We start from the raw sequence: 87,088 nt of genomic DNA on the forward strand, positions 1-87,088 counted from the left end.
GCCGTCTGTCAGCAACGGGCACAGGGCGAACGACAGGTTCGCCGTGTTCAGCATCTCGTTGCAGGCGGTGGCGATCAGCTTGGGCAAGCCCTGGCCGCCAAATTCCTGCGGATGCAGCACGCCCTGCCAGCCACCTTCGCCAAACTGGCGGAACGCGTCCTTGAAACCGGGCGTGGTGGTAACCACACCGTCCTTCCAGCTGCTCGGATCGGTGTCGCCAATGCGGTTGAGCGGCGCCACCACTTGTTCGTTGAATTTGGCTGCCTCGTCGAGCACCGCCTGCGCCGTCTCCGGCGTGGCGTCCTCGAAGCCGGGCAGCTTGCTGACTGCGTCAAGATCAGCCAGTTCGTTCATCACGAACAGCATGTCCTTGAGCGGGGCACGGTAGGTCATCGATGTCTCCGGTATGTATAAAAAAGCCGTTCTCGGGCGGGCCCGGAACGGCTAGTACTTCCTGATCGAGCCCGGCGCGTCAAACGCCGTGCCGGGCGGTGGGGATCAGCCCAGCGCCGCCACCAGTTCGGGCACGACGGTGTTCAGATCGCCAACCAGGCCGTAGTCGGCCACCGAGAAGATCGGGGCTTCGGCATCCTTGTTGATCGCCACGATCACCTTGGAGTCCTTCATGCCGGCCAGATGCTGGATCGCGCCGGAAATGCCGACGGCGATGTACAGCTGCGGCGCAACGATCTTGCCGGTCTGGCCGACCTGGTAATCGTTGGGCACGAAGCCGGCATCGACAGCAGCGCGGGACGCGCCCATCGCGGCGTTCAGCTTGTCGGCCAGCGGCGTCAGCACCTTGGTGTAGTTCTCGCCGGAACCCACGCCACGGCCACCGGACACGATGATCTTGGCGGCGGTCAGCTCGGGGCGGTCGCTCTTGGTGACTTCGCGCGAAACGAATTGCGAGATGCCAGCGTCGGCCACGGCGGGCAGGCTTTCCACGGCGGCCGAGCCACCTTCGGCTGCGGCAGCGTCAAAGCCGGTACCGCGCACGGTGATGACCTTGACCTTGTCCGACGATTGAACGATCGAGATCGCGTTGCCGGCGTAGATCGGGCGCTCGAACGTGTCCGGGCTGTCGACCTTGGTGATGTCCGACAACTGGGCTACGTCCAGCTTGGCCGCGACGCGCGGCAGGATGTTCTTGCCGTAGGCCGATGCGGGCGCCAGGATGTGGCTGTAGTCGCTGGCGATGGCCAGCACTTGCTCGGCCACGTTTTCGGCCAGGCCGTCGGCGAACTGCGGCGCGTCGGCCAGCAGCACCTTGGACACGCCGGCGATCTTCGCGGCAGCGGCAGCGGCGGCGGCGGCATTGGCGCCGGCCACCAGCACGTGGACATCGCCGCCGCACTGGGCGGCTGCCGTCACGGTATTCAGCGTGGCGGCCTTGATGGATTGGTTGTCGTGTTCAGCAATGACGAGTGCAGTCATGTTTTATCTCCTGGCGCGCTCAGATGACCTTGGCTTCGTTCTTCAGCTTTTGCACCAGCGTCGCAACGTCCGGCACCATCACACCCGCGCTACGCTTGGGCGGCTCAACGACCTTGACGGTCTTCAGACGCGGCGCCACGTCCACGCCGAGATCTTCCGGCTTGACGATGTCGAGCGGCTTCTTCTTGGCCTTCATGATGTTCGGCAGCGTGACATAACGCGGCTCGTTCAGGCGCAGGTCGGTGGTCACCACCGCCGGCAGCTTGAGCGACAGGGTCTCCAGACCGCCGTCCACTTCACGCGTCACCGATGCGCGGCCATCGGCCACCACCACCTTCGAAGCGAAAGTGGCTTGCGGCAGGCCCGCCAGCGCAGCCAGCATCTGGCCGGTCTGGTTGGAGTCGTCGTCGATGGCCTGCTTGCCCAGGATCACCAGTTGCGGCTGTTCCTTGTCGACCAGGGCCTTGAGCAGCTTGGCCACGGCCAGCGGCTGCAGGTCTTCGTTCGATTCCACCAGGATGCCGCGGTCGGCACCGATGGCCATCGCCGTACGCAGGGTTTCCTGGCACTGGGTCACGCCGCAGGACACGGCGATCACCTCGGTGACCACCCCGGCTTCCCGCAGGCGCACCGCTTCTTCCACGGCGATTTCGTCAAACGGGTTCATGCTCATCTTGACGTTAGCCAGATCCACACCCGTGCCGTCCGACTTCACCCGGACCTTGACGTTGTAATCCACCACGCGCTTGACTGCGACGAGTACTTTCATGCGCTCACTCCACTGATAGTCGATAGTCAGAAATTTGGTTCGCCCGCCATTATAACCACCGGGTGGGTGGCACTCTTATTTTTCGAACGGTCGTACTATTTTATCGGTAAAGAATTGCCGGGCATAGCCCGGCAATGTGAAAACCTCGCCGTATTGTGCCGCAGGATGCCCTGCGGCACACGGTTTTTGAGGGTTTTTTCAAACTTACCAGGCGGTAATCACCGAATCCTTGAAAGTGCTCTGGACGTACTGCTTGATCTCCGGCGAATGATAGGCCTTGACCAGCTTGGCTACCCAGGGCTTGTTCTTGTCGGCTTCGCGGATGGCGATCAGGTTGGCATAGGGACCCTTGGGGCCTTCCATGGCAATCGCGTCCTTGGTGGGCGACAGGCCAGCCGATTCAGCGTAGTTACCGTTAATGGCGGCGGCGTCGAGGTCATCCAGCGAACGCGGCAGCTGCGCGGCGTCCAGTTCGACGATTCGGATCTTCTTCGGGTTGGAAACGATGTCCAGCGGCGTGGCCTTCAGGCCGGCATCCGGGCGCAGCTTGATCAGGCCCTTGCTTTGCAGCAACAGCAAGCCACGACCGCCATTGGTGGGGTCGTTCGGCACGCCAACGCGCGCGCCGTCCTTGAGCTGGTCGAGCGACTTGATCTTCTTGGAGTACACGCCCATCGGGAAGGTCACGGTGAAGGCGATGTGGGTGAACTTGTAGCCACGGTCCTTGATCTGCGCTTCCAGGTACGGCAGGTGCTGGTAGCTGTTGGCGTCCAGGTCGCCAGCGGCCAGCGCGGCGTTCGGCTGGACATAGTCACTGAACTCCACCAGCTGGATATTCAGGCCGTCCTTGGCCGCGACCTTCTTCACCTGCTCCATGATCTGGGCGTGCGGGCCTCCGGTGACGCCGATCTTGATCGGCTTTTCCTGCGCCATAGCGCCAGTGGCCAGGGTGGCGCCCAGGGCGGCGCCGACAATCCATTGCAGCAAGTTACGACGTTGCATGTTGACTTCCTTTTTCTCGATGGCTCTATGTCTTTGCAGATAGCCAGGCGGATCGCCGGGCCGACTTGTTACTTGTGGCTGATGCGCCGCACCAGCCAGTCGCCGAAGCTTTGCACCGCTTGTACGAAGACGATCAGGATCAGCACCACCGCCACCATCACCTCGGTGATGTAGCGCTGGTAGCCGTAGCGGATGCCGAGGTCGCCCAGGCCGCCGCCACCGATGGCGCCGGCCATGGCCGAGTAGCCCACCAGGCTGACAAAGGTGATGGTCAGGCCGGCCACGATGCCGGGCATGGCCTCGGGCAGCAGCACCTTCATCACGATCTGGCCGGTGCTCGCACCCATCGACTGGGCGGCCTCGACCAGGCCTTTGTCGACTTCGCGCAGCGCGCTTTCCACCAGGCGTGCGATAAAGGGGATCGCGGCGATGGTCAGCGGCACCACGGCCGCGGTCGTGCCGATCGACGAGCCCACGATAAAGCGCGTGAACGGAATCACCACCACCAGCAGGATGATGAAGGGGATCGAGCGCACGGCGTTGACCACCACGCCAATGGTGCGGTTGAACAGCGGGTGCGACAGCACGCCGCCGCGGTTGGTCAGGTGCAGCAGCACGCCCAGCGGCACGCCAAACAGCGCGCCGACCACGCCCGAGATGCTCACCATCAGCAGCGTCTCGTTGAACGAGGTCAGGAACAGGTCAAACATTTCAGACCACATGCTCGATCTCCTCCACCACCACGCCTTCTTGTTGCAGATACTCCATTGCCGCCTTCACGTCGGCCAGGTCGCCGGTGGCCATGATGGCCAGCGAGCCGAAGGCCTGGCCCTGGATTTCGTCGATATGCCCGTGCAGGATGTTGAAGTCCAGCCCGTAGCGGCGAATCGCCTGGGCCAGCACTGGCTGGTCCACGCCCGCGCCGGTGAAGGCCAGGCGATAGACGTGGTCGCGCCCGTTGCCGAGGCGGCTCTCCACGCGCTTGAGCACGCTTTGCGGCAGTTCCTGCGCGATCACGTCGCCGATCATGGCGCGCGTGACCGCATGCTGCGGACGCAGGAAGACGTCGATCACCCGGCCGGTTTCCACCACCTGGCCAGCCTCAAGCACGGCCACGCGGTCGCAGACCTGCTTGATCACTTCCATCTGGTGCGTGATCATGACGATGGTCAGGCCCAGCTCGCGATTGATCTGCTTGAGCAGTTCCAGGATGGAGCGCGTGGTCTCCGGATCGAGGGCGGACGTGGCCTCGTCCGAAAGCAGCACCTTGGGCTTGCTGGCCAATGCACGTGCAATCCCCACGCGCTGCTTCTGCCCGCCGCTGATCTGGGCGGGATAGCGATCCTTGAGCGCCGTCAGGCCAACCAGCTCCAGCAGCGGCAGCACCGTGTCGGAGATCTCGCTGCGGGATTTGCCAGCCAGCTCCAGCGGCAGCGCCACGTTGTCATAAACGGTGCGCGACGACAGCAGGTTGAAATGCTGGAAGATCATGCCGATGTCGCGGCGTGCCCGGCGCAACGCGCCGCTGTCGAGCGCGGTCAGTTCCTGGCCGGCGACGAAGACGCGGCCGGCGCTGGGGCGGTTAAGCAGGTTGATGGCGCGCACCAGCGTGCTCTTGCCAGCGCCGCTGCGGCCGATGATGCCGAAGACCTCACCTGCCGCAATCGACAGGTTGACGTCCCGCAGCGCATGCACCTCACCCGACCCGCCGGGGAAGCGCTGCGAAAGACCTTGCAGTTCGATCATGTGAAAAGAAAACGGCAACAGGCGAGTTTGTCTCTAGCACTGTTGCCGCATTTTATTTTTTTGGGCGAAGCGCGCATTTTAAGCGATCCGCTTCATACCAGAAACGACTTTTTGCCGATGTCTTTATGCGCTGTGGGCATATAGCCCAACAAAAACCAAAAAAAAGAGATTTACAAGACATCCCACAAGGGCGGGCGCTTGTCGAGGAAGGCCTGCACGCCTTCCAGCGCCGTCGGATCCATCATGTTGCAGGCCATGGTCTGCCCGGCGAGCTGGTAGGCCGCTTCGATGCCCATCTCCAGCTGGCGGTAGAACAGGCCCTTGCCGGCGGCCACGGCGGCGGCCGGCTTGGCGCAGATGCTGGCCGCCAGGCGTGCAACCTCGGCATCGAGGGCATCGGCGGGCACCACGCGGTTGACCAGCCCGCGGTCGCGGGCTTGCAGCGCGTCGATCATGTCACCGGTCAGCAGCATTTCCATGGCGTGCTTGCGCGACAGGTTGCGCGACAGCGCCACGCCTGGCGTGGCGCAGAACAAGCCAAGGTTGACGCCCGATACCGCAAAGCGAGCCACATCGGCGGCCACCGCCAGGTCGCACATCGCCACCAGTTGGCAGCCGGCCGCTGTGGCAATGCCCTGCACGCGCGCGATCACCGGCTGCGGCATCTTCTGCATCGCCATCATCATGCGGGTGCAGCGGTCGAACAGGCGGCGGTAGTACTCGTGCGACGGGCTTGCGCGCATCTCGCGCAGATCATGTCCCGCGCAGAATGCACGGCCGGCGGCGGCCAGCACCACGACGCGGACCGAGGCATTGGCGCCGGCGCGGGCAAACGCCGCGCACAGCGCATCCAGCAGGTCCTCTGACAGCGCGTTGAACGCCTCCGGGCGGTTCATCGTCAGGCGCAGCACGCCCGGGGCGTCGAGGCTTTCGCTCACCAGCGGGGTCACGGCGCGGTTATCGGTTTCAGCCATGCGAGGGCCTCCTATCGTTCGAGCAGCACCTTGAGGTGTGCACACACGCTACGGCTCAGCGCGCTCAGGTTATAGCCGCCTTCAAGGCAACTGACGATGCGCCCCTTTGCATGGGCGCGGGCGACGTCGACCAGTTGGGCGGTGATCCAGGCATAGTCCTGCTCGACCAGCCCCATCTGCCCGAGGTCATCCTCTCGATGGGCGTCGAAGCCAGCCGAGATAAACAACATCTGCGGCTTGAACTCGTTCAGGCGCGGCAGCCAGATCGTCTCCACCACTTCGCGCACCGCCAGGCCGTTGGTATAGGCCGGCAGCGGGATGTTCGACATATTGGTGGCAATGTGCTCGGTGCCGCTGTAGGGATAAAACGGATGCTGGAAGAAGCTGCACATCAGCACCTGGGCGTCGCCACGGAATGCGGCTTCGGTGCCATTGCCGTGATGCACGTCGAAATCGACGATGGCCACGCGCTCCAGCCCGTGCGCGGCGAGCGCATGACGCGCGGCGATCGCCACATTGTTGTAGAAGCAGAAACCCATGGCCCGGTCCGGCTCGGCATGGTGGCCCGGCGGGCGCACGCAGCAGAACGCATTCTCGATCTCGCCCGCCATCACCGCGTCGGTAGCAGCCACCGCGGCGCCTGCCGCATGGGTGGCGGCGGCGAGCGTGTGCGGATTCATCAGGGTATCGGGATCGATCGGGTGGTAGCCGCTGGCCGGGCTGGCCGCGGCCAGCGAGGCGATGTACTGCGGAAGATGCACGCGCCCGATCTGCTCGGCGGTGGCGGCGCTCGCCTCGCGCCGGTCAAGCAGGCCATCCATGCCGTGCGAGATCAGGTGATCCTCAATGGCCTGCAGGCGCTCAGGGCACTCCGGATGGAATGGCCCCATCTCATGCAGCAGGAACTCGGGATGCGTGTAATAGCCTGTGGGCATGTCTTATTGCTTTCATCGTGGTCTCCATTCGTTACGTTAGCACATGCCGCGCCAGCCACCCAGCGACCTGCCGCGCGGACACCATCCGCTATACTCGCAGCGACTTGCAAAGGACACCATGACCGACTCCCAGCGCTCCCTGCGCCGCCCGCTTCTGGGCGCCGCACTTTCCGCTGCCGCATTGAGCTTGTGCGGCGTCTCCCCCGCCCTGCTTGCAGCCGGCAAGCGCCGCGTGAGCATGCGCGAAGAAGAAATCGAGCCGGGCCGCTACCGTGACAATCCCAAGAGCCGCGCCTTCATCGACGAGATGGTGGCACGCCACGGCTTTGCCCGCCAGACGCTGGAAGGCTGGTTCGGCCAGGCCGTGTATTCATCCACGGTGGTGCGCCTGATCATGCCGCCCGCCACGCCGGGACGCAAAAGCTGGCGCACCTACCGCTCGCGCTTTATCGAGCCGATCCGCATCAACGCGGGCGTGCGCTTCTGGCAGCAAAATCGCGAAACACTGCGCCGCGCGGAAGCCGAGTTCGGCGTGCCGGCCTCGGTGATCGTCGGCATCATCGGTGTCGAGACCATCTATGGCCGCGACATGGGTACCTTCCGCGTGATCGACTCGCTTTCCACGCTGGCCTTCGATTATCCGGACGTGCCCAACCGCGAAGCGCGCACCACGCTGTTCCGCAACCAGCTGACCGACTACCTGCTCTGGTGCCGCGACACCAACACCGATGTGTTCTCGGTGCTGGGCTCCTTCGCGGGTGCCGTGGGCATTCCGCAGTTCATGCCCACAAGCCTGCGCGAATACGCCATCGACTATGACGGCGACGGCCGCATCGACCTGCGCAGCAGTGCCACCGACGCGATCGGCAGCGTGGCGCGTTTCCTGCAGCTGCACGGCTGGGAACCGGGCCGCCCGGTGGTCTGGCGCATCGCCGCCGACGAGGGCAGCCGCGGCATCGCCGCCGCAGCCGCGGATGGCGAGCCATGGCCCACCCGCACGCTCAACCAGTTGCTCAAGGCCGGCCTGCGCGTGGACGAGCCGATCGACCCGACACGCGAAGGCGAAACCGGCGTGCTGGTGGTGGACCTGCCCACGCCCGGCGAAACCACCGACTACATGCTCGGCCTGCGCAACTTCTATGTGCTGACGCGCTACAACCGCAGCTTCTTCTACGCGCTGGCTGTGTACCAGCTGGGCGAGGCGGTCAAGGCGGCGATGGGCTAAGCCGGCATCCGCTGCGCGACAAGCAAAAAGCCCCCGCAAGACTGAACTCGCGGGGGCTTTTTCAATGCGCGCGGCAAGGCGGCATCAGGCCGGGAACACCCCGGTCGAAAGGTAGCGATCACCGCGATCGCACACCACGAACACGATGGTGGCATTCTCCACTTCCTCGGCGATACGCAGCGCGACGCACAGCGCGCCCGCAGCCGAGATGCCGCAGAAGATCCCTTCCTCGCGCGCCATGCGACGTGCCATGTGCTCGGCATCGCCCTGGCTGACAGGCTCGGTACGGTCAATGAATTTCGAATCGTAGATCTTCGGCATGTACGCCTCGGGCCACTTGCGGATGCCGGGAATACGCGAGCCTTCAGCCGGCTGCGCACCCACGATCTGGATCCCTGCGTTCTGTTCCTTCAGGTAGCGCGAGACACCGGTAATGGTGCCCGTGGTGCCCATGGCAGAGACGAAGTGAGTAATGCGCCCTTCGGTGTCGCGCCAGATCTCCGGGCCGGTGGTCTCGTAATGCGCCAGCGGATTGTCCGGATTGGCGAACTGGTCCAGGATCACGCCGCGGCCGTCGCGCTCCATGGAGTCAGCGAGGTCACGCGCGTATTCCATGCCGCCCTTGACCGGCGTCAGGATGATCTCCGCGCCGTAGGCAGCCATGCTCTGGCGGCGCTCCATGCTCAGGTCTTCCGGCATGATCAGCACCATCTTGTAGCCGCGGATGGCGGCTGCCATGGCCAGCGCGATGCCGGTATTGCCCGAGGTAGCCTCGATCAGCGTATCGCCCGGCTTGATGCGCCCGCGCGACTCGGCGCGGGCAATCATCGAGACCGCCGGCCGGTCCTTGACCGAGCCCGCCGGATTGTTGCCCTCGAGCTTGCCGAGGATTACGTTGCCGCGCGGGGTACCGGCGGCGCCGGGGATGCGCTGCAGTTGCACCAGCGGCGTATTGCCGATGGTGTCTTCAATCGTCTTGTAGGCCATGGTGAGCGGGATTCCAATGTCGGCGGACATTGTAATCCAGTCGCAAAGCCTGCGTTGCCGACGTGGCGTGTCAGGCTTCGGCTTCGGCTTCGGCCTCGGCTTTGCGGCTGCCCAGCAGGTGGTACAGCAGAATCGCGCCGAAAGTGGCGGTACCGATGCCGCCCAGCGTCATGCCGCCCAGCTTCAGCGTCAGGTCGCCAGCCGCCACGGTCAACGTGGCGCCGACCGTGATCAGGTTGCGCGAACTGGAGAAATCGACCTTGTTCTGCACCCAGATACGCCCGGCAGTGGCGGCGATCAGGCCGAACACCACGATGGTCAGGCCACCGATCACGGGGCCCGGGATGGTCAGGATCAGCGCACCGAACTTGGGCGAAAAGCCCAGCACCAGCGCCACCACCGCCGCCACCACGAAGATCAGCGTGGAGTAGATCTTGGTCACCGCCATCACGCCCATGTTTTCGGCGTAAGTGGTCACGCCCGTGCCGCCGCCGCCGGCGGAAATGATGGTGGCAATGCCGTCGCCGATGAAGGCGCGGCCGATATATGGATCGAGATTGCGGCCGGTCATCACGCTGATGGCCTTGATGTGCCCGAGGTTTTCCGCCACCAGCACGATCGCCACCGGCGCGATCAGCAGCATGGCGCTGGCCTGGAACACTGGCGTGGAGAAGACCGGCAGCCCGAACCAGGCCGCGGCGGCCACGCCGGAGAAGTCGATGCCTTTGCCCATGCCCAGCCCGTTGGTGCAAAGGTAGTACAGCACGTAGCCGAACAGCCCGCCCACCAGTACCGGCAGCCGGCGCAGCATGCCCGGCGCATGCACCGCCACCACGCCCACCGCCAGCACGGTCGCCAGGCCCACCCAGGTATCCAACGGCGCGCCGCTCACGGCCTTGACCGCCACCGGCGCGAGGTTCAGGCCGATGGCCGCGACGATGGCACCCGTCACCACCGGCGGCATCAGCCGCTCCACCCAGCGATACCCCACCGCCTGCACCACCAGTCCGATCAGCAAGTACAACACGCCCGCGGCGATGATGCCGCCGAGCGCCACCGGGATATTCGGGTTGGGGCCGCTGCCGGCGTAGCCGGTCGCCGCGATCACCACCGCGATGAAGGCAAAGCTGGAGCCCAGGTAGCTCGGCACCCTGCCGCGCACGCACAGAAAGAAAATCAGCGTGCCGATGCCGGAAAACAGGATGGCGATATTGGGATTGAAGCCCATCAGGATCGGCGCGATCGCGGTCGAGCCGAACATCGCTACCACGTGCTGGATACCTGCCAGCAGGGTCTGGCCGGCGGGCAGTCGCTCATCAGGCGCAATCACGCCGTGCGTCTTCAGCCGCCACTTGGGCAGGAATCCCGCGTCCTCGTTATTTCCCATTGTCCAGCTCCCTTTTTATTGGCCTGGCCGCCCCGAATGCGGGCAGGTCCGGCGCGATTTTGGATTTTGTTGGCCACGCAGCCGGCTCGGGCCGCAACAGCGTCCGCATGATACCGCGCGGCCGCATTCGTGATAAGCCACACGGCACTAGCACGAGCCATACCAGCGCCGGATCCTCGTGCTGGTGCACGCGCAGCAAAAAGCCCCGGGCTCGGCCGGGGCTTCGACGATCGGATAGCTTGGATGCGGGCGCCCCGCTGCACGCCCGCGGCAACCTTAGCGAACGGCCTTGGCGGGCGGCTTCTCCGTCTTGGCGTCTTTTTTGGCCGGGGCCGCCGCCACCGTGGCCTTCGGCGCCGCAGCGCCGCCGGCACCGATGGTCATGCCGGCCTCCTGCAAGCGCACGACAGATTTCTGCCCCAGGCCCTTGACCCGATCGGCGAGATCCGCGGCATCCTTGAAGGGACCACCCCGGCTGCGCTCGCTGACAATGGTGCTGGCCGTGGCCGGCCCGATGCCCTTGAGCGACACCAGCGCGGCCTCATCGGCGGTATTCACATCGACAGCCGCAAACGCGGCACCCGATAGCGAGAACCAGACGGCGGCGGCCAGCAGGACCTGCCTGGACGCGCGCGTCAAAGTTGGCTTGAACATGGGAGTTTCTCCTATCCATTGATGAAGGTCGCTTCGCCCTGGCAGGACGAAGCAACACGCAGGATAGGAGCGCGCAACTGGCTTGGCGCACCTCGCAACAAAAGTTCACCTCAACGCGACCGAGGTGTCTCCACAGCGCGCGCAAGGCGCACAAAAGGCGCCCTTACGCGCGCGTCTTTGCGACTTCAGCCCTTGTTCTGCAGCAGCCAGCGGCAGTAGCGCGACACGCCTTCTTCCACAGTGTAGAAGGCATCCTTGTACCCAGCGCCACGCAGGCGCGAGACATCGGACTGGGTGTAGCACTGGTACTTGCCGCGCAGCGCGTCGGGGAACTTGATGTACTCCACCAGTCCCTCCTGCACCATCTCGTCGAGCGTCAGCTGGGGGCGGCCATCGGCCTCGCGCAGCGTGTTGACCACCGTCGCGGCAATGTCGTTGAACGGCTGCGCGCGGCCGGTGCCGAGGTTGAAGATGCCCGACTTGTCCGGATGCTCCAGGAAGAACAGGTTGACCTTCACCACGTCCTCCACCGAGATGAAGTCGCGGGTGTGGCCACCCGGCGCATAGCCGCCATACTCGCCAAACAGCTTCACCGTGCCGTCGGCGCGGAACTGGTTGAAATTGTGGAACGCCACCGAGGCCATGCGGCCCTTGTGCGCTTCGCGCGGGCCATACACGTTGAAGTAGCGAAAGCCCACGATCTGCGACAACGCGGACGGCAGCGTGCGCCGCACCACCTGGTCGAACAGGAACTTCGAGTAGCCGTAGACGTTCAGCGGCTTCTCGTATTGGCGCTCTTCCTTGAACACCTGCGAGGCGCCATAGGTGGCTGCCGAAGAGGCGTAGAGGAACTGCGTGCCCTGCTCCAGGCAGGCATCCATCAACGCCTGGGTGTAGCGGAAATTGTTCTCCATCATGTAGCGGCCGTCGGTCTCCATGGTGTCGGAACAGGCTCCCTCATGGAACACCGCGCGCACCTTGCCGAACTCACCGCGCTTGAAGCGCTCGAGAAACTCGCTCTTGTCGAGGTAGTCGCGGATCTCGCAGTCGACGAGGTTGTGGAACTTGTCGGCGCGCGTCAGGTTGTCGACGGCGACGACATTGTCTTCGCCGCGCTCGTTCAGGCCCTTGACGAGGTTGCTGCCGATAAAGCCGGCAGCGCCGGTTACGATGATGGTCATGGTCGTGTGGGCTCAAACGAGCCAGGAGGCAGCGCGGCCATTACGCCGGCGTGCCGAACAATTCAGGATAGGTGACGACCGCGGTGCCCAGCTTGCCCACCACGATGCTGCCTGCGCGATTGGCGTGCTGCACGGCCTCCTTAAGCGGCACGCCAGCGCCCAGCATGGTCGCCAGCGTGGCAATCACGGTGTCGCCGGCGCCGGACACGTCGTAGACTTCGCGCGCCTGCGCCGACACGTGCAGCACCTCGGCTTCGGTGTAGAGCGTCATGCCCTCTTCCGAGCGCGTCAGCAGCAGCGCTTCGAGATGCAGCTCGCGCCGCAGGTTCTGGGCCCGGATGGTGAGATCGGACTCGGTCTTCCAGGCGCCCACCACGTGCCGCATTTCGGCACGGTTGGGGGTGATCAGCGTCGCGCCGCGATAGCGTGAGTAATCGTCGCCCTTGGGGTCGACCAGCACCAGGCAGCCCGCGGCGCGGCCAGCCTCGACCATGCGGCCCACGTGGGCCAGGCCGCCCTTGCCGTAGTCGGAGAGCACCAGGACCTTGTACTCTTTGACCAAGGCAAGGAAACGATCCTGCACCGCGGCCAGCACTTCATGTCCCGGTGCATTCTCGAAGTCCACGCGCAGCAACTGCTGCTGGTGCGCCACCACGCGCAACTTGATGGTGGTGTTGACGCTGGGGTCGCGATGCAGGTAGGGCTGCACGTGGCTGGCGCTGAGCAGCGCCTCCAGCGTGCGGCCGGGCTCGTCATCGCCGACCACGCCCAGCATGCCCACCTGGGCGCCCAGCGCGGCGGCATTGCGCGCCACGTTGGCAGCGCCGCCAAGGCGTTCGTCGCTGCGCTTGATCTGCACCACCGGCACCGGGGCTTCCGGGGAGATACGCTCGACATCGCCGAACCAATAGCGGTCGAGCATCATGTCGCCCGCCACCAGGATGCGCGATTGATTGATCTGTTGCTGCGGAATATGGTTCTTGCTCATGGACATCCTTGGCAACACAGCCCGGTCCGTCAGCCGGGGCGTTGGCTTGTCGTTCCCGTTGGGTTGCGTTTCAGCGCGTCGTGGTCGGCCGCCCGATCGCATGATATTCGATGCCCGCTTCCTGCATGGCTTCGGGCTCGTACAGATTGCGTCCGTCGAAGATGACGGGGGCCTTCAGGCGGCGCTTGATCTGGTTGAAATCCGGGCTGCGGAACACCTTCCATTCTGTGACGATGACCAGGGCATCGGCACCGTCGAGCGTGTCCATCTGCGCGTCGCTGAAATGCACGCGTGCAAAGCCACCGTCGATGTGTGCGAGATCGAGGGCCAGCGCATGCTTGGCCTCGGCCATCGAGATCGGATCATGCACGCGCAGCGAGGCGCCGCGCGACACCAGCGCTTGCGCCAGCACCCGCGACGGCGCTTCGCGCATGTCGTCGGTATTGGGCTTGAAGGCCAGGCCCCAGATCGCAAAGGTGTGCCCGGCGAGATCCTCGCCAAAGCGGCGCACGACCTTGTCGGCCAGCACCTGCTTTTGCGCGTCGTTGACCGCTTCCACCGCTTCCAGCACGCGCATGGGCTTGCCATGCGCGCTGGCGGTGCGCATCAGCGCCTGCACATCCTTGGGGAAGCACGAGCCGCCATAGCCGGCACCGGCGTACAGGAAACTATAGCCAATGCGCGGATCGGAACCGATGCCCATGCGGACCAGCTCGATATCAGCACCGACTTCATCGGCCAGGTTCGCCAGCTCGTTCATGAACGAGATGCGCGTGGCCAGCATCGAGTTGGCGGCGTACTTGGTGAACTCGGCCGAGCGCACGTCCATATAGAACGTACGCTCGTGATTGCGGTTGAAGGGCGCGTAGAGCTGGCGCATGATCGCCTTGGCATGCCGGCCAGCCACGTCGGCATTGCAGCCCAGCACGATACGGTCGGGACGCATGAAGTCCTCCACCGCGGCGCCTTCCTTCAGGAATTCCGGATTGGAGACCACCGAGAACTGCAGGTCCTCGAGGCCGCGCGCGGCCAGCTCTTCACGAATGGCTTCGGCGACACGATCGCCGGTGCCGACCGGCACGGTGGACTTGTCCACCACCACCTTGAAGCCGGTCATGTACTTGCCGATATTGCGGGCAGCCGCCAGCACATATTGCAGATCGGCGGAGCCATCCTCGTCAGGCGGCGTGCCAACGGCAATGAACTGCACGTCGGCATGCTCCACGCTGGCCGCCACATCGGTGGAAAACGTCAGCCGGCCAGCCTCGCGATTACGCTGGATCAGCTCTTTCAAGCCCGGTTCGTAGATTGGCACACCGCCGGCATTGAGCATCGCGATCTTGCGTTCATCGACGTCCAGGCAAAACACGTCGTTGCCCAGCTCGGCCAGGCAGGCCCCGGTCACTAGACCGACGTAGCCGCTGCCGATAATGGTGACTTTCATAACTTGTACTCCAGATAGGGATTGGCGTGCGACGCTAAAGCAGCAACATCGACATCGGCGCCAGCATCAGCCGAGCGCCTCGGAACGGCGCGGTGCGTAGGTTTCCCAGCGGTTGCAGCCAGGGCACTGCCAATAGAACAACCGGGCGCGGAAACCGCACTCGCGGCAGGTATAGCGCGCCAGGTTACGCGTGCGGTGCTGCAGCAGGTCGCGAATCGCCGACACCTCCTGCTCATGTTCGACATCGTGTGCGGAGCCCGCCGGCTCGCCGTCAGCCGCATCGGCCGCATCGGCCGTGACAGCCACGCTGGCTTGCGCTACCTCGGCGGCCTGCGCCTCAAAATACTTGGTCAGCGCCTGCAACGACGGCTGCCGGCGCAATTGCTCTCGCATCAGGACGGCCGCGGCATGCGCGCCGTGCTGCTCCAGCTCGGCGCGATAGGCACTATCGAGCAGCTCGGCAGCCAGGTTCGTCTTCAGCAGTCCGCGCAGCCACTCCAGCGCCCGGCCATCGTCGCCGAGCTGGCGGTACGCTTTGACCACCCGATCCGCCACCAGCGGCAGGTAAGACGCGTCCTGCTTCTCGATGCCCAGCCAGTGGCCAAGCGCGCCTTGCGCGTCGCCCGCGGCCATGGCCACATCGCCCAGCAGCATCGGCGCACGCACATTGGCGGGGTTTTCCTTCGCAGCCTGCTGCAGCCAGCCGATGGCGTCATCGGGCTGCTTGCGCTGCAGCGCGTCCTGTGCCAGTTCGCAGCAGAACTGCGCGATCTGCACACTGTAGTCCTTCTGCTCCAGCGGCTGCAGCTCGCGTGCCGCGTCGATGGCTTTCTTCCACTCTTTCTCGACTTCGTAAAGCTCCAGAAGCACATGCTTGGCCGGGGCCGCGTACGGCCCTGACATCAGCCGGCGCAGCGATTCCTCCGCGCGGTCAAGCAGGCCGGCGCGCAGGAAATCCTGGCCCAGCTCATAGAGTGCGTGCTCGCGCTCGGCATCGGGAAGATCCTGGCGGCTAGCCAGGTTCTGGTGCACGCGGATGGCGCGTTCGGTTTCACCACGCCGGCGGAACAAAGCGCCAAGCGCAAAGTGCAGCTCGGTGGTCTCGGGGTCCAGGCGCACCACCTCGATGAACGCGTCGATGGCTTGGTCGGGCTGCTCGTTGAGCAGGAAATTCAGCCCCTTGAAATAGGAGCGCGGCAGCGCGCCCTGCTCGCTCATCAGCTGGCGCGCATCGAAGCGGGCAGCCATCCAGCCGAGGCCGAAAATGAGCGGCAGCGCCAGCAGCCACCAGGTTTCAAAAATCATGGGTCAGACTTTCGGGCCAACTACGTTGTAAGGAATACCGGAACCTGCCGCGGCCTGTGGGTCGCGCGCACCTTCCGCCGACTGGCTGCGCGCCTCGCCCAGCGCACGCCGCAGCCGGCCTGCCTCCATGCGCTGGCGCATCAGCACGGGCGCCAGCGCCGCGAGCGCGGCGAGGATGCCCAGCCCGAACGCGGCCAGCAAGATCAGGATCAGCGGCGCGCGCCAGACGGCATCAAAAAAGAGCTGCAGCGAGACGTCGGCGGTATTGCGCAGCGCCAGCACGAACAGCAGCGCGAACAGGACGATGCGGATGATCCAGGCGACAAGTTTCATGCGGGCTTCATGCGGCAGATGGGATGAATCGGACTCCGGTGATGCGGACGTCGGCGGGCGGTGCCCCCTCGGTGGATTCCCGGCATTGTAGCGGAATCGCCTCGCGCCAACGGTAACGTCTTGTATGCTCGCACAATGAAAAAGCGCCCCGATAAGGGGCGCTTTTTTGACTATCCAGGCACATCACAAGCCAAACGCGGCGGATTCAGGACTGGGCCAGCTTCAGCCCGCCATCATCATGCAAGGCGTTGCCGGCAGCGGCTGCCGGCTTCGCCGGGCCAGGCGCGGTCACATGACCTGCACCAGCCGTAGCGCCATGGCCATTGCTGCCGCCATGGGTGCCGCCATTCGCATTGCCGTTGCCAACGAGACTTCCGTTGGCATTGGCGCCAGTGCCGCCGCTACCTGCCTGCGGCAGCGCCGGGCTGCGATCGACTCGTTCACGCAACTCCTTGCCCGCCTTGAAGTGCGGCACCCGTTTCTCGGGCACCAGCACACGTTCGCCGGACTTGGGGTTGCGTCCCACGCGCGGCGGACGCCGGTTCAGACCAAAACTGCCGAATCCGCGAATCTCGATGCGGTGGCCATCAGCCAGCGCTTCGGACATCGCGTCGAGGATCGTCTTCACCGAGATGTCCGCATCCCGCAGCAACAGCTGCGGGAACCGGGCAGCCAGTTTTTCGACAAGCTCGGACTTGGTCATGGGCATCCGCTAGCAGGCGTAAGAACCAATGCTTACTGGTTGTCCTGGCCGAGCTTGGCCTTCAGCAGCGCGCCCAGGTTGGTCGTGCCAGCCGTGCCGGTGTCGGCAGCGAACTTTTGCATGGCTTCTTGCTGCTCGACGTTGTCCTTGGCCTTGATCGACAGGTTGATGTTGCGCGACTTGCGGTCGACGTTCACCACCAGGGCGGTGATTTGTTCGCCTTCCTTCAGCACGTTGCGAGCATCTTCCACGCGGTCAGCCGAGATTTCGGATGCGCGCAGGTAGCCTTCGACGTCATCAGCCAGTTGCACGACAGCGCCCTTGGCATCAACAGTCTTGATCGTGCCGTTGACCAGGGAACCCTTGTCGTTAGCCGAGATGAAGTTGTTGAACGGGTCGCCCGACAGCTGCTTGATACCCAGCGAGATGCGCTCCTTGTCGACGTCGATGCCCAGAACCACGGCTTCCACTTCGTCGCCCTTCTTGTACTTGCGCACGGCTTCTTCGCCGGTTTCTTGCCAGGACAGGTCGGACAGGTGCACCAGGCCGTCGATGCCACCGGGCAGGCCGATGAACACGCCAAAGTCGGTGATCGACTTGATCTGGCCGCCCAGCTTGTCGCCCTTCTTGTGGTTACGGCTGAAATCGTCCCACGGATTGGCCTTGCATTGCTTCATGCCCAGGCTGATACGACGCTTGTCTTCGTCGATATCCAGAACCATGACTTCGACTTCGTCGCCCAGCTGGACAACCTTCGACGGAGCGACGTTCTTGTTGGTCCAGTCCATTTCGGAAACGTGGACCAGGCCTTCGATGCCGGCTTCGATTTCAACGAATGCGCCGTAGTCGGTCAGGTTGGTCACCTTGCCGAACAGGCGGGTGCTTTGCGGGTAACGACGCGAGATGCCGACCCACGGATCTTCGCCCAGTTGCTTCACGCCCAGCGAGACGCGGTTCTTCTCTTGGTCGAACTTGAGGATCTTGGCGGTGATTTCCTGGCCAACCGACAGCACTTCGCTCGGGTGACGCACACGACGCCATGCCAGGTCGGTGATGTGCAGCAGGCCGTCGATGCCACCCAGGTCCACGAATGCGCCGTAGTCCGTGATGTTCTTGACGATACCGTTGACGATAGCGCCTTCCTTCAGGGTTTCCATCAGCTTCTGGCGCTCTTCGCCCAGGGTCGCTTCCACAACGGCGCGGCGCGACAGCACCACGTTGTTGCGCTTGCGGTCCAGCTTGATGACCTTGAATTCCAGGGTCTTGCCTTCGTACGGCGTGGTGTCCTTGATCGGACGCACGTCGACCAGCGAGCCCGGCAGGAACGCGCGGATGCCGTTGACCATGACGGTCAGGCCGCCCTTGACCTTGCCAGTGACCGTGCCCGAGATGATTTCGCCGTCTTCCAGCGCCTTCTCGAGGTTCAGCCACGATGCCAGGCGCTTGGCCTTGTCGCGGGAGAGAATCGTGTCGCCATAGCCGTTCTCGAGCGCGTCGATGGCCACGGAGACGTAGTCGCCGGCCTGCACTTCGAGTTCGCCCTGGTCGTTCAGGAACTCCTCCACCGGCACAAAGGCTTCCGATTTGAGGCCGGCGTTGACGACCACGAAATTGTGGTCGATGCGCACGACTTCAGCGGAAATCACTTCGCCAGCCTTCATATTGGAGCGGGCGACGGATTCCTCGAACAGTGCGGCAAAGGATTCGTTAGTTTGCAGGTCGGACATAAACTTGAGTATCAATCCGCAGTACTCGGGCCGGCGCGTGGATCGCGCTCAGTCTGCACCGGGCAGCGGGGTCAGGTTGAACAACACCGGCGGATCTGCGCTTGCAGGCTCTGCCGGCACTTCGGTGTTGCAGCGGCTCGACTAGCGCGGGTCAGGAACCCGGCGCGCCATACCATTGCAGCACCTGCGCCACCGCCTGATCCACCGTCATGTCGGAGGTATCAAGCAAGTGCGCATCCTCTGCGGGACGCAGCGGCGCGGCCGTGCGGGAGCGATCCCGCTGGTCGCGCGACTCTAGGTCTCGCAAAAGGTCTTCGATATTAGCAGAAATTCCCTTATCAATCAATTGTTTATAGCGCCTGCGAGCGCGCGCCTCGACACTTGCCGTCAGGAACACCTTCAGCCTGGCGTCCGGGAAAATCACGGTGCCCATGTCGCGGCCGTCGGCAACCAGGCCCGGCAGCTTGCGAAAACCGCGCTGCAACGCCGTCAGGGCGTCGCGCACCGGCTGGTGCACGGCGATCGCAGAGGCCCTATTGCCGGTGGCTTCCGCGCGGATGGCCAGGCTGACCTCTTCGCCGCGCAGCCAGACACGGTCAGGCCCGAACTTCACATCGAGGCGGGTAGCCAGGCTGGCCAGCCCCTCCACATCCTGCATGTCGATGCCCGCACGCTCGCTGGCGAGCGCCACCAGGCGGTACAACGCACCGCTGTCCAGCAAATGGAAGCTGAGCGCGTCGGCCACCTTGTGCGCTACGGTGCCCTTTCCCGATGCGGTGGGCCCGTCGATGGTGATGACGTCGACGATAGTCATTGTTTATTAATACAGAACAAAATATTGATTTCTTAAATCAATTGGGAATCATTAGCATGTAGTTCATGACAGGCACCGGACAAAATCGCGGGCCCAAGCAGCAAACAACCGACATCTTCGCGAGGCAATCTACCATGGCTAAGACCCTGTCGTTCGGCATCATGCACGTTGTCATTGCCTTTGGCGTCACTTATGCCCTGACCGGCAATCTGGCTGTCAGCGGCGCCGTGACCTTCATCGAACCGGCAGTCAACACTGTGGCGCATTACTTCTTCGACCGCTACTGGGAACGGCGCGAACCCGTGGCGAAGCACAAGACCCTGCCCCAAACCGGGCGCGGCGCCGATGACCTGCCACTGGCCGCGTGATCAGCGCGCCACCGCGCCAAACACCTCGAAGTAATCCGGGAACGTCTTTGCAACGCAGCCAGGCTCGTTGATGCGCACCGGCAGCGGACCGAACGCGGCCAGCGAAAAGCACATCGCCATGCGGTGGTCATCGTAAGTATCGATGCCGGCGGCCGGGGTCTGCCAGGCGGATTGGGCCGGTGGCGTCACCTTCAGGTAATCCGCACCCTCCTCCACTTCGACGCCTAGCTTGCGCAACTCGGTGGCCATGGCGCTGATGCGGTCGGTTTCCTTGACTCGCCAGCTGGCGATATTGGTTAGCGTAGTAGGCCCCTCGGCGAACAGCGCCGCCACCGCCAGGGTCATGGCGGCGTCCGGAATATGGTTGCAGTCCAGCTCGATGCCGTTCAAGCGGCCATCGTCGCGCTCGGTGCCGCGGACCTCGATCCAGTTGGCGCCGGCCATCACGTTGGCGCCCATGCGGTTAAGCGCCTCGGCAAACTTGACGTCGCCCTGGATGCTGGCCATGCCCACGCCCTCCACCCGCAGCGGGCCGCCGCCGATGGCGCCCGCAGCCAGGAAGTATGAGGCCGAGGACGCGTCGCCCTCGACAAAAATTTCGCCCGGCGAGCGGTATGCCGCGCGAGCCGGCAGGATGAAGCGTGACCAGCCCTCGCGCCGGATCTCGATGCCAAAGCGCGCCAGCAGGTTGAGCGTGATCTCCACATAGGGCTTGGAAATCAGCTCGCCCACCACTTCGATCTCGATGGTGTCGCCAGGCGCATCGGCCAGCGGCAAGGCCATCAGCAACGCCGTCAGGAACTGGCTGGACACGTCGCCACGCACGCGGATCGGCGCATCGATGCGAATCCGTGCGGGAGAAATCTGCAAGGGCGGATAGCCCTCGGTGCCAAGGTAGGCGACGCTCGCGCCAATCTGGCGCAGACCATCGACCAGATCGCCGATCGGCCGCTCATGCATGCGCGGCACGCCGGACAGCTTGTAGCTCCCGCCCTGCAGCGCCAGCGCCGCGGTCAGCGGGCGAATGGCCGTCCCCGCATTGCCCATGAACAGCTCGGCTGCCTTGTTGGGAAATTTGCCGCCCACGCCGCGCACCACGCAAGCACCTTCCTCCTGGCGCCATTCCACGCCCAGCGTGCGCAGCGCCTGCAGCATCACGCGCGTGTCATCCGAGTCGAGCAGGTCGCACACGCGGGTCTCGCCCTCGGCCAGCGCCGCCAGCAACAGGACCCGGTTCGAGATGCTCTTGGAACCCGGCAGGCGAACCGTGCCCGAAGCGCGAGTGAAGGGACCGAGCGTGAGATGTTCCATGGTTTCCATGCTAGTTGGCGGGCGGCTTTCGATGAAAGGCGTGCCGCTTTCGTTGGTGACGTGGCGTTCGTGTAGCGCCGGATTGCGTGGCGATCAGGGCTCGGCGTTGACAGCCGGCGCGCGCTGCGCGCCCCATTGCTGCCGCACCTGGCTGGCGCGCTGGAAAATACGTTCCAGGCCCTCGCCGTTGCTGTTTTCGATCAGGGTCTTCAGATGCGCCAGCATGGCCTGGTAGGTGCTGAGCTCACTCAACATCGCCTCGCGGTTGCCAACGCAGATATCGCGCCACATCTCCGGCGACGACGCCGCGATCCGGGTGAAATCCCGGAAGCCGCCGCCCGCGAAATCGAGCTTGAGCGCCGCGTCTTCGGCATTGGCCACCTGGGCCACCAGCGCATAGGACAGCAGGTGCGGCAAATGGCTGACGGCGGCAAACACGGCATCGTGCTGCACGGCCGACATCACGCTGCACTGGGCGCCCGCGGTCTCCCACATGGCGCGCACGGCCGCAACGTCAATGCGGCTATTTTCCTGCAGCGGGCACAGCACGACTTTCTTGCCAACATAGAGATCGTCCAGCGCCGCTTCCACGCCATGCAGCTCGCGCCCGGCAATCGGATGCGCCGGCACGAACTGGGCCGCCTTGTCGCCCAACGCGGTCTTGGCCGCCATGATGACGTCGGACTTGGTGCTGCCGGCATCCGTGATGATCGTAGCTGGCTCCAGATGCGGCTCAAGTGCATGGAGCAGCGCAAAGGTCTGCGCCACCGGTGCGCACAGCACGATCATGCTGGCGCCCTTGGCGGCGTCTTCCAGCGTGGCCGCCTCGTCAATCACGCCCAGCTTGAGCGCTCGCTCGAGCGAAGCTTGCGAGCGGCCGACGCCGACCACCGTGCCGACCGCACCTGCGCGCTTGAGCGCGAGTGCCAGCGAGCCGCCGATCAGGCCGACGCCGACAATGACGACACGGGAAAAAAATGGAGCGGACGCAGGAACGGTCACGGGGATACGCTGCCAGGCAAGGAAGTTCGGGAATCCGATATTGTAACTTCTCCGCCGGAGGGCGGCGCCGCCATTGCGCCTTTGCGCGAGCTTGCATGCCACCGGCCCGCAGAGGGCCGGGGCATTGCTTGCAACAGTGCTTACTTGAGGGCCTTTTCCAGCGCCGCGATAAACGCCGCGTTTTCCTCGGGCAGGCCGATGGTGATACGCAGCCATTGCGGCAGGTTGTAGTTGCCCACCGGCCGTACGATCACGCCCTGCTTGAGCAGCGCCAGGTTGACGCGCGCGCCGGCGCCATCGTCCCGCCCCACGCGCACCAGCACGAAATTGCCCGAGGACGGCACGTATTGCAGGCCAAGCCGGTCGAACGCCGCCACCAGTTGCGCCTTGCCGGCACGGTTCAGCTCGGCGCTGCGCTGCAGGAAGGCCGCATCGCCCAGCGCCGCCACCGCCGCTGCCTGGGCCAGGCTGTTGACATTGAAGGGTTGGCGGATGCGGTTGAGCAGATCGGTCAGCGCGGGCTGCGCCACGGCGTAGCCAATGCGCAGCCCGGCCAGGCCATAGGCCTTGGAGAAGGTGCGCGATACCAGCAGGTTGGGATACTTGCGGACCCACGCGATCGAATCGTACTGCTGCGCGTCGTCCAGATATTCGTTGTAGGCCTCGTCCAGCACCACCACCACATCGGCCGGCACCTTGGCCAGGAAGGCCTCGATCTCGGCGGCCGGCAGGAAGGTGCCGGTCGGGTTGTTAGGATTGGCGATAAAGACCAGGCGCGTGTCCGGGGCGATGGCCTCGGCCATGGCGTCGAGATCGTGGCCGTAGTCGCGCGCCTTTACCTCAATGGCGCGCGCGCCGACTTCCTGCGTGGCCAGCGCGTACACCGCGAAAGAATGCTCAGCATAGACGATCGACTCGCCCGGCTTGACCAGCGCATGCGCCGCGATTTCCAGGATATCGTTGCTGCCGTTGCCTAGCGTGAGCCAGTCGGCCGGCACGTCGAAGCGGGCCGACAGCGCGCCCTTCAAGGCGAAGCCGTTCGCGTCCGGGTAACGGCCCAGGTCGGCCACGGCGGCAGCGATAGCGGTCCGGGCCGATTCGGGCATGCCGAGCGGATTCTCGTTCGAGGCCAGCTTGACGATGGTGGACTCGACCAGGCCAAACTCGCGCGCCACTTCGGAAATCGGCTTGCCCGCCACGTACGGGGAAATCGCCCGCACATACTCGGGACCGAACTGCTTGCCCTGCTCTGCCATGCTCATTCCTTCTCTGAAACGTTGTTCGCGGATCGCCGATCCTGTTACCGGCTGGACGGATACGAGCCCAGCACCTTGAAGTAAGCCGCGTTGCGGCGCAGCTCTTCCAGCGCGCGCGCCACTGAAGCATCGTGCTGGTGGCCTTCGACGTCGACGTAGAAGTAGTACTCCCACGCGCCGCTGCGCGCGGGCCGCGACTCGAACCGGCACATCGACACGCCGTTGTCGGCCAGCGGCGCAAGCAGCTGGTAGACCGCACCGGCCTTGTTGGGCACCGAGAGGATCATCGAGGTCTGGTCGCTGCCGGAGGGCTCGGTCTCGTAGCGGCCGATCACGGCGAAGCGCGTGCGGTTATGCGGATCATCCTGGATGTGCGTGCGCACCAGATGCAGGTGGTAGCGATTGGCCGCCGACTCGCCGGCGATGGCCGCCACGGTGGGATCCTCGCTGGCCATGCGTGCCGCTTCCGCATTGCTCGACACCGCCTGGCGCTCCAGGTGCGGGTAGTTGGCCGTGAGCCAGTGCTGGCACTGCGCCAGCGCCTGCGCATGCGCGCGCACCACGGTCACGCCCTTCATATCGGGCGACGACGCCATCAGGTTGTGGTGCACCTTCAGCGCGATCTCGCCACTGATCTTCAGCGAGGTCTGCAGGAACAGGTCCAGCGTGCGCGAGACCGCGCCCTCGGTGGAATTCTCCACCGGCACCACGCCGTACTCAACGGTGCCGGCTTCCACCGCGCGGAACACCTCATCAATACTGGGGCAGGGTACGCCGCTGACCTCGTGGCCAAAGTGCGCGTACAGCGCCTGCTCCGAGAACGTGCCTGCCGGGCCGAGGAAGGCCACCTCGAGCGGCTTCTCCAGCCCGCGGCAGGCCGACATCACTTCACGCCAGATTGCCGCCACGCTGTCGTCTAGCAGGGGGCCGGGGTTGGCCCCCTGCACCTTGCGGATCACCTGCAGCTCGCGCTCGGGGCGGAACACCGGCGCGCCGTACTTCTTCTTGACCTCGCCCACATCGAGGGCGAGTTGCGCGCGGCGGTTCAGCATCGCCAGCAGTTCGCGGTCGAGCGTGTCGATCTGCTCACGCAGCGGCGTCAGCTCGACGCCCAGCGCCTTTTCGGCCGCGCCATTGTCCTGCTGCGCCTCCCCCTGCACGCCTTGCTTGTCTTGATTTGTCATTGTATGAATCCGCTACGCCACGCCATTGCGCAGTGCCAATGGCAGTGAAATGGCCTTGGGTAAAACCGAATCGGCACCGCTGCGGCATCGCCAAGCGATGCCGCAGCGAACAAAGGATCAGGCCGCGGTCCGCTCGAACTCGCGCATGTACTCGATCAGGGCGGCAACGCCCTCGATCGGCATGGCGTTGTAGAGGCTGGCGCGCATGCCGCCGACCGACTTATGGCCCTTCAACTGCACCAGGCCGTTGGCGCGCGCGCCTGCCAGGAAGGCGTCGTTGCGGGATTCGTCGGCCAGGAAGAACGGCACGTTCATGCGCGAGCGGCTGCCAGGATCGATCTCGTTGCGGTAGAACGCGCTCTGGTCGAGGAACTCGTACAGCGCGTGCGATTTGGCGATATTGCGTTGCTCGATGGCGCCTACGCCGCCTTGCGCCTTGAGCCACTTGAAAACCAGCCCGGCGATATAGATGGAATAGGTCGGCGGCGTGTTGTACATCGAGTCATGCTCGGCCACCAGGCGCCAGTTGAAGGCGGACGGGCACAGGGGATGCGCATGGCCCAGCAGGTCTTCGCGCACGATCACGATAGTCAGGCCGGCCGGCCCGATGTTCTTTTGCGCGCCGCCGTAGGCTACCTGCACGCGCGACCAGTCGACCGGGCGCGACAGGATGTGGCTGGAAACGTCGGCGACCACGACCGGTCCGCCGTCGCGGTGCTGGCCGATGTCGGGCACGTCCTGGAACTCCACGCCAACGATGGTTTCGTTGGTGCACAGGTGCACGTAGGCAGCATCGTCCGACAGCTTCCAGTCAGCCACATCCGGGATGCGGGCGAACTTTTGCGCGGTGCTGGTGGCTGCGATATTCACCTCGCCGTAGCGGCGCGCTTCCTGCTCGGACTTGACCGACCAGGTGCCGGTGACGACGAAATCCGCCTTGGGACGATCCGCGTTCACGCGGCGCATCAGGTTCAGCGGCACGATGCCGTTTTCGCCGATGGCACCGCCCTGCAGGAACAGGATACGGAAGTTCTTCGGCACCTGCAGCAGTTCGCGCAGGTTGGCCAGCGCCTCGGCCTGGATGCTCTCGAACTCGCGGCTGCGGTGGCTCATTTCCATCACCGACACGCCGGATCCGTGCCACGACAGCATCTCGTCGGCTGCCTGCAGCAGCACTTCGGTCGGCAGGGCCGCCGGACCGGGCGAGAAGTTATAGACACGCTCGGCCACGGCGCGCTGCATCATGGCGGCAAGTGCTGGATTCTGGGGTTCGTTCATGGATCGAGATGGAAATGAAAAATGGCTGCCGGTATTACCCAAGCAGCCATTATCCATCAAACCCGCGCCAGATTGGGGAGGCGAGGACAGCGCCCCGCCCGCCCAGCCTGCCCGCCGGCGAATTACTTCGCCGCGGCGGCGATTTCCTTCTCGGCGGCGTCGCGCATCGACTTGCCGACTTGCGGGCCGTACTTTTGCATCATCGAGCCCCAGATTTCCTGGGTCGCCTTGCCCTGGTTAGCCATGAACTTCTGGCCGGTCGGCGACTTCAGGAACGTGGTCAGGTCCTTGATTTCCTGGGCGCTGTAGTACTTGCCGAAGGCGTCGTAGTGGGCCTTCATGGCATCGGTCTTGAAGCCATCGGTGGTGAACGCCGTGCCGGCACCATCGACCATGCGCTGCACCGCGCCGTTCTTCTTGAGCTTCTCGACGGCAGCCTGCTTTTGCTTGTCGTTGAGCGTCTTGTTCTCGACCAGTACCTGCTCCAGGACCATGGGCGCTTCCTGCTTGGCGCCTTGCTGCCAGTTCTCGGCCTGGCCCTTGACGGCCTGGTCGGCTTGCATCACGGTCAGCAGTTCCTTGATGGCAGCGGTCTTGTCGGCGTCCTGGGCATGCGCCGCGTTGGCCAGCATCATGGCCGGTACGAAGGCAGCCAGAACAGCGATACGTCGATAGGTTTTGAGCATTGTGACTCCCTTGTAAATATGTCCGTTTTAGTCCCGCAGCCGGCAATCGAGTTCCGGATAACGGGTCAATGTTGCAACAACTTACGAATTTGATCCTGTGTCAGGTGTGCCGGCGTCGGTGCCGTCCTGCGCACCTGCCTGCTCACCGTCGGCAGCCGGAGCCGCCGCATCCACCGCGTCAGCCCCTTCTTCGAGTTCGTCGCCCGCCACACCGTTGTCGGCATCGCTTTCGACGATTCGCTGCAGGCCGGACAGCTTGGTGCCCTCGTCCACATTGATCAGGGTCACGCCTTGCGTGGCACGTCCCATCTCGCGGATTTCAGACACACGTGTGCGGATCAGCACGCCGCCGGTCGTGATCAGCATGATCTCGTCCTCCGGCGACACCAGCGCGGCAGCCACTACCCGGCCGTTGCGCTCGCTCGTCTGGATCGCAATCATGCCCTTGGTGCCACGGCCATGTCGAGTGTACTCGGCGATCGGGGTGCGCTTGCCGTAACCGTTTTCGGTGGCGGTCAGCACACTGCCCACTGCGACGGCCTGCTCGCTGGTCTCGGCCGGGGCCACCAGCATGGCGATCACGGTCTGGCTTTCTTCCAGGTTCATGCCGCGCACGCCGCGGGCCTGGCGGCCCATCGGACGCACGTCGTTTTCGTCGAAGCGCACGGCCTTGCCGGAATCCGAGAACAGCATCACGTCGTGCTGGCCGTCGGTGACGGCAGCGCCGATCAGGTAGTCGCCCTCATCGAGGTCGACTGCGATGATGCCGGCCTTGCGCGGGTTCGAGAACTCGGTCAGCGCCGTCTTCTTGACAGTGCCGCGCGCGGTGCTCATGAAGATGAAGTGCTCGGCGTCGAACTGGCGCACCGGCAGGATGACGTTGATCTTCTCGCCATCGGACAGCGGGAACATATTGACGATCGGCCTGCCGCGCGAGTTGCGCGACCCCTGTGGCACCTCGTACACCTTCAGCCAGTACAGCCGGCCGCGGTTCGAGAAGCACAGGATGTAGTCATGCGTGTTGGCGACGAACAGCGTGTCGATCCAGTCGTCTTCCTTGGTGGTGGTCGCCAGCTTGCCGCGGCCGCCGCGCTTTTGCGCGCGGTACTCGGAAATCGGCTGGCTCTTCATATAGCCACTGTGCGACAGGGTCACCACCATGTCCTGCGGGGTGATCAGGTCCTCGGTATCGAGCTCGGTGGCGTTGAGCTCGATGTGCGAACGGCGCAGGTCGCCGAACTCGGCACGGATGGCGGTCAGCTCGTCGGTGATGATGGTGCTGATGCGCTCCGGGCGCGACAGGATGTCGAGCAGGTCGGAGATGACCGCCATGACATCGCGGTATTCCTGGACGATCTTGTCCTGCTCCAGGCCCGTGAGGCGCTGCAGGCGCATCTGCAGGATTTCCTGGGCTTGCGAGTCGGACAGGCGGTACAGCCCGTCGGCTTGCATGCCGAAGATGGCCGGCAGACCGTCCGGGCGGTAGGACGCCCGGCCGCCGGCGGTGTCGCCTTCAGCGCGTGCCAGCATTTCGCGCACCAGGCTGGAATCCCAGGCCTTGGCCATCAGCCCTTGCTTGGCGATGGGGGGCGTGGGCGCCGCCTTGATGATCGCGATGAACTCATCGATGTTGGCGAGAGCCACCGCCAGGCCCTCCAGCACATGGCCGCGCTCGCGCGCCTTGCGCAGCTCGAACACGGTGCGGCGGGTGACGACCTCGCGCCGGTGCGACAGGAAGCAATCCAGCATCTGGCGCAGGTTCAGCAGGCGCGGCTGGCCATCGACCAGCGCCACCATGTTCATGCCGAAGGTGTCCTGCAGCTGGGTGTGCTTATATAGATTGTTCAGCACCACTTCCGGCACTTCGTTGCGCTTGAGCTCGATCACCACGCGCATGCCGGATTTGTCGGACTCGTCGCGGATATCGGAGATGCCCTCGACCTTCTTGTCCGTCACCAGCTCGGCGATGCGCTCGAGCAGGGTGCGCTTGTTGACCTGGTAAGGCAGCTCGTCGACGATGATCGCCTGGCGCTGGCCACGGTCGATATCCTCGAAGTGCGTCTTGGCGCGCATGACGACGCGGCCGCGGCCGGTGCGGTAGCCTTCGCGCACGCCCTGGATGCCATAGATAATGCCGGCGGTCGGGAAGTCCGGCGCCGGAATCAGCTCGATCAGTTCGTCAATCGTAGCTTGCGGATTACGCAGCAGATGCAGGCAGCCATCGACCACTTCGTTAAGGTTATGCGGCGGGATATTGGTGGCCATACCCACCGCGATACCCGACGAACCATTAATCAGCAGATTCGGGATGCGTGCCGGCAGAATCAGCGGCTCATGTTCGGAGCCGTCATAATTCGGCCCGAAATCGACAGTTTCCTTATCGATATCGAGCAGCATCTCGTGGGCAATCTTGGACAGGCGGATTTCGGTATAACGCATGGCTGCCGCGTTATCCCCGTCCACCGAACCGAAGTTACCCTGGCCATCGACCAGCATGTAGCGCAGCGAGAAATTCTGCGCCATCCGCACGATCGTATCGTATACAGCAGTGTCGCCGTGGGGGTGATACTTACCAATCACGTCCCCGACGATACGGGCCGATTTCTTGTACGGCCGGTTCCAGTCGTTGTTAAGCTCATGCATCGCATAGAGCACACGCCGGTGTACCGGCTTCAAGCCATCCCGCACATCGGGAAGCGCGCGCCCGACGATCACGCTCATGGCGTAATCGAGATAGGAACGGCGCATTTCCTCTTCGAGGGAGACCGGAAGGGTTTCTTTGGCGAATTGATCCATTGCGGCGTGGGTTATCCGGCGAATTTAAACAGAAGGCACCCAGGTGAATCGCCATTCGCCAAAGCGGCGTCTGACAGGTGGGCAACGTGACATTCTAACATGCGCGGCTGCCCTCTCCCGCAGCCGCGGCGCCCCCCTTGGCAGGGGCTTCGGCAGCGCCCGGAAAGCACGCGCAAGGCCGAGTCGAAAATCCTGCAAGCACGGCCTGACAAGGGTTTGCGGGCATCGCAAGGGCCATGTTGCACAAACACCACAGGCCTAAAACCCATTGATGGAATCGAATATATTTACTTCTTAGGAAACGACCCTTGTGGCACAATTCCCCAGCGAAGAGCCAGACATTGTTCGAAGTGGAGCATACACCGCATCGAGAATGTTATACTCCGAAGAATGTATGACTTGTTTCCGTCCATTTGCTCGCAGTAACCCTGCGGTGATCTCATCCTGAGAGGAGAAATATGAAAAAATTTGCCAAGCTCGCGCTCGTTGCAGCTACCGCAGTAATGGCTGCATCCGCTCAAGCCCAGTCCGTCCCCTACGAAAAGAAGGCTGTGAACGATAACTGGGGCAACGGTACGAGCGAGTACGTGTGGAAGAACGGCACGAACGAGCTCTGCTGGCGCGACAGCTCGTGGACCCCGGCCACCGCCAACGCCCTGTGCGATGGCGCCCTGGCTCCGGCGGTCGCTCCGGCTGCCCCCTCGGTGGCACCGGTTGCTCCTCCGGTTGTTTCCAGCGAAAAGGTCACTTTCGCTGCTGACACCCTGTTCGATTTCGACAAGGCTGTGCTGAAGCCGGAAGGCAAGGCTAAGCTGGACGACCTGACCTCCAAGCTGTCGGGCATCACCCTGGAAGTGATTATCGCAGTTGGCCACACCGACTCGTTCGGCTCGGACAAGTACAACGATCGCCTGTCGATCCGTCGTGCTGAAGCCGTCAAGGCCTATCTGGTCAGCAAGGGCGTGGAAGCCAACCGTGTCTACACGGAAGGCAAGGGCAAGCGTCAGCTGAAGGTTGACCCGAAGTCGTGCAAGGGCAATCGCAAGGCACAAATCGCCTGCCAGCAGCCGAATCGTCGCGTGGAAGTCGAAGTGGTCGGCACCCGCAGCGCACGTTAATCGGAACCTTTCCGATGAAAGAAAGCCCAGCGCAAGCTGGGCTTTTTTTTTGATACAGTCGCAGCATACCCTCCGCTTTCACGCTGCCGCCCTGGTGGCGCGCCAAACTCCATGACGCAGATATCCTCCCCGCTCCATCCGACCGTTGAAACTACCTTGATCGGTAAGAACGCCGACGCACGCGAAATCGACAAATTCAGCGAGCTGGCCCATCGCTGGTGGGATCCGGAAAGCGAGTTCAAGCCGCTGCACGAACTCAACCCCCTGCGGCTCGGCTGGATCGACGGCATCGCCAGCCTCAAGGGCAAGGACGTGGTCGACATCGGCTGCGGTGGTGGCATCCTGGCGGAGAGCATGGCGCGCACCGGCGCCACGGTGCGCGGCATCGACCTGTCCACCAAGGCACTGAAGGTCGCCGACCTGCACAGCCTGGAGTCCGGCGTGACAGTGACCTACGAAGAGATCGCTGCCGAAGCGCTGGCGGCGCGCATGCCCGCCAGCGTCGATGTGGTGACCTGCATGGAAATGCTGGAGCACGTGCCCGACCCGCAATCGATCCTGCGCGCCTGCGCCACGCTGGTACGCCCGGGCGGCTACGTGTTCTGCTCCACGATCAACCGCAACCTCAAGGCCTATCTGCTGGCCGTGGTCGGCGCCGAATACGTGCTCAAGATGCTGCCGCGCGGCACGCATGACTACGACAAGTTCATCACGCCGTCCGAACTCGCCCGCTACGCCCGCAACACCGGGCTCGAACTGGTCGAGATGCGCGGCATGACCTACAACCCGCTGACCCAGGTCTACTCGCTGGGCCGGGACACCGATGTGAACTATATGATGGCATTTCGCCGGCCCGCCTGAACATGCGCACCTACGACGCAGTCTTCTTTGATCTCGACGGCACGCTCGCCGACACCGCCCCCGACCTGGCCGCGGCCGCGAACCGGCTCGTCACCGAGCATGGCCGCCCGCCCGTGGACTACGAGAAACTCCGCCCCGTGGCCTCGCACGGCGCACGCGGCCTGATTGGCGCCGCCTTCGGCAAGAGCCCGGCCGACCCAGAGTTCCCCGCCCTGCGCGACACCTTCCTCGATTACTACGAGGCCGACATCGCGGTGCATACGCGCCTGTTCGATGGCATGGCCGAGGTGCTGGACGCGCTGGAAACCGCCGGCATCCGGTGGGGTATCGTCACCAACAAGATCACGCGCTTCACAGCGCCGCTGGTCGCCGCCATCGGACTGGCGCCGCGCGCCTCAGCCGTGGTCAGCGGCGACACCACGGCGCATGCCAAGCCCCACCCCGCACCGCTGCTGCATGCCGCCGAAGTCAGCGGCGTGGCGCCCGGGCGCTGCGTGTACGTTGGCGATGACGTGCGCGACATCCAGGCAGGCAAGGCCGCCGGCATGATCACCATCACCGCGGCCTACGGCTACTGCGGCGATGGCGAACCGCCCGAGGCATGGGGCGCCGACTACCTGGTGCGCCATCCCAGCGAGCTGATCGCGCTGCTGGCCCCTGGCGCACAGCGCTGACGCGCGAGGCGGCACGGCAGGCATTTACACCTGAAGCCGCCGACGGGGTACAATCTGTCTTCTTGACACTGTTCACACAGTTCACGCAGGGGCCGACCTGGTTTCGACGTGGGTTACAAAGCAGTGGAGGGCATACCGAGGACCCGTCACCTCGTTAATCAATGGGAATGCAATAACTGCTAACGACGAACGTTACGCACTGGCCGCTTAATTGCGGCCGTCCTCGCACTGGCTCGCTGGCGGGCTAGAGTCGCAAGACTACGCGAGGTCATTAACGCCAGATAAGCCCTGAGTTTGTCACGGACCTAGGGACGAAAATTTAGTGACTCGCCGTTGTAGAGCGTGTCCGTCCGCGATGCACCGGTTAAATCAAATGGCAGGACTAAGTATGTAGAACTCTCTGTGGAGGGCTTGCGGACGCGGGTTCGATTCCCGCCGGCTCCACCAATATTCAGTCCCGGTTATTTCCAGGACTACCGAAACCCCGAGGATAGGCATCCTCGGGGTTTTCTTTTTTCCGGCTTTGATAATGAGGGTGGCGCAAAGCCCCCACTACCCCAAAAAAATTGCTGCAAAGGCGGGCAATTTCCGCCGAATTAAGATTTGTCCGATTCACATAACGCCCCCAAGCCTGCATCATCTACCCAAGCTGCCTCTGCAGAGGCAGACTTCCCGACGCGGGCCTTCGTAGCTTCACGTCCGGAGTTGCCCTCCAGCGCCCGCCCAATCCTGTGTGGGCGTCTTTTTTTGGGCGCTCGAACAAGCTCAGCGCGGTCGCCAAGCGCAAGGTCATTAGCAAATTGTAATCATCTGTTACAGTCGAGATTTTTTCGGCAACCGAAAAGCGGCGCCAGAGGCGCCCATGCGCATCGGAACAGGCAAGTACAAATGAAGAAACTGATTGGGGCTGCAAGCATTGCGCTGACCCTCGCAGGCTGTGGCGGATCGGGCGACAACAGTGACGGACTGGCGATCGTGCGCACTCCTCCCGCCACCACACCCACCACACCTACGACACCCACGGCCCCGACGACCCCAGTGACCCCGGCGGCACCCGACACCATCGCGCTTGGCTCAGGCTTCTACATCGGTACCTCTGCCGCCAGCGAGCGGTTCAACATCCTGGTGTTGGACGAGAACGTCTACTACGCCTTCTACGCGATGGCGGGCATACCGGACGTATCGACCGGGGTCCTGACCGGCAACTACAGCTCGGGCAGCGGTGCGCTCACCACCAATAACAACGGGCTGGACTTCAATCAGGAGGCGGCGGGCTACAGCCTGACCGCAGCGAACCTGATGGCGGCCTACGTGCCGGGCAAGTCGATCCAGGCGCAGGTCACCTATCGCAATGGCAGGAGCACGGTCGTCAATGCCACCTACAGCACCGACTACAACTTCATCGCGACCACCGACGGCCTGAAGGGGACTTACTACGGCACGTCGAACATCATCGACACGACCGGAATCAAGGCGGGTGCGGTAAGGCTTTCCATCGACGCCAGCGGCAACCTCACGCTAGACGGCAGCGGCTCGGGCTGCAGCTTTACCGGGACCGCCACGCCGCGGCGCCAGGGCAAGGTCTACAACGTTGCCCTGCAGCTGACTGGGCCGAGTTGCCCTTACGCGAACACACCCATGAGCGGCATCGCTTACTACGACCCCACCACCACGCATAGCTTGCCCACGCCCGGCCAGATCTACCTGTTTGCGATGCGCCCCGACCGCCAGGTCGGGGTGATCTTCACTGGCAAGCTCTGAAGCGCAGCCTAGAGAAAGCGGTCGAGGATCTTGCGGCTGCCCTTGTCCAGGCTGGCCAGGTTGCGCACCAGGTAATGGATGCCGTGGCTGTCGGAGATCAGCAGCGTGGAGCCGGCGAGGCGGCGGATGTCTTCCTCGCCACGCAGCACCAGCGACGTGAGGCCGCGATCCGTCTCTACCTCCCAGGTGCTGGGGGTAGCGTAGGTCGACACCGAGCGGATGCGGCGGATCTCCGGCATGAATTCACGGCTGGCCAGCTCGGCCTCGATCATCTCGCGCACCGGGGCAGGCAAGGTATCCAGGCGAGGCAGCCAGGCCAGCTCGCGGCCATCGGCACTGACGAGGCCGACGCCGTCGTCGGGCGCGGCGATGGGGAAGGCGCGCACGGGAACGACACCATCATGCACAACGCCATCTGCCGTGGTCATCACCAGGCGGCCAAGGGCATTGCGGGAGAGCTTGAAATCGACTTGCTGCATGTGAGCTCCCATCCTTATTGCACGTTGACCGCATCGGCGGAGGTGAGCTCCGCGTCGGCATCGACATTGCGGGCCTGCGCCTGGTAGAGCTTGTAGTAGGCGCCTTCGCGCGCCAGCAATTCATCGTGGTTGCCAACTTCCACGATCTGTCCGCGATCCATTACCACCAGTCGGTCCGCCTTGCGCAGCGTGGACAGGCGGTGGGCGATGGCGATGGTGGTGCGGCCTTGCACCAGGTTGTCCAGCGCCTTCTGGATTTCCTTCTCCGTCGTCGTATCCACCGACGAGGTGGCCTCGTCCATGATCAGGATGCGCGGATTGATCAGCAGCGCGCGAGCGATGGAGATACGCTGGCGTTCGCCGCCGGACAGCGCCTGCCCGCGCTCGCCCACGAGAGAGTCATAGCCGTGCGGCAGGCGCAGGATGAACTCGTGCGCATGAGCGGCGCGCGCCGCGGCGATGATCTCTTCGCGCGAAGCACCCGGCTTGCCGTAGGCAATGTTCTCGGCAATCGTGCCAAAGAACAGGAACGGCTCCTGCAGCACCAGCCCGATATGGCTGCGGAACTCCGAGACCGGCAGCGAGCGGATATCGACGCCGTCCAGCCGGATCGCGCCCTCGGAGACATCGTAGAAGCGGCAGATCAGGTTGACCAGCGTGCTCTTGCCCGACCCGCTGTGTCCCACCAGGCCAATCATCTCGCCCGGTGCGATCGACAGGTTGAGCCCGCGGATTACGGCACGGTTGCCGTAGCGGAAGCCCAGCTCGCGCAGCTCGATGGCGCCCTCCACACGCTCCAGGTGCACCGGCCGCGTGGGTTCCGGCACGCTGGAGACGTGATCGAGGATATCGAAGATGCGCTTGGCGCCGGCGGCGGCCTTCTGCGTGACCGAGACGATGCGGCTCATCGAATCCAGGCGTGTGTAGAAGCGGCTGATATAGGTGAGGAAGGCCACCAGCACGCCGACCGTGATCGCGTTGTGCGAGACCTGCCAGATGCCGAAGATCCACACCACCAGCAAGCCGATCTCGGTCAGCAGCGTGACGGTCGGGGTGAACAGCGACCACACCGCGTTGACCCGGTCATTGATGGCCAGGTTGTGCCGGTTGGCTTCGCGGAAGCGCTCCACTTCGCGCTTTTCCTGCGCAAAGGCCTTGACCACGCGGATGCCCGGGATGGTATCGGCCAGCACGTTGGTGATCTCCGACCAGATCCGGTCGATCTTCTCGAAGCCGTGGCGCAGCCGGTCGCGCACCAGGTGGATCATCCACGCGATGAACGGCAGCGGCACCAGGGTCACCAGCGCCAGCCACGGGTTGATCGAAATCAGGATGGCCGCCGTCATGACGATCATCAGCACGTCGGTGGCGAAATCCAGCAGATGTAGCGACAGAAATACGCAGATGCGATCACTTTCCGAGCCGATGCGGGCCATCAGGTCGCCCGTGCGCTTGCCGCCGAAGTACTCCAGCGACAGACGCAGCAGGTGCTCGTAGGTGGTGGTGCGCAGGTCCGCGCCGATGCGCTCGGACACCCGCGCCAGCAGATAGGTGCGAGCCCAGCCAAGGCTCCATGCAACCAGCGCCGCACCCAGCAGGCCGGCCAGGTACAGCTTGACCCGGTCGTAGTCGATGGGCAGCCCGTTTTGGTAGGGAATCAGCACGTTGTCCATCAACGGCATGGTCAGGTACGGCGGCACCAGCGTCGCGGCGGTGGACAGCAGCGTCAGCAGGAAACCGGCCAGCAACTGGAAGCGGTACGGCCGGGCAAACCGCCACAGGCGCAATAGGGCCCAGGTCGAAGGCGGCGTTTCCAGGTCACGGCTGCATTGCGGGCATTGGTCGTCGTCCGGGGGCAGCGGGGCCTTGCAGGTCGGGCAGACCGCTTCGGCATCCAGATCCAGCCGCCCTGCCCGGCCCGAGGCCGACAGGTCGCGCTGCGCGTGGAACTGGTCGATCAGGCGCAACGCAGCCGGGTTGTGGCCCAGCGTGTAGCGCCAACTGGCCAGCAATCGCCCGTTGTCTTGCAACTCCAGCGTGCCAACCCCCGCATGATCGGCGTGATGCAGCGATAATCCGGGCTGGATCGCCCATTCCTGCCAGTCTTTTTGCCCCGGCATGCGCGCCAGCAAGCGACGATCCGTCACAAGTACCCAGCCTTGGGTAAAATGCAGCTTTGCGTCAAGGTCGACTTCGAGCCAGGCAAGCACGGCTTCGCCAGCTTGCAGGCGGGTGCCGAGTTCGTTACGCCACGGCTCGTTGTGGGCGTCGCTGTCAATCACGGGCAAGGAAGGTTGGGTCATCGTTGGTACGGCATGCTGCGTCCTTGGGCTATGGACATAACTTGAAACAATTTAGCGCGGGCGCGCCCTGGCGGCCCGCCGATTTGCCCGCAGTATACATAAGGCCAAACACACGGGCGCCCCTGATGCACTGCACAATCGCTTTTTAATCAAGAAAGTCAACCGGCTGACCGTTGTAACGTTACTGAAAGGTTAGGCTTCTATTTCTCGGGCACTCGCCCACTGCCTCAAGCTAAATCAATGAAAAAGAAGGACATTGAGATTTTCGATGTCATGTCGCTGCGCGGCCCGAATATGTGGACATATCGGCCTGTGCTGGAGGCGTGGGTCGATATCGGGGAACTGGAGGATTTTCCCTCCAACAAGATTCCGGGGTTCTACGAGCGCCTGTCGGCATGGCTGCCCTCGCTGGTCGAGCATCGCTGCAGTATCGGCGAGCGCGGCGGCTTCCTGCAGCGGCTCAAGGACGGCACGTGGCCTGGCCACATCCTGGAACACGTCACGCTTGAGCTGCAGAACCTCGCCGGCATGCCCGGCGGCTTCGGCAAGGCGCGCGAGACCCCGATCCGGGGTGTCTACAAGGTGATCGTGCGGGCCTGGCACGAGGATGTCACCCGTGCCGCCCTGTTCGCCGCCCGCGACCTGGTGATGGCCGCCATCGAGGACCGTCCCTATGACGTTCAGGAGACGGTGGATCACCTGCGACGCCTGGTGGACAAGCACTGCCTGGGTCCGAGCACTGCCTGCATCGTCGACGCAGCCGACGACCGCGACATCCCGGCGCTGCGCCTGTCCGAGGGCAACCTGGTGCAACTCGGCTATGGCAGCCGCCAGCGCCGCATCTGGACTGCCGAGACCGACCGCACCGCCGCCATTGCCGAGAGCATCTCGCGTGACAAGGACCTGACCAAGAGCCTGCTGGAATCCTGCGGCGTGCCCGTGCCCGAAGGCCGGCTGGTGGAAAGTGCCGCCGACGCCTGGGACGCCGCCGAGGACATCGGCCTGCCGGTGGTGGTCAAGCCCTATGACGGCAACCACGGCCGCGGCGTGTTCACCAACCTGACCACGCGCGAAGAAGTCGAGACCGCCTACGGCGTCGCCATCGATGAGGGCAGTGGCGTCATCGTCGAGCGCTTTGTGCTGGGCAACGAACACCGCCTGCTGGTGGTGGGCGGCCGCCTGGTGGCCGCCGCCATGGGCGAGACCGCCAGCGTGACCGGCGACGGCAAGTCGACCATCGACGAGCTGATCGAGTCGCAGATCAATTCCGACCCGCGCCGCGGCAGCACCGAAGACCACCCGCTCAACAAGGTACGGCTGGATTCGGCCGCGCGCCTGGAACTCAAGCGCCAGGGCTTTGACGCCACGTCCGTACCGCCCGAGGGCAAGCATGTGCTGATCCAGCGCAACGGCAACGTGGCCTTCGATGTGACCGACCGCGTGCACCCGAGCGTGGCCGCGCATGCCTCGCTGGCCGCCCGCATCGTGGGCCTGGACATCGCCGGCGTCGACCTGGTGGCGCAGGACATTTCGCGGCCGCTCGCCGAGCAGCGCGGCGCCATTGTCGAGGTCAATGCCGGCCCCGGCCTGTTGATGCACCTGAAGCCCTCCAACGGCGAAGCCCGCCCGGTGGGCCGTGCCGTGGTGGATCACCTGTTCCCGGTTGGCGAAGGCGACGATAACGGCCGCATTCCCGTGGTCGGCATCACCGGCACCAACGGCAAGACCGTGGTGGCCAAGCTGGTCGCACGCCTGCTGCAGCTCTCGGGCAAGCACACCGGCCTGGCTTGCAGCGACGGCCTCTACCTGGACCGCCGCCAGGTGCAGGGCGGTGACCGCGCCAACTGGGACGCGGCCCGCCGCATCTTGATGAACCGCGCGGTGGATGCCGCCGTGCTCGAGAACGACAGCGGCGCCATCCTGTCCGAAGGCCTCGCCTACGACCGTTGCCAGGTCGGCGTGGTGACCAATATCGATGTGCCCGACCACCTTGGCCAGTATTACGTCGAGGAAGTCGAGAAGATGTACAACGTGCTGCGCACCCAAGTCGACGTGGTACTGGACGGCGGCGTGGCGGTGCTCAACGCGCGCGACCCGCTGGTCGTGGAGATGGCCGAGCTGTGCGATGGCGACGTGATCTTCTTCGGCATGACGGCTGACCTGCCCGCCATTGCCGCGCATCGCGCGGCGGGCCGCCGCGCGGTCTACGTGCGCGACGGCAAGGTGGTGCTCGCCACCGGCAGCCGCGAGGTGCCGCTGGCCGATGTGGCCGCGATCCCCCTCACCTATGCGGGCCGCGTGGCCTTCCAGGTCGAGAACGTGCTGGCGGCTGTGGCCACCGGCTGGGCGCTGGGCATCTCCAACGACCTGATTCGTGCTGGCGTGGTGACATTCGATGTGGGCCAGGTGGATGTGCCCGGACGCTTCACGCTGTTCGAGCGCAACGGTGCCATCGTGGTGATCGACGACGCCCACAATGCACCCGCGCTGGAAGCGCTGGTGGCATCGCTGGAACGCTTCCCGAGCGAGCGCCGCGTGGTGGTGTACGGCGCCGGCGCGCCGCGCCGCGACGAAGACATGGTCAAGCAAGGCAAGGTGCTGGGCGCCGCGTTCGACCGCGTCTTCCTGTGCGAAGACACTTCGGTCAAGCGCGCGCTGCCGGACGCCGAGGCACGCGCGCTGCTCAAGCAGGGCCTGTATGAAGGACGGCGCGTGACTAAGATCATCGACGAGGGCTCGCGCCGCCAGGCGATCGAGGCCGCGCTCGCGCAAGTAGTGGCCGGCGACCTGCTGGTCCTACAATGCGATGAGGCGACGACCCTGCCGACGATCGACCTGGTGCACCAGTGGATGGGCCAACCGGGCCGCCGCGCCTGATCCGCAAGGAAACTGATTTCATGGAAGTCTCACGTATCCGGGCCCTGCGCGGCCCTAACCTGTGGTGCCGCCACACCGCCATCGAAGCCATCGTTTCTTGCTCCGACGAGGCCCACACGCTGGCACAGCTGCCCGGTTTTGAAGAGCGCCTGCGCGCGCGCTTTCCCGAGGTAGGCCCGCTGCGGCCCGATGACAACGAAGGCGTGGTGTCGCTGGCGCACGCGCTCGAATGCGCGGCCATGCGCCTGCAAGCAGAGGCCGGCTGCCCGGTCAGCTTCAGCCGCACCGCGCCCACTGTCGAACCCGGCACCTATCAGGTGGTGGTGCAGTACAGCGAGGAAGAAGTCGGCCGGCTGGCGCTGGAACTCGCCGCCACGCTGTGCCGCGCCGCGCGCGATGACATGCCGTTCGACCTGGCCGATGCGCTGCATCGCCTGCGCGAGCTCGACGAAGACGTGCGCCTGGGGCCGAGCACCGGCTCCATCGTCTATGCGGGCGTGGCACGCGGCATTCCTTATCGCCGCCTGACGCAAGGCAGCATGGTCCAGTTTGGCTGGGGCAGCAAGCAACGCCGCATCCAGGCCGCCGAAACCGACATGACCAGCGCGGTCTCGGAATCGATCGCGCAAGACAAAGAACTCACCAAGAAGCTGCTGCACGCCGCCGGCGTGCCGGTGCCGATGGGCCGCTCTGTCTCGGACCCCGACGAAGCCTGGGCCGCCGCGCAGGAAATCGATGCGCCGGTGGTGGTCAAGCCGCGCGACGGCAACCAGGGCAAGGGCGTGGCTGTGCGCATCCGCACCCGCGAGGAAGTCATCGCCGCCTATGAAGTCGCCGCCGAGATCAGCTCCGACGTGATCGTCGAGCGCTATATTCCCGGCCACGATTTCCGCCTGCTGGTGGTGGGCAACCACCTGGTCGCCGCGGCCCGCCGCGATCCGCCGCAGGTCACCGGCGATGGCAAGCACACCGTGCGCCAACTGGTCGAGGAAGTGAATCGCGACCCGCGCCGCGGCGAGGGACACGCCACCTCGCTGACCAAGATCCGCTTTGACGATATAGCGCTGGCCACGCTGGCCAAGCAGCATCTCACCGCGGATGCGGTGCCGCCCAAGGGCACCCGCGTGGTGCTGCGCAATAACGCCAACCTGTCCACCGGCGGCAGCGCGACGGACGTCACCGACGATGTGCACCCGGACATGGCAGCCCGCGCCGTGGCGGCCGCGCGCATGGTTGGCCTGGACATCTGCGGCGTCGACGCGGTCTGCGAGACCGTGCTCAAGCCGTTCGAGGAACAAGCCGGCGGCATCGTCGAAGTCAATGCGGCGCCGGGCCTGCGCATGCACCTGCAGCCCTCCTACGGCAAGGGCCGTGCGGTGGGCGAAGCCATCATCTCCACGATGTTCGGCGACGGCGACGATGGCCGCATCCCCGTGGTGGCGGTCTCCGGCACCAACGGCAAGACCACCACGGTCCGCCTGATTGCCCACCTGCTGGCCGGCAGCGGCCTGCGCATCGGCATGACCGGCACCGACGGTGTCTACGTCAAGGGCGAGCGCATCGACACCGGCGACTGCAGCGGCCCGCGCAGCGCCCGCAATGTGCTGATGCACCCCGACGTGGACGCCGCCGTGTTCGAGACCGCGCGCGGCGGCCTGCTGCGCGAAGGCCTGGCCTTCGACCGCTGCGACGTGGCGGTGGTCACCAATGTGGGCGAAGGCGATCACCTCGGGCTGTCCTTTATCAGCACCGTGGAAGACCTCGCCGTGCTGAAAAGCGTCATCGTGCAGAACGTGGCACCGCACGGCATGGCCGTGCTCAATGCCGCGGACCCCATGGTGGTGCGCATGGCCGACGCCTGCCCGGGCGCCGTGACGTTCTTCGCGGCCGACCTCAACAACCCCGTGATGGCTACGCACTGCGCGCAGGGCAAGCGCGTGGTGTACGTCGAGGATGGCCATATCGTGGCCGCCGAAGGCGAGCATCAGGAGCGCATCGCGCTGTCGAGCATTCCGCTGACGCGCGGCGGCTCGATCGGCTTCCAGGTCGAGAACGCCATGTCCGCCACCGCGGCGGCGTGGGCACTGGGCATCGACTGGGAAGTGATCCGCCGCAGCCTGGCGACCTTCGTCAACGATGCAGCCACCGCCCCCGGCCGCTTCAACGTGTTCGACTACAAGGGCGCGACGCTGATCGCCGACTACGGCCACAACCCGGATGCGATCCAGGCGCTGTGCAACGCCATCGAAGGCATGCCCGCCAAGCGCCGCTCGGTGGTGATCAGCGGTGCCGGCGACCGCCGCGACGTCGATATCCGCCGCCAGACGGAGATCCTTGGCGATGTGTTCGACGAAGTGATCCTGTACCAGGACCAGTGCCAGCGCGGACGCGAGGACGGCGAAGTGCTGGCCTTGCTGCGCGACGGCCTGGAGGGCGCGAAGCGCGCCAGCACAGTCGAGGAGATCCGTGGGGAGTTCCTTGCTATCGATACGGCGTTGTCGCATTTGCAGTCGGGGGATCTTTGCTTGATTTTGGTGGATCAGGTGGAGGAGGCGCTGGCGCATATTGAGCGGAGGATTGCTCAGGGGTGAGTTGGATAGCCTCGCGGTAAACAAGAAAGCCAGCCTCATCGGCTGGCTTTCTTGCATTCTGATTTTGATTGGCGTTGGTTGGTGTCTTGTACCCAACAGCCGTATGACGTTGCTGTGCAGGGTTGGTCGCTGTTTCTTTAAGCGGCGTTGGTTTTTGGACCCAAGGGCCATACGACATCCCCCTGCGGGGGCTGCCGGTCACTCTTCTTTGCGTCGGCAAAGAAGACTAACGAGAAGAAAGCCGACCCTGCCGGGCGCAGAGCAATCGCGGGTGCTAGGGGCGCTGGTTGCGTCGTACGGCCACAGTTCTGCGGGCATCTGCCGGTACCGGTTTGAAGGGCCACGACGCTGCCGATTTCCGGGATTCGCAGTACGGCCCCCGGTAGCGGAATCCTTGCCCATTCGCCAATCTGCCGTTACCAGCGCGCGCCATCACGACACATCGCCCGTCAGTGGTTTCGTGGTGGGGCGGGCGCGGTGGTGAAGGCCCCGAGCATATCAACCCGGTGCCACCGCGCCCACGACGGAACCGGTGCGCTTGCAACTTCGTGGCCGGCCACTGCGCGAGCGACAGACGGCTTGAAGCAAGTGGTGTCTGCTACCGGGGGCCTCACCACGAATCCCGGAAGCCGGCATGGTCGTGATCAGTGAAGCCGGTACCGGCAGATGCCCGCCGGCACTCCGGGCCGTACGACGCAACCACAGCCTCACATAAGCCTGATTGCTCTGCCCCCGGCAGGGTCGGCTTTCTTCTCGTTAGTCTTCTTTGCCGACGCAAAGAAGAGTGACCGGCAGCCCCCGCAGGGGGATGTCGTATGGCTGTTGGGTGCAAAGGCCAACGCCGCCCAAATCCCCCCCTATCCCCCCTATCCCCCCTATCCCCCCCACCCCTAATGCCTCCCCGGCAACGACAGCCGCCTCTCCAACAACCGCTGCACATGCGCCAGCGCCGTACTAAGCATCCAATAAATAGCAGCCACGGCAAGATAAAGCGGCAACGGCTGGTAGGTCGCGGCAATCACCTCCTGCGCCGTGCGCAGCAGCTCCGTCACCGTGATCACAGACACCAGCGAGGTGTCCTTGATCAGGCTGATCAGGCTGTTCGACAGGCTCGGCACCGCCAGCCGCAGCGCCTGAGGGCCGACCACGTAGCGCAAGGTCTGGCCTTGCGTCAGGCCCAGGCTGTAAGCCGCCAGCCACTGCCCGCGCGGGATGCCGAGGATGGCGCCGCGCATGCTCTCCGAGAGATACGCCCCTACGTTCAGGCTCAGCGTCAACACGCCCGCCGGGGTGGGTTCCAGCGCGATGCCGATGCCCGGCAAGCCGTAATACACCACGAAGATCTGCACCAGCAGCGGCGTGCCGCGCATGATGCTGACATAGGCCCGCGCGACGGCCTTCGGCACGGGCTGGTGGCTGATGCCCATCAACGCCACCATGGTGCCGATCACCAGCCCGAAGATCATCGACAGCAGCGCGAACTTGATGGTCAGCAGCATGCCCTGCAGCAACACGGGCAGCGATGCGGCAACGAGCTGGAGAGCGGACATGGAAAGCCCTGGCGGGAGGCCTGCCCGCGCTTATCTGGCCGGCTTGGTCACGTCACTGCCGAACCACTTCGCCGAGAGCTTACCGAGGCTGCCGTCCTTGCGCATCTCGTCGAGCGCGCGGTCGATGGCCTGCGCAAACTTCGGATTGTCCTTGCGAAAGGGGATCGCCACCTCGGAATTGCCACCTTCCACAATCGCGCCGGGCCGCAGCGGCAGGTTTGACGTCTTGATCAGGTAACCGATCATCAGGCGGTCGTTCAGCGCGGCATCCACGCGCTGCGCGGCCAGGTCGCGCAGGTACTCGGGCGCGCCCGGATAGGTCTTGACGTCGATGCCGGCGACCGACTTGGCCAGTTCGTTGTAGTTGCTGCCCAGGCTCACGCCGAGCTTCTTGCCTTTCAGGTCCTCGAGGGACTTGAACTGCCGGTTGTCATCCTTGCGCTGGATCAGTTGCGCCGCCGAATACACGTAAGGTGTGGAGAATTCCAGCACCTGCTTGCGTTGCGGCGTAACCGCGACCTGGTTGACGATCACATCGAACTTGCCGGCCTGCAGCCCGGCAATGATGCCGCTCCACTCGGTGGTGACAAACTCCGGCTTGACGCCCAGCTTGGCCGCCACGCCCTTCGCCACATCCACGTCGAAGCCTTCCAGCTGGTTGTTGCTGCCGCGGTAGTTGAATGGCGGATAGGTGCCTTCCAGCCCAATCTTTAGCACGCCGGCCTGCTTTACGGTATCGAGCAGGTCGGCGGCCTGCGCGGCGGCGCCGGCCGCCAGCAGCGAAACGGCGAACAGGGCGTTGAGACAGCCGGTACGAAGCGATCGCATATGTTCTCCAGTCAGCACAGCCGACGCGGACGGCGTCCGCAACGGTCCGGCAAGCGCCAACCCGGCGTTGGTCCGCCAAGCGCGCAAGCCGGCTTTTAGCCTAGCGCAATTTCGCGTCGAACAGCAATAACGATTCGCCCTGCCCCGCCCGGCTTACTGGAACGCCTTGTCGTTAGGATGGGCGTAGAGATCCTTCATATCGGCTGACAGCGGATAGTTCAGGTTGATGTTGCGCGGCGGAATCGGCGACTGGAACCACTTCTTGTACAACTGCTCGGCGCGGCCGCTGGTCATCAGGTCGGCGATCACGCCGTCGGCCAGCGCCTTGAACGACGGATCGTCCTTGCGGAACATGCAGGCGTAGTTCTCGGTCTGCAGCGGCGTGCCCACCACGGTCCAGTCATTGGCGCTCTTGGCCTTTGTCAGCTCGCCGTAGAGCAGCGGCTCGTCCATCACGAAGGCCACCGCGCGCCCCGTCTCCAGGATCAGGAAGGACTGCCCGTGGTCCTTGGCGCTGATCAGGCTCATGTTCATGGCCTTCTCGCCATTCATCTTGACCAGCAGGCGCTCATCCGTGGTGCCAGCGGTGGTCACCACGTTGCGGTCCTTGAGATCCGGGAAGTCTTTCACGCCCGAATCCTTCTTGGTCAGCATGCGCAGCCCGTAGACAAACAGGCTGTTGGAAAACGCTACCTGCTTCTGCCGCTCCAGGTTGTTGGTGGTGGTGCCGCACTCGATGTCGATGGTGCCGTTCTGCATCAGCGAAATGCGATTCTGCGACGTGATCGGCACCAGCTTGATCTCGAGCTTGGGGCTTTGCAGTTGCGCCTTCACCTTGTCGACGATCTGCAGCAGGATCTCGTGCGAGTAGCCCATCACATCGCGTCCGTTGGTATAGGAGAACGGGATGGAGGACTCGCGATAGCCCAGCGAGATCACGCCGGTTTCCTTGATCTTGCGCAGCGTATCGCCGTCGGCGGCGTGCGCATTGCTGACAGCGCCTGCGGTGCCAGCCAGCATGGCAACCGCCAGCAGGCAGCGGGAGAATCGGTTGGAGTGGACCTGCGATTTCATATCGTTTTCTCCTTGGGTGGGAATGGCTCGAGGTACTGCCTGGTCGTGAAGCGGTGTTTCTCAGCGGTAATGCAAACGTAAAAACTGCCCCGGAACGCTGCCCATCAAGCCAGCATCCCGGCGAAATCCGTGTCATTGATGGCCGGCTTGCGCCCGGCCAGGCCATCAGCCAGCAAACCCGCGCTGCCCATGGCCAGCGTGAAGCCAAGCGCGCCGTGGCCGATGTTGAGCCACAGGCCGCGCACGCCCGACCGGCCCACCATCGGCAGGCCGGTCGGCGTGGCCGGGCGCAGGCCCGCCCAGGGCTGCAACTGCTCCGGCTCCATGCCCGGCGCCATGTCGCCAAACAGCGCGCGGGTCTCAAAGGCCAGCGTGGCGATGCGGGCACGGTCGATGACGGTATCCGCGCGCACCAGGTCGGCCATGCCCGCCACGCGCAAGGTGTTGCCGATGCGGGCATAGACAATCTTGCGCGCAGCATCGGTGATGCTGATGTGCGGCGCGCGCTCGCCATCGCGAATTGGCACCGTGATGCTGTAGCCCTTGAGCGGCCACAGCGGTGCCCGCACGCCCAGGGGCTTGAGCAACGCCACGCTGCCGATGCCGCCTGCCACCACCACGGCATCCGCCCGCTCGATGCCGGCATCGGTACGCACGCCGGTCACGCGATCGCCTTCGCGCTCGATGCCCAGCACGTCGGTGCCAAAGCGCAGCGACACGCCAGGACGGTCACGCAGCAACTGTGCCAACGCCAGGCAGAAACGATGGCAATCGGCCACTTCCTCGCTCGGCGTGTGAATCGCCCCGGCAATCTCGCCGCGGATGCCGGCCAACGCCGGTTCCAGCGCCACGCACGCGTCGCCGTCCAGCGCCTGCTGCTCGCAGCCCAGGCTGGCCTGGTAATCGAGCAGGCGGCAGGCGGCATCGAAGCCGGCCGCGTCGCGGTGCACAATCAGCTTGCCGCGCCGGGCAAAGCCGAAGTCCACCGGCTGGCTGTCGACAAAGGCCTGCATCAGGTCGCGGGAGTAGAAGGCCAACCGCAGCAGCTTGCGCGTGGTGGCCTCGCTGGCCGAGGCATTGCAAGCGCGTGCAAACGCCGCCAGCCAGCGCCACTGCGCCGGGTCGCCCGATGGCCGGAAGCGCATCGGCGAATCAGGGCGCAGCAGCCACCCGGGTACCTTGGCCAGCACGCCCGGCCCGGCGAGCGGCGCCACATAGCTATAGCTGAGCTGCCCGCCGTTGGCGAAGCTGGTTTCCTCGCCCGGGCCGTCGTGCCGCTCCAGCACGGTCACCTCGTGCCCGTCGCCCGCCAGCCGCCACGCCGCGCTCATCCCAATCACGCCCGCCCCTACGATCACAACCTTCATTACCCGCCTCTTTGATCCGGTCCTTCTCGACCCGACACAGGGTAGACCACGCGGCCCGCTTTGCCCAATGCGAATACGTGCAAGAATATGTCTTTAGGCTATGGGTGCCGCTTTGCTGCAGCGCCCTCCCCTGCCACATGCGATTGCGTCAGATCGAAGTCTTTCGCGCGGTCATGCTGACCGGCACCGTCAGTGAGGCCGCGCGCCTGCTGCACGTCTCCCAGCCGGTGGTCACGCGCGTGCTGCAGCATGCCGAGGCCACGCTCGGCTTCCGTTTGTTCGACCGGGTGAAAGGCAGGCTGCAGGCCACGCCGGAGGCCGGCGCGCTGTATGGCGATGTCGAGCGGCTATATGGCGAGATCGAGCGGGTGCGCCGCATCTCCGAAAGCCTGCGCCACAAAGGCGCCGGCCGCCTGCGCGTGGCGGCCACGCCCAGCCTGGCCAATCCGCTGCTGGTGCCAGCCGTACGCCGCTTTTGCGCGCGCCATCCCGACACCCAGGTGCAGGTACTGACCCACCACACCGACGAGATCGTGCAAGGGCTGCTGGCTAACCAGATCGACCTGGGTTTCGCCTTCTCGCCACCGCGCCACGAAGCCATCATCAGCGAGCCGGTAGCTGGCGGCCAGATGCTGCTGGCGGTGCCGCGCGGCGAGCCGCTGGCGGCCCGTGGCCGGCGGGCCGACGTGCCGATGCACAAGCTGGTTGAGCGTCCCTTCATTGCCTACGACGACAACAGCTCGCTTGGGCTGCTGGTGCGCCAGACGCTGGCGCGCAATGCGCTTGAGCCGCGCTCCACGCTGGAAGTCCAGACCTATTCGCTGGCGCTGGCACTGGTCGATGCCGGCCTGGGCCTTACCTTGCTCGACCAGTACACTGCGCTGGGCGCAAACCCGCAGCGAGTTTCGCTGCACGAGGTCAAGCCCGCGTTGCCTTTCGAGATCCAGTTGCTGCGCGCCAGCCACCGCGGCAGTTCCAGCCTGGCCGACGCGATGCGCGAACAGTTTGCCGCCGCCGCACGGGAACTGGCTGCTGCGCTGCCGCAGCGACTGGAAGCGCCGGCGGTCAGTTTTGAGCATGCGCCTAGATGAAACGTCCCGCCGCCCTTGCGGAATTTGACAGTACCGTGCGCCGTGCACCATCATCAAAGTGCCTGAACGGTGCTTTCCCAAACCTATGTTCGCCCTGACCCTGCTTCTCCTCATCCTGATCAGCGCCTTCTTCTCGATTTCCGAGATCGCGCTGACCGCATCGCGCCGCACCAAGCTGCAGACGCTGTCCGAGCGTGGCGACCGCCGCGCCACCAAGATCATGCTGCTCAAGGAGGAGCCGGGCAACTTCTTCACCATCGTGCAGATCGGCGTCAACAGCGTGGCCATCCTGGCCGGTATCGTCGGCGAGAAGCATGTCTCCGACCTGTTGCAGACGGCGCTGCTGCCCTACCTGGACGTGGTCACCACCCAGCGCATCGCCAATGTCGGCTCCTTCCTGATCGTCACCCTGCTCTTTATCCAGTTCGCCGACCTGATCCCCAAGCGCATCGCCATGACGTTTCCCGAAGCCTGCGCGCTGGCGGTGATCGGGCCGATGCTCACGCTCATCAAGATCTTCAAGCCACTGGTCTACGTCTTCAACGGTGCCGCCAATGCCACGCTGCATCTGTTCGGCGTGCCCACCAAGCACATCGACCAGATCACCTCGGAGGACATCGCCGCCATGGTCGATGCCGGGGCGGAGGCCGGCGTGCTCCACAAGCACGAGATCCACCTGATCGAGAACGTGTTCGAGCTGGACGCGAAAAGCGTCACCGCGGTGATGACCCCGCGCGACGATGTGGTCTACATCGGCCTGGACGAATCCCCCGACAGCCTGCGGCGCAAGCTGGTCAACTATCCGCACGCGCAATATCCGGTGTGCGGGCACAACCTCGACGACGTGCTGGGCTACATCGATTCGAAGGACATCCTGCAGCTGTTCCTTGCCGACGATTCCACCGGCGTGATCGGCAACATCGGCAATATCGGCAAACACCACGACAAGAACGTGCTGGTGATCCCGGACACGCTGACGCTCACCGAATCGCTCACGCGCTTTCGCGAGATGCACCAGAACTTTGCGGTGGTCATGAACGAATACGGGCTGGTGGTGGGCATCGTCACGCTGGACGATATCGTCGGCGCGCTGATGGGCAACATCATCTACTCCACCGAGGATGAACAGATCGTGCGGCGCGACGAAAGCTCATGGCTGGTCGACGGCGTCACGCCGCTGGTGGACCTGAAGAAGGCGCTGGAGCTCGACGAGCTGCCCGGCGAGGATTACGTCGACACGGCCGCCGGGCTCGTCATCTACACGCTCAAGCGGATCCCGAAGAAGTCGGAAGCGATCGAGGCTGCGGGATTCCGCTTTGAAGTGCTGGACATCGACCATCACAAGATCGATCAGTTGCTGGTTTCGCGGCTGCCGCTGGCGGCGCCGTTCCAGCCGTAAGCGCGCGGCGATACCGCTCGACCGTGCCGGGCAGCTGGAACACCACGATCCACGTGCCAACCACCACCACCGCCGCGGCGGCGACCGCGCCCAGGCGCAGCGGCGCCAGGCGTTCCGGTGCATGCAGGGTGGCATAGGCGGTGCCCAGCAGCACGATCCAGGCAAAGCCGAGCGCGCAGCCCGCCAGCACGTCGGACAGCCAGTGCATGCCAAGGTAGAGCCGCGACAGGCAGATCAGCGTCACCACCACCGCGGTCAGCGCCACCACCGGCATCCGTACCCGCCACGGCTGGCGCAGGCACAGCAGGAAGGCCAGGAAGCCATAGGTCACCATGCTGCTGGTGGCGTGGCCGCTAGGAAACGAGAACGACTCCAGGCCGCCGTAGATGCTGGCCGGCCGGCTGCGCTCAAGGGCAAGCTTGAGCACCATCACGCAGGCGCGCGCGCCAACCAGCGCCCCCACCCAGTAAGCTGCCGCCACCCAGGCACGGCGCCATGCCAGCCAGCCAAAGACCGCCACGCCCACCGCCACGGACACCCGCGCGCCACCCAGCTCGGTCAGCGCCACCATGGCCGTATCCAGCCAGCCCTGCTGCCACGCGCGAAGCTGCGCGAACACCGCCTGGTCCACCTGCACCAGCGGCGCGCCTTCGGCGATGGATTCGCCCAGCCACAGCAACGCGGCTGCGCAAGCCAGCAACAACACACCGCCTGCCGCCAGCAGGAGCAGCTCGACGATATCGCGCTCCAGCATGCCGGCCACGCGCGGCCACGGCTGCGTGTCCCGCGTCCGCAGCGCATCGCGGGCACGCAAGCGCGCGGCATCGAGCCTGCGCACCAGCGGGCGGATCACCAGCAGCAAGCCGCGCACCACACAGAGCAGCAACAACGCGAACAAAGCGAGAAGGCCCACCACGCCCAGCGCGGTTGCCGGCGTGAGCCAGGACGCGCCAGCCGGCTGGACGGCCGCGAGCGCTTGAACGGGAGCAGCCACCATCGGCTCAGCCCCCTGCCGCCATACGCGCGATATTGGCGCGTGCCGGCGCTTCGCAATCGGCAAAGGCTGGCGTGAGGAACAAGTGTGGCCGCTGCGCCATCGCCTGCAGGAACGCGATCCGCCGCTGCATGAATGCCGCGTACAGGGCATCGCCAGACAGGCCAGTGCGATTGGCCAGCAGCGCCTTGTTTTCCTCGAACACAGCGACAGTCCACGCATCGAATTCCGCGTCGGGCGCAGCCAGCCGGGACAGGTCCAGATCCAGCACCGCCTCGGACTCCGGCACCGATGCACGATGCCCGCAGGTATCCATCACGATGCGCGCGGCCAGCGCTGTCACCGCCGCATCGACCCCGCTCACCATGGTCTCGATCAACGCGGCCGACGCCGCTTCGTTGTGCTCGCAGCCCGGCACGTAGACCGCGTCGTGGAACAGCACGGCAAGCGCCTGCGCGGGCGCGAGCGCAATGCCGCGCGCCTGCGCCAGCGCGAACATCTCCAGCACATGGCGGCGATCGTGGTAGTGGCGGTAAGGCGCGTCGTAGCAGGCCAGCACCTGCAACACCGTCGCGCGCGGCAAGAAGTCCAGGCAAGCCAGCGCAGCCGGCCAGTCCGGCGCGAAACGCGCTTGCGTGCCCTGCGGCGTGTCCACGTTTTCACCGAACACATCCAGCGGCCGCACCCACAAGCGGGAGCGGTCCCGCATCGACTCGTACACCACCACCTGCGACAGGTCAGACTCGATCACTCCGAGGCCAACCATGGCATAGGCGCCGCCCTTGTAATGGCGATAGGGCATGCCGTGGAGATAGTCGGAGGACCCATCTGCGCCGGGCAAGGCGTGCGGGGAAGGCGGGCAAGAAGACTGTGTCATGAGCGGCTGTTCAAATCGGAGCAGCGTCATGATAGTGCATTGACCACGCGGGGCCGCTTGCGGGCCCCGCGCGGGCGCGCAGGGTTGACTGCGTGGTTGGCTACGCGTTGGCTACATTACTTGCGATGCGTGCGCTGACGCATCGCGCCAGGTTCAGCCATCTTCGGGTCCTTGAGAGACATCTCCTGCACCTCGCTCTCCTTGCTGTGCCGTTTCTCAAACCGGATGTTCGGGGATGGCCGCTTCGAATTGGAGTGAGCGTTCCGGCTCATGCCTTACCTCCATTCTGGTCGACGTGGCGGTTGCCACTTAACCAATATAGAGGTCTGGCGGCAGGGTTGCCATGTCCGGCGCGCTTCGCAGGCGCCACCACCGTCATCGATTACGCCGCTAGCCCCGATCCTGCACCTCGACACCAGTCGGGGTGGGTAGGCGGGCGGGCGCGAGGCAAGGTTGGCGTACCGGCGAAAAGGATCCGGCGAGCCCGAAGGCTCCCCTGCCCAGGCCCGCCCAATGAAAGCAGGCAGAGGCATAACGGACGTAAAAAATCGCCCGATGGCGACTGTCCGCCTTTTCGTTCGGGACGCCAATCCCGATCGCTGTGGTTGCAGCGATGCGCAGAGTATATCGCGTGAGCTGGCAGGCTCGTTGACCTGTGCAACGATGCCTGCTGCCATCGTGCCGACAACGCGCGAAACCGTACCCCCAAAGCAAAAGCCCCACGACTCTGTGAGGAATCGTGGGGCTTTGCGTACTGCTGGCGGAGAGGGTGGGATTCGAACCCACGGTAGGCTCGCACCTACGCCTGATTTCGAGTCAGGTACATTCGACCACTCTGCCACCTCTCCGGTAACTGGGTCGCTTGTCGCGAAGAACAAGATTATAGAGGAAACTACATTTCCACCGCAAGCCCCTCGCGTGAAAATTTACGCCTCGGGCTCCAGGCGCGTCAGGCCGCCCAGATACGGCTGCAATGCGGCCGGCACCGTCAGCGAGCCGTCGGCGTTCTGGTAGTTCTCCAGGATCGCCACCAGCGTGCGGCCAACCGCCAGGCCGGAGCCGTTGAGCGTGTGCAGCAGTTCCGGCTTGCCCTGGCCTGCGCGGAAGCGGGCCTGCATGCGGCGGGCCTGGAAGTCGCCCATGTTCGAGCAGGAGCTGATCTCGCGGTAGGTGCCCTGCGCGGGGATCCACACTTCGAGGTCATAGGTCTTGGTGCTGCCAAAGCCCATGTCGCCGGTGCATAGCACCATGGTGCGGAACGGCAGGTCCAGCTTCTTCAGGATGGCTTCGGCGTGGCCGGTGAGCTGCTCGAGCGCGTCGAACGAATGCTCGGGCTGCACCACCTGGACGAGTTCGACCTTGTCGAACTGATGCTGGCGGATCATGCCGCGCGTGTCGCGGCCGTAGGAGCCGGCTTCCGAGCGGAAGCAAGGCGTGTGGGCAACGAAGCGCAGCGGCAGCTTGTCGCCGGCCACGATGGCGTCGCGCACGATGTTGGTCAGCGGCACTTCGGCCGTGGGGATCAGGTAGAAGTTCTCGGTGCGCTCGCCACCCTCGCTGTTCTCGCCACCGACCTTGCGCGGCACCTTGAACAGGTCTTCCTCGAACTTGGGCAATTGGCCGGTGCCGCGCATCGAGGCGGCATTGACGATGTAAGGCACGTACATCTCGGTGTAGCCGTGCTCGAGCGTGTGGGTGTCCAGCATCAACTGCACCAGCGCGCGATGCATGCGTGCGATGCCACCGCGCAGCATGGCGAAGCGCGAGCCCGTGACCTTGCTCGCGGTATCGAAATCCAGCCCGAGGCGCTCGCCCACGTCGACGTGGTCCTTGACCTCGAAGTCAAAGCTGCGCGGCGTGCCGACGCGGCGCACTTCCACGTTGCCGGTCTCATCCCGGCCCACCGGCACGCTTTCGTGCGGCAGGTTGGGGATGGCTTCCATGATCTCGGCGAGCTGGGCCTGGATTTCTTCCAGGCGCGCGGCCGAGGCCTTGAGGGCGTCGCCGATGCCGCCGACTTCAGCCATCACCGCCGAGGCGTCTTCGCCCTTGCCCTTGAGCATGCCGATCTGCTTGGAGAGGCTGTTGCGGCGCGCCTGCAACTCCTCGGTCTGGGTCTGCAGTTGCTTGCGCTCGGCTTCGAGTGCCTGGAAGGCCGCTACGTCGAGTTGGAATCCGCGCGTGGCAAGGCGTTGCGCCACGGCGTCGATGTCTTTGCGGAACAGCTGGATGTCTAGCATGTTGCGTGTGAGGGCAGGTGCATTGGCCAGCGACATGCTGGCGGATCTGGCATTTTACTGTACTGGCCCGGGCCCACGCCGATCCGCTGGCTGGAGAACAAGCTGGCGGATCGCCCGTTGTTCGCGGGGACGCGCCGCCGGCCAGGGGCGATGCGCGTTATTGCGCTCCGCCGCCCTCGCCGCCGCCTTCGTCCCGGCCCTTGCCTTTGCCCTGCTGCCGCAGCCACTGCGCGTCAAGATCGCGCAGGTGGCGCAGCTTGTCGCCGATCTTGCCTTCCAGCCCGCGCGGCGTGGGCTTGTACCAGCCGGGGCGCTTGAGGTCGTCGGGGAAGTAATGCTCACCGGCGGCATAGGCTTCGGGCTCATCGTGCGCGTAGCGGTAGGCGTGGCCGTAGCCCAGCTCCTTCATCAGCTTGGTCGGCGCGTTGCGCAGGTGCACCGGCACGCCGCGCGACTTGTCCTTGGCCACGAAGGCGCGCGCGGTGTTGTAGGCGTTGTAGCCGGCATTGGACTTGGGCGCCACGGCCAGGTAGATCAGGGCTTGCGCCAGCGCGAGCTCGCCCTCCGGCGAGCCTAGGCGCTCGTAGGTCTCGGCGGCATCCAGCGTGATGCGGGCGGCACGCGGATCGGCCAGGCCGATGTCCTCCCACGCCATGCGCACGATGCGGCGCGCCAGGTAGCGCGGATCGGCACCGCCGTCGATCATGCGGCAGAACCAGTACAACGTGGCATCGGGATCGGAGCCGCGCACGGATTTATGCAGCGCGCTGATCTGATCGTAGAACGCGTCGCCGCCCTTGTCGAAGCGGCGCAGGTTCTCCGACAAGGCGCTGCCGAGCAGCGCGTTGTCGATGACCGGCGCGCCGGCACTGCGCGCGGCGCGCGCCACGATCTCGATATTGTTGAGCAGCTTGCGGCCATCGCCATCGGCCGAGGCCACGATCAGCTGCATCGCCTCGTCCTCCCACTGCAGGCCGCCCAGCTCTTCGCTGGCGCGCCGCGCCAGCTGCGTCAGCTCGGCGTCGTCCAGGCTCTTGAGCACGTAGACCGCGGCGCGCGACAGCAAGGCGCCGTTGACCTCGAATGACGGGTTCTCGGTGGTGGCGCCGATAAAGGTGAACAGCCCGCTTTCCACGTGCGGCAGGAAGGCATCCTGCTGACTCTTGTTGAAGCGGTGCACCTCGTCCACGAACACCAGCGTGCGCCGTCCGTGGGCACGGTATTGCTCGGCGCGCTCGACCGCCTCGCGGATGTCCTTGACGCCGGACAGCACCGCCGACAGCGCGATGAACTCGGCGTCGAAGGCTGTGGCCATCAGCCTCGCCAGCGTGGTCTTGCCCACGCCGGGCGGGCCCCACAGGATCATGGAGTGCGGCTCGCCGGACGCGAACGCCACCCGCAGCGGCTTGCCAGCGCCAAGCAGGTGTTGCTGGCCGATCACCTCATCGATATTGCGCGGGCGCAGGCGCTCGGCCAGGGGTTGTTGGGAACGATCGGGAGCTTCGGAAAACAGCGTGTCCGCCACGGTATTCAGGCCTTTAAGTCAGGTCAGGCGCGCACGGTGCGTGCCCGCTGCGCCTAGGAACCTGACAGTGTAGACCATCGCGCGCGGCCGGCCGCGCAGCCCGCTACGGCTAGCGAATCAGCGCGCGGCGCGCTCACTGCGCGTGAAGACATCGAGCACGCCAGCGCGCTCGCTGCCCACGCGCGTGCGCCAGGCCGCCACCGCGCCCGCGCCGGCATCGCGTAGCGCCTGCTGCACCGCCGGGGCGGGATTGTCCTGGATGGTCACGCCGTTGGCCCGCATGCGCGTGGTATTTTCTTCCAGCCGTGTGCCCAGGCGCGCCCACTGCTTTTGCTCGGTCGCCTGCGCGGCTGCGTCTACCGAGGCGCGCAAAGCGGGCGGCAAGGCCGCGTACGCGGCCGCATTGACCGTGGTGAACGACAACGGCATCGCATAGCCGATGGCCGTGAAGTTGGGCAGGTAGTCCCACAGCTTGCGGCCCGCGCCGCCGTCGCCGGAAGACAGCACCGCGTTGACCGAGCCGTCCTTCAGGCGCGGCATCGCGTCGGCAAACGACAGGTTGGTCGGCTGCGCGCCGGCAGCACGCATGACTTCGGTGGACGTCTCGTCATAGGTGCGCACCGAAAGTGCGCGCAGGTCCGTCAGCGTGGCAACCGCGTTGCGCGACCACAAGCCGGTGGGCGGCCAGGGCGTAACGTAGAGCAAGTGTTGCCCCTGTGCCTCGAAGGCGCGCGCGTAGTCGGCGCGGGCCAGTTCGGCCAGGCGCCTGGCCGAATCCACCGAGGTGGCGACGAACGGCAGCGACGACAGCAGGAACAGCGGATCGACCGCACCCAGCGCGCCGCCGAAGGCATCGCCGCCCTCCAGCCGCCCTTCTTTCACCGCCGCCGGCATTTGCGCGGACTTGACGCCCGCGCTGGCGTCAAAGCTGGGCTTGACGTCGATCGCGCCTGCGGTGCGCGCCTTGACCTCGTCGGCGAAGGTAGCCAGCCCTTCACCAGGCATGGCGCTGGCCGGGTATTCGGTGGCCATCCGCCAGGTGGCCGCAGCAGCCGGCTGCGCCCAGGCCAGGTTTGCGCCACAGGCCAGCAAGGCTAGCAGCAGGCCGCGGCGCAGGCATTGGCGGCGCAGCAGTTGGGATGTGCCCTTCGGGGAAGCAAACATGATGAGAGTCCTGGAATCTTGAGGTAATGAAGCCGTGAAGCCGTGAAGCCGTGAAGCTATGAAGCTGTAAGGCGGTGGCGTCGAACAAGTAAGCAAGTAAGCAAGTAAGCCGCCAGGGCCCTGGCGGGGCCTTCAGCCGCGCCGGAACGCCACCACGTCGTCCACCTCCACGCGAATGCCGATGTGCTCGCCGAGCGCATGGTCGTGATGCGAAGGCACCAGCGACAACACCTGGCCGCCGCCGGCCAAGCGTAGCGTGTACAGGATCTCGGCACCGCGAAAGGCCTTGTGCAGGATCTTCGCGCGCAGCGGGCTGTCATCGTCGTGCACGATATCGTCGGGGCGGATCAGCACATCGACCTCTGCCGTTGCGGGTGGTACGCCCAACGGCTCGCTGCTATGCAGCGTGCCGAGTTCCAGCACGACCGAGTGCGGGCTGGCAAGCTGCCCCGGCATCAGCACGCCCTGCCCGATGAAGTCCGCGACCACGCGTGTGGCCGGCCGGTGATAGAGGTTGTGCGCGCTGTCCCACTGCTCGATGGCGCCGGCGTGCATCACGCCGATCTCATCTGCCATGGCAAAGGCTTCGTACTGGTCGTGGGTGACCAGAATGGCGGTGGCGCCCTGAGCTTTAAGGATGTCACGCACCTCCAGGCTCAGGCGCTCGCGCAGGTCGATGTCGAGATTGGAGAACGGCTCGTCGAGCAGCAGCAGCTCCGGCTTCGGCGCCAGTGCGCGCGCCAGCGCCACGCGCTGCTGCTGGCCGCCCGAGAGCTCGTGCGGGAACTTGCCGCCGGAACCGGCCAGGCCCACCAGCGTGAGCATTTCCTCGACCCGCGCCGCGCGTTCGCCGCGGCGCACGGCATGCAGCCCGAAGGCGACGTTGTCCGCCACGCTCAGGTGCGGGAACAAGGCGTAATCCTGGAACACCATGCCGATGCGCCGGTGCTCGGGCGCCACGGCAAACCCCGGCGACGACATCACCTGCCCTTGCAGCAGGATGCGGCCTTCGCGCAGCGGCTCGAATCCGGCGATGGCGCGCAGCACCGTGGTCTTGCCGCAGCCGCTGGGGCCGAGCAGGCAGGCGATGCTGCCGCGCGCGAGGGTGAAGGACAGGTCGTTGACAACGCGCTGGCTGCCGAAGCCATGGTGGATGCGATCGACCTCGATCACAACATCGGATCGTGCTGGCATGGATGAATTGGAATGCGGGTGGCCTAGCATGCCGAGCATTATATGGACGCAGGCCCTGTATGTCTGTCACATGCGTATGCGTCGCCCGGCGTATCCGCATTGCTAGAATGCAGGGCTTGCCCCAAGGCCTGCCGACCGCGCCCCGCCGCCGGGCCTCACCCTGTCCCGCACCAATACCGACACCCACGCCGCTGCCGCATGAGCCTGCTTCGCCCTAGCCGTACCCGCCGCCTGCACCCGTTAGCCTTGGTTGCCGCCCTGGCCGCGCTGCTGATCGCGCTGCCGATCGCGCAGGTGGCTGGCAGCCTGCTCGAGCCCAGCGGCGACACCTGGCGGCATCTGGCCGACACAGTCCTGGCCGAGTACGTTGGCAATACGCTGTGGCTGCTGGCCGGCGTCTGCGCCGGCGTGCTGCTGGTGGGCGTGCCCGCCGCGTGGCTTGTCAGCACCTACCGGTTCGCCGGGCGGGCCTGGCTGGAATGGGCGCTGGTGCTGCCGCTGGCGATGCCGGCCTATGTCATCGCCTACGCCTATACCGATGCCCTGCAGTTCGCCGGCCCGGTGCAAAGCTGGCTGCGCGAGCTGACCGGCTGGCGCGCGCGGGAGTACTGGTTCCCGGATATCCGCTCGCTGGGCGGCGCCATCGTGTTGTTCACGCTGGTGCTCTATCCCTACGTCTACCTGACCGCGCGCGCGGCCTTCCTGCAGCAAACCCTGAACACGCTGGAAGCGGCAAGGCTGCTTGGCTATGGCACCTGGGGCAGCGTCTGGCGCGTGATGCTACCGCTGGCGCGCCCCGGCATCGTGGCTGGCACGGCGCTGGCGCTGATGGAGACGCTGGCCGATTTCGGCACGGTGGCCTACTTCGGCATCCCGACGTTTTCCACGGGCATCTACCGCGCGTGGTTCTCGCTGGGCGACAAGAACGCGGCCGCGCAGTTGTCGGCCTGCATGCTGGTATTCGTGATCGGCATCCTGCTGGTCGAGCGCGCCAGCCGGGGCCGTGCCCGCGTGCATGGTGGCCAGCGCCGCGCGCCGGCTTACCGGCTGCATGGCTGGCGCGCCGCGCTGGCGCTGCTGGTATGCGTGGTGCCGGTGCTGCTGGGCTTTGCCATCCCGGCGCTGATGCTGTGCAAGATGGCGCTGGCTGAAGGCGACGCGCAGTTCGGCCCGCGCTTTATCGGCCTGGTGCGCAACAGCTTCCTGCTGGCCAGCGTGACCGCGCTGATCGCGGTGCTGGCCGCGCTGGTGATCGGCTATGCCGGGCGCAGCATGGCCGCGGGCCGGGGCTGGCTGCTGCGCGCGCTGACGCGGGTGTGCGGCATGGGCTATGCCCTGCCCGGCTCGGTGGTGGCGGTCGGCGTGCTGGTGCCGGTGGCGCGGCTGGACAATGCCATGTCGGCATGGCTGCTGCAGCATCTGGGATGGTCGACCGGACTCCTGCTGACCGGCGGCATTGCCGCACTGGTCTATGCCTACCTGGTGCGCTTTCTGGGCGTGGCGCTGCAAACCGTCAACGCCGGCCTGGTCAAGATCACGCCGGGCATGGACGCGGCGGCGCGCAGCCTGGGCCACGGCCCCGGCGCCACGTTGCGGCGCGTGCACCTGCCAATGTTGCGCGGCAGCCTGCTGACCGCAGCGTTGATCGTCTTCGTCGACGTCATGAAAGAGCTGCCCGCCACCTTTGTGATGCGGCCGTTCAACTTCGACACACTGGCCGTGCAGGCCTACAACCTGGCCTCGGACGAGCGCCTGGCCGAAGCCGCCACGGCATCGCTGGTGATCGTGGCGGTGGGCCTGCTGCCGGTGATCCTGCTGTCACGTTCGATACGGCGGGATGCGCGGGAATAGCACACTCGGGTCGCCCGCGGAAACAGGCCGCGAGGTTTCCTAAAGTTCTTCAACTAAAGTTCTTCAACGTATTGCCGATATCTCACTAATCCGAAGCTGTTCCCCGGCTCGCCGCCCCGTTCTCGCGCGTGCCAGGCGGCCTGCCCCCGCCGCTGGCGTGCTTCGCGCCGATCATGACTGTGCCGGTGGCAATCCTTGCCCGGCACTTGTTCGCAGCGTCTTCAGAGAGTGTTATGCAGCTTCGTTACCGCATGCTCGTGTTCAAGCTGAACCGGCTGACCCTGCAAGACCGGATCAGCGCCGTCGAGGAAATCGCCCTGGCGGGCCAACTGGCTGAGCAGCTGGAAAAGCCTGGCATGGTCGAGCGCCTGGTGGCGGACCTGTTCGATCACGAGAATTTCCATGTGAGGCGCATTGCGCTCAACGCGGTAAGGCGCGCGCACGGCTACCGGCAGGCCGATATCTCGCTTGCCCTGCTGCGCAAGCTCGGCGACCCGGAGCCATGGCTGCGCCATGACGCAGCATGGGTGCTCCATGAGGCCGGGCTGGACAGCCCGCACATCCGCGCGGCGCTGCGCCAGCTTGCCGGGCCGGTCATGTTGCCTTACGACTTGAACCGCGCCAAGGCCAATCCTTCGGACGCGCTGCTACACGCCCAGGTACGCGCGCGGCAAGCGCTGGACGTACTGCTGGCGCGCCAGACCGCGGGCAAGGTGGTGGCCAAGCTGCCATACGCGGCTGGCACGCTGGGCCACTCGCACAAAAAGCGGCGCGAGCAGTTGAAGGTGACCTTCGAGAAGCACAGGGAGCGCGGCGCAAAGCTGAAGTTCCGGCGCCTTGAACCTGGCGAAGGCAGCGAGAGCAACGCCGCCAAGGGGCCAGGGCCCAAAGCCAGGCCCGTGCCCAAGCCATAGAAATAGGAAATGGCGGCTCGCGCCGCCATCCCCGTCCCGCCAGCCAGGCCGCGCTGGCGCCTTCTTGCTTTCTTACTTGTAGCCAGCCTTGTCCGCCAGCTTCTGCGCTTGCGGCTGGTGCTTGCCTAGTTCGGCCACGTTGATCTTGTCCGCCTTGAAGCTGCCCAGCGCTTCCAGCGCCGGATTGCTGATCTTCACGCTCTCCACCACCGGCCACTCATTGTTGCCATCGGCAAAATAGCGCTGCGCGTCATCGCTGGCCAGGTACTCCAGGAACGCGCGCGCGGACGCCTTGTTGGGCGCATGCTTGAGCATGCCGCCGCCGGAGATGTTCATGTGCACGCCCTGGCTGGCCTGGTTGGGCCACAGCACGCCGAGCTTCTCCGCCACGGCCTTGTCCTCGGGCTTGGTCGACTTGAGGATGCGCGCGATGTAGTAGGTGTTGGCCACCGCGATATCGCACTCGCCTGCCGCCACGGCCTTGAGCTGGTCGGTATCGCCGCCCTTGGGCGCGCGCGCCAGGTTGGCCACCACGCCGCGCGTCCATTGCTCGGTCTTGGCCTCGCCGTCATGGGCGATCAGGCTGGACATCAGCGACAGGTTGTACACGTGGCCGCTGGAGCGGATGCACAGCTTGCCCTTCCATTTGGGATCGGCGAGATCTTCGTAGGTCTTGATGTCGCCGGGCTTGACCGCGGCCTTGTTGTAGGCAATTACGCGAGCCCGCGCCGAGAAGCCGAACCAGTCGCCGTTCGGGTCGCGGTAGTTGGCGGGAATGCGCGACTCCAGCACGCTCGACTTGAGCGGCGCGAACACGCCCGCCTGCTGGGCCCGCCACAGCCGGCCGATGTCGACGGTGATAAATACATCTGCCGGGCTATTGGCGCCCTCGCTCCTGATGCGCTCCAGCAGCGGGTCTTCCTGGCCCTCGATGCGGTTGATCTTGATGCCGGTCTGCTTGGTGAAGTTGGCGTAGAGCGCTTCGTCGGTCTGGTAGTGGCGTGCGGTGTAGAGGTTCAGCACCTTTTCCTGGGCGGACGCGGCGAGCGGCAGTGCCAGAACAGCGAGCGCGGCGAGCGCTGAGGTGCGCGGCAGCAAGCGGCGGAATACGGTCATGACTCTCCTCTTCGATGATTGTTGTATGCCGTCCAGACGATGCGACGCATGCATCCTGGACAAGACAATCTGGAAACAATAATCATTCCCGTTTCAGCAGTCAAGTTACAACGCTGTCATTTTTCTCGTGGTAAGCCTGGAGAGGTAAAGTGCGGATTGAGACGCTGAAACGCCGACCGGGATAACAGATACCGCCGGGTCTTCGATTGCGCCCGGCGTTATCCGTGCATCACATTCAGGTACTGGCGCGTTCCACCAATGCCTTCATGGCATCGGCAGGCAGCGGCCCATGGCAGGTCCGCTCGCCGCCGGTCTTGCTGACCACCAGCCACACCTTGGCCGGGGCGCCGGCCGGATGCAGCAGCCAGGCTGGCCCATGTCCACTGCCGGTGGGCGGCAGCCCTTCCAGCACGCCGCTGTTGACCGACTGCAGCAGCACAGCGCAATCGTTGGCACTGGCCTGCGTGGCGGAGAGAAAATCCGGATTGGCAAGCACTTCCGGCAGCGCCGTATCGGAGGCGCGCAGGAAGGCATCCACGTCGAACTGCTTGCTAGCGCCGGGGCTGGCGCAGGCGGCCAGCAACGCAGCGGCGGCAATGCCGGCAATGGCACCGCAACGGCGCCAGGCCGGCCGGGTCAGGAATGCGGGAATCATGGCGCGCCTCATTGCTTGAGCACGTCGGCGCCCTTGGGCACCGCAAACCGGAAGGTGTCGGCCGGCAGCACGGGATTCTTCTGCATCGCGCTGAAGGTCAGGAGCGTCGTGTTGCCGAAGGCATCGCGCAACTCCATCGCTTCCAGGTTGCCGCTCTTGAAGCCGATGCCGATGCGCTCGAACTGCGTGTCCTTGGCTCTCGGCGTGAGCTCAAGCCACTCCACGCCGTCGCGCGTGGGGCCGTTCTTCACGACAAAGTTCTTTTCCAAGTCATTGCTGCCGAACAGGATCGCGGCGGGGCTGGACCCCAGGGCGCCATCGAGCTTGCGCTCGGTGACCTGGTTGAGGTCCTTGTCGTAGATGTAGAGCGTCTGGCCGTCGGCCTGCAGCAACTGGTCGTACGGCTTGACGTAGCGCCAGGTGAACTTGCCAGGGCGCGAAAAAGCGAAGGTGCCGCTGGAGGTGCCGGCCACCTTGAGGCTATCGCCCTGCCCCTTGACCTGGCGCTGGGTAAATTCGCCCTTGGCGCTCTTCACGCCCGCCACGAAGGCCTGGAGCTGGTCGGTGCCGGCCGCCATGGCCGCCGTCGCTGTCAGCGACAGCATGGCCGCCGCGGCGCATGCCGACGCGAGAATGCGGATTCGCATGGTGTTGTCCTTGCTGGGTTGGAGGGTGCGCACCGCCGGGGCGGCTGCACTGCCTGTCCGGTTAGAGCGGCGCGCGGGCGCCAGATTCCGCAACGATGTGCTTCGCACGTAACTGCATGTTACGCGCGGCAGCTTATTCTTCCTCGCGGGCGGTGCCTGCCGGGGCCAGGATGTCGCGATTGCCGTTGCCCGACATGGCGGAAACCAGACCAGCCTTTTCCATGTCCTCCAGCAGCCGCGCGGCACGGTTATAGCCGATGCGCAGGTGGCGCTGCACCAGGGAGATCGAGGCGCGGCGGTTCTTCAGCACCACGTCGACAGCCTGGTCGTAGAGCGGATCGGCCTCGCCGCCGCCGCCAATGCCAGCGCCACCGCCCATGCCATCGCTGCCCAGGTCGCCCTCGGCCACGCCGCCTTCGAGGATGCCCTCGATGTAGTTGGTCTCGCCGCCTTCCTTGAGCTTTTCGACCACGCGGTGCACTTCATCGTCGGAGACAAAGGCGCCGTGGACGCGGATCGGCACGCCGGTGCCCGGCGCCAGGTAGAGCATATCGCCCATGCCGAGCAACGCCTCCGCGCCCTGCTGGTCGAGGATGGTGCGCGAATCGATCTTGCTGCTGACCTGGAAGGCGATGCGGGTCGGCACGTTGGCCTTGATCAGGCCAGTGATCACGTCGACCGACGGACGCTGCGTGGCCAGCACCAGGTGGATGCCGGCGGCGCGGGCCTTCTGCGCGATGCGCGCGATCAGCTCTTCCACCTTCTTGCCCACCACCATCATCAGGTCGGCCAGCTCGTCGATCACAATCACGATCATCGGCAGCTTCTCGAGCGGCTCGGGCGCGTCCGGGGTCAGGCTGAACGGGTTGGGAAGCTTCTCCTCGCGCGAGGCGGCTTCATCGATCTTCTTGTTGTAGCCGGCCAGGTTGCGCACGCCCAGCTTGCTCATCAGCTTGTAGCGCCGCTCCATCTCGCCGACCGCCCAGTTCAGGGCGTTGCCGGCCTGGCGCATGTCGGTCACCACCGGGCACAGCAGATGCGGGATGCCTTCGTAGACACTCATCTCCAGCATCTTGGGGTCGATCAGGATCAGCCGCACCTGCTCGGCCTTGGCCTTGTAGAGCAGCGACAGGATCATGGCGTTGATGCCAACCGACTTGCCGGAGCCGGTGGTACCCGCCACCATGCAGTGCGGCATCTTGGCCAGATCCGCCACCATGGGCTTGCCGGCGATGTCCTTGCCCAGCGCCATCGTGAGGTTGGACGCGCTCTCGTTGTAGACCTGCGAGCCGAGGATCTCGGACAGCCGCACCGTCTGGCGCTTGGGGTTGGGCAGTTCCAGCCCCATGTAGATCTTGCCGGGGATGGTTTCCACCACGCGAATGGAAACCAGCGACAGCGAACGCGCCAGGTCACGCGCCAGGTTGACCACCTGGCTGCCCTTGACGCCGGTGGCCGGCTCGATTTCGTAGCGGGTGATGACCGGGCCCGGGTAGGCCGCCACCACCTTGACCTCGACACCGAAATCCTTGAGCTTCTTCTCGATCAGGCGCGAGGTGAATTCCAGCGTTTCGGCGCTGACGGTTTCCTGGTGCGTGGGGATGGGGTCCAGCAGCGCCAGCGGCGGCAGGTCGGAGTCCTGGATATCGGCGAACAGCGGCTGCTGCTTCTCGCGCTCCACGCGTTCGTGCTTGGGCACCGCCTGGGGCCGCACGATCTGCACCGGCGTGGCCTCCTCGATCTTGACCCGCTGCACTTCCACGGTTTCGGTGCGCACGACCTTGGCCGCCTCGCCGATGATGCGATCCTGCTTGCTTTCGCGGCGCGCCTTGAAGCCGAGGAAGAGCGTCTCGACGAAGCCGCCCACGTGCTCGGCCACCGACAGCCACGAGAAATGGAAGAACAGCGACAGGCCGATGGCCAGCGTCAGCAAGAGCAGCAGCGTGGCGCCGGTGAAGCCCAGCGCCATCTGCATCCAGCCACCGAGCAGGTCGCCCAGCACGCCACCCGGGGCGCGTGGCAGCGCGGCGCGCAGCGGATACATGCGGATGGCCTCCAGGCCCATGCTGGCGGTCAGCGACAGGCCAAAGCCGATCCAGCTCACCACCAGGCCCTGCCGTGCCTCGCCGTTGCGCTCGGGCAGCTCGGCGGTCAGCGCACGCCAGCCGCGCCAGCAGCGGCGCACCAGCAACACCGCCCACCAGTAGGCGGAGAAGCCGAAGATAAAGAACAGCACATCGGCCATCCAGGCGCCCACGCGGCCGCCGAGGTTGTGGATGTCGGCCACCTGGTTGGCGTGCGACCAGCCCGGATCCGCCTTGCTGTAGCTGGCCAGGATGCAGACGAAGGCCAGTGTGACCGCCAGCAACAGGAACCAGCGCACTTCGCCCAGCAGCTTGCCGATGCGCGAGGGCAGCGCGGAAGGATCAGTACGTGTTGTGGTAGTAGCTCGGGCCATGCCTGGATCTGGGTTGCCAACTGAAGAGGGTGTGCCGGCCATTTTAACCTTGGCCAGGGCTATCGTTCCCATTGGAATTTGCAACAGTGAGCAAACGCCGGTCCACTTATAATGCTGGTTTCGATTCATGCTAGTGCGCATCAAGGCGCACCAGCCATAGGAAAGCATCATGGCCAAACACGCAAAAGTGCTGATTCTCGGTTCCGGCCCCGCCGGCTATACCGCCGCCGTCTATGCGGCCCGCGCCAACCTGCAGCCGGTGCTGATCACCGGCCTGGCCCAGGGTGGCCAGCTGATGACCACCACCGACGTGGAAAACTGGCCCGCCGACGCCAACGGCGTGCAAGGCCCGGAACTGATGCAGCGCTTCCTGGAGCATGCCGAACGCTTCAACACCGAAATCATCTTCGATCACATCCATACCGCCAAGCTGACCGAACGCCCGATCCGCCTGGTGGGCGATGCCGGTGAATACACCTGCGATTCGCTGATCATCGCCACCGGCGCCTCGGCCCAGTACCTTGGCCTGCCGTCGGAAGAGCTGTTCATGGGCCGCGGCGTGTCGGCCTGCGCCACCTGCGACGGTTTCTTCTACAAGAACCAGGAAGTGGCCGTGGTCGGCGGCGGCAACACCGCGGTGGAAGAAGCCCTCTACCTGTCCCAGATCGCCAGCAAGGTGACCGTGCTGCATCGCCGCGACAAGTTCCGCGCCGAGCCGATCCTGGTCGACCGCCTGCTGCAGCGCGAGAAGGAAGGCCGCGTGGAAATCCGCTGGAACTCCGTGCTGGAAGAAGTGACCGGCGACGACTCCGGCGTGACGGGCCTGAAGGTGCGCAACGTGAACACCGGCACGGTCGAAGACCTCAAGCTGGCGGGCGTGTTCGTGGCCATCGGGCACAAGCCGAACACCGAACTGTTCGAAGGCCAGCTCGAGATGCACAACGGCTATATCGTCACCAAGAGCGGCCTGGCCGGCGATGCCACGGCCACCAGCATCCCGGGCGTGTTCGCAGCCGGCGATGTGCAGGACCACATCTATCGCCAGGCGATCACCAGCGCCGGCACGGGCTGCATGGCAGCCCTGGATGCACAGCGCTACGTGGAAGCCCTGCAGTAAAGAGATAAAGACTGAAGGCTCAGGCCGGGCTTGCCCGGCCTTTGTCTTTTTCAAGCCGGTGATGCCGCCGCCCGCACCAGCCGCGCCCCGCCCTGCCACCCTATAATCACGCCGAGCACCCCGGAGACTCGCCATGACGCACGGCGCCAGAAAGCCCACCAAACCTGCCACCCCCGCCGCCAACCCGCCCAAGCGTTTCGGCCTGACCGACCTGTCCGGCTTGCGCGACTCCCTCAAGGCCGACACGGAGCGGCGCGAAGCCGAGCGCCGCGCGGCGGACGAAGCCGCGCAGCGCGCCCGCGAAGAAGCCGACGTATTCCGCAGCAGCGTTGGCAACGTCAACACCCTGCGCGACCGCAACCGCGTCACTCCCGCGCCTCGCCATCCGGCGCCCGTGCCGGTGCAAACCCAGCTGGACGACAAAGCCGTGCTGGCCGCGTCGCTTTCCGACGAGTTCGACGTCGAGAACCTGCTCGATACCGACGAAACCCTGTCGTTCCGCCGCCCCGGCATCGGCATGGACGTGGTCAAGAAGCTGCGCCGCGGCGAATGGGTGCCCCAGGACAAGATCGACCTGCACGGCCTGCGCAGCGAAGAAGCGCGCGAGGCATTGGCCGAGTTCGTGCGGCGCTCGGTCAAGCGTGGCGTGCGTTGCGTGCGCGTGATCCACGGCAAGGGCAACGGCTCGCCGGACAAGACGCCCGTGCTCAAGGGCAAGGTGCGCAGCTGGCTGGTACAGAAGGAAGAAGTGCTGGCCTTCGTGCAGGCACGCGGCGCCGAGGGCGGTGCCGGCGCGCTGATGGTGCTGCTGCGCCAGCCGCACGCCTGAGACGGCGCGCACGATGCATCTGCCGCTCGATCTCCTGATGGGGCGGTTGCCCCTGATCCTGCATGTCATGGAAGTGGTGGGCGTGCTCGCCTTTGCCGTGTCCGGCGTGGTCGATGCGCGCAAGCAGCGCTTCGATGCCGTGGGCACCTTCGTGGTAGCGTTCGCCACCGCCTTCGGCGGCGGCACGGTGCGCGACGTATTGCTGGACCGCCGCCCCTTCTACTGGGTCGACCACGAAGGCTATGTGATCTTGATCTTCGTGATGTCGCTCGGCGCGTCGTTCGTGCTACGGGTGGTCAGCCGGGTGGCATCCGAGCGCACCATGATCACGGCCGATGCGATCGGCCTGGGGCTGTTTTCGGTCACCGGTACATCGCTCGCGCTGGTGGCGCAGATGACCCCGACCGTGGCGGTCATGATGGGCATCATCTCTTCGGTGTTCGGTGGCGTGGTACGCGACGTGTTGTGCAACGAGGTGCCGATGATCCTGCGTGACCGCTCGCCCTATGCCACCTGTGCCTTCGTCGGCTGCTGTGTCTATGTTGGCCTGACCTGGCTGCAGGCCGAGCAGGAACTGGCCCTGCTGGCGGGCGCCATCACCATCACGGCGGCGCGCCTGCTGTGCGTGCGTTTCGGCTGGAAGTTGCCGAGCTAGGCGACAACAACAGCGGCAATCCAGGCGCCCCCTCCCGTGGGATCGCCAGGATTGCCCGCCGGCGCTTGAACGCTAAAAAAGCCTGAGCGCCCGAATGCTTAAACGGCGGCTTCGTCCTGCTCGCCGGTGCGGATGCGGATCACGCGCTCGATCTCGGTCACGAAGATCTTGCCGTCGCCGATCTTGCCGGTGTGCGCTGCCTTGACGATGGCGTCCAGCACGGTGTCGAGCTGGTTCTCGGCAACCACGACCTCGATCTTGATCTTGGGCAGGAAGTCGACCACGTACTCAGCGCCGCGATACAGCTCGGTATGCCCCTTCTGGCGGCCAAAGCCCTTCACCTCGGTCACCGTCAGGCCGGTCACGCCGACGTCAGCCAGCGCCTCGCGCACTTCGTCCAGCTTGAACGGTTTGATGATGGCGGTAATCTGCTTCATATTGGCCCCTTATATAGTCGTTGGTTAGTGAGAGATTTTAGCCTGCCTGCCGGTAGCGGGATGTGGCCTGCCGCACCGCGCCATTTCCGGTAGACTCAATCGTCGCCGCGCCCGCATCTGCGCGGGTGCGGCGTGATCAGCCATAGCAGCCATGCCGGAACAAGGGCGCCGCCCGAGGGCAGCGCCGATGATGAGCAAATCTAGCGCAATGCAGTCTGAATCTTTCAAGCCCGGCTCCGACCAGCCTGACGCGGCCACCCCGGGGGCGGCTGCGGCACAAGGCCGGCAGGAACACGAGCGGGTGGAGAATTATCGCACGCAGATCGTTTTCGATCTGTCCGAGCTGCCCGAGGCCGAGTGGGACGCCCTGGTGGCGGCCCAGCCCGGGGCCACGCCGTTCCTGCGCCACGCCTTCCTGCACGCCATGCATGCCAGTGGCAGCGCCTGCGACGAGACCGGCTGGAGTCCGCGCTACCTGACGCTATGGGCGCGGCGCGCCGAGGGTGGCGAGCGCCTGGCGGCGGCCATGCCGCTGTACGCGAAGTCGCACTCTTACGGGGAATACGTGTTCGACTGGGCCTGGGCCGACGCCTACGCGCAGCATCGCCTGCCCTACTACCCCAAGCTGCTGTCCGCGGTTCCCTTCACGCCCGTGCAGGGTGCGCGGCTGCTGGCCGAGGACGAAGACGCGCGCCGCTGCCTGCTGCAATGTGCGCTGGCGGTGGCGGAACAAAGCCAGTTGTCCTCCCTGCACGTGCTGTTTCCCGACGAGCACGAGGCCGCGCTGATGGAAGACGCCGGCATGCTGATGCGCCACGGCGTGCAGTTCCACTGGACCAACCCTGGCTATGAGAGCTTCGAAGCGTTCCTGGCCACGCTCTCGCAAAAGAAACGCAAGAACATCCGCGCCGAACGGCGCCGCGTGGCCGACGCCGGCATCACCTTCCGCCAGTTGCGCGGGCCCGAGATCGACGAGGCGCAATGGCGCTTTTTCAACCGCTGCTACCGGCAAACGTACCGCGAGCATCATTCCACGCCCTACCTGAACCTGGATTTCTTCCAGCGCATCGGCGCCGCCATGCCAGAGAACCTGCTGCTGGTGGTCGCCGAGCGTGCCGGCCAGCCGATTGCCGCGTCCCTGGTGGTCTATGACGACGACCCGGCGCGCAGCACCTTGTTCGGGCGCTACTGGGGCGCGCTCGAGCACCACCCCTGCCTGCATTTCGAGACGGCGTACTACCAGCCGCTGGAGTTTTGCATAGCCCAGGGCATCCGCACCTTCGAAGGTGGCGCCCAGGGCGAGCACAAGATGGCGCGAGGCTTCCTGCCCGTGGCGACCCGCTCTGCCCACTGGCTGGCGCACCCGTCCTTTGCCGATGCCGTGGAGCGTTTCCTGGTGCGCGAGCGCCAGGGCATCGACGCCTACCTGGACGAGCTGAACGACCGCACGCCGTTTGCGCGCAGCTAGGGCCGGCTTGCCCGGCGCGCGTTTAGCGCCACATGCGCCGCAGCGTGTTATCGCCCAGCATGTAGTGGTGGAACAGCGCCGCGATGGCGTGCAGCCCGATCACCGTGTAGAAGGCGGTGCCCAGCGTGCCGTGGACGTCCTCGAGGGTCTCTTTCAGGTCCTTGCTCTGCGCCACCAGCGAGGACAGCTCGATGCCAAGGCCTGGCACCGTCAGCAGGTGGCCGCCGGCGTTGAGGGCCAACAGGCCCAGCACGGGCTGCACGAAAATGAACAGATAGAGCACAAGGTGCATGGCACTGCCGAGCAGCTGCATCCAGCGCGGACCGGGCTCGGGCGCCGGCGCGCCGCGCACCAGGCGCCACAGCAGGCGCGGCACCGCCAGGATGAGCACCAGCGCGCCAGCCCAAGTGTGCACCGACATCGACAATGCCCGGGATGCGCTGCCCTTGGGCAGAAAGCCTTTGAGCTCGATCGCGGCGTACGCGGTGGCAATCAGCAGGAACACTGCCCAGTGGAAGAACACCGCCGGGCCGGAATACCGTGCCATGGTGGACGGCGTCGAAAAGGTAGCGGACATGGGGAATTGGCAGTTTGCCTGCCGAGTTGTTCTGTGATTGAAGCTTAACCCACCGGCTTTATGGCGTCTTTGGTTTCCATCAAGCCTGGCGCAACAAAAAACCCCGCCGCAGCGGGGTTTTTTCAGCATCGGTTCAGCCACGCGCCGGATTCCGGCAAGACTGACCGTGGATGCGGGAGCTTACTTGGTGTAGTTCGCCACGCCGTCGGTGATTTCCTTGTGGGCTTCTTCAATGCCGGCCCAGCCTTCCACCTTGACCCACTTGCCTGCCTCGAGTGCCTTGTAGTTCTCAAAGAAGTGCTTGATCTGGTCCAGCAGGTTCTGCGGCACGTCCGACAGGCCCTTCATGAAGGCGGTGGCGGGCGACAGCTTGTCCAGCGGCACGGCGACCAGCTTGGCATCCACGCCGGACTCATCGGTCATCTTGAGCATGCCCAGCGCGCGGCAGCGCACCACTGCGCCGGCCAGGATCGGGAACGGCGAGAGCACCAGCACGTCGACGGGGTCGCCGTCGCCCGACAGGGTCTGGGGAATGAAGCCGTAGTTGGCCGGGTAGCGCATGCCCGTGCCGATGAAACGGTCGACGAAGAGCAGGCCGGTTTCCTTGTCGGCTTCGTACTTCACCGGATCGCTCTGGGCGGAGATTTCGATGATGACGTTGAAATCGTTCGGGATGTCCTTGCCGGGGGAAACGAGGTTGAAGCTCATGCTTGCTCTCCAGATGCCTGTGTTTGAGGATGGCGGGCATTATAGCGTTTCGAAGCTGACCCAGGCCTGACGCGCGCGTGCCTTGCGCGTCTCGCGCCGTGAGTGATAATGGCGGATTGTCCGCAAGCCGCATCGACAGGCGCACTGCCAGCCACAACCTGGCAGTCGCATCCAGCCGGAGCCATCCAATGCACGCCCAGCACTTCGTTGCCAACCGCCTGATCGCGCCGGACTCCGGCTTGCGCATCAAGGTATTCGACCCATCCAGCGGCGAGCCTTTCGCCGAAATCGCCCGCGGCAACGCGGTCGACATCAACGTGGCCGTGCACGCCGCGCGCCAGGCCGCCGACGGCGCCTGGGGCGCGATGGCGCCCGCCGAGCGCTCCCGCCTGCTCAACCGCGTGGCGCTGACGCTGATCGAGCACGAGGCCGAGCTCGCCGCGCTGGAAGCGCGCGATACCGGCAAGCCCCTGCGCCAGGCCACCGCCGACGCGCGCGCCGTGGCGCGCTACTTCGAGTTCTACGCCGGCGCGGTCGACAAGCTGCACGGCCAGACCATCCCCTACCAGCCCGGCTTTACCGTGCTGACCGTGCGCGAGCCGCATGGCGTGACCGGCCACATCATCCCGTGGAACTACCCGCTGCAGATCTTCGGGCGCAGCGTGGGCGCGGCGCTGGCCACGGGCAATGCCTGCGTGGTCAAGCCCGCCGAAGACGCCTGCCTGTCGCTGCTGCGCGTGGCGGAGCTGGCGGCCGAGGCCGGCCTGCCCGAGGGCGCGCTGAACATCGTCACCGGCTACGGCCATGAAGCCGGCGCCGCGCTGGCGCGCCACACCGGCGTCAACCACATCTCCTTCACCGGCTCGCCGCAGACCGGCAAGCTGATCGCGCAGATGGCGGCCGAAAACCACGTGCCGGTCACGCTGGAGCTCGGCGGCAAGTCGCCCCAGATCGTCTTTGCCGATGCCGACATCGACGCGCTGGTGCCGGTCATCGTCAACGGCATCGTGCAAAACGCGGGCCAGACCTGCTCGGCCGGCAGCCGCGTGCTGGTGGAACGCCCGCTTTACAACGCCGTGCTCGACCGCCTGGCCACGGTGTTCGAGTCCTTGCGCGTAGGGCCGTCGGAGCTGGACCTGGAATGCGGCCCGCTGATCAACCGCAAGCAGCAGCAGCGCGTCTGGGATTTCGTCTCCGATGCGCAGCACGCTGGCATTACCGCCATGGCGCAAGGCCAGATCGTGGCGCAAGCGCCGGAGTCCGGCTATTACCAGGTGCCGATGCTGTTCCGCGACGTGCCGCCCACGCACCGGCTGGCGCAGGAGGAAGTGTTTGGCCCACTGCTGGCCGCCACGCCGTTCGACACCGAGGCAGAAGCCATCGCGCTCGCCAACGGCACGCCCTATGGCCTGGTCGCCGGCATCTGGACCCGCGATGGCGCGCGCCAGCTGCGCCTGGCGCACAAGCTGCGCGCGGGCCAGGTCTTTATCAACAACTACGGTGCCGGCGGCGGGGTAGAGCTACCTTTTGGCGGCAGCGGGCAGTCAGGCTACGGCCGCGAGAAGGGCTTCGAAGCCCTGTACGGATTCACCACACTGAAAACCATCGCCATTCAACATGGGTAATATCAACTTCCTGTCCGTCGCCTTCGCCATTTTCTTCTTCTGGATGGCGTGGCACGTCAGAAACAAACGCGCCACCAACCCCTCGGCCATGCCGCGCCTGCAGGTCTTCAAGCGCAAATGGGGCGACACCGTGGGGGACCGCGTGCACTGGTGCCTCTACGTGGCGCTGCCCTTCCTGCTCGCGCTGATGATGGTCGCCAACGCGCTGCGCGGCCGCGGCCCGTTCTCGCACTAAGGCATTGGCGCAGACATAGCAGATGTTTTTTCCGGCGCCGCATGCGGCAAGCGGCGCCGACCCAGCGGTATCGTGCAACCAGAAAAATAGATCCATGTAGATCTACAGATCCAAGAGGAGACAGCATGACAACAACCGCAGTACACTCCGGCGCCGCCGACCCCGCGTTCGAGGACGCCACCTACCGCAAGGTGACCTTGCGCCTGGTGCCGTTCCTTTTGCTTTGCTACGTGGTGGCATACCTGGACCGCGTCAACGTCGGCTTCGCCAAGCTGCAGATGCTCGGCGACCTGAAGTTCAGCGAGACCATCTATGGCCTCGGCGCGGGCATCTTCTTCATCGGCTACTTCCTGTTCGAAGTGCCCAGCAACGTGATCCTGCACAAGGTCGGCGCGCGCATCTGGATCGCGCGGATCATGATCACCTGGGGCGTGATCTCGGCGGCGATGATGTTCGTCACCACGCCGACCATGTTCTACGTGCTGCGCTTCCTGCTGGGGATCGCCGAGGCCGGCTTCTTCCCCGGCATCATCCTCTACCTGACCTACTGGTACCCGTCGCACCGGCGCGGGCGCACCACCACCTTCTTCATGACCGCAATCGCGCTCTCCGGCGTGATCGGTGGGCCGCTGTCAGGCTGGATGATGCAATCGTTCGACGGCCGCAACGGCTGGTCCGGCTGGCAATGGATGTTCCTGCTCGAAGGCATCCCGTCGGTGCTGGTAGGGCTGGTGGTGCTGGCCTACCTGGACGACCGCATCGTCCACGCCAAGTGGCTGAGCCACGAAGAGAAGGCCCTGCTCCAGCGCAATATCGCCGCCGAGGACATGCACAAGGAAGATGCGCCGATCGGCAAGGTGCTGTCCAGCCCGCGCGTGTGGCTGATGAGCGCGATCTACTTTAGCTTCGTGATGGGCCTGTACGGCGTGAGCTTCTGGCTGCCCACCATCATCAAGCAGACCGGCGTGAAGAGCCCGCTGGACATCGGCCTGCTCACCGCCATCCCCTACGGCTGCGCGGTGGTCGGCATGGTGCTGGTGGCCTACAGCGCCGACCGCACCCGCGAACGCCGCTGGCATATCGCCGTTCCCGCGCTGCTGGGCGCAGTCGGCCTGGTGCTGTCAGTGCAATGGCACAACAACACCGTGCTGGCGCTGCTCGGCCTCACGCTGGCCACCATCGGCATCCTGACCACCCTACCGCTCTTCTGGAGCCTGCCGACGGCCTTCCTGGCTGGCACGGGCGCGGCCGCGGGGATCGCGCTGATCAATTCGCTGGGGAATCTTGCTGGGTTCATCAGCCCCTACGCCGTAGGCTGGCTGAAGGACCTGACGCAGAGCACGGACTCCGGGATGTACCTGCTGGCGGCGTGTCTGGTGGTGGGTGCGGCGTTGACACTGTCGGTGCCGGCGCGGATGGTGAACAAGTAGGAGATCAAGGGCCGGCGCCACAAGGTATGCCCGCCCTCTCCCCTGGCCCCTCTCCCACAAGTGGGAGAGGGGAGCAAACCAGCGGAAGAGTCAGAGCATCGATTCAGTGTAGCCGTGTGACCCGCCCCCAGGCGGGGAACACCCCAGCGCGATGCGAAGCGAGCCGTCAAGGTGTGCCAAGGCCGTATGGGGCGCCTCGGGATTCGGCGAAAAGAGCGGAAAAGAGGGACCCATGTCTGAGTATCGCCTTAAGGCGATGCGAGTTTGGGTCCCGGCCGCTCTTTTCGTCGAAGCCCGAGGGGGTAGTCGCCCCATCCGGCGCGCCTTCTTTGCCTACTTTCTTGGCAAGACAAGAAAGTAGGTCTCCGCCCCGAAGGGGTGGTGAAACAGCAGTTGCAGTTGCAGTTGCAGTCAACCACCCACCACCACCATCAATTCCCCGCATCCTCCCCCAGCATCTGCGCCACCGACCCCGCCATCCCAACCGCCCGCTCACCCAACAAATGCTGCAACGTAGTGAGCAGCTCATCCTCGTTATACGGCTTACCCAAATAAACATTCACCCCGATCTCGGCCGCATAACGCCGATGCTTCTCCGCCGTGCGCGAAGTGATCATCACCAACGGCATATGCGCAGTCCGGCTATCCGCCCGCACATTGCGCGTCAGGTCAAAACCATCCATATGCGGCATCTCGATGTCGACCAGCATCGCGTCAGGCATCACCTCCTGCAACTGCCGCAACGCGTCCACACCATCGCGCGCCAGCACCACCTGGTAGCCGGCCCGCGTCAGCAAGCGATGCGTGACCTTGCGCACGGTCAGTGAGTCGTCGACCACCATGACGGTCGGCTGCGTGGCCAGCCCTTGCACCGGAGCCGCGCCGCCTTGCGAGAACTCGGCCACCGCACCCAGCGTCGGCTGCTGCGCTGGCTGGGGCAGATGCGGCAGAGCGGCAAGCTGCGGACGGGCCAGCTCGCCGCGCTCGCGCACGAAGCGCTGCGCCAGCACGACCGGGTTGTAGATCAGCACGATCTCGCCGTCACCAAGCGTGGTCGCGCCGGCAATGCCCTCGAGGCGTGCCAGGTGCGGGCCGATGTGCTTGACCACCACTTCGCGGTTGCCGATCACTTCGTCCACGTGCACGGCGATGCGCTCGACACCGCTGCGCACCACCACCACCGGCGAATACTTCTTGCCTGCGGCTACCGCCGGCGTTTCCTCCAGCAGCGTGCCGAGGTAGTGGAACGGCACGGCGCCGCCGGGCGCGTCGAGGCTGCCCTGGTTGTAGGCTTCAAGCAGGCCTTGCGAGCGCAGTTGCTGAACCTGGTCGATCATGCCGCTGGGGATGGCGAAGGGCCGCCCGCCCAGCGTGACCAGCAGCACTTGCGTAATGGCTGTCGTCAGCGGCAGGTGCACGGTAAAGCGGGTGCCCTGCCCGTATTGCGTGGCCAGCGCGATGCGCCCGCCCAGCGCCACCGTTTCAGCGCGCACCACGTCCATGCCGACACCGCGCCCCGCCAGCTCCGACACCGTATCCGCGGTGCTGAAGCCTGGGGCGAAGATCATCTCGGTGAGGCGGGCATCGCCCGCATCATCGTCCGGCGCCAGCAGCTCGCGCTCGATGGCGCGCGCGCGGATGCGCACGAGGTCCAGGCCGCCGCCATCGTCCACGAAGTGCAGCACCACCTCATTGCCTTCTTGCTGCACTTCCAGTGTGAGCGCACCGGTGGCGGGCTTGCCCGCGGCGCGGCGCACGTCGGCGGACTCGATGCCGTGCACAACGGCATTGCGGATCAGGTGCTCGATCGGGCCGGCCATGCGGTCCAGCACGGAGCGGTCGACCTCTACGGTGCCGCCCTTGATCAGCAGGCGCACTTCCTTGCCGGTCTCGCTGGCGGCCTGGCGCGCCACGCGATACAAACGCTCGGCCAGCGCGTCGAACTGCACCATGCGCGCCTGCATCAGGCTGCGCTGCAGGCCACGCGTGAGGCGGGCTTGCGCGTCGAGGTCGCCGGCGGCGCGATCGAAGCCGCGCTGCAGGTTTTGCTCGACGGTGGCCACGTCGTTGACCGACTCGGCCATCATCCGCGTCAGCTCCTGGAAACGCGTGAAGCGATCGAACTCGAGCGGATCGAACTCGACCGTGTGCTGGGCATCGGCAGTGCGCGAGGCCATCTGCGACTCGGCCTGGATCTCGATCTCGCGCAACTGGCCGCGCAAGCGCGCCACGTTGTCGTTGAGCTCGCCCAGGTAGCTGCGCATCGCGTCGAGCTCGCTCTCCAGCCGCGCGCGCGTCGCGCCGACTTCGCCGGCATCGGTGATCAGCGTATCAAGGGTGCGGGCCTGCACCCGCACCAGCGCGCGCTGGCGTTCGACGGCGTCGGTGGCGGGGGCCAGCGCAGCGCCCATTGCGGGCACCGGCAGGGATGCCCCCACCGGCCGCATAGGCGCACTGGGCAGCCACGGCTGCACCGTGGCGCTCGGCGGCGCGGCGTGGCTGGCAACACCAGCTTGTGGCGCGTCTTGCACAGGCGCAGGTGTGGGTGCGGCGGGTGCGGCCGGAACCGGCGCCTCGTCCGGCGCGCTGTTCTGCCCGGTCATGGTGTTGATCAGATCGGGATCGTCCACCGGCAGCAGGCGGCCTGCCTGCAGCGCCTCGCTATGCGCGAGGATACGGTCGTACCAGGCGTACAGGCGCACGAACAGGAGCGGCCCCACGCGATCGGCGCGCACGGCGGCATCGAGCAGGGTTTCCATTTCGTGGGCGGCCTGGCCCAGCGCCATGGCGCCGGCCATCCGGGCGCTGCCCTTGAGCGTGTGCAGCGCGCGCAGGATCAGGCCGGCGTGGCTGGCATGCTCGCCATCGCCGCAGGCGGCCTCCCAGCCACGCAGCAGCTTGCCCAGCTCCGGCAAGCTGCCGTGCGCTTCTTCCAGGAAAATCTCGACGAGCGCCGGATCGGGGGCTTCCTCGGCGACCTCGGTGGCTTGCTCGTCCGGCGTATCCGTGACACCCGGGGCCGCTTGTGCTTGCACCGCATGCAGGGGCGTGACGGTGGCGTCGTGCAGCATGCCGGCATTGGCCGCGCCGGGCAGCTTGCCAAACAGCTGCGCAACCGGCGCGTCCTCGGCCTCGGCCAGCAGCTCCACCGCCGGCAGCGCCAGGCGCGGGCGCACCATGGCGCGCTCGCCAAGCTCCAGCAGGCTGCGGCAGAGCGCGTCATCGGCGGCAGGCCAGATGCCCGCGGCAAACTGGTGCAGCATGCCGCGCACGCGCTCCACCGCCTGCTCCAGCAAGCGGAAGTCACCCGGGTGCATCGCCACCGGGTGCGCGCCGAGCTGCAGCATCAGACGCTCAAGCGCCTCGGCAATGGCGCGTACCGGTTCCAGGCCGACCGTGGAAGCGCTGCCTTGCAAGGTATGCGCGACACGCAGCGCCAGCTCGCTCGGGCAGGGACGGCCCTCGTGGCGCCACTCGGAGAGATCGGTGGCGAACTGGCGGATGAGGTCGTCGGCTTCCTGCAGGTAGACGTTGTAAAGCGGCAGGCTGATGCGCACCGGGCCGATCAGCTTGAAGTGGTCGTTTTCCTCGGCTGGCGTGCTGGCAAAGCGGAAAGGAATGACCTTGGCATCCGCCGCCACCGTGTTGTCCACTTCGGCCTCGGCCGGGTGCTCTGCATCCTGCGCAGGGGGCTGGATACCTGGCACGGGTTCCAGCTCCATCACCGGTTGTGCTTCCAGCACCTGTTCGTCCTCGGGCTGCTCACCCGCGCGCACAGACTGCGCCGCGGCCAGCAGGCCCGTGGCATCGTGCGCGGCATGGGCATCGCCGCGCAGTGCGTTCACCCAACCAGACAGCTCATCGTGGGCACGCAGCAACAAGTCCAGCAGGACCGGCGCCGGGGCGCGGGCCTCGGCAATCCAAAGGTTCATCACCTGCTCGATTGCCCAGGCTGCTTCGCCATAGCGATGCAGGCCGACCATCCGGCTGGATCCCTTGAGCGTATGAAAGGCGCGGCGCAGGCGGCTGATGGTATCGGCATCCGCCAGCGCGTGGAGGCCGCCGCCGAGATCATTGGCGACCTCGCCCAGCACTTCGACCGCTTCGGTCAGGAAGATATCCAGCAGTTCGGCGTCGATGGCGGCGGCATCGGCCGCGGCGGGCATGGCTGCCGCTGGCGCGGGCGTGCCGGGCACGCTGGCCGGCAGCGCCTCGGCCAGCGCCACCACCAGGCGCTCGGCCGCGCCGTGGGAGCCGGCGAGCCAGGCATTGAGCTGCGTGGTAGCTTCGCCGGCCTGGCGGCGCAGGCCAGCTGCGTCGTCGATGGCGGCCTGCTCGTTCATCGCCTGCAGCGCCGCGCGCAGCGCCTTCACTTCGGGCGCGTCAGCGGCCGCCGGATGGCGCATCGCCTCGTTGGCTGCCGCGCGCGCCTTGGCTAGCAGCGTCGCGTGGGAAACCGCGCCGCCCTGCTCGTCTTGCGCGGTAACGTCGACGGCATCGGCATGCGTGTCCGCTGATGCGGCACGGCCAAATGCCAGCGCATCGATAAAGGCATGCACAACACCCAGCTCGCCGGCAATCGCGGCAAGGTGGCCAGCGCGCTCGCTCACCGCGTCGGCGGCGCTGACAGGCTCGCCTGCAGCCTGCGTGGCGCGCGTGCCGGCAAGCCATTCCAGCGCTGGCATCACGCGCTCCAGCGCCGCCGCTACCACAAGCGCATCGGCCTGCAAGGCTTCTGGCAGCGCGCCGGCCTCGCGCAAGCCAGCCAGCGTGCCGGCGAGTGCCGCGAACGCGCGTTCGGCGTCGCGCAGGTGCGCGCCGGCTTCGGCGCGGGTGGCATCGCGGTCATAGGCATCGAGCCAGGATTCGCCGCTGTCGAGGTGGCCGCGCAGTTGCGCCACTGCCGCCTCGCGCAGGCGTTGGGTGCGCGCCTGGTCCACCATCTGCGCGAGCCAGCGCGGCGCTTGCGCAGCGGGCTCGCCACGCTCATGCGCGCCAAGGTACAAGGTCAGTTCATCGCAACGCCGTGCGAACTCGGCCGCCGCCGCGTGCCCGGTGCTGCCATGCACGCGCCATGGCAGCGCCAGTGCCCGCCCCAGGAACAAGGCAATGGCGCTGGCGCCAAAGGGATCATCGGCACCAGGGCGGACCTGCAGCGCGGCATCCAGGCAGCGCAGCAGCGCCGGCTGGGCCAGCGGCTGCGCGGCTTCGGCCAGCACGGCGAGCGCGTTATGCCATTCACCGTGATCCGGGCCAGCGGCAGCGGCCCGCTCGAGCGCAGTGGCCGCCTGCTGCAGGTTGCGGGTGTCGATCGGGTCGAGCCAGCCGTAGTAGCGCACGCGGAAGTCGGCATGCACGGTGGCATGCGCCGCATCGATGCGGAAGGCTTGCAGGCATTCGCGAATGGCGGAGCGCAGCACCAGCACGGGCGCGCCCTGCGGTTCGTCCGCGGGCGGCGTTCCGCTGGTGGTGACCAGCAGGTACACGGCGTCGTTGAGCAAGGCTTGCGGCACCCGCACCTGGCCTTGCAGGTACTGGCGCAGCAGCAGGTGGGCACGCCCAGCCAGCCGCTTGGCCAGCAGGTCCGACGGCAGCAGGCCGTGGGCCAGCGCGCCGAACACCAGCGCCAGCACATGCCACACGCCGCGGTCTGGATGGTCGGTGGCCCGGCGCAGTTCCTGCTCGCTCGCGCGTACGTCTTCCAGCGCGGACTCCAGCGGCAGATAGGCCTCGTGCAACAGGCTCGGCTCGGAGCATGGCACCGGCAGGCGCAGCGCCTTGAGCAACGCCGCCTCGAAGCGCTGGCGCGCGCGCGTGACCGTGGAGGCCATGCGCATCGGCAGCAAGATGCCGGGCAGCATCTGCAGCTCGTCCACCCACAGGTCGGCGGGGTGCACGCGGTCTTCGCCAAGGCGGCCCAGCACGTCGGCATAGGAACAGAACAGCCGCACCGGATCTTCGTCGTCGCCAACCATCAGGTCGTCGACGTACTCGGCCAGCGCTTGCACGCCGAGGCGGAACGCGGCCAGCGTGCGGGCGTCGGCGGGCACGGCGCCGCCATCGATGCCTTCGAGCAGGCGGCGCAGCGCCTGGCAATACGGATCGACCCCGCGCAGGCCAACGATGTGCACCGCGCCGGCGGCCTGGTGCAGGTGCTGGCCGGCCAGGCGCAGCGAAGTGGTGTCGCGCGCGCCCAGCGCCTCGGGCGCCTGCTGCACTTCATCGACGTAATGGCCCAGCTCGGCCGCGGCGTCATCCAGCGCGGCGCGCAGGCTCGGCGCCAGCCAGGCCAGCACGGAAAGATCACGAGCTACCGGGGCGGCAGGCTTCCTGGCAGGGGCGGCCAGCTCGGCGGACAGGTCCGGCGAAGGGATCGGCGCCAGCGGATCCTGCACGGCCGGATCGGTGCCGGCGGCCTCGCGCGAGACAGGGAAATTCAATGACATGACTGCTTCCAATGCGTCCAATGCGGTGGCGCCGGTCCGTGGCCCGCATCCGCGCGGGCTCGCGTTGAACACCAATGCTGACTCGTATGCTGACTCGTCAGGCGATCTTGAATCGCAGCACCGAATTGCGCAGCTCTTCGGTCAGCAAGGTCAGCTGGCGCACCGAGAGTGCCGTCTGGCGCGTGCCGGACGAGGTCTGCTCGGTCACCTGCAGGATCCCTTCGATATTGCGTGCCACCGCGGTAGCCAGCCCCGCCTCATGCGAGGTGGTCTGGGAAATCTGCTCGATCAGCTCGGCGAGCTGGCGCGACACGCGGCCGATCTCCACCAGCGCGGCGCCGGCGTTGTCCGACAGCTTGGCCCCTTCCACCACGCCCTGCGTGCTGCGCTCCATGGCGTGCACCGCGTCCTGGGTGTCGGTCTGGATGGTGCGGATCAGCGCGCCGATCTGCTTGGTTGCCTCGCCGGAGCGCTCTGCCAGCCGCTGCACTTCTTCGGCCACCACCGAGAAGCCGCGCCCGGCTTCACCGGCCGATGCGGCCTGGATGGCGGCGTTCAGCGCCAGCACGTTGGTCTGCTCGGTAATGTCGGAAATCAGCTCGACGATTTCACCGATCTCCTGCGAGGATTCGCCCAGGCGCTTGATGCGCTTGGAGGTGTCCTGGATCTGCTCGCGGATGTCGTTCATGCCGACGATGGCGTTCTGCACCGCGTGCTGGCCCTGCTCGGCCGCGGCCAGCGAGGCGCGCGCCACGTTGGCGGATTCCGCCGCGCCGCGCGAGACCTGCGTGATGCGGTCCGCCATCTCCACCACCGATTCGCCGGTCTGGCGGATCTGGCGCGATTGCTCTTCCGAGGCGGCGACCAGCTCGGTCGAGGTGTCCTGCACCTGCCCCGATGCCTGCGTCACCTCGCCGGCGGTCTGCTGCACCCGGCCGACCAGTTCGCGCAGTTCTTCCACCGTGTAGTTCACCGAGTCGGCGATGGCGCCGGTGATGTCCTCGGTCACGGTGGCTTGTTTGGTCAGGTCGCCGTCGGCGATGTCCTGCAACTCGTTCATCAACTGCAAAATCGCCTTCTGGGTCGCGTCGTTGTTGCGCTTTTCATCCAGGCGGCGGGCTTCAGCCTCGCGCTCGCGGGCCTCGGCTTCGAGGGTACGGGCACGCGAGTCGCGCAGGTACAGCGCGGCCAGGCCGGCCAGGAACAGCAGCGTGAGCAAGGCCGAGACGATGGTGGCGCCCAGCGTCAGCGGGCGCACGCGCGCGCCTTGCGCATAAGCGGCCTGCAGCGCGGACAGCTCGCCGCGCAGTGCCTCGTTGTCGTTGAAGATCTGCTGCTGCGCGCGCTTGGCGGCGATCAGGCCGGGCAGGTTCTGCAGGATGGTCTGGGTGGTCTTCTGCACCGCGTCGAAACGTTGCGACAGTTGCTGCAGGTAGCCGCGGGTTTCAGCATCTCCCGCCGCCGACAGCCGCAGCGCTTCGCTGCCGTTCATCAGGCCATCCAGGGTTTCGCGGAAGGTATTGGTGTCCTTGCCGAGCAGGAACGCGGTTTCCGGGTTGACGCCTTCGCCCGCCAGGAACTCGTTGAGGTTCTTACCCAGGCGCTGCGTCAGCATCACCAGCTGCGCGGAGGCAGCCACCTCGCGCGCGTTGGCGCCGCTTTGCAACTTGATTGCCGCCACCTGCTCCGCGCTTTCCAGCAGTTCGGGGTTGGAGGCGTTGAAGATCTGCAGCGTCTGGCCAATGGTGGTCAGGGTGGGCTGCTGGGCCAGCACGTCACCGGCGCTCTTCTCGGTGCGCTGCCAGGACTCCATCGCTTTTTCCAGCAGCGGCGCGGCGGCTGCGCCGGTCGCGCGCACGTGCTTCGCATCGCTGCCGTCTTGCAGCGCCTGCAAGTCGCCCGCGAGCTCGCTCTTGGACTGGCGCAGCTGCGTGAACGCCTGCGCGTTGCCCAGCAGCGCCACCGGCACGGCCTTGGCCAGCCGCTGCGAGTGCATCAGCATGTCGCCGGCGATCTCGATCTGCGCCGCGCCGTTGTTGGCTTCGCGGTTATCGAAATACACCGATGCCAGCAGCGCCGCCAGCGACACCACCACGCCGGTGGTCAGCGCGCGCTGCTGGCTGGCAAACGGGATGCGGGACAGCCGGCCCGAGAGCGTCTCGGCCGGGGTGCTTCGCGTGCTGGGCGCGGCTGCGGCGTCTGCCGCCAGTTCGGCGGCACCGGCCGCCGGTGCCTGGCGACCCAGGCTGAACATCTTGAAACCCATAGCACCCTCTGTCCGTTATTTTTTGAATTTGATTTGTCGCCGTGCCGTTGCGCCGTTGCACCGTTGCGGCTTCGCATCCTTGCAAGCGGCGCCGCGCGGCGTTCAGGCAGCCTGCCGGCCCACCTGCAGGAAGGCCGGTGACGCCAGCAACCTGCGCACATCGAGCACCTGCCAGTCGCGCCCGTCGCGATCGGCAAAACGCGCCCCCTCCCAGTCCGGCACTGCATCCTGCCCCGCCGGCGGCGCGTTCGCCGCTTCCACCGGCAACGACAGGTCGCCGGCATGGCGCAGCCCGATCACGCGCGTGGCCAGGATGCCGCAGGCACGCTCCACCTGGCGCGACAGCACCACGATCTTGCTGCCCGGCTGCAGCGCGGTGGCTCCCTCGCCGCAGAACAGGCCGAAATCGATCACGCCCAGCAGGCTGCCGCGCGCGTTCACCAGCCCGGTGTACCAGGACTGCGTGAGCGGCACGCGGCTGGGCTGGCGCATCTCCAGCACCTCGCCCGTCTCCGGCAACGGCAGCAGCCAGTGCCGCTGTCCCACCTGCAGGCCCAGGAAGCTGTCCACCGCCGGCAGGCTGCGCGCCTCGCGCAGCCTGCGGGCCAGCATGGCCTGGTAGTCCTGCAGCCGGGTCTGGCGGGCACGAAGATCCTGGCGCGGCGCGGTCATGGTCGGGTTCCGGTGAGAAGGCAAGGATGGGCTCGGATGCAAGCGGGCAGGAAACCGGCGCGCGGCTCAGTGCGCCAGCGCAGCGATCTTGGTCAGCAGTTCTTCGCCATCGACCGGCTTGACGACGTAGTCTGCCGCGCCCTGGCGCATGCCCCAGATGCGGTCGGTGTCCAGGCCCTTGCTGGTGCACATGATCACGGGGATGTCCTTGAAGCGGTCGTCGCGCTTGATCGCGCGGGTCGCCTGGTAGCCGTTCTGGCCGGGCATCACCACGTCCATCAGGATCAGGTCGAAGGGTTCCTTCTCGAGCCGGGCGAAGGCCTGTTCGCTATTGCCGGCCACCGAGACCTTGAAGCCCTTCTTGCCGAGCAGGTCGGACATGAACAGGGCTTCGGTGGGGGAGTCGTCGACGATAAGGATTTTGCTGATAGTCATGATGATTGGTATTCCTTGGATTGCGCTCAAGCCGGCAAGGGGCTGGCCACGGCAGCGGCACGTGGCACGCAGGCGTCTACCGCCTGCAGCAGCGACTCACGGGTAAAAGGCTTGGCGAGATGGTCTTGCGCGCCGACCAGGCGGCCGCGCGAACGGTCGAACACGCCGTCGCGGGAGGACAGCATGATCACCGGGATGGCATGGAACCGGGGGCTTTTCTTGATGAGGGCGCAGGTCTGGTAACCGTCCAGGCGCGGCATCAGGATGTCGCAGAAGATCAGGTCCGGATGCATGTCGCCGACCTTGGCGAGTGCCTCGAAGCCGTCTTCGGCCAGCAGCACCTGGCAGCCGGCCTGGGACAGGAAGATCTCGGCGGTGCGGCGAATGGTGCTGGAATCGTCAATGACGAGCACCTTGCGGCGCGCAGGCGCAGCAGCGCCGCTAGCGCCAGCGCCAGCTTCGACCGCGCCGCTGACCTCGGCGTTGACCCGAATACCTTCTTGTAGTTGAGCGACCCGCATCTCGTTCCCGCGACCAGCGTGTTTCCCTGACGGAAACGCCGGCATTCACTTGAGAACTTCCGCGCAAGGCAGCCTGGCCGCCCCGACGGACCCCCGAAACAAAACGATTTGATTCCCGAAAACACGCCGGCCGGAAAGCCCCGGTGCCCGGCAAACGGCGGCGCGTGGTACCCGCGCCTGCCGCGGCCCACCCCCCAAAGGGTGGATTTTCAAATTTGAAACAGAGTGTGACAAGTCGCCGTGGGGCCGTCAATCCGGAATCTCGGGCGGCCCCTGGCGATCTGTCGCATCGACGCGACGCGACGCGGCGGGCTGAGGCCCCAAGCGGTGTCGTCACGGTCGCGTCATGGTGACGCATGGCCAGATCAAGCCATCCAGCCTGTGCTGGCTGGCGACGCGGCGGTGTTAGCGTTGCTGTTTAGCAACTCCAGCCAGCCTGGAGCATGTCAGAGCGCCACCATCTCGAAATCTTCCTTGCGCGCGCCGCATTCCGGGCAGGTCCAGTTGATGGGCACGTCTTCCCATTTGGTGCCGGGGGCAATGCCGTCTTCGGGCGCGCCGGTAGCTTCGTCGTAAATCCAGCCGCAGATCAGGCACATCCAGGTCTTGTATTCCATAACGGTCCAGTCACTCTCCATTAAAATTCAGGGCCAGATGGTACCGAATCGGCGCCGCCGGCGCCAGCCGGGCTAGCAGGATTCGGGCCAAATACGCCGTGTTCGCGCACGTTACCGCGTAAATGCCTCGCATTTGAGCCTTTTTGCCGGCATCTTCAAGGTAACTTGCTGCCTGTTAGAACGCGTTTCTCCCGCTTTTGATTTCACGCAAAGCCATGTCTCGTAACCAGCAGCTCTTCGACCGCGCACAGCAAACCATTCCGGGCGGCGTCAATTCGCCCGTGCGCGCCTTCCGCTCGGTGGGCGGCACGCCCCGCTTCATCACGCGCGCCGAAGGCGCTTACATGTGGGACGCCGACGGCCAGCGCTACATCGACTATATCGGCTCCTGGGGCCCGATGATCGTCGGCCATGCCCACCCCGAAGTGGTGCGCGCGGTGCAGGAGACCTCGGCCCACAGCTTCTCGTTCGGCGCGCCGACCGAGGCCGAGATCGAGATGGCCGAGGAAATCTGCAAGCTGGTGCCGTCGATCGAGCAGGTGCGCCTGGTTTCCTCCGGCACCGAGGCCACCATGAGCGCGCTGCGCCTGGCGCGCGGCTTCACCAAGCGCGACCTGATCGTGAAGTTCGAGGGCTGCTACCACGGCCATGCCGACAGCCTGCTGGTCAAGGCGGGTTCCGGCCTGCTGACCTTTGCCGACACCACCAAGAACGCGCCCTCCTCGGCCGGCGTGCCCGCCGACGTGACCAAGCACACCATGGTGCTGGAGTACAACAACGTCGAGCAGCTCGAGCAAGCCTTTATCAAGCACGCCGATGAGATCGCCGCGGTGATCGTGGAGCCGGTGGCCGGCAACATGAACCTGGTGCGCGCAAGCGATGCGTTCCTGCAAGCCATGCGCTCGCTGTGCACCAAGCATGGCGCCGTGCTGATCTTCGACGAGGTGATGACCGGCTTTCGCGTAGCGCTGGGCGGCGCGCAGGCGCATTACGGCATCACGCCGGACCTGACCTGCCTGGGCAAGGTGATCGGCGGCGGCATGCCGGCGGCGGCCTTTGGCGGGCGGCGCGACATCATGGCCTGCCTGGCGCCGCTGGGCGCCGTGTACCAGGCCGGCACGCTGTCGGGCAACCCGCTAGCGGTGGCGGCCGGGCTGACCACCCTCAAGCTGATCCAGGCACCGGGCTTCCATGACCGCCTTGCCGCGCAAACCCGCAAGCTGGCCGACGGCCTGGCCGCGGCCGCGGCTGATGCCGGCGTGCCGTTCGCGGCGGATGCCATCGGCGGCATGTTCGGCCTGTACTTCCGCGAGGGCGTGCCGGGCAGCTTTGCTGAAGTCACGCAGTGCGATACCGCGCGCTTCAACCGCTTCTTCCACGCCATGCTGGATGCCGGCGTCTACCTGGCGCCGTCCGCCTTTGAGGCGGGCTTCGTCTCGGCGCAGCACGACGACGCGATCCTCGCCACTACCATCGAAGCCGCCCGCAAGGCTTTCGCGGCATGAGGGTCTGAGGGTCTGTGTTGTTGGTCTTTGAACTGCAACTGCAAGTGCAAGTGCTTAACTGCCACTTCAAGGTCAGAAGCTAAAAGGCAACTGCAGTTTCACCTCCCCTGCGGGGAGGCGACCTACTTTTTTGTCTTGCCAAAAAAGTAGGCAAAAAAGGCGCCCCATACGGCCTTGGCACACCTCCACGGCTCGCTGCGCATCGCGCTCAGGTGTTTCCCGCCTGGGGGCGGGAAACACGGCCGACCCAGTGGGATCGAACACCATTCGGTGTAGCCGTGATTTCCGCCCCCAGGCGGAAATCACCCGCCCGCGATGCGCAGCGAGCCGTCTGTCTTTCATCTCCCGTTATGGGGCGCCTCGTCGGCAGGCAAAAAGAGCGGAAAAGAGGGGGCCATGTTTGAGCATCGCCTTAAGGCGATGTGAGTTTGGCCCCCGGCCGCTCTTT

General features: G+C 65.6%; 70 protein-coding genes, 1 tRNA gene, 1 other RNA gene and 1 pseudogene. 21 read left to right on the forward strand and 52 right to left on the reverse strand.

The genetic code is table 11. The annotated features are described in order from the left end of the window. From AC07XB_RS27180 to AC07XB_RS27215, 8 genes are all read right to left on the reverse strand, one after another. The coding region (locus tag AC07XB_RS27180; protein WP_493688169.1) for an acyl-CoA dehydrogenase family protein at positions 1–393 on the reverse strand (393 nt) is incomplete at its 3' end. A 105-nt stretch (positions 394–498) separates the two neighbouring features. After that, positions 499–1,434: an electron transfer flavoprotein subunit alpha/FixB family protein gene (locus tag AC07XB_RS27185; RefSeq protein ID WP_477134969.1), complete on the reverse strand. Its 936-nt coding sequence runs from the start codon at positions 1,432–1,434 to the stop codon at positions 499–501. 19 nt (positions 1,435–1,453) lie between these two features. Beyond that, positions 1,454–2,203, reverse strand: a complete 750-nt coding sequence (locus tag AC07XB_RS27190; RefSeq protein ID WP_006158397.1) for an electron transfer flavoprotein subunit beta/FixA family protein — start codon at positions 2,201–2,203, stop codon at positions 1,454–1,456. A gap of 204 nt (positions 2,204–2,407) precedes the next feature. Continuing rightward, positions 2,408–3,205 carry a MetQ/NlpA family ABC transporter substrate-binding protein gene (locus AC07XB_RS27195; protein ID WP_043344507.1) on the reverse strand — a complete coding sequence of 266 codons (798 nt, stop codon included), beginning with the start codon at positions 3,203–3,205 and terminating at the stop codon, positions 2,408–2,410. 68 nt (positions 3,206–3,273) lie between these two features. Further along, a complete protein-coding gene (locus AC07XB_RS27200; RefSeq protein ID WP_043344505.1) occupies positions 3,274–3,927 on the reverse strand; it encodes a methionine ABC transporter permease in 654 nt (217 codons plus the stop codon). Further along, complete coding sequence (locus tag AC07XB_RS27205; RefSeq protein ID WP_043344503.1) at positions 3,917–4,951, reverse strand: methionine ABC transporter ATP-binding protein; 1,035 nt, start codon at positions 4,949–4,951, stop codon at positions 3,917–3,919. The genes AC07XB_RS27200 and AC07XB_RS27205 overlap by 11 nt, the downstream gene beginning before the upstream one ends. Positions 4,952–5,121: 170 nt before the next feature. After that, complete coding sequence (locus AC07XB_RS27210; RefSeq protein WP_492830472.1) at positions 5,122–5,925, reverse strand: enoyl-CoA hydratase; 804 nt, start codon at positions 5,923–5,925, stop codon at positions 5,122–5,124. An 11-nt stretch (positions 5,926–5,936) separates the two neighbouring features. After that, a complete protein-coding gene (locus AC07XB_RS27215) occupies positions 5,937–6,860 on the reverse strand; it encodes a histone deacetylase family protein (RefSeq protein WP_416047855.1) in 924 nt (307 codons plus the stop codon). 118 nt (positions 6,861–6,978) lie between these two features. On the opposite strand from AC07XB_RS27215, the gene mltB reads away from it, so the two are divergent. Then, positions 6,979–8,085: a lytic murein transglycosylase B gene (gene mltB, locus AC07XB_RS27220; protein WP_416047854.1), complete on the forward strand. Its 1,107-nt coding sequence runs from the start codon at positions 6,979–6,981 to the stop codon at positions 8,083–8,085. 84 nt (positions 8,086–8,169) lie between these two features. On the opposite strand, the gene cysM is transcribed toward mltB, so the two are convergent. From cysM to cmk, 11 genes are all read right to left on the reverse strand, one after another. Next, positions 8,170–9,072: a cysteine synthase CysM gene (gene cysM, locus AC07XB_RS27225; RefSeq protein WP_492830490.1), complete on the reverse strand. Its 903-nt coding sequence runs from the start codon at positions 9,070–9,072 to the stop codon at positions 8,170–8,172. 70 nt (positions 9,073–9,142) lie between these two features. Beyond that, positions 9,143–10,459 (reverse strand): solute carrier family 23 protein, encoded by a 1,317-nt coding sequence (locus tag AC07XB_RS27230; protein ID WP_492830470.1) that lies wholly within the window; start codon positions 10,457–10,459, stop codon positions 9,143–9,145. 276 nt (positions 10,460–10,735) lie between these two features. Next, complete coding sequence (locus AC07XB_RS27235) at positions 10,736–11,113, reverse strand: ComEA family DNA-binding protein (RefSeq protein WP_174423161.1); 378 nt, start codon at positions 11,111–11,113, stop codon at positions 10,736–10,738. 185 nt (positions 11,114–11,298) lie between these two features. Continuing rightward, on the reverse strand, positions 11,299–12,294 hold the full coding sequence (gene rfaD, locus AC07XB_RS27240) for an ADP-glyceromanno-heptose 6-epimerase (RefSeq protein ID WP_174423162.1): 996 nt from the start codon (positions 12,292–12,294) through the stop codon (positions 11,299–11,301). A gap of 40 nt (positions 12,295–12,334) precedes the next feature. Continuing rightward, positions 12,335–13,282 (reverse strand): D-glycero-beta-D-manno-heptose-7-phosphate kinase, encoded by a 948-nt coding sequence (gene rfaE1 / locus AC07XB_RS27245; protein WP_174423163.1) that lies wholly within the window; start codon positions 13,280–13,282, stop codon positions 12,335–12,337. Between the two features lie 70 nt (positions 13,283–13,352). After that, on the reverse strand, positions 13,353–14,726 hold the full coding sequence (locus AC07XB_RS27250) for a UDP-glucose dehydrogenase family protein (protein ID WP_492373971.1): 1,374 nt from the start codon (positions 14,724–14,726) through the stop codon (positions 13,353–13,355). A gap of 66 nt (positions 14,727–14,792) precedes the next feature. Continuing rightward, the gene (lapB, locus tag AC07XB_RS27255) at positions 14,793–16,031 is read right to left on the reverse strand and encodes a lipopolysaccharide assembly protein LapB (RefSeq protein ID WP_492830468.1); all 1,239 of its coding nucleotides are present in this window, start codon (positions 16,029–16,031) and stop codon (positions 14,793–14,795) included. A 3-nt stretch (positions 16,032–16,034) separates the two neighbouring features. Then, entirely contained in the window at positions 16,035–16,364 is a 330-nt protein-coding gene (locus AC07XB_RS27260; RefSeq protein WP_492373969.1) for a lipopolysaccharide assembly protein LapA domain-containing protein, read from the reverse strand. A 205-nt stretch (positions 16,365–16,569) separates the two neighbouring features. After that, on the reverse strand, positions 16,570–17,067 hold the full coding sequence (locus AC07XB_RS27265) for an integration host factor subunit beta (protein WP_492373968.1): 498 nt from the start codon (positions 17,065–17,067) through the stop codon (positions 16,570–16,572). A 32-nt stretch (positions 17,068–17,099) separates the two neighbouring features. Beyond that, positions 17,100–18,794, reverse strand: coding sequence for a 30S ribosomal protein S1 (gene rpsA, locus AC07XB_RS27270; RefSeq protein ID WP_006158411.1), 1,695 nt, complete (start codon positions 18,792–18,794; stop codon positions 17,100–17,102). A 151-nt stretch (positions 18,795–18,945) separates the two neighbouring features. Continuing rightward, the gene (cmk, locus tag AC07XB_RS27275; RefSeq protein WP_416047847.1) at positions 18,946–19,608 is read right to left on the reverse strand and encodes a (d)CMP kinase; all 663 of its coding nucleotides are present in this window, start codon (positions 19,606–19,608) and stop codon (positions 18,946–18,948) included. 134 nt (positions 19,609–19,742) lie between these two features. Here cmk and AC07XB_RS27280 point away from each other — a divergent pair, with 134 nt between their 5' ends. Beyond that, positions 19,743–19,976 carry a DUF2061 domain-containing protein gene (locus tag AC07XB_RS27280; RefSeq protein ID WP_492373966.1) on the forward strand — a complete coding sequence of 78 codons (234 nt, stop codon included), beginning with the start codon at positions 19,743–19,745 and terminating at the stop codon, positions 19,974–19,976. Here the strand turns inward: AC07XB_RS27280 and aroA are convergent, their stop codons facing one another. The 7 genes from aroA to gyrA all read right to left on the reverse strand — a co-directional run bounded on the left by aroA (position 19,977) and on the right by gyrA (position 29,489). Beyond that, complete coding sequence (aroA, locus tag AC07XB_RS27285) at positions 19,977–21,287, reverse strand: 3-phosphoshikimate 1-carboxyvinyltransferase (protein ID WP_150992216.1); 1,311 nt, start codon at positions 21,285–21,287, stop codon at positions 19,977–19,979. It abuts the gene before it with no gap. 93 nt (positions 21,288–21,380) lie between these two features. Beyond that, entirely contained in the window at positions 21,381–22,289 is a 909-nt protein-coding gene (locus AC07XB_RS27290; protein WP_492373964.1) for a prephenate dehydrogenase, read from the reverse strand. Between the two features lie 140 nt (positions 22,290–22,429). Then, positions 22,430–23,545 (reverse strand): histidinol-phosphate transaminase, encoded by a 1,116-nt coding sequence (hisC, locus tag AC07XB_RS27295; protein ID WP_492373990.1) that lies wholly within the window; start codon positions 23,543–23,545, stop codon positions 22,430–22,432. Positions 23,546–23,589: 44 nt separating this feature from the next. After that, entirely contained in the window at positions 23,590–24,729 is a 1,140-nt protein-coding gene (gene pheA / locus AC07XB_RS27300) for a prephenate dehydratase (protein ID WP_492373963.1), read from the reverse strand. A 117-nt stretch (positions 24,730–24,846) separates the two neighbouring features. Next, the gene (serC, locus tag AC07XB_RS27305; RefSeq protein ID WP_043344478.1) at positions 24,847–26,007 is read right to left on the reverse strand and encodes a 3-phosphoserine/phosphohydroxythreonine transaminase; all 1,161 of its coding nucleotides are present in this window, start codon (positions 26,005–26,007) and stop codon (positions 24,847–24,849) included. Positions 26,008–26,129: 122 nt separating this feature from the next. After that, positions 26,130–26,693: a DUF2059 domain-containing protein gene (locus AC07XB_RS27310; protein ID WP_043344476.1), complete on the reverse strand. Its 564-nt coding sequence runs from the start codon at positions 26,691–26,693 to the stop codon at positions 26,130–26,132. 81 nt (positions 26,694–26,774) lie between these two features. Then, a complete protein-coding gene (gyrA, locus tag AC07XB_RS27315; protein WP_253931343.1) occupies positions 26,775–29,489 on the reverse strand; it encodes a DNA gyrase subunit A in 2,715 nt (904 codons plus the stop codon). A 458-nt stretch (positions 29,490–29,947) separates the two neighbouring features. Here gyrA and ompA point away from each other — a divergent pair, with 458 nt between their 5' ends. The 5 genes from ompA to AC07XB_RS27340 all read left to right on the forward strand — a co-directional run bounded on the left by ompA (position 29,948) and on the right by AC07XB_RS27340 (position 33,903). Continuing rightward, entirely contained in the window at positions 29,948–30,607 is a 660-nt protein-coding gene (gene ompA / locus AC07XB_RS27320; protein ID WP_492373962.1) for an outer membrane protein OmpA, read from the forward strand. Positions 30,608–30,718: 111 nt separating this feature from the next. After that, positions 30,719–31,468 carry a bifunctional 2-polyprenyl-6-hydroxyphenol methylase/3-demethylubiquinol 3-O-methyltransferase UbiG gene (gene ubiG, locus AC07XB_RS27325; protein ID WP_459373108.1) on the forward strand — a complete coding sequence of 250 codons (750 nt, stop codon included), beginning with the start codon at positions 30,719–30,721 and terminating at the stop codon, positions 31,466–31,468. A gap of 2 nt (positions 31,469–31,470) precedes the next feature. Continuing rightward, positions 31,471–32,142 carry a phosphoglycolate phosphatase gene (gene gph, locus AC07XB_RS27330; protein ID WP_416047841.1) on the forward strand — a complete coding sequence of 224 codons (672 nt, stop codon included), beginning with the start codon at positions 31,471–31,473 and terminating at the stop codon, positions 32,140–32,142. An 88-nt stretch (positions 32,143–32,230) separates the two neighbouring features. Next, positions 32,231–32,589, forward strand: a transfer-messenger RNA (tmRNA) gene (ssrA, locus tag AC07XB_RS27335). Between the two features lie 441 nt (positions 32,590–33,030). Beyond that, positions 33,031–33,903 carry a hypothetical protein gene (locus AC07XB_RS27340; RefSeq protein ID WP_492830465.1) on the forward strand — a complete coding sequence of 291 codons (873 nt, stop codon included), beginning with the start codon at positions 33,031–33,033 and terminating at the stop codon, positions 33,901–33,903. Positions 33,904–33,911: 8 nt separating this feature from the next. Here AC07XB_RS27340 and AC07XB_RS27345 read toward each other — a convergent pair whose 3' ends face one another. Together AC07XB_RS27345 and AC07XB_RS27350 are read right to left on the reverse strand one after the other, a co-directional pair. Continuing rightward, the gene (locus tag AC07XB_RS27345; protein ID WP_144409738.1) at positions 33,912–34,382 is read right to left on the reverse strand and encodes a cyanophycin metabolism-associated DUF1854 family protein; all 471 of its coding nucleotides are present in this window, start codon (positions 34,380–34,382) and stop codon (positions 33,912–33,914) included. Positions 34,383–34,396: 14 nt separating this feature from the next. Beyond that, positions 34,397–36,685, reverse strand: coding sequence for a cyanophycin metabolism-associated ABC transporter (locus AC07XB_RS27350; RefSeq protein WP_492830463.1), 2,289 nt, complete (start codon positions 36,683–36,685; stop codon positions 34,397–34,399). Positions 36,686–36,925: 240 nt separating this feature from the next. On the opposite strand from AC07XB_RS27350, the gene cphA (AC07XB_RS27355) reads away from it, so the two are divergent. Both cphA (AC07XB_RS27355) and cphA (AC07XB_RS27360) read left to right on the forward strand, forming a co-directional pair. Beyond that, entirely contained in the window at positions 36,926–39,562 is a 2,637-nt protein-coding gene (gene cphA, locus AC07XB_RS27355) for a cyanophycin synthetase (protein WP_492830461.1), read from the forward strand. Between the two features lie 20 nt (positions 39,563–39,582). Continuing rightward, the gene (gene cphA / locus AC07XB_RS27360; protein ID WP_492830459.1) at positions 39,583–42,153 is read left to right on the forward strand and encodes a cyanophycin synthetase; all 2,571 of its coding nucleotides are present in this window, start codon (positions 39,583–39,585) and stop codon (positions 42,151–42,153) included. Between the two features lie 890 nt (positions 42,154–43,043). On the opposite strand, the gene AC07XB_RS27365 is transcribed toward cphA (AC07XB_RS27360), so the two are convergent. The 4 genes from AC07XB_RS27365 to AC07XB_RS27380 form a co-directional block, all read right to left on the reverse strand. Further along, positions 43,044–43,703, reverse strand: a complete 660-nt coding sequence (locus tag AC07XB_RS27365; protein ID WP_492376695.1) for an amino acid ABC transporter permease — start codon at positions 43,701–43,703, stop codon at positions 43,044–43,046. Between the two features lie 30 nt (positions 43,704–43,733). Beyond that, the gene (locus AC07XB_RS27370; protein ID WP_492376696.1) at positions 43,734–44,531 is read right to left on the reverse strand and encodes a transporter substrate-binding domain-containing protein; all 798 of its coding nucleotides are present in this window, start codon (positions 44,529–44,531) and stop codon (positions 43,734–43,736) included. A gap of 153 nt (positions 44,532–44,684) precedes the next feature. Then, on the reverse strand, positions 44,685–45,605 hold the full coding sequence (locus AC07XB_RS27375; RefSeq protein ID WP_492376697.1) for a glutamate/aspartate ABC transporter substrate-binding protein: 921 nt from the start codon (positions 45,603–45,605) through the stop codon (positions 44,685–44,687). A gap of 104 nt (positions 45,606–45,709) precedes the next feature. Beyond that, positions 45,710–46,972, reverse strand: a complete 1,263-nt coding sequence (locus AC07XB_RS27380; protein ID WP_492830457.1) for a D-amino acid dehydrogenase — start codon at positions 46,970–46,972, stop codon at positions 45,710–45,712. 137 nt (positions 46,973–47,109) lie between these two features. On the opposite strand from AC07XB_RS27380, the gene AC07XB_RS27385 reads away from it, so the two are divergent. Continuing rightward, a complete protein-coding gene (locus AC07XB_RS27385; protein WP_492830455.1) occupies positions 47,110–48,063 on the forward strand; it encodes a LysR family transcriptional regulator in 954 nt (317 codons plus the stop codon). Between the two features lie 85 nt (positions 48,064–48,148). Beyond that, entirely contained in the window at positions 48,149–49,462 is a 1,314-nt protein-coding gene (paeA, locus tag AC07XB_RS27390; protein WP_492376700.1) for a polyamine export protein PaeA, read from the forward strand. 157 nt (positions 49,463–49,619) lie between these two features. On the opposite strand, the pseudogene AC07XB_RS27395 reads toward paeA, so the two are convergent. The 7 genes and pseudogenes from AC07XB_RS27395 to AC07XB_RS27425 form a co-directional block, all read right to left on the reverse strand. After that, positions 49,620–50,459, reverse strand: a pseudogene (locus AC07XB_RS27395) (phosphatase PAP2 family protein); the annotation flags it as partial. Positions 50,460–50,463: 4 nt separating this feature from the next. Further along, entirely contained in the window at positions 50,464–51,333 is an 870-nt protein-coding gene (locus AC07XB_RS27400) for a DUF1653 domain-containing protein (RefSeq protein WP_492376701.1), read from the reverse strand. A gap of 758 nt (positions 51,334–52,091) precedes the next feature. Beyond that, positions 52,092–52,181 (reverse strand) — tRNA-Ser (locus AC07XB_RS27405). 78 nt (positions 52,182–52,259) lie between these two features. Beyond that, the gene (gene serS / locus AC07XB_RS27410) at positions 52,260–53,573 is read right to left on the reverse strand and encodes a serine--tRNA ligase (RefSeq protein WP_492830452.1); all 1,314 of its coding nucleotides are present in this window, start codon (positions 53,571–53,573) and stop codon (positions 52,260–52,262) included. Positions 53,574–53,730: 157 nt separating this feature from the next. Beyond that, positions 53,731–55,098: a replication-associated recombination protein A gene (locus AC07XB_RS27415; protein ID WP_492830450.1), complete on the reverse strand. Its 1,368-nt coding sequence runs from the start codon at positions 55,096–55,098 to the stop codon at positions 53,731–53,733. A gap of 117 nt (positions 55,099–55,215) precedes the next feature. Beyond that, entirely contained in the window at positions 55,216–56,262 is a 1,047-nt protein-coding gene (locus AC07XB_RS27420; RefSeq protein WP_492830449.1) for a TRAP transporter substrate-binding protein, read from the reverse strand. Between the two features lie 132 nt (positions 56,263–56,394). After that, positions 56,395–57,456, reverse strand: coding sequence for an ABC transporter ATP-binding protein (locus tag AC07XB_RS27425; RefSeq protein ID WP_492809968.1), 1,062 nt, complete (start codon positions 57,454–57,456; stop codon positions 56,395–56,397). 198 nt (positions 57,457–57,654) lie between these two features. Between AC07XB_RS27425 and AC07XB_RS27430 the strand changes: the two genes are divergently transcribed. Further along, a complete protein-coding gene (locus tag AC07XB_RS27430; protein WP_492830446.1) occupies positions 57,655–59,307 on the forward strand; it encodes an ABC transporter permease in 1,653 nt (550 codons plus the stop codon). A gap of 233 nt (positions 59,308–59,540) precedes the next feature. Beyond that, a complete protein-coding gene (locus AC07XB_RS27435; protein WP_492376500.1) occupies positions 59,541–60,221 on the forward strand; it encodes a hypothetical protein in 681 nt (226 codons plus the stop codon). Between the two features lie 72 nt (positions 60,222–60,293). Here AC07XB_RS27435 and AC07XB_RS27440 read toward each other — a convergent pair whose 3' ends face one another. From AC07XB_RS27440 to AC07XB_RS27455, 4 genes are all read right to left on the reverse strand, one after another. Next, on the reverse strand, positions 60,294–61,337 hold the full coding sequence (locus tag AC07XB_RS27440; protein WP_492376501.1) for a Fe(3+) ABC transporter substrate-binding protein: 1,044 nt from the start codon (positions 61,335–61,337) through the stop codon (positions 60,294–60,296). A gap of 235 nt (positions 61,338–61,572) precedes the next feature. Continuing rightward, on the reverse strand, positions 61,573–61,992 hold the full coding sequence (locus AC07XB_RS27445) for a hypothetical protein (RefSeq protein WP_492376502.1): 420 nt from the start codon (positions 61,990–61,992) through the stop codon (positions 61,573–61,575). Between the two features lie 8 nt (positions 61,993–62,000). Continuing rightward, positions 62,001–62,639 (reverse strand): outer membrane lipoprotein chaperone LolA, encoded by a 639-nt coding sequence (lolA, locus tag AC07XB_RS27450; protein ID WP_043351351.1) that lies wholly within the window; start codon positions 62,637–62,639, stop codon positions 62,001–62,003. Between the two features lie 133 nt (positions 62,640–62,772). Continuing rightward, complete coding sequence (locus tag AC07XB_RS27455) at positions 62,773–65,097, reverse strand: DNA translocase FtsK (RefSeq protein WP_492809977.1); 2,325 nt, start codon at positions 65,095–65,097, stop codon at positions 62,773–62,775. 169 nt (positions 65,098–65,266) lie between these two features. Between AC07XB_RS27455 and trxB the strand changes: the two genes are divergently transcribed. From trxB to AC07XB_RS27470, 3 genes are all read left to right on the forward strand, one after another. After that, on the forward strand, positions 65,267–66,214 hold the full coding sequence (gene trxB, locus AC07XB_RS27460) for a thioredoxin-disulfide reductase (protein WP_043344442.1): 948 nt from the start codon (positions 65,267–65,269) through the stop codon (positions 66,212–66,214). A 133-nt stretch (positions 66,215–66,347) separates the two neighbouring features. Continuing rightward, the gene (locus tag AC07XB_RS27465; protein WP_492387114.1) at positions 66,348–67,043 is read left to right on the forward strand and encodes a Smr/MutS family protein; all 696 of its coding nucleotides are present in this window, start codon (positions 66,348–66,350) and stop codon (positions 67,041–67,043) included. Between the two features lie 13 nt (positions 67,044–67,056). Further along, positions 67,057–67,698, forward strand: coding sequence for a trimeric intracellular cation channel family protein (locus tag AC07XB_RS27470; RefSeq protein ID WP_150992623.1), 642 nt, complete (start codon positions 67,057–67,059; stop codon positions 67,696–67,698). A 98-nt stretch (positions 67,699–67,796) separates the two neighbouring features. On the opposite strand, the gene glnK is transcribed toward AC07XB_RS27470, so the two are convergent. Further along, a complete protein-coding gene (gene glnK / locus AC07XB_RS27475; RefSeq protein ID WP_006162803.1) occupies positions 67,797–68,135 on the reverse strand; it encodes a P-II family nitrogen regulator in 339 nt (112 codons plus the stop codon). Between the two features lie 208 nt (positions 68,136–68,343). Between glnK and AC07XB_RS27480 the strand changes: the two genes are divergently transcribed. Further along, positions 68,344–69,603 carry a GNAT family N-acetyltransferase gene (locus tag AC07XB_RS27480; protein WP_492376739.1) on the forward strand — a complete coding sequence of 420 codons (1,260 nt, stop codon included), beginning with the start codon at positions 68,344–68,346 and terminating at the stop codon, positions 69,601–69,603. Between the two features lie 22 nt (positions 69,604–69,625). Here the strand turns inward: AC07XB_RS27480 and AC07XB_RS27485 are convergent, their stop codons facing one another. Next, the gene (locus tag AC07XB_RS27485; RefSeq protein WP_492830442.1) at positions 69,626–70,180 is read right to left on the reverse strand and encodes a cytochrome b; all 555 of its coding nucleotides are present in this window, start codon (positions 70,178–70,180) and stop codon (positions 69,626–69,628) included. A gap of 180 nt (positions 70,181–70,360) precedes the next feature. Next, the gene (gene ppa / locus AC07XB_RS27490; RefSeq protein WP_043344428.1) at positions 70,361–70,888 is read right to left on the reverse strand and encodes an inorganic diphosphatase; all 528 of its coding nucleotides are present in this window, start codon (positions 70,886–70,888) and stop codon (positions 70,361–70,363) included. Between the two features lie 188 nt (positions 70,889–71,076). Here ppa and AC07XB_RS27495 point away from each other — a divergent pair, with 188 nt between their 5' ends. The 3 genes from AC07XB_RS27495 (at position 71,077) to AC07XB_RS27505 (ending at position 74,178) form a co-directional block, all read left to right on the forward strand. After that, entirely contained in the window at positions 71,077–72,513 is a 1,437-nt protein-coding gene (locus AC07XB_RS27495) for an aldehyde dehydrogenase family protein (protein WP_492830441.1), read from the forward strand. Beyond that, positions 72,506–72,748: a hypothetical protein gene (locus AC07XB_RS27500; protein ID WP_006162792.1), complete on the forward strand. Its 243-nt coding sequence runs from the start codon at positions 72,506–72,508 to the stop codon at positions 72,746–72,748. Before AC07XB_RS27495 ends, AC07XB_RS27500 begins: the two co-directional genes overlap by 8 nt. A gap of 125 nt (positions 72,749–72,873) precedes the next feature. Further along, positions 72,874–74,178: an MFS transporter gene (locus AC07XB_RS27505; RefSeq protein ID WP_492376736.1), complete on the forward strand. Its 1,305-nt coding sequence runs from the start codon at positions 72,874–72,876 to the stop codon at positions 74,176–74,178. 431 nt (positions 74,179–74,609) lie between these two features. On the opposite strand, the gene AC07XB_RS27510 is transcribed toward AC07XB_RS27505, so the two are convergent. The 6 genes from AC07XB_RS27510 to AC07XB_RS27535 form a co-directional block, all read right to left on the reverse strand. After that, positions 74,610–80,624: an Hpt domain-containing protein gene (locus AC07XB_RS27510; RefSeq protein ID WP_492831691.1), complete on the reverse strand. Its 6,015-nt coding sequence runs from the start codon at positions 80,622–80,624 to the stop codon at positions 74,610–74,612. 97 nt (positions 80,625–80,721) lie between these two features. Continuing rightward, entirely contained in the window at positions 80,722–82,890 is a 2,169-nt protein-coding gene (locus AC07XB_RS27515; protein ID WP_492376600.1) for a methyl-accepting chemotaxis protein, read from the reverse strand. Between the two features lie 102 nt (positions 82,891–82,992). Continuing rightward, the gene (locus AC07XB_RS27520) at positions 82,993–83,562 is read right to left on the reverse strand and encodes a chemotaxis protein CheW (RefSeq protein WP_492831693.1); all 570 of its coding nucleotides are present in this window, start codon (positions 83,560–83,562) and stop codon (positions 82,993–82,995) included. 66 nt (positions 83,563–83,628) lie between these two features. Next, on the reverse strand, positions 83,629–83,997 hold the full coding sequence (locus AC07XB_RS27525; protein ID WP_043344417.1) for a response regulator: 369 nt from the start codon (positions 83,995–83,997) through the stop codon (positions 83,629–83,631). A 26-nt stretch (positions 83,998–84,023) separates the two neighbouring features. Continuing rightward, the gene (locus tag AC07XB_RS27530; RefSeq protein ID WP_006159033.1) at positions 84,024–84,518 is read right to left on the reverse strand and encodes a response regulator; all 495 of its coding nucleotides are present in this window, start codon (positions 84,516–84,518) and stop codon (positions 84,024–84,026) included. 446 nt (positions 84,519–84,964) lie between these two features. Next, the gene (locus tag AC07XB_RS27535) at positions 84,965–85,135 is read right to left on the reverse strand and encodes a rubredoxin (RefSeq protein ID WP_006159034.1); all 171 of its coding nucleotides are present in this window, start codon (positions 85,133–85,135) and stop codon (positions 84,965–84,967) included. 215 nt (positions 85,136–85,350) lie between these two features. Here AC07XB_RS27535 and hemL point away from each other — a divergent pair, with 215 nt between their 5' ends. Continuing rightward, positions 85,351–86,640, forward strand: a complete 1,290-nt coding sequence (hemL, locus tag AC07XB_RS27540; protein ID WP_492831695.1) for a glutamate-1-semialdehyde 2,1-aminomutase — start codon at positions 85,351–85,353, stop codon at positions 86,638–86,640. The last annotated feature ends 448 nt before the right edge of the window (positions 86,641–87,088 follow it).

The sequence above is a fragment of the Cupriavidus sp. GW821-FHT02F09 genome (assembly GCF_059421605.1).

Coding starts and splice junctions, on each gene's coding strand:
- glnK (WP_006162803.1), bottom strand. CDS start 68,135: ATGAAGCAGATTACCGCCATCATCAAACCGTTCAAGCTGGACGAAGTG.
- AC07XB_RS27420 (WP_492830449.1), bottom strand. CDS start 56,262: ATGTTTGCTTCCCCGAAGGGCACATCCCAACTGCTGCGCCGCCAATGC.
- AC07XB_RS27500 (WP_006162792.1), top strand. CDS start 72,506: ATGGGTAATATCAACTTCCTGTCCGTCGCCTTCGCCATTTTCTTCTTC.
- AC07XB_RS27385 (WP_492830455.1), top strand. CDS start 47,110: ATGCGATTGCGTCAGATCGAAGTCTTTCGCGCGGTCATGCTGACCGGC.
- AC07XB_RS27480 (WP_492376739.1), top strand. CDS start 68,344: ATGCAGTCTGAATCTTTCAAGCCCGGCTCCGACCAGCCTGACGCGGCC.
- rpsA (WP_006158411.1), bottom strand. CDS start 18,794: ATGTCCGACCTGCAAACTAACGAATCCTTTGCCGCACTGTTCGAGGAA.
- AC07XB_RS27525 (WP_043344417.1), bottom strand. CDS start 83,997: ATGACTATCAGCAAAATCCTTATCGTCGACGACTCCCCCACCGAAGCC.
- AC07XB_RS27510 (WP_492831691.1), bottom strand. CDS start 80,624: ATGTCATTGAATTTCCCTGTCTCGCGCGAGGCCGCCGGCACCGATCCG.
- AC07XB_RS27235 (WP_174423161.1), bottom strand. CDS start 11,113: ATGTTCAAGCCAACTTTGACGCGCGCGTCCAGGCAGGTCCTGCTGGCC.
- paeA (WP_492376700.1), top strand. CDS start 48,149: ATGTTCGCCCTGACCCTGCTTCTCCTCATCCTGATCAGCGCCTTCTTC.
- cysM (WP_492830490.1), bottom strand. CDS start 9,072: ATGGCCTACAAGACGATTGAAGACACCATCGGCAATACGCCGCTGGTG.
- serC (WP_043344478.1), bottom strand. CDS start 26,007: ATGAACGAACCCCAGAATCCAGCACTTGCCGCCATGATGCAGCGCGCC.
- AC07XB_RS27370 (WP_492376696.1), bottom strand. CDS start 44,531: ATGCGATCGCTTCGTACCGGCTGTCTCAACGCCCTGTTCGCCGTTTCG.
- AC07XB_RS27265 (WP_492373968.1), bottom strand. CDS start 17,067: ATGACCAAGTCCGAGCTTGTCGAAAAACTGGCTGCCCGGTTCCCGCAG.
- hisC (WP_492373990.1), bottom strand. CDS start 23,545: ATGGCAGAGCAGGGCAAGCAGTTCGGTCCCGAGTATGTGCGGGCGATT.
- AC07XB_RS27200 (WP_043344505.1), bottom strand. CDS start 3,927: ATGTGGTCTGAAATGTTTGACCTGTTCCTGACCTCGTTCAACGAGACG.
- pheA (WP_492373963.1), bottom strand. CDS start 24,729: ATGACAAATCAAGACAAGCAAGGCGTGCAGGGGGAGGCGCAGCAGGAC.
- ppa (WP_043344428.1), bottom strand. CDS start 70,888: ATGAGCTTCAACCTCGTTTCCCCCGGCAAGGACATCCCGAACGATTTC.
- AC07XB_RS27435 (WP_492376500.1), top strand. CDS start 59,541: ATGCAGCTTCGTTACCGCATGCTCGTGTTCAAGCTGAACCGGCTGACC.
- AC07XB_RS27465 (WP_492387114.1), top strand. CDS start 66,348: ATGACGCACGGCGCCAGAAAGCCCACCAAACCTGCCACCCCCGCCGCC.
- AC07XB_RS27515 (WP_492376600.1), bottom strand. CDS start 82,890: ATGGGTTTCAAGATGTTCAGCCTGGGTCGCCAGGCACCGGCGGCCGGT.
- gph (WP_416047841.1), top strand. CDS start 31,471: ATGCGCACCTACGACGCAGTCTTCTTTGATCTCGACGGCACGCTCGCC.
- AC07XB_RS27380 (WP_492830457.1), bottom strand. CDS start 46,972: ATGAAGGTTGTGATCGTAGGGGCGGGCGTGATTGGGATGAGCGCGGCG.
- AC07XB_RS27470 (WP_150992623.1), top strand. CDS start 67,057: ATGCATCTGCCGCTCGATCTCCTGATGGGGCGGTTGCCCCTGATCCTG.
- AC07XB_RS27190 (WP_006158397.1), bottom strand. CDS start 2,203: ATGAAAGTACTCGTCGCAGTCAAGCGCGTGGTGGATTACAACGTCAAG.
- AC07XB_RS27195 (WP_043344507.1), bottom strand. CDS start 3,205: ATGCAACGTCGTAACTTGCTGCAATGGATTGTCGGCGCCGCCCTGGGC.
- cphA (WP_492830461.1), top strand. CDS start 36,926: ATGAAAAAGAAGGACATTGAGATTTTCGATGTCATGTCGCTGCGCGGC.
- AC07XB_RS27350 (WP_492830463.1), bottom strand. CDS start 36,685: ATGACCCAACCTTCCTTGCCCGTGATTGACAGCGACGCCCACAACGAG.
- AC07XB_RS27210 (WP_492830472.1), bottom strand. CDS start 5,925: ATGGCTGAAACCGATAACCGCGCCGTGACCCCGCTGGTGAGCGAAAGC.
- AC07XB_RS27495 (WP_492830441.1), top strand. CDS start 71,077: ATGCACGCCCAGCACTTCGTTGCCAACCGCCTGATCGCGCCGGACTCC.
- AC07XB_RS27345 (WP_144409738.1), bottom strand. CDS start 34,382: ATGCAGCAAGTCGATTTCAAGCTCTCCCGCAATGCCCTTGGCCGCCTG.
- AC07XB_RS27530 (WP_006159033.1), bottom strand. CDS start 84,518: ATGCGGGTCGCTCAACTACAAGAAGGTATTCGGGTCAACGCCGAGGTC.
- AC07XB_RS27430 (WP_492830446.1), top strand. CDS start 57,655: ATGAGCCTGCTTCGCCCTAGCCGTACCCGCCGCCTGCACCCGTTAGCC.
- AC07XB_RS27440 (WP_492376501.1), bottom strand. CDS start 61,337: ATGACCGTATTCCGCCGCTTGCTGCCGCGCACCTCAGCGCTCGCCGCG.
- AC07XB_RS27340 (WP_492830465.1), top strand. CDS start 33,031: ATGAAGAAACTGATTGGGGCTGCAAGCATTGCGCTGACCCTCGCAGGC.
- lapB (WP_492830468.1), bottom strand. CDS start 16,031: ATGATTTTTGAAACCTGGTGGCTGCTGGCGCTGCCGCTCATTTTCGGC.
- AC07XB_RS27520 (WP_492831693.1), bottom strand. CDS start 83,562: ATGACCGCGCCGCGCCAGGATCTTCGTGCCCGCCAGACCCGGCTGCAG.
- cphA (WP_492830459.1), top strand. CDS start 39,583: ATGGAAGTCTCACGTATCCGGGCCCTGCGCGGCCCTAACCTGTGGTGC.
- AC07XB_RS27250 (WP_492373971.1), bottom strand. CDS start 14,726: ATGAAAGTCACCATTATCGGCAGCGGCTACGTCGGTCTAGTGACCGGG.
- aroA (WP_150992216.1), bottom strand. CDS start 21,287: ATGGAACATCTCACGCTCGGTCCCTTCACTCGCGCTTCGGGCACGGTT.
- AC07XB_RS27310 (WP_043344476.1), bottom strand. CDS start 26,693: ATGCTCAAAACCTATCGACGTATCGCTGTTCTGGCTGCCTTCGTACCG.
- AC07XB_RS27260 (WP_492373969.1), bottom strand. CDS start 16,364: ATGAAACTTGTCGCCTGGATCATCCGCATCGTCCTGTTCGCGCTGCTG.
- mltB (WP_416047854.1), top strand. CDS start 6,979: ATGACCGACTCCCAGCGCTCCCTGCGCCGCCCGCTTCTGGGCGCCGCA.
- rfaE1 (WP_174423163.1), bottom strand. CDS start 13,282: ATGAGCAAGAACCATATTCCGCAGCAACAGATCAATCAATCGCGCATC.
- gyrA (WP_253931343.1), bottom strand. CDS start 29,489: ATGGATCAATTCGCCAAAGAAACCCTTCCGGTCTCCCTCGAAGAGGAA.
- AC07XB_RS27485 (WP_492830442.1), bottom strand. CDS start 70,180: ATGTCCGCTACCTTTTCGACGCCGTCCACCATGGCACGGTATTCCGGC.
- AC07XB_RS27215 (WP_416047855.1), bottom strand. CDS start 6,860: ATGCCCACAGGCTATTACACGCATCCCGAGTTCCTGCTGCATGAGATG.
- lolA (WP_043351351.1), bottom strand. CDS start 62,639: ATGCGAATCCGCATTCTCGCGTCGGCATGCGCCGCGGCGGCCATGCTG.
- serS (WP_492830452.1), bottom strand. CDS start 53,573: ATGCTAGACATCCAGCTGTTCCGCAAAGACATCGACGCCGTGGCGCAA.
- ompA (WP_492373962.1), top strand. CDS start 29,948: ATGAAAAAATTTGCCAAGCTCGCGCTCGTTGCAGCTACCGCAGTAATG.
- AC07XB_RS27365 (WP_492376695.1), bottom strand. CDS start 43,703: ATGTCCGCTCTCCAGCTCGTTGCCGCATCGCTGCCCGTGTTGCTGCAG.
- AC07XB_RS27400 (WP_492376701.1), bottom strand. CDS start 51,333: ATGACACAGTCTTCTTGCCCGCCTTCCCCGCACGCCTTGCCCGGCGCA.
- AC07XB_RS27185 (WP_477134969.1), bottom strand. CDS start 1,434: ATGACTGCACTCGTCATTGCTGAACACGACAACCAATCCATCAAGGCC.
- hemL (WP_492831695.1), top strand. CDS start 85,351: ATGTCTCGTAACCAGCAGCTCTTCGACCGCGCACAGCAAACCATTCCG.
- AC07XB_RS27505 (WP_492376736.1), top strand. CDS start 72,874: ATGACAACAACCGCAGTACACTCCGGCGCCGCCGACCCCGCGTTCGAG.
- AC07XB_RS27535 (WP_006159034.1), bottom strand. CDS start 85,135: ATGGAATACAAGACCTGGATGTGCCTGATCTGCGGCTGGATTTACGAC.
- rfaD (WP_174423162.1), bottom strand. CDS start 12,294: ATGACCATCATCGTAACCGGCGCTGCCGGCTTTATCGGCAGCAACCTC.
- AC07XB_RS27280 (WP_492373966.1), top strand. CDS start 19,743: ATGGCTAAGACCCTGTCGTTCGGCATCATGCACGTTGTCATTGCCTTT.
- AC07XB_RS27445 (WP_492376502.1), bottom strand. CDS start 61,992: ATGATTCCCGCATTCCTGACCCGGCCGGCCTGGCGCCGTTGCGGTGCC.
- AC07XB_RS27230 (WP_492830470.1), bottom strand. CDS start 10,459: ATGGGAAATAACGAGGACGCGGGATTCCTGCCCAAGTGGCGGCTGAAG.
- cmk (WP_416047847.1), bottom strand. CDS start 19,608: ATGACTATCGTCGACGTCATCACCATCGACGGGCCCACCGCATCGGGA.
- trxB (WP_043344442.1), top strand. CDS start 65,267: ATGGCCAAACACGCAAAAGTGCTGATTCTCGGTTCCGGCCCCGCCGGC.
- ubiG (WP_459373108.1), top strand. CDS start 30,719: ATGACGCAGATATCCTCCCCGCTCCATCCGACCGTTGAAACTACCTTG.
- AC07XB_RS27205 (WP_043344503.1), bottom strand. CDS start 4,951: ATGATCGAACTGCAAGGTCTTTCGCAGCGCTTCCCCGGCGGGTCGGGT.
- AC07XB_RS27375 (WP_492376697.1), bottom strand. CDS start 45,605: ATGAAATCGCAGGTCCACTCCAACCGATTCTCCCGCTGCCTGCTGGCG.
- AC07XB_RS27425 (WP_492809968.1), bottom strand. CDS start 57,456: ATGCCAGCACGATCCGATGTTGTGATCGAGGTCGATCGCATCCACCAT.
- AC07XB_RS27455 (WP_492809977.1), bottom strand. CDS start 65,097: ATGGCCCGAGCTACTACCACAACACGTACTGATCCTTCCGCGCTGCCC.